Annotated in this window: 118 protein-coding genes, 2 tRNA genes, 1 other RNA gene and 2 pseudogenes; 64 read left to right on the forward strand and 59 right to left on the reverse strand. The window is 45.5% G+C overall.

Annotated features, from left to right (window positions below; all coding sequences use genetic code 11):
- Nucleotides 1-372: 372 nt before the first annotated feature.
- Nucleotides 373-768 carry a hypothetical protein gene (locus tag A3C46_01720; protein ID OGQ23441.1) on the forward strand — a complete coding sequence of 132 codons (396 nt, stop codon included), beginning with the start codon at nucleotides 373-375 and terminating at the stop codon, nucleotides 766-768.
- Entirely contained in the window at nucleotides 741-1,076 is a 336-nt protein-coding gene (locus A3C46_01725; protein ID OGQ23442.1) for a hypothetical protein, read from the forward strand. Before A3C46_01720 ends, A3C46_01725 begins: the two co-directional genes overlap by 28 nt.
- Before the next feature lie 27 nt (nucleotides 1,077-1,103).
- Here A3C46_01725 and A3C46_01730 read toward each other — a convergent pair whose 3' ends face one another.
- From A3C46_01730 to A3C46_01820, 19 genes are all read right to left on the reverse strand, one after another.
- Entirely contained in the window at nucleotides 1,104-3,500 is a 2,397-nt protein-coding gene (locus tag A3C46_01730; protein OGQ23443.1) for a hypothetical protein, read from the reverse strand.
- A 125-nt stretch (nucleotides 3,501-3,625) separates the two neighbouring features.
- Nucleotides 3,626-4,783, reverse strand: coding sequence for an acetyl-CoA acetyltransferase (locus A3C46_01735; GenBank protein ID OGQ23444.1), 1,158 nt, complete (start codon nucleotides 4,781-4,783; stop codon nucleotides 3,626-3,628).
- Nucleotides 4,784-4,833: 50 nt separating this feature from the next.
- An RNA gene (gene rnpB / locus A3C46_01740) (RNase P RNA component class A) lies at nucleotides 4,834-5,289 on the reverse strand.
- 19 nt (nucleotides 5,290-5,308) lie between these two features.
- On the reverse strand, nucleotides 5,309-5,713 hold the full coding sequence (locus A3C46_01745; GenBank protein OGQ23445.1) for a hypothetical protein: 405 nt from the start codon (nucleotides 5,711-5,713) through the stop codon (nucleotides 5,309-5,311).
- Nucleotides 5,714-5,730: 17 nt separating this feature from the next.
- Nucleotides 5,731-6,015: a hypothetical protein gene (locus A3C46_01750; protein OGQ23446.1), complete on the reverse strand. Its 285-nt coding sequence runs from the start codon at nucleotides 6,013-6,015 to the stop codon at nucleotides 5,731-5,733.
- Nucleotides 5,993-6,760, reverse strand: a complete 768-nt coding sequence (locus A3C46_01755; protein ID OGQ23447.1) for a hypothetical protein — start codon at nucleotides 6,758-6,760, stop codon at nucleotides 5,993-5,995. Before A3C46_01755 ends, A3C46_01750 begins: the two co-directional genes overlap by 23 nt.
- A 69-nt stretch (nucleotides 6,761-6,829) precedes the next feature.
- Nucleotides 6,830-7,780 carry a hypothetical protein gene (locus A3C46_01760; GenBank protein ID OGQ23448.1) on the reverse strand — a complete coding sequence of 317 codons (951 nt, stop codon included), beginning with the start codon at nucleotides 7,778-7,780 and terminating at the stop codon, nucleotides 6,830-6,832.
- A gap of 44 nt (nucleotides 7,781-7,824) precedes the next feature.
- Nucleotides 7,825-8,892, reverse strand: a complete 1,068-nt coding sequence (locus tag A3C46_01765) for a hypothetical protein (protein ID OGQ23449.1) — start codon at nucleotides 8,890-8,892, stop codon at nucleotides 7,825-7,827.
- Nucleotides 8,893-8,939: 47 nt separating this feature from the next.
- Entirely contained in the window at nucleotides 8,940-9,968 is a 1,029-nt protein-coding gene (locus A3C46_01770) for a hypothetical protein (GenBank protein OGQ23450.1), read from the reverse strand.
- An 87-nt stretch (nucleotides 9,969-10,055) separates the two neighbouring features.
- A complete protein-coding gene (locus A3C46_01775) occupies nucleotides 10,056-10,613 on the reverse strand; it encodes a hypothetical protein (GenBank protein ID OGQ23451.1) in 558 nt (185 codons plus the stop codon).
- 35 nt (nucleotides 10,614-10,648) lie between these two features.
- The gene (locus tag A3C46_01780; GenBank protein OGQ23452.1) at nucleotides 10,649-12,487 is read right to left on the reverse strand and encodes a hypothetical protein; all 1,839 of its coding nucleotides are present in this window, start codon (nucleotides 12,485-12,487) and stop codon (nucleotides 10,649-10,651) included.
- The gene (locus tag A3C46_01785) at nucleotides 12,487-13,590 is read right to left on the reverse strand and encodes a hypothetical protein (GenBank protein ID OGQ23453.1); all 1,104 of its coding nucleotides are present in this window, start codon (nucleotides 13,588-13,590) and stop codon (nucleotides 12,487-12,489) included. The genes A3C46_01780 and A3C46_01785 overlap by 1 nt, the downstream gene beginning before the upstream one ends.
- Nucleotides 13,591-13,601: 11 nt before the next feature.
- Nucleotides 13,602-13,678, reverse strand: a tRNA-Met gene (locus A3C46_01790).
- Nucleotides 13,679-14,163: 485 nt separating this feature from the next.
- Nucleotides 14,164-15,588, reverse strand: coding sequence for a hypothetical protein (locus A3C46_01795; GenBank protein ID OGQ23454.1), 1,425 nt, complete (start codon nucleotides 15,586-15,588; stop codon nucleotides 14,164-14,166).
- Between the two features lie 141 nt (nucleotides 15,589-15,729).
- Nucleotides 15,730-16,302 (reverse strand): hypothetical protein, encoded by a 573-nt coding sequence (locus tag A3C46_01800; protein OGQ23455.1) that lies wholly within the window; start codon nucleotides 16,300-16,302, stop codon nucleotides 15,730-15,732.
- A gap of 17 nt (nucleotides 16,303-16,319) precedes the next feature.
- Nucleotides 16,320-17,609: a hypothetical protein gene (locus A3C46_01805; protein ID OGQ23456.1), complete on the reverse strand. Its 1,290-nt coding sequence runs from the start codon at nucleotides 17,607-17,609 to the stop codon at nucleotides 16,320-16,322.
- Nucleotides 17,606-18,034 carry an arsenate reductase gene (locus tag A3C46_01810; GenBank protein ID OGQ23457.1) on the reverse strand — a complete coding sequence of 143 codons (429 nt, stop codon included), beginning with the start codon at nucleotides 18,032-18,034 and terminating at the stop codon, nucleotides 17,606-17,608. Before A3C46_01810 ends, A3C46_01805 begins: the two co-directional genes overlap by 4 nt.
- Nucleotides 18,027-19,211 carry a glycine C-acetyltransferase gene (locus A3C46_01815; GenBank protein ID OGQ23458.1) on the reverse strand — a complete coding sequence of 395 codons (1,185 nt, stop codon included), beginning with the start codon at nucleotides 19,209-19,211 and terminating at the stop codon, nucleotides 18,027-18,029. Before A3C46_01815 ends, A3C46_01810 begins: the two co-directional genes overlap by 8 nt.
- 168 nt (nucleotides 19,212-19,379) lie before the next feature.
- The gene (locus tag A3C46_01820; protein OGQ23459.1) at nucleotides 19,380-20,468 is read right to left on the reverse strand and encodes an L-threonine 3-dehydrogenase; all 1,089 of its coding nucleotides are present in this window, start codon (nucleotides 20,466-20,468) and stop codon (nucleotides 19,380-19,382) included.
- An 11-nt stretch (nucleotides 20,469-20,479) separates the two neighbouring features.
- On the opposite strand from A3C46_01820, the gene A3C46_01825 reads away from it, so the two are divergent.
- Nucleotides 20,480-20,851, forward strand: coding sequence for a hypothetical protein (locus A3C46_01825; GenBank protein ID OGQ23460.1), 372 nt, complete (start codon nucleotides 20,480-20,482; stop codon nucleotides 20,849-20,851).
- Between the two features lie 95 nt (nucleotides 20,852-20,946).
- Here the strand turns inward: A3C46_01825 and A3C46_01830 are convergent, their stop codons facing one another.
- Nucleotides 20,947-22,002 carry a hypothetical protein gene (locus A3C46_01830; GenBank protein OGQ23561.1) on the reverse strand — a complete coding sequence of 352 codons (1,056 nt, stop codon included), beginning with the start codon at nucleotides 22,000-22,002 and terminating at the stop codon, nucleotides 20,947-20,949.
- Between the two features lie 5 nt (nucleotides 22,003-22,007).
- Nucleotides 22,008-23,333 (reverse strand): hypothetical protein, encoded by a 1,326-nt coding sequence (locus A3C46_01835; protein ID OGQ23461.1) that lies wholly within the window; start codon nucleotides 23,331-23,333, stop codon nucleotides 22,008-22,010.
- Nucleotides 23,334-23,384: 51 nt separating this feature from the next.
- Between A3C46_01835 and A3C46_01840 the strand changes: the two genes are divergently transcribed.
- The 9 genes from A3C46_01840 to A3C46_01880 all read left to right on the forward strand — a co-directional run bounded on the left by A3C46_01840 (nucleotide 23,385) and on the right by A3C46_01880 (nucleotide 31,110).
- A complete protein-coding gene (locus A3C46_01840) occupies nucleotides 23,385-24,065 on the forward strand; it encodes a hypothetical protein (protein OGQ23562.1) in 681 nt (226 codons plus the stop codon).
- A gap of 8 nt (nucleotides 24,066-24,073) precedes the next feature.
- Nucleotides 24,074-24,505 (forward strand): protein TolR, encoded by a 432-nt coding sequence (locus tag A3C46_01845; GenBank protein ID OGQ23462.1) that lies wholly within the window; start codon nucleotides 24,074-24,076, stop codon nucleotides 24,503-24,505.
- Nucleotides 24,506-24,508: 3 nt separating this feature from the next.
- Nucleotides 24,509-25,264 carry a hypothetical protein gene (locus tag A3C46_01850; GenBank protein OGQ23463.1) on the forward strand — a complete coding sequence of 252 codons (756 nt, stop codon included), beginning with the start codon at nucleotides 24,509-24,511 and terminating at the stop codon, nucleotides 25,262-25,264.
- Nucleotides 25,265-25,379: 115 nt separating this feature from the next.
- On the forward strand, nucleotides 25,380-26,657 hold the full coding sequence (locus tag A3C46_01855) for a Tol-Pal system beta propeller repeat protein TolB (protein OGQ23464.1): 1,278 nt from the start codon (nucleotides 25,380-25,382) through the stop codon (nucleotides 26,655-26,657).
- Nucleotides 26,658-26,689: 32 nt separating this feature from the next.
- Entirely contained in the window at nucleotides 26,690-27,601 is a 912-nt protein-coding gene (locus A3C46_01860) for a hypothetical protein (GenBank protein OGQ23465.1), read from the forward strand.
- A 297-nt stretch (nucleotides 27,602-27,898) separates the two neighbouring features.
- Nucleotides 27,899-28,327 (forward strand): hypothetical protein, encoded by a 429-nt coding sequence (locus tag A3C46_01865; GenBank protein ID OGQ23466.1) that lies wholly within the window; start codon nucleotides 27,899-27,901, stop codon nucleotides 28,325-28,327.
- Between the two features lie 71 nt (nucleotides 28,328-28,398).
- The gene (locus tag A3C46_01870; protein ID OGQ23467.1) at nucleotides 28,399-29,115 is read left to right on the forward strand and encodes a hypothetical protein; all 717 of its coding nucleotides are present in this window, start codon (nucleotides 28,399-28,401) and stop codon (nucleotides 29,113-29,115) included.
- A complete protein-coding gene (locus tag A3C46_01875) occupies nucleotides 29,099-30,217 on the forward strand; it encodes a hypothetical protein (GenBank protein OGQ23468.1) in 1,119 nt (372 codons plus the stop codon). The genes A3C46_01870 and A3C46_01875 overlap by 17 nt, the downstream gene beginning before the upstream one ends.
- Nucleotides 30,214-31,110, forward strand: coding sequence for a hypothetical protein (locus A3C46_01880; GenBank protein ID OGQ23469.1), 897 nt, complete (start codon nucleotides 30,214-30,216; stop codon nucleotides 31,108-31,110). Before A3C46_01875 ends, A3C46_01880 begins: the two co-directional genes overlap by 4 nt.
- Before the next feature lie 28 nt (nucleotides 31,111-31,138).
- Here the strand turns inward: A3C46_01880 and A3C46_01885 are convergent, their stop codons facing one another.
- From A3C46_01885 to A3C46_01900, 4 genes are all read right to left on the reverse strand, one after another.
- Nucleotides 31,139-31,804, reverse strand: coding sequence for a hypothetical protein (locus A3C46_01885; protein OGQ23470.1), 666 nt, complete (start codon nucleotides 31,802-31,804; stop codon nucleotides 31,139-31,141).
- 212 nt (nucleotides 31,805-32,016) lie between these two features.
- Nucleotides 32,017-33,318, reverse strand: a complete 1,302-nt coding sequence (locus A3C46_01890; protein OGQ23471.1) for an adenosylhomocysteinase — start codon at nucleotides 33,316-33,318, stop codon at nucleotides 32,017-32,019.
- A gap of 158 nt (nucleotides 33,319-33,476) precedes the next feature.
- Complete coding sequence (locus A3C46_01895; GenBank protein OGQ23472.1) at nucleotides 33,477-34,496, reverse strand: hypothetical protein; 1,020 nt, start codon at nucleotides 34,494-34,496, stop codon at nucleotides 33,477-33,479.
- Entirely contained in the window at nucleotides 34,493-34,921 is a 429-nt protein-coding gene (locus A3C46_01900; protein OGQ23563.1) for a Holliday junction DNA helicase RuvA, read from the reverse strand. The genes A3C46_01895 and A3C46_01900 overlap by 4 nt, the downstream gene beginning before the upstream one ends.
- A gap of 271 nt (nucleotides 34,922-35,192) precedes the next feature.
- Between A3C46_01900 and A3C46_01905 the strand changes: the two genes are divergently transcribed.
- A complete protein-coding gene (locus tag A3C46_01905) occupies nucleotides 35,193-36,146 on the forward strand; it encodes a hypothetical protein (protein ID OGQ23473.1) in 954 nt (317 codons plus the stop codon).
- A 95-nt stretch (nucleotides 36,147-36,241) separates the two neighbouring features.
- Here the strand turns inward: A3C46_01905 and A3C46_01910 are convergent, their stop codons facing one another.
- From A3C46_01910 to A3C46_01925, 4 genes are all read right to left on the reverse strand, one after another.
- A complete protein-coding gene (locus tag A3C46_01910; protein OGQ23564.1) occupies nucleotides 36,242-36,670 on the reverse strand; it encodes a hypothetical protein in 429 nt (142 codons plus the stop codon).
- A gap of 194 nt (nucleotides 36,671-36,864) precedes the next feature.
- On the reverse strand, nucleotides 36,865-37,737 hold the full coding sequence (locus tag A3C46_01915; protein OGQ23565.1) for a succinate--CoA ligase subunit alpha: 873 nt from the start codon (nucleotides 37,735-37,737) through the stop codon (nucleotides 36,865-36,867).
- Nucleotides 37,738-37,942: 205 nt separating this feature from the next.
- Nucleotides 37,943-39,100 (reverse strand): succinate--CoA ligase subunit beta, encoded by a 1,158-nt coding sequence (locus A3C46_01920; protein OGQ23474.1) that lies wholly within the window; start codon nucleotides 39,098-39,100, stop codon nucleotides 37,943-37,945.
- A gap of 647 nt (nucleotides 39,101-39,747) precedes the next feature.
- A complete protein-coding gene (locus A3C46_01925) occupies nucleotides 39,748-40,623 on the reverse strand; it encodes a hypothetical protein (protein OGQ23475.1) in 876 nt (291 codons plus the stop codon).
- Between the two features lie 218 nt (nucleotides 40,624-40,841).
- On the opposite strand from A3C46_01925, the gene A3C46_01930 reads away from it, so the two are divergent.
- The 4 genes from A3C46_01930 (at nucleotide 40,842) to A3C46_01945 (ending at nucleotide 42,447) form a co-directional block, all read left to right on the forward strand.
- Nucleotides 40,842-41,090: a hypothetical protein gene (locus A3C46_01930; protein ID OGQ23476.1), complete on the forward strand. Its 249-nt coding sequence runs from the start codon at nucleotides 40,842-40,844 to the stop codon at nucleotides 41,088-41,090.
- Nucleotides 41,087-41,509 carry a hypothetical protein gene (locus A3C46_01935; GenBank protein OGQ23477.1) on the forward strand — a complete coding sequence of 141 codons (423 nt, stop codon included), beginning with the start codon at nucleotides 41,087-41,089 and terminating at the stop codon, nucleotides 41,507-41,509. The genes A3C46_01930 and A3C46_01935 overlap by 4 nt, the downstream gene beginning before the upstream one ends.
- A 261-nt stretch (nucleotides 41,510-41,770) precedes the next feature.
- Nucleotides 41,771-42,034 (forward strand): hypothetical protein, encoded by a 264-nt coding sequence (locus A3C46_01940; GenBank protein ID OGQ23478.1) that lies wholly within the window; start codon nucleotides 41,771-41,773, stop codon nucleotides 42,032-42,034.
- Nucleotides 42,031-42,447 (forward strand): hypothetical protein, encoded by a 417-nt coding sequence (locus A3C46_01945; protein ID OGQ23479.1) that lies wholly within the window; start codon nucleotides 42,031-42,033, stop codon nucleotides 42,445-42,447. The genes A3C46_01940 and A3C46_01945 overlap by 4 nt, the downstream gene beginning before the upstream one ends.
- A gap of 12 nt (nucleotides 42,448-42,459) precedes the next feature.
- Here the strand turns inward: A3C46_01945 and A3C46_01950 are convergent, their stop codons facing one another.
- From A3C46_01950 to A3C46_01965, 4 genes are all read right to left on the reverse strand, one after another.
- Complete coding sequence (locus tag A3C46_01950) at nucleotides 42,460-43,224, reverse strand: hypothetical protein (GenBank protein ID OGQ23480.1); 765 nt, start codon at nucleotides 43,222-43,224, stop codon at nucleotides 42,460-42,462.
- Nucleotides 43,225-43,363: 139 nt separating this feature from the next.
- Nucleotides 43,364-44,149 carry a succinate dehydrogenase iron-sulfur subunit gene (locus tag A3C46_01955; GenBank protein ID OGQ23481.1) on the reverse strand — a complete coding sequence of 262 codons (786 nt, stop codon included), beginning with the start codon at nucleotides 44,147-44,149 and terminating at the stop codon, nucleotides 43,364-43,366.
- A gap of 36 nt (nucleotides 44,150-44,185) precedes the next feature.
- Nucleotides 44,186-45,940: a succinate dehydrogenase flavoprotein subunit gene (locus A3C46_01960; protein ID OGQ23482.1), complete on the reverse strand. Its 1,755-nt coding sequence runs from the start codon at nucleotides 45,938-45,940 to the stop codon at nucleotides 44,186-44,188.
- Nucleotides 45,941-46,099: 159 nt separating this feature from the next.
- A complete protein-coding gene (locus A3C46_01965) occupies nucleotides 46,100-46,708 on the reverse strand; it encodes a hypothetical protein (protein OGQ23483.1) in 609 nt (202 codons plus the stop codon).
- Nucleotides 46,709-46,821: 113 nt separating this feature from the next.
- Between A3C46_01965 and A3C46_01970 the strand changes: the two genes are divergently transcribed.
- The gene (locus A3C46_01970; protein OGQ23484.1) at nucleotides 46,822-48,021 is read left to right on the forward strand and encodes a hypothetical protein; all 1,200 of its coding nucleotides are present in this window, start codon (nucleotides 46,822-46,824) and stop codon (nucleotides 48,019-48,021) included.
- Nucleotides 48,022-48,106: 85 nt separating this feature from the next.
- On the opposite strand, the gene A3C46_01975 is transcribed toward A3C46_01970, so the two are convergent.
- The 8 genes and pseudogenes from A3C46_01975 to A3C46_02010 all read right to left on the reverse strand — a co-directional run bounded on the left by A3C46_01975 (nucleotide 48,107) and on the right by A3C46_02010 (nucleotide 57,736).
- The gene (locus tag A3C46_01975) at nucleotides 48,107-48,295 is read right to left on the reverse strand and encodes a hypothetical protein (protein ID OGQ23485.1); all 189 of its coding nucleotides are present in this window, start codon (nucleotides 48,293-48,295) and stop codon (nucleotides 48,107-48,109) included.
- 111 nt (nucleotides 48,296-48,406) lie between these two features.
- Entirely contained in the window at nucleotides 48,407-49,987 is a 1,581-nt protein-coding gene (locus tag A3C46_01980; protein OGQ23486.1) for a phosphoenolpyruvate carboxykinase (ATP), read from the reverse strand.
- Nucleotides 49,988-50,159: 172 nt separating this feature from the next.
- Nucleotides 50,160-52,496 (reverse strand): annotated as a pseudogene (locus A3C46_01985) (endopeptidase La).
- Nucleotides 52,497-52,519: 23 nt separating this feature from the next.
- Nucleotides 52,520-53,776 carry an ATP-dependent protease ATP-binding subunit ClpX gene (locus A3C46_01990; protein OGQ23487.1) on the reverse strand — a complete coding sequence of 419 codons (1,257 nt, stop codon included), beginning with the start codon at nucleotides 53,774-53,776 and terminating at the stop codon, nucleotides 52,520-52,522.
- Nucleotides 53,777-53,792: 16 nt separating this feature from the next.
- The gene (locus A3C46_01995; protein ID OGQ23488.1) at nucleotides 53,793-54,407 is read right to left on the reverse strand and encodes an ATP-dependent Clp endopeptidase, proteolytic subunit ClpP; all 615 of its coding nucleotides are present in this window, start codon (nucleotides 54,405-54,407) and stop codon (nucleotides 53,793-53,795) included.
- A gap of 117 nt (nucleotides 54,408-54,524) precedes the next feature.
- Nucleotides 54,525-55,850, reverse strand: a complete 1,326-nt coding sequence (locus A3C46_02000; protein ID OGQ23489.1) for a trigger factor — start codon at nucleotides 55,848-55,850, stop codon at nucleotides 54,525-54,527.
- A 13-nt stretch (nucleotides 55,851-55,863) separates the two neighbouring features.
- A tRNA-Leu gene (locus tag A3C46_02005) sits at nucleotides 55,864-55,945 on the reverse strand.
- A gap of 936 nt (nucleotides 55,946-56,881) precedes the next feature.
- Complete coding sequence (locus A3C46_02010) at nucleotides 56,882-57,736, reverse strand: hypothetical protein (GenBank protein OGQ23566.1); 855 nt, start codon at nucleotides 57,734-57,736, stop codon at nucleotides 56,882-56,884.
- 201 nt (nucleotides 57,737-57,937) lie between these two features.
- On the opposite strand from A3C46_02010, the gene A3C46_02015 reads away from it, so the two are divergent.
- On the forward strand, nucleotides 57,938-61,348 hold the full coding sequence (locus tag A3C46_02015) for a hypothetical protein (protein OGQ23490.1): 3,411 nt from the start codon (nucleotides 57,938-57,940) through the stop codon (nucleotides 61,346-61,348).
- Here A3C46_02015 and A3C46_02020 read toward each other — a convergent pair.
- Nucleotides 61,331-62,416, reverse strand: a complete 1,086-nt coding sequence (locus tag A3C46_02020; protein OGQ23491.1) for a hypothetical protein — start codon at nucleotides 62,414-62,416, stop codon at nucleotides 61,331-61,333. The genes A3C46_02015 and A3C46_02020 overlap by 18 nt on opposite strands.
- A gap of 222 nt (nucleotides 62,417-62,638) precedes the next feature.
- On the opposite strand from A3C46_02020, the gene A3C46_02025 reads away from it, so the two are divergent.
- Entirely contained in the window at nucleotides 62,639-62,848 is a 210-nt protein-coding gene (locus A3C46_02025) for a cold-shock protein (GenBank protein ID OGQ23492.1), read from the forward strand.
- Nucleotides 62,849-62,900: 52 nt separating this feature from the next.
- Here A3C46_02025 and A3C46_02030 read toward each other — a convergent pair whose 3' ends face one another.
- Nucleotides 62,901-63,818, reverse strand: coding sequence for a hypothetical protein (locus A3C46_02030; protein ID OGQ23493.1), 918 nt, complete (start codon nucleotides 63,816-63,818; stop codon nucleotides 62,901-62,903).
- A gap of 79 nt (nucleotides 63,819-63,897) precedes the next feature.
- Between A3C46_02030 and A3C46_02035 the strand changes: the two genes are divergently transcribed.
- On the forward strand, nucleotides 63,898-65,103 hold the full coding sequence (locus A3C46_02035; protein OGQ23494.1) for a hypothetical protein: 1,206 nt from the start codon (nucleotides 63,898-63,900) through the stop codon (nucleotides 65,101-65,103).
- Between the two features lie 73 nt (nucleotides 65,104-65,176).
- Here the strand turns inward: A3C46_02035 and A3C46_02040 are convergent, their stop codons facing one another.
- The 7 genes from A3C46_02040 to A3C46_02070 form a co-directional block, all read right to left on the reverse strand.
- Nucleotides 65,177-65,581 (reverse strand): peptide chain release factor 1, encoded by a 405-nt coding sequence (locus A3C46_02040; protein ID OGQ23495.1) that lies wholly within the window; start codon nucleotides 65,579-65,581, stop codon nucleotides 65,177-65,179.
- Between the two features lie 3 nt (nucleotides 65,582-65,584).
- Nucleotides 65,585-67,393: a hypothetical protein gene (locus tag A3C46_02045; protein ID OGQ23496.1), complete on the reverse strand. Its 1,809-nt coding sequence runs from the start codon at nucleotides 67,391-67,393 to the stop codon at nucleotides 65,585-65,587.
- Nucleotides 67,394-67,409: 16 nt separating this feature from the next.
- On the reverse strand, nucleotides 67,410-68,342 hold the full coding sequence (locus tag A3C46_02050) for a hypothetical protein (GenBank protein OGQ23497.1): 933 nt from the start codon (nucleotides 68,340-68,342) through the stop codon (nucleotides 67,410-67,412).
- Between the two features lie 20 nt (nucleotides 68,343-68,362).
- On the reverse strand, nucleotides 68,363-68,953 hold the full coding sequence (locus A3C46_02055; protein OGQ23498.1) for a hypothetical protein: 591 nt from the start codon (nucleotides 68,951-68,953) through the stop codon (nucleotides 68,363-68,365).
- A gap of 58 nt (nucleotides 68,954-69,011) precedes the next feature.
- Nucleotides 69,012-69,518, reverse strand: a complete 507-nt coding sequence (locus A3C46_02060) for a hypothetical protein (protein ID OGQ23499.1) — start codon at nucleotides 69,516-69,518, stop codon at nucleotides 69,012-69,014.
- Nucleotides 69,519-69,557: 39 nt separating this feature from the next.
- Nucleotides 69,558-69,875, reverse strand: a complete 318-nt coding sequence (locus A3C46_02065) for a hypothetical protein (GenBank protein ID OGQ23500.1) — start codon at nucleotides 69,873-69,875, stop codon at nucleotides 69,558-69,560.
- 133 nt (nucleotides 69,876-70,008) lie between these two features.
- Entirely contained in the window at nucleotides 70,009-70,329 is a 321-nt protein-coding gene (locus tag A3C46_02070; protein OGQ23501.1) for a sulfur reduction protein DsrE, read from the reverse strand.
- A 164-nt stretch (nucleotides 70,330-70,493) separates the two neighbouring features.
- Here A3C46_02070 and A3C46_02075 point away from each other — a divergent pair, with 164 nt between their 5' ends.
- From A3C46_02075 to A3C46_02085, 3 genes are all read left to right on the forward strand, one after another.
- Nucleotides 70,494-71,639, forward strand: coding sequence for an AAA family ATPase (locus tag A3C46_02075; protein ID OGQ23502.1), 1,146 nt, complete (start codon nucleotides 70,494-70,496; stop codon nucleotides 71,637-71,639).
- A gap of 81 nt (nucleotides 71,640-71,720) precedes the next feature.
- On the forward strand, nucleotides 71,721-72,290 hold the full coding sequence (locus A3C46_02080; GenBank protein ID OGQ23567.1) for an exonuclease: 570 nt from the start codon (nucleotides 71,721-71,723) through the stop codon (nucleotides 72,288-72,290).
- A 379-nt stretch (nucleotides 72,291-72,669) separates the two neighbouring features.
- Nucleotides 72,670-72,969 (forward strand): hypothetical protein, encoded by a 300-nt coding sequence (locus A3C46_02085; protein OGQ23503.1) that lies wholly within the window; start codon nucleotides 72,670-72,672, stop codon nucleotides 72,967-72,969.
- Nucleotides 72,970-73,055: 86 nt separating this feature from the next.
- On the opposite strand, the gene A3C46_02090 is transcribed toward A3C46_02085, so the two are convergent.
- Nucleotides 73,056-73,253 carry a hypothetical protein gene (locus A3C46_02090; GenBank protein ID OGQ23504.1) on the reverse strand — a complete coding sequence of 66 codons (198 nt, stop codon included), beginning with the start codon at nucleotides 73,251-73,253 and terminating at the stop codon, nucleotides 73,056-73,058.
- Between A3C46_02090 and A3C46_02095 the strand changes: the two genes are divergently transcribed.
- The 7 genes from A3C46_02095 (at nucleotide 73,252) to A3C46_02125 (ending at nucleotide 79,498) form a co-directional block, all read left to right on the forward strand.
- A complete protein-coding gene (locus A3C46_02095; protein ID OGQ23505.1) occupies nucleotides 73,252-73,461 on the forward strand; it encodes a hypothetical protein in 210 nt (69 codons plus the stop codon). The genes A3C46_02090 and A3C46_02095 overlap by 2 nt on opposite strands.
- A gap of 2 nt (nucleotides 73,462-73,463) precedes the next feature.
- Nucleotides 73,464-74,057: a hypothetical protein gene (locus A3C46_02100; protein OGQ23506.1), complete on the forward strand. Its 594-nt coding sequence runs from the start codon at nucleotides 73,464-73,466 to the stop codon at nucleotides 74,055-74,057.
- Between the two features lie 121 nt (nucleotides 74,058-74,178).
- Nucleotides 74,179-75,414 carry a DNA methylase gene (locus tag A3C46_02105; protein ID OGQ23568.1) on the forward strand — a complete coding sequence of 412 codons (1,236 nt, stop codon included), beginning with the start codon at nucleotides 74,179-74,181 and terminating at the stop codon, nucleotides 75,412-75,414.
- A 3-nt stretch (nucleotides 75,415-75,417) separates the two neighbouring features.
- Complete coding sequence (locus tag A3C46_02110; GenBank protein ID OGQ23507.1) at nucleotides 75,418-75,912, forward strand: hypothetical protein; 495 nt, start codon at nucleotides 75,418-75,420, stop codon at nucleotides 75,910-75,912.
- Nucleotides 75,902-77,797: a hypothetical protein gene (locus A3C46_02115; protein OGQ23508.1), complete on the forward strand. Its 1,896-nt coding sequence runs from the start codon at nucleotides 75,902-75,904 to the stop codon at nucleotides 77,795-77,797. The genes A3C46_02110 and A3C46_02115 overlap by 11 nt, the downstream gene beginning before the upstream one ends.
- Before the next feature lie 5 nt (nucleotides 77,798-77,802).
- Nucleotides 77,803-78,003 (forward strand): hypothetical protein, encoded by a 201-nt coding sequence (locus A3C46_02120; protein ID OGQ23509.1) that lies wholly within the window; start codon nucleotides 77,803-77,805, stop codon nucleotides 78,001-78,003.
- Nucleotide 78,004: 1 nt separating this feature from the next.
- Nucleotides 78,005-79,498: a phage portal protein gene (locus A3C46_02125; GenBank protein OGQ23510.1), complete on the forward strand. Its 1,494-nt coding sequence runs from the start codon at nucleotides 78,005-78,007 to the stop codon at nucleotides 79,496-79,498.
- A gap of 349 nt (nucleotides 79,499-79,847) precedes the next feature.
- Here A3C46_02125 and A3C46_02130 read toward each other — a convergent pair.
- From A3C46_02130 to A3C46_02140, 3 genes and pseudogenes are all read right to left on the reverse strand, one after another.
- Nucleotides 79,848-80,922, reverse strand: a pseudogene (locus tag A3C46_02130) (hypothetical protein).
- A gap of 16 nt (nucleotides 80,923-80,938) precedes the next feature.
- Nucleotides 80,939-81,280, reverse strand: coding sequence for a hypothetical protein (locus tag A3C46_02135; protein OGQ23511.1), 342 nt, complete (start codon nucleotides 81,278-81,280; stop codon nucleotides 80,939-80,941).
- Nucleotides 81,281-81,396: 116 nt separating this feature from the next.
- Nucleotides 81,397-82,242, reverse strand: coding sequence for a hypothetical protein (locus A3C46_02140; GenBank protein OGQ23512.1), 846 nt, complete (start codon nucleotides 82,240-82,242; stop codon nucleotides 81,397-81,399).
- Nucleotides 82,243-82,514: 272 nt separating this feature from the next.
- On the opposite strand from A3C46_02140, the gene A3C46_02145 reads away from it, so the two are divergent.
- The 26 genes from A3C46_02145 to A3C46_02270 all read left to right on the forward strand — a co-directional run bounded on the left by A3C46_02145 (nucleotide 82,515) and on the right by A3C46_02270 (nucleotide 101,982).
- Nucleotides 82,515-84,449, forward strand: a complete 1,935-nt coding sequence (locus A3C46_02145; GenBank protein OGQ23513.1) for a hypothetical protein — start codon at nucleotides 82,515-82,517, stop codon at nucleotides 84,447-84,449.
- Between the two features lie 18 nt (nucleotides 84,450-84,467).
- Nucleotides 84,468-84,794, forward strand: coding sequence for a hypothetical protein (locus A3C46_02150; GenBank protein ID OGQ23514.1), 327 nt, complete (start codon nucleotides 84,468-84,470; stop codon nucleotides 84,792-84,794).
- 9 nt (nucleotides 84,795-84,803) lie between these two features.
- A complete protein-coding gene (locus A3C46_02155) occupies nucleotides 84,804-85,118 on the forward strand; it encodes a hypothetical protein (GenBank protein OGQ23515.1) in 315 nt (104 codons plus the stop codon).
- A 3-nt stretch (nucleotides 85,119-85,121) separates the two neighbouring features.
- Nucleotides 85,122-85,655, forward strand: coding sequence for a hypothetical protein (locus A3C46_02160; GenBank protein OGQ23516.1), 534 nt, complete (start codon nucleotides 85,122-85,124; stop codon nucleotides 85,653-85,655).
- Nucleotides 85,656-85,661: 6 nt separating this feature from the next.
- The gene (locus tag A3C46_02165) at nucleotides 85,662-85,865 is read left to right on the forward strand and encodes a hypothetical protein (protein ID OGQ23517.1); all 204 of its coding nucleotides are present in this window, start codon (nucleotides 85,662-85,664) and stop codon (nucleotides 85,863-85,865) included.
- Nucleotides 85,862-87,328: a hypothetical protein gene (locus A3C46_02170; protein ID OGQ23518.1), complete on the forward strand. Its 1,467-nt coding sequence runs from the start codon at nucleotides 85,862-85,864 to the stop codon at nucleotides 87,326-87,328. The genes A3C46_02165 and A3C46_02170 overlap by 4 nt, the downstream gene beginning before the upstream one ends.
- A 35-nt stretch (nucleotides 87,329-87,363) precedes the next feature.
- Nucleotides 87,364-87,732 carry a phage tail protein gene (locus tag A3C46_02175; GenBank protein OGQ23519.1) on the forward strand — a complete coding sequence of 123 codons (369 nt, stop codon included), beginning with the start codon at nucleotides 87,364-87,366 and terminating at the stop codon, nucleotides 87,730-87,732.
- Nucleotides 87,729-88,001 (forward strand): hypothetical protein, encoded by a 273-nt coding sequence (locus A3C46_02180; GenBank protein ID OGQ23520.1) that lies wholly within the window; start codon nucleotides 87,729-87,731, stop codon nucleotides 87,999-88,001. Before A3C46_02175 ends, A3C46_02180 begins: the two co-directional genes overlap by 4 nt.
- Before the next feature lie 96 nt (nucleotides 88,002-88,097).
- Entirely contained in the window at nucleotides 88,098-89,906 is a 1,809-nt protein-coding gene (locus tag A3C46_02185; protein OGQ23521.1) for a hypothetical protein, read from the forward strand.
- Nucleotides 89,907-91,115, forward strand: a complete 1,209-nt coding sequence (locus A3C46_02190; protein ID OGQ23522.1) for a hypothetical protein — start codon at nucleotides 89,907-89,909, stop codon at nucleotides 91,113-91,115.
- On the forward strand, nucleotides 91,105-92,175 hold the full coding sequence (locus A3C46_02195) for a hypothetical protein (protein ID OGQ23523.1): 1,071 nt from the start codon (nucleotides 91,105-91,107) through the stop codon (nucleotides 92,173-92,175). Before A3C46_02190 ends, A3C46_02195 begins: the two co-directional genes overlap by 11 nt.
- Before the next feature lie 5 nt (nucleotides 92,176-92,180).
- Nucleotides 92,181-92,771, forward strand: a complete 591-nt coding sequence (locus A3C46_02200) for a hypothetical protein (GenBank protein ID OGQ23569.1) — start codon at nucleotides 92,181-92,183, stop codon at nucleotides 92,769-92,771.
- 11 nt (nucleotides 92,772-92,782) lie between these two features.
- Nucleotides 92,783-93,235, forward strand: coding sequence for a hypothetical protein (locus A3C46_02205; protein OGQ23524.1), 453 nt, complete (start codon nucleotides 92,783-92,785; stop codon nucleotides 93,233-93,235).
- Entirely contained in the window at nucleotides 93,222-94,274 is a 1,053-nt protein-coding gene (locus A3C46_02210; GenBank protein ID OGQ23525.1) for a hypothetical protein, read from the forward strand. Before A3C46_02205 ends, A3C46_02210 begins: the two co-directional genes overlap by 14 nt.
- Complete coding sequence (locus A3C46_02215; GenBank protein OGQ23526.1) at nucleotides 94,265-94,849, forward strand: hypothetical protein; 585 nt, start codon at nucleotides 94,265-94,267, stop codon at nucleotides 94,847-94,849. The genes A3C46_02210 and A3C46_02215 overlap by 10 nt, the downstream gene beginning before the upstream one ends.
- A 9-nt stretch (nucleotides 94,850-94,858) precedes the next feature.
- Complete coding sequence (locus tag A3C46_02220; GenBank protein OGQ23527.1) at nucleotides 94,859-95,920, forward strand: hypothetical protein; 1,062 nt, start codon at nucleotides 94,859-94,861, stop codon at nucleotides 95,918-95,920.
- The gene (locus A3C46_02225; protein ID OGQ23528.1) at nucleotides 95,920-96,582 is read left to right on the forward strand and encodes a hypothetical protein; all 663 of its coding nucleotides are present in this window, start codon (nucleotides 95,920-95,922) and stop codon (nucleotides 96,580-96,582) included. The genes A3C46_02220 and A3C46_02225 overlap by 1 nt, the downstream gene beginning before the upstream one ends.
- Nucleotide 96,583: 1 nt before the next feature.
- Complete coding sequence (locus A3C46_02230; GenBank protein ID OGQ23529.1) at nucleotides 96,584-96,763, forward strand: hypothetical protein; 180 nt, start codon at nucleotides 96,584-96,586, stop codon at nucleotides 96,761-96,763.
- Nucleotides 96,764-96,777: 14 nt separating this feature from the next.
- Complete coding sequence (locus A3C46_02235; protein ID OGQ23530.1) at nucleotides 96,778-96,978, forward strand: hypothetical protein; 201 nt, start codon at nucleotides 96,778-96,780, stop codon at nucleotides 96,976-96,978.
- Between the two features lie 64 nt (nucleotides 96,979-97,042).
- A complete protein-coding gene (locus A3C46_02240) occupies nucleotides 97,043-97,786 on the forward strand; it encodes a hypothetical protein (GenBank protein OGQ23531.1) in 744 nt (247 codons plus the stop codon).
- A complete protein-coding gene (locus tag A3C46_02245; protein OGQ23532.1) occupies nucleotides 97,773-98,294 on the forward strand; it encodes a hypothetical protein in 522 nt (173 codons plus the stop codon). The genes A3C46_02240 and A3C46_02245 overlap by 14 nt, the downstream gene beginning before the upstream one ends.
- Before the next feature lie 227 nt (nucleotides 98,295-98,521).
- Nucleotides 98,522-98,833, forward strand: a complete 312-nt coding sequence (locus tag A3C46_02250) for an XRE family transcriptional regulator (GenBank protein ID OGQ23533.1) — start codon at nucleotides 98,522-98,524, stop codon at nucleotides 98,831-98,833.
- A gap of 3 nt (nucleotides 98,834-98,836) precedes the next feature.
- Nucleotides 98,837-99,553: a hypothetical protein gene (locus A3C46_02255; GenBank protein OGQ23534.1), complete on the forward strand. Its 717-nt coding sequence runs from the start codon at nucleotides 98,837-98,839 to the stop codon at nucleotides 99,551-99,553.
- Between the two features lie 87 nt (nucleotides 99,554-99,640).
- Entirely contained in the window at nucleotides 99,641-99,847 is a 207-nt protein-coding gene (locus A3C46_02260; protein ID OGQ23535.1) for a hypothetical protein, read from the forward strand.
- Between the two features lie 264 nt (nucleotides 99,848-100,111).
- The gene (locus tag A3C46_02265) at nucleotides 100,112-101,059 is read left to right on the forward strand and encodes a patatin (protein ID OGQ23536.1); all 948 of its coding nucleotides are present in this window, start codon (nucleotides 100,112-100,114) and stop codon (nucleotides 101,057-101,059) included.
- Between the two features lie 32 nt (nucleotides 101,060-101,091).
- The gene (locus A3C46_02270; GenBank protein ID OGQ23537.1) at nucleotides 101,092-101,982 is read left to right on the forward strand and encodes a hypothetical protein; all 891 of its coding nucleotides are present in this window, start codon (nucleotides 101,092-101,094) and stop codon (nucleotides 101,980-101,982) included.
- 72 nt (nucleotides 101,983-102,054) lie between these two features.
- Here A3C46_02270 and A3C46_02275 read toward each other — a convergent pair whose 3' ends face one another.
- The 5 genes from A3C46_02275 to A3C46_02295 are packed head-to-tail and all read right to left on the reverse strand — an operon-like array spanning nucleotide 102,055 to nucleotide 109,928.
- Nucleotides 102,055-104,664, reverse strand: a complete 2,610-nt coding sequence (locus A3C46_02275; protein OGQ23538.1) for a DNA methylase — start codon at nucleotides 104,662-104,664, stop codon at nucleotides 102,055-102,057.
- Nucleotides 104,657-107,662, reverse strand: a complete 3,006-nt coding sequence (locus A3C46_02280) for a restriction endonuclease subunit R (protein OGQ23539.1) — start codon at nucleotides 107,660-107,662, stop codon at nucleotides 104,657-104,659. The genes A3C46_02275 and A3C46_02280 overlap by 8 nt, the downstream gene beginning before the upstream one ends.
- Nucleotides 107,659-108,135, reverse strand: a complete 477-nt coding sequence (locus tag A3C46_02285) for a hypothetical protein (GenBank protein OGQ23540.1) — start codon at nucleotides 108,133-108,135, stop codon at nucleotides 107,659-107,661. Before A3C46_02285 ends, A3C46_02280 begins: the two co-directional genes overlap by 4 nt.
- A 7-nt stretch (nucleotides 108,136-108,142) precedes the next feature.
- Nucleotides 108,143-109,276, reverse strand: a complete 1,134-nt coding sequence (locus A3C46_02290; GenBank protein OGQ23541.1) for a hypothetical protein — start codon at nucleotides 109,274-109,276, stop codon at nucleotides 108,143-108,145.
- A 10-nt stretch (nucleotides 109,277-109,286) separates the two neighbouring features.
- Nucleotides 109,287-109,928 carry a hypothetical protein gene (locus A3C46_02295; GenBank protein ID OGQ23542.1) on the reverse strand — a complete coding sequence of 214 codons (642 nt, stop codon included), beginning with the start codon at nucleotides 109,926-109,928 and terminating at the stop codon, nucleotides 109,287-109,289.
- A gap of 98 nt (nucleotides 109,929-110,026) precedes the next feature.
- Between A3C46_02295 and A3C46_02300 the strand changes: the two genes are divergently transcribed.
- The 7 genes from A3C46_02300 to A3C46_02330 are packed head-to-tail and all read left to right on the forward strand — an operon-like array spanning nucleotide 110,027 to nucleotide 113,477.
- Nucleotides 110,027-110,260 (forward strand): hypothetical protein, encoded by a 234-nt coding sequence (locus A3C46_02300; GenBank protein ID OGQ23543.1) that lies wholly within the window; start codon nucleotides 110,027-110,029, stop codon nucleotides 110,258-110,260.
- Complete coding sequence (locus tag A3C46_02305) at nucleotides 110,245-111,096, forward strand: hypothetical protein (protein OGQ23544.1); 852 nt, start codon at nucleotides 110,245-110,247, stop codon at nucleotides 111,094-111,096. Before A3C46_02300 ends, A3C46_02305 begins: the two co-directional genes overlap by 16 nt.
- On the forward strand, nucleotides 111,093-111,419 hold the full coding sequence (locus A3C46_02310; protein ID OGQ23545.1) for a hypothetical protein: 327 nt from the start codon (nucleotides 111,093-111,095) through the stop codon (nucleotides 111,417-111,419). The genes A3C46_02305 and A3C46_02310 overlap by 4 nt, the downstream gene beginning before the upstream one ends.
- Before the next feature lie 9 nt (nucleotides 111,420-111,428).
- Nucleotides 111,429-112,289 carry a hypothetical protein gene (locus tag A3C46_02315; GenBank protein OGQ23546.1) on the forward strand — a complete coding sequence of 287 codons (861 nt, stop codon included), beginning with the start codon at nucleotides 111,429-111,431 and terminating at the stop codon, nucleotides 112,287-112,289.
- 25 nt (nucleotides 112,290-112,314) lie between these two features.
- Nucleotides 112,315-112,992 (forward strand): hypothetical protein, encoded by a 678-nt coding sequence (locus tag A3C46_02320; protein ID OGQ23547.1) that lies wholly within the window; start codon nucleotides 112,315-112,317, stop codon nucleotides 112,990-112,992.
- Complete coding sequence (locus tag A3C46_02325) at nucleotides 112,976-113,260, forward strand: hypothetical protein (GenBank protein OGQ23548.1); 285 nt, start codon at nucleotides 112,976-112,978, stop codon at nucleotides 113,258-113,260. The genes A3C46_02320 and A3C46_02325 overlap by 17 nt, the downstream gene beginning before the upstream one ends.
- Nucleotides 113,253-113,477 carry a hypothetical protein gene (locus A3C46_02330; GenBank protein OGQ23549.1) on the forward strand — a complete coding sequence of 75 codons (225 nt, stop codon included), beginning with the start codon at nucleotides 113,253-113,255 and terminating at the stop codon, nucleotides 113,475-113,477. The genes A3C46_02325 and A3C46_02330 overlap by 8 nt, the downstream gene beginning before the upstream one ends.
- Nucleotides 113,478-114,771: the final 1,294 nt, after the last annotated feature.

The raw sequence follows: 114,771 nt of genomic DNA on the forward strand, positions 1-114,771 counted from the left end.
CTCCACCTCCAGCTCAACCACAACCCCCAACGCGCGCGTGTCTTGTCCAGCTCGCCCTCCTGCAATCATCGGCTGCTCCTCCCACTCCGTGTCGCACCCATTACTGCGATGGCAACACTGTGAGAACCAGACAACAGCCAAATGGAACTCAGTGCTCTGATCGAACCAGAAACATCACCAATGGTCAGTGTATGAATGGAGTGTGTCGGTAAGAATCCGAGCTATATCTCGGAAAATTGTAACCTATTGATTTTACTGTTTTTAAATCACGTTTTTGAGCTTTGCTAGTATCCATTACTGAAATTATTGAAGCATAGGACGTGCGGAATTCGACATTTGCAATATCGGCAACCTTTAGTTTAAATACATAAAGTGAAACAACTACAGGAAACTTTAAAACTTTGGCTGGAAAAAGCAGAGTATGATTTTGAATCTGCAAAGATCATGCTTTCAAATAATCGCTATCTTTATGTTGCCTTTATGTGTCAGCAGACAATTGAAAAATTGCTCAAAGGAATTATTCATCAAAAAACGAAGGCCCTTCCTCCTTACACTCATAATCTGACTGCCCTCGCACAGATGAGTGATATTTCTTTTTCAAAAGAACAACTCGATTTTTTTATTCTTTTAACAAGCTATTATCTGAATACAAGATATCCCGATATCAAACAAAAATTGGCGCTTTCCCTCAACAGGGGAAGATCCCAGGAAATGCTCATGAAAACAGAGGAGTTCTTTCTATGCTTGAAAAAAGAGTTAAAAATATAAACACACTTCTTCAAAAACTCATTATTGAACTTGAAAAAGACATTCGCGTTGATCAAGTAATTCTCTTCGGATCATATTCGCGTGGAACAGAGCGCGATTACAGCGATATCGATGTTGCGGTTGTTTCTCCTGACTTCGAAGGCGGCACTGAGAAAGATTATCTTTTTGTGGGTCGAATCGCGCTTCGTCTCAATCCTCTTCTTGAAATTATCCCCTATAGATCAGAGGACTTTGCACATCACACGATTGGCGACTTTATCGATGAAATCGTGAAGACAGGACGCATGATTTACCAAAGAGCTGCTTAATTTCAATAAGGCATACCTTTAATGTAATCAATTCCTCAACGGTTTTCCGGTTTGAAGGAGATGGGCCATACGTTGTTGCGTTCGCTCATTGCCACAGAGTGAAAGAAAAGCTTCGCGTTCGAGATCGAGAATGTGTTGTTCATCTGTCACATACGCGCAAGGTCGATCGCCCCCTGCAAGCACATGAGCAAGCTTTTCACCGACAACCACATCATATTCCGTCAGTTGTCCAAGCCGCTTCCAATCTTCAATGGCATTGAGAAGGGCCATCTTTCCACCAAGACCAGGAAGCATAATGTTCGTCGACATTTGCAGTGGGACATATGACTTCGCGTATTCAAGAAGGTGTGATTTCGCATCAAAGAGAAGTTCATCGTGATTGAGGGTAATGCGATCATCACGTTGCAAAAATCCCATATCCTTTGCTTCAAAAGCAGACGTCGCCACTTTTGCGGTTCCAATGGTTTCAAACGCCATTTTTACTTTTGGAAAAGGACCACCATCTTCTGCTGACATCCAAATTTTGTCTTGCGCGTTATGCTGACGGCGTATGATGTCGTCGTAGCGAAGAAGCATATTTTTACAACCACCTCCCGCAGGAATCAGCCCAGCACCGACTTCAACCAAACCAATATACGTTTCAACTGATGCATGCACACGCGACGCCGCAAGCACGACTTCACATCCTCCCCCAAGTGTCATCTGAAACGGAACTGCCATCACCGGCTTCTTCGCAAATCGCATACGCTGCATCACGGCTTGAAAAGTGCGGATAATGTGATCGAGATTCTCCCACTGTTTCTGTTGAGCGGACATGAGAATCAAAAGCAAATTTGCTCCAGCGCAAAAATGAACCCCTTGATTTGCAATCAACAGACCTTGTCCCTGTTGCTCTACGTGATCAATCGACGCATTGAGCATTGCAATCACATCATCATCAATCGCATTCATCTTCGTGTGAAACTCACAACAGAAAATGCCATCTTGAAGATCAATGAGGCTAGCGCCTGCATTCTGAGTGACAATGTTTTGTTTTTTCTCTTTTATTCTTTTGAGTGAAATATTTTTTTCAGTCCCCTTCTCTGGGACATACGTTGTCTTTGGAATATCAAAAGAGAAGCGATGATCATCTCTCCATGTATAAAATTTTTCATGACCGGCGCGGAGGAGCGTCATCACAAGAGCCGGAACAGGAACATGTTCTTTCTCCAGTCGCGCCATCACTTCTTTCACGCCTAGAGCATCCCACATCTCGAAAGGTCCAAGTTCCCAATTAAATCCCCATCGAAGCGCACGATCAATTTGAACAATATCATCCGCGATTTCAGGAATACGGTTGGCTGCATAGACAAGAGTCCGAGAGATTGCAGGCCATGCAATTTCGCCTGCTTGATCATCAGCAAAAACAACGCGACGGAGTCGAGCCGCAGGATCTTCGAGAGTACGCGCATCTCCAAGCGAAGGCGTTTTGAGTTTCGTCACCGGACGATAATCAAGCGTACTCGGATCTAACACACGCAATGCTTTTGTTTCAGGATCCTTAAAATAAAATCCACGTCCAACTTTCTGACCTGTCCATCCTTTGGTCATCATCTTCTGTAAAAATTGAGGAATGCGCATGCGCTTCGATTGTTCATCATGAGCAGAAGCTTTCAAAACCGTTTCCGCAACAAAGGCGAGCGTGTCGAGTCCGACCAAATCTGCGGTACGAAAAATAGCGCTTTTGGGATGTGCTGTCGCCGGTCCCAAAACCGCATCGACCGCTTCCAGCGGCCACCCCGACTCTTCCGTAAGATGAATCACATCGAGAAAATGAAAAACTCCTATCCGATTCGCAATGAAGTTCGGCGTATCTTTTGCAAAGACAACTCCCTTCCCCAGTCGATCATGTGCAAGCAGTTGCACGGTTTCTACAACATCGACATCTGTAGAAGGTCCGACAACAAGTTCCAAAAGTTTTAAATAACGTGGAGGATTAAAAAAGTGGGTGACGCAAAAACGTCGTTTAAAATGATCGCTTCTCCCTTCGAGAAGCGATGCGACCGACAATCCCGAAGTATTCGAAGCGATAATCGTTTTTTCTCTCAACAGAGGATCAATTTTTGCATAAAGATTTTGTTTGATCTCAAGTCGCTCCACAATCGCTTCCACAATCACATCGCATGAAGAGAGAACAGGAAGATCATCTTCAAAATTTCCTGGTATAATCCGCTTCACATCTGAGCGACGATAAAGTGGAGAGGGTTTCATTTTCGTCAATTTCTCAAGTGCAGTGAAAACAATATGATTTGGGTGCGTATTTTTTTCAGAAGAAAAAAGATCAAGAAGATGAACCTCGAAACCGAGACCCGCAAAAAGTGCCGCAATTTGCGAACCCATAACTCCAGCGCCGAGAATAGCTACTTTTTGAATGTTATATATCATTATTAATACCAAAAGACCTTTTCATAAACCGATGTGTCATTCCCGCGAAAGCGGGAATCCAGGACTGGATCCCCGATTAAAGCATTCGGGGATGACATCTTTTCTTCGCGCACGATTTTGTTTCATCATACCCTCTCAAGCACCATAGCAGCGCCCTGACCGCCACCGACGCACATCGTGATGAGTCCAGTTTCGACATCACGATCTTTCATTGCAGAAAGAAACGTGGCGGTCATACGCGCACCACTTGCTCCGAGAGGATGTCCCAAAGCGATCGCGCCACCATGAATATTGAGTTTTTTCTCATCGATCTGTAACTCTTTCATCACCGCAAGCGTCTGCGATGCAAACGCTTCGTTGATTTCAATGAGATCAATATCAGACAATCTCATTTTTGCGCGCTTCAGTGCTTTCGGAACCGCAAGCACCGGACCAATCCCCATATTTTCTGGTGGAACACCCGCAATGGCATAGGAACGAACGCGGGCAAGCGGTTGAAGTTTTAATTTTTTAGCAAGTTTTTTGGAGAGAACAAGCGCCATAGCTCCTCCATCAGTAAGAGGAGAAGAATTGCCAGCCGTCACCGTTCCCGCTTTATCAAATGACGGTTTGAGTTTCGAAAGAATTTCAAGAGACGTATCGCTCCGCGGTCCTTCATCGGTCGTCGCAATATGAATTTCTCCTTTTTCATTTTTGGATTCGATCGGTACGATCTCTTCTTCAAACTTCCCCTGTTGCTGAGCTGAAACTGCTTTGCGATGACTTGCGAGAGCAAAGCGATCTTGTTCTTCGCGCGTCACATGATAATCGCGCGCGAGATTTTCGGCCGTTGCACCCATCGCGATATACGCCTGCGGAGCCCCCTGACGCATGAGCTTTTCGTTTAAGCTTGGATTAAATCCTCCCATCGGCACATGGGTCATCGACTCTACACCGCCAACAATAAAAGCATCTCCGTTTCCAGACTCGATCGCTTGGGCAGCTTCAGCAATGGCCGTGAGCGATGAAGCACAAAAGCGATTGATCGTCATTCCTCCCAGATGAAGCGGAAGACCGGCAAGAAAAGAGATATTACGCGCAACATTGAGTCCTTGTTCTCCTTCAGGCATAGCACAACCAATGATCACATCTTCGAGAAGGTCGGGCTGAAAAGTGGGAACGCGAGAGAGAAGTCCTTTGATCAATTGGGCACCGAGATCATCGATACGTGTATGGATGAATTGACCTTTAGAGGCTCTCCCCATAGGACTGCGTACAGCAGCAACAATGACAGCATCATCCATAACTCCCCCATTTCTAAAAAAAGGCCTTCCGTTTCCGAAAGGCCTTTAAGAGATACGTAAGGTCTGTAAGCCGAGTTCTGTCCTCCCCCATTGATTGAGTGGGGGATGAATAGTCATTTCTCTAGGATTGCTGTTACCAGCAACCTCAAGCAGCGAACCCGTCCTCTCATCCCCCAAAGATTCAGTGGGGGAATCTGCCGGATCAACATATTGAGGACTATTTGCCTTGCTCCCTGCGGGGTTTACCATGCCATCCTCGTCACCGACGATGCGGTAAGCTCTTACCTCACCTTTTCACCCTTGCCCTCCAAGATTTGTGGAAGGTGGTCTGTTTTCTGTGGCACTCTCCGTCACTGCTATCTCTTGGAAAGGACGCGTCCTTATGCGGGACATTCCTTTCCACAAGCAGCGCCTGGGGGTTACCCAGCGCAGCATCCTTTGGAGCTCGGACTTTCCTCAGAGCTTGACGCGATAGCATCTCACTCCGCGACTATTCGACCTTACGTTGTCAAAGAACTTCTTCAGTTAAAGAACATGCTCATCAATTGCACGATTTGCCAGTTGATCAGCACGCTTATTCTTTTCTCGGAAGAGATGCTGGATAGTATATTGTTTGAATTTTTGCAACTGTTGTACGGTTTCCTGAAAAAGCGGTTTTAAATCGGCGTTTTTGACGCGATAGACCCCGTTTAATTGTTTCACCATCAATTCTGAATCGGCAAAAATGTGAATTTCTGTTGCTCCGAGTTCATGAGCGCGGTGCAACGTCAGCAAAAGAGCGCGATACTCGGCTTGATTATTGGTCATTTCCCCAAGATAGGCTGAAACTTCGCCGAGGACAGCGCCCTCTGGATCCAGAAGAAGACCTCCAGCGCCTGCTGGACCTGGATTTCCTCTTGCCGCTCCATCCGTATAAACGACTATTTTCATGATTCCCCCCAAAACATTTATTCGTCGTCATGTATCCCAAAGGCGGTCAAAAGAGTTTCCCCTTCTTCTGGAGAGAGACGAGAAAGAACGTCTTGGGTCTTATGGGTGGTAAGAGGTTTTGAATCTTCACTTCGACTTACACGTGACGTCACCACTTCTTTTTGGAGTTCGCGCGCAAGTTCCCGCAAAAGAGCTTTAATCTCTTGAGCCGTAATACTTTTTTGCAATTTTTTTTCGGTGTGATCGAAGATTTCAGCTTCAGCAAGAAAACGTAAAAGCTCAGCCGCTGTTTCTTTCGGCATTGTTTGGAGAGTGAACATGATCCACATCCTTTCCTTCATCAACTGTCAGAAGTCGATGACATGTCGGGCATTGTTTCAATTCCTTGTACCGCAAAATTTCATTCAAAAGTTGCGGCGGAATATTCATATGACATCCACTGCAAATGCCTCGCATCACAGAGGAAATAGGATCAGGATGACGTTTTTGAACCAATTCGTATTTCCGTAAAACAACTTTGTCGATGTTTGCGAGGATGTCAGGTCTTTTCTGTTCAAGATCGTTCAGATCTTTGGTGAATTCCTGTTCCTTTTGTTTCATCTCTTCGCAAAGTGCGAGATATTGTTTTTCCTTATCGGAAAGAGTCGGTTCAAGTTGCTTGATTTTTTCGGTAAGCTTTTCAATTTTTTCCATTGCCGCCAAAATGAAGTCCTCACGTTCGCGATTGAGTTTTTTCCCTGCAGCGATTTCCTGCAAGGCTGCTTGATACTCGCGTTGTGTTTTAATCGCGTACAAACGGGCTTCGCGTTCACGCAGCTTCACGACAGAAGATTCCAATTCTAATTCATCTCCCTTTTTGGTCCTTTCGGTCGTTGAAAGCTCAGTTGAAAGTTTTTGCATCTCTTGTTGCAGACCATGATAATGTGTTTCGGTTTCTCGCAGAGAAGAAGGAAGAAATGAAATTTTTTCACGCACATGATGGAGCTCAAGATCCAGCTTTTGGAGCTCACGAAGAAAAAGAAGTTGTCCATGGAGATCAATGGGCATAGGGCCTCGAAATGTGACCGATAGCTCTACGTCTCCACCTAAAGCTTGTCAATGTGAGATTACGTGACGTTACGTACAAAGCGTCAAAAGGTTTGATGCTCGCTGATGAAGAAGACGCGGTTCTTCCTCTTCAGCATGAGCGCTCATCCTCTGCGCTAAAACTTCAAGGAGCATGTTGAGTTTTTCAACGGAACGAGGATGATGTTTCGCTTCTGAAATAAATGCGGCATATTCCGTTGGGCTTGCTTCAAGGAGAAGATAACGCCAGTTCATCATGTCTGACGCCGTCAATTGTTTATCCTCACGCGCAATGCGCAATTCTTCCCGGTGTTTTTTAGGAGAGAGATAAGTTCCAAAAAGAATATCCATGGCTGGATGCACAATTGTAAAGTTGCGTCGCTGGTCCCAATGATGAAGAAGATGAATCTCTTCAAGCCATCGAAAATAGGAATTCGTGGACCACGAATGATCGACCATATGAAAACGTGAATGGGTATTACTCACAATGCCTTTGGCATAAAAAGCAACGGCTCCAATAAAAACAACACTCCCGAGCGACCATCCATGCTGTGACACAAAAAGGCCTGTAAAGAGCACTCCTGGGATAACCCAACTCCAGGCAATTCCTTTTTCAGCAGCGATATAATCGTGTGTTTTTTGATAGGCATGACCAATCGGATAAATGATCATGTGATGAATCCAATGATAGCGCTGACTTTTGCGAATAAGGTGAGCACGACGAGTCCAGAAGCTGACATGTTGAAACCAACGATGGTACATGTATCCGAGTGTTTCTACAAAAAAGACCGCGCGAATGATCATCACAAAGGGAGTTCCAATATATTTTACCGCCCAAGGATAAAATCCACCCTCCAATGTTTGGTGAAAAACCCAAGCAGAAAATGGACCTGTCCAGGTAAGATAGAGAAGGGTCGACAGTCCCACAATCGTCCAGAGACGATGTGTCCATTTTTTTAATGGCGACCGTTTTTCTTTCAGCGCTGCTTCATAAAGATTCATGATGTTATCTTACCAGATTTATATTCCTGAGGCGATATCGATTTTTATTGGATTGCAAGGCGTTGCATCTCTTTCCGAACCAAATCTCGCATCTGATCGTGGGGACTCTCTTTGGCTCCGCGCAATTTATTTTTTCCATTCTGAAGCAGCATTGAAATGATGACATCCGTCACTCTCTCACTTCGGATAATACTTCCAAGTGCCCTAAAATGTTCCTCCTTCATTGCCTCTTGTTGAGCTGCTGTAAGATACAAGCTTTTGATTGGTTTGAAATATTGTTCCATGTTGGTGAGATACTTTTCAAAGCGTTGTATTTCCTGATCGATGATTTTTCCCCATTGAACGAAATCGATTTTTTTATCTGATCCCATTGCTTGTTGTTGGAGCTTTTGAGCAAAACGATCTCGTAAACGAATATACGTTGTCGAAGCGTCGCTTCGATGTCGTAAGGCTCTGTACACCGGGAAAGCATCCTTAAGTTGCACATCCACTGATTGAACAGTTTCATGTTCTTGAGCAATTTTTTTGAGGGCTTTGAGATCAGCCAGGATCTCTCGCACGGCGAGATCAAAATCATATTCTGCTGTCCATCCCCATTGAGTTCTGGCTTCCTCAAAAAAATGCGCAGAAAAATACGATTCATCATGATGAGCAATTTCATGTTGGTCCAAAAATAAAAGGGAAACGCCGAATTCAAAGGGATCTGTCTCTCTTCCCATACCAGCCCTCAATTCTTTCTGAATCGTGGAAAAGAAAAGAGCAACATGGAGTCGACGATCAAAGTGGCTTATCATCTCTTCAGGCCATACGCCACGATCGCGATTACAAAAATGAAGTATGTTGAGATTCCCTACTTTATTCACGATAACGGGGCCACAGAGAAAAGCTTCAGGATCATCACTCCAAAAAAAACAGCGCCGCTCGGAACTTTTTTTTTCAAATAGTTTATTGACGAGCGTATTTGCATCCTGACGAACAACTGAATAGCGGCTTGTGCTACTGGTCACCGTATTTATAATTGCAAGTTCTTCCGCATTCGGAGGAAGCGAACAGTGCTTTCGAGAAAGACCTGTTTGGCAATAAATGGGATCGGGTATTCCTGCTGCGAACATCTCTCCTCCTCCCCTCTCTCTACTCTATGAGAAGGAGATGCACACGCTTACACGAAGAAAACTTTTACTCCTCCCTGAATAAGATGAGATCGCACACTCAGGGAATCTTCTTCAGAAGTTGGAGTCGTGTTTTCGGAAAAAGTATCGGCTAAAACAACATCCTCACTGCTTTGAAGATCAGATTGGTGTTTACGAAGTTTTCGATACCACACAACAAAAGCCATCCATTCGATATCTCGAGGAAAAAATCGGGCCAAAGGAAGCAAATCTTCATAATCCAGCGCCGTAGCAGAAGAAGTTTTTTGATATATTGCTGAAACTCTTGCATCGCTTTGAACTCTCAATGGAGATACGAGATAAAATCCATAAGCACTGGTAGCAGCGGTACTTGGAGTTTCAACAACATTCAAGGGAAGAGTCAGTGAAGAAAACACTATTGGAGACATATATTGTTGAGAGAAAATTGCAGAGGGGGAATGTGCTTCTGCAAAAAAAGAAGAAGCAGAAGTCGGTGAAAAAGATCGAGGTTGAAGCCCCTCTTGGAATTTTCTTTCAGGGGAAGAAGGAGATGAAAACGCTCCCTCTAAGATGACATGTCCTTTACGCGAAAGGGCATCAAGCTTTAAATAAATCGGCAACTCTTGAAGACCTGAAGAACTGGATTGAGGTTTTGGGAGGTCACCCACCACAAAACGAGCGAATGTCCGCACAATATGGTCAAAGAAGGTCGAAGAAGGAGTTTCTAACCATGCATGATGCCCGGTCGGAGTGACTGAGGTTGCTCCGGAAGATGAAACGGGAAGAGATGCAGATTTTTGCGAAGAGATGGATTTTACTGGCGCTGCAATCGTGGAAGAAGTTTCAAGTGAATTTTGAACATCAGCTTTTGGCGGCTGTTTTTCGCGAAAAGAAGAAATACCAATAATGCGGCCTCTGTTTGTATCAAGAGTTTCTGGTTGAAGAAAAATCGGTTTTGCCTCGAAAAGCGATAGATCAAAATAAAAAGGATCCAAGCTCTCAATGCCGAGATAGCCACCACCCCTTTTACTTTCATGTGGTACTAAATAAAGACTCATAAAAATCTCATGGATGAACAAAGTGTGTACCAAGAATATCGGCAAACTGCAAAAAAGGTTTCGTCATAAAAAATATTGTAATATCAACTAGTTATACTCTGAAAGAAAGGACTGGAGAGTTTTTTGAAATTCCTCTCCCCATATCACTTTTCCAACAAATTTTTTGGCGAGGAAGAAATCTTTATCAATCAGAAATGTTTCGGGCAGTTTAAAAACGTGGAAAACGTCATTGGAAACTTGAGCATGCGAATCCCACACCATTTCCACCGAAGAACTCTGAAGCACATCACGATACGATTCGAAATGTTTTAAAAAAGAGGAAATATCTTTTTTGGAAGCATCATTGGAAACAGCAATCAAAACAACCTCTCCATTAAAATGCCTCACCGCTTCTAAAAGCGCTGGAAATTCTTCAATACAGGGAGGACACCAGGTTGCCCAAAAATTTAAAAGAATGATTTTGCCGTGAAATGCCTCGAGCGAGAGCGATGAACCGTCAAGACGTTCAAAAACAACAGAAGGAGCTTTTTTTGGTTGCCATGATGATTCTTCAATGGTGTTCGTTTTTATATCGATGATACCGGCATAAAAAGCACCGAAACAAATAAGAAGAACAAAAAAGATCATGAGCAATGTACGAATCATACTGTCTCCACCTTTCATTTACCAATAACTGACTGTCAGTTATTGGTAAATCGTCGCCGACAAAGAATTGCATAGCATGTCGTTGCAAAAAAAAGCTCCACGCCACAAAAAAGCGCAAGGTTCAGTGCAATATGGTTTGTAAATCCATAAGAGTGTAATCCAACATTGAGCAAATTCACTCCAAACCATGCAAGCGCAACAATGATATTTGTCAGCACCATTCCACATGCAAATCCCAAATCATGAAGACGTTTCGTAATACGACCATGCAATAACCACAGAAGCCAAAGTACAATTAAAAGTGCGCCATTTTCTTTTGGATCCCATCCCCAAAATCGTCCCCACGATTGATCAGCCCAAATCCCTCCGAGAATGGTTCCAAAAAGAGTGAAGAAGAGAGCCACGCCAGTGACTCCCACCATATTTCGTATTAATTCTTTCAATTTTTTCTGTTGAGAAGAAAAGAAAAGACGTTGAACAAGATAAACATGTCCCATAATTCCAGCGACCAGCGAAGTTCCATATCCGATCGTAATCGTCACAACATGCGTTGCAAGCCAGAAATTCGTATTGAGCACAGCGACGAGCATTCCCATCGTATCTCCCTCATCAGCATATCCACGACTGATAAAAAGAAGAATGGTTCCCGAAAGCGTTCCGATGAGAAGACCGAGTCCATTTTTTCGAATCACTTCGAGAATGAATCCAAAAACAACAATAATAAAAGCAACGAAGAGAATGGATTCATATAATGACGAGACCGGGGGTCTTTTTAAAATCACGATACGCGTGACCAAACCAGCAATATGAGAAAGAGCTCCAAGAGAAAAAAGAATCATGCTCACGCGATAGAAGATTTGAGGAAACGTCATCCAACTGATCATCAAGAGAAGAAAGGCAACTCCGTAAAAGATTAAACTTTTCGAAAAAAGGTCAAGACGATTCAAAAGAGTTTCGAGTTCAAGACGAAATGAGGGAGCTCTCGAATGAATATGTTGTATCGCCTCATTCCATTTTTGTTCGTCGTGCTGATAACTTGCGGAGAGTGCTTCCCACTTTTTCATGTACTGCGCACTTTGAGGTGATCCTCCTCCTGAAAGCATCGCCCCCCATGGTGAGAGCCATTCACCTTCACTCTCTTTCCATTGTGGAGGAAGAATACGTAAAAAAGAATTTTGTCCGTCGCGCTCAAGCCGAGTCATCGCATGGACCAGATGGAAAAGTTCCAATTCATCAGGATCAAATGCTTCTACTTTTTTCCCATCCAATGTCCCCATGAGTTTCATCATCGCAGCGCGCGAGGTGACAAGCTGAAGATAGGTCATGTTTTCTGCATTCTCGAAATCAAGGAGCTTTCGAAGACGTGAAGAAGAAATACGAAACTGCGGTTCCAGAAAAGAAAAAGAACTGCCAAGATGATAAAGACGAAGTGTCTTCACATATAAGTCATATGACTGTTGTTGTTCAAGGCTTCGCCTTTCCTTGTCCATGCTTTCAATAGTTTCTAGTAATTGGACATTTTCGGAAAGTCCTTTGGCCACTTCAATGAGAGAATAAAGATGTTTTTTTCTCCATTCCAGTTTCAACATATCAACGACATCAGGATTGTGAATTCTCATCACGGAACGTTCAAAAGATCGCGCAGGGAGAAAGAGCAACTCACATAACCATTGCATCGCGTCCAGATCAGATAACGACGCTCGTCCGGAAACATTTAAAAGCTCTGCGCGCGCAAAGGTATCAAAAGGTTTTACACGCCCTTCATGTAAAATGGGAAGAGCGCGAAGAGGAGAAACCTCGTAGCCTTGCGCAGAGACAAGAGTAATGTTCGTAAAGAAAAAAAGAACTGTGCAAAGAAGACGAATATAAAACATCACGCTCTCCTCTTTCGAATGAGATTGGGAACAGAAGAGAAAAGGTGGAGGAGTAATCCCGCACACATAACAATACTGGAGAGATAGGGAAAAAGACGACCGGTATTCCGAACAACCGCAAAGACGCTTGTTTCTTGATCGAGCCCCTCAATAAAAGAGGCTTGATAAAGCGTATATCCTTTATAACGAAGGGGCCGATTCATTTCAATAACCCGAGATTCTCTGAGCTCACCGTCAAGAAGAAAAACTTGCGAACGATAACTTTTCGCCATGTCCGTTCCTGCATGCATCTTTTTTTCGAAATCGAGAAGCTCAATTGAAAAAGGAAGCTGACGCTCTTTTCGTCTGATGCTGAGAATATATTTTTTTTCATTCACTTCAAGGGTCTGCTCGATAGGCATCGACTCCATCACGGCATAGATCCCTTCATTTTCTTTTTTGATCCCCTCGACACGGAGAGAGAGACAGGCACGATTTTTGGTGTCTTCTTTTTCAAGAGGAAGAGATTGAAGTTCAAAGATTTTTGCAAAGCCGTGATATTCTTGATTCGTCAGCGTGGATCGTTGCACGATGTGACAATTTCGGTAAAAATTCGCTATGGTCATTTTGACGGGAAGGTCAAAAAATGGAAGCCGTTCTCCTGAAGAGAGTTTTTTTTCTGGAAAAAGAAAATGGGTTTCATGTTGTTGATCCATCACCGAAAATTCTAATTCATGATAATCAGAATACAGATGTGATTTTTCTCCCTCAGCAAGGACGAGCGCTCCTTCAACGTTCATCACCGCCGTCAGAAATCCGCCAAAAAGAAGCATCAGCGCACCGACATGAATCACGTTGATTCCAAAACGACTCTTCGTCCATGGGCTTTTAAAAATCAGTTTTGCAAATAGGTTTAAAAAAATGATCCCCAGCGTCATGTAACCACCAGGCAATGGAATTGGACCTACGAAAAATAAGAACGAGGAAAAAAAAGTCTGTTGCGACTGATAGAGTCCTACAGAGCGCTGAGCAATGGTACCACTGACCAGCAAAACCATGAGCCAGAGAAGCGCATAGAAAAAAATGTGGGCGCTGGAGATAAAATGGATAAACCTACGTCTCACAAGAAAACCTCTGGTGGGCCCTGCAGGACTTGAACCTGCGACCAATCGATTATGAGTCGACTGCTCTGACCAGCTGAGCTAAGGGCCCCGAAGGCTGCTTCATCCATAAAAAAGCAGCATCACGTTTCTTCAATGATTTTACGTAGCACTCAACCTGCAACGCATTTTGCTTGGATTCGCACATGACCGTTAATGTTATCTGCCAAGGTCGCCACTTTTTCGTTGATGGGACCTGTCCTTCATTATGGCGCCGTAATCTTTGTTCGAGATTCGCTGTATGACCAATATATCGGCGACCTGATGTCTCGCTTGAAAGAATATATACGTAGTGTTTCATTTGTCGACTGCTCCTCAATTGCTCTGACCAGTCCCGATTCGGCATGATTTTTGAGGAGCAAAAATCATTCGCCGAATCGAGGATCCTCGACGCCACAAATAATTTTCACAATGTGAAAATTATGCGGACGTCGGGACTGAGCTAAGGGCCCTATTCGGTATTGAATAGGGTCCCGATTATCATGTGTTGTATTGAGAGATCAACGGATTAAAAGAAGTAGAAAAAAACACTTCTTCTTATGGTCGATAGCCCGTGTTCTGGATGCGTAGCGTTTTTGAAAAACTGACCGTAGCGCCTGCGGCATCCGTCACCCGAACCATAATCTGGTAATCGCCAACACTTGCAAAACCGCGATTATGGGCAAATGTTCCATCTGTTGCCCCGGCCTGAAATGCGCCGCTTCCGATTTGCCATTGATAACTGTATGGAGACTGTCCTCCCGAAACAGTCGCCTGCAATTGAGGATTGACATCGTTCGCTGTCATATATCCAAGCTCAATAATATATGCCGGATTTCCCGTTCCATCTCCCGTAAGTTCCGGGTACCTTCCTTCCTGACCCACAAGCGAGGCAATAGTAAAATCTCCCTGAAGTGTTGTCTGCACTACAATCGGCGCAGGGGCCGTCGGAGCAACAACGGCCTCAGCCGCCGGAGTGATCTGAGTCAGATCGGGCATGCTGATTTGGAATGTCACTGTCTTTGTTCCCACTTCCCAGCCATTCTGATTAAACAGACGAAGGGTCACTTGTGCTGTCTCCGTGGACCCTTGAGGAATCACAGGATCGAATCCTGCCGATGGAAAATCGCGTCCCCGATATGATTTGATTGCAGCAATAAAATTCGTATCAGCATGCAAGGTATCATTGATGCTTTTATCTCCTGCTGTAAAAGGAAGATCCACATTCTCCAGCACCCAGTCATATCTGCAAGAAGTGCAATTGCTTTGATCAGAACAATCTATGCAAATACTTTTGTTTCGAAGTACAAGATGATCACCTGTCATAAACGCATTTCCCGTTCGTTGCAGAAAATCAGAAGCATTGCTTTGATAATAACCAATATCAAAATCGGCGAGATCTCTTTTCGTTTCCGACGGTGCAGAAGGGGAAGATGAATTTATATAGGTGACATAAGTTTGTGAGCTATTTTTCATTCTTCCGATAACAGACGAATCATTGGAAAAAATTTCAACACTTACCGTGAAAGCTCCTTCTGTGGCAGGAGCTTTGCAAACAATAATGCGCCCTCGCTCCTGTTGATCTTCAGCGCCAGAATTATCCCTCGGAAAACTACAATTTTCATATTTATTCACATTAAATGAAGAAACTTGAGAAATTTGATGTGTATTCACATCGAGAATAGGAATAAATGAAGTGCTAAAATCAGCTGCGTTTGCATCATCAACATTAACATCCCATTTATAACCAGTAATCGTGTGATCTGGAATCATGCTGCGAACTTCAAAAACAATATTCTTCCCAGTTTCGTAGGGTCCATTCACATTATTTTTATCTTCTTCAGAAGACGTCAAAATCAATGCGCTCCCATCAGCGCCTGGTTGCGTACACCCAAGCATCATAAAATTGGCGAACAGGACCATAAAGAGAAGAGGGATCACCAGAATGCCAATCACGCGAAAAAAGAATCGAGAGGTCATCATAAAAACTCCTTCCTGAAAGAAAGAGACTGCAAGAGTGAAGCCAAGATGAAGAGCAGTGAACCAATTGAAATATAAAATGTTTTTTTAAGATCCCAAAAGAAAGGGATTCTCAAAAAGAGAAAGAGAATCAAAAAATTGACGCTATTGATAACGACTTCGATGAAAAAAAGATTTTTTGAGGGGAAAGATTCCTTCATTCGCCGCGCGCACATCTTCCACGGAATAAAAAGCTTTGGGATGATGATGATGAATCAATGCAACGACATCGGGTAAAGCTTTCCGCTTCACAACGGTCAATGTAATGTACACAGGGCCACTCATTCCTTGCGCCCCAATTTTCGTCACTCCATATCCTCTCGTTTTAAAAGCTGCGCACAGTTCTGTTGCATCTTTTTGCGTAATGATACGAATAACGATTTTTCCAACAGCAAGTTTTTCTTCAATCCAACTTCCCACAAAATTCCCCATCGCAAAACCACCGGCATACGCAATATAATTAAAAATATTCGTGAGATTTTGCATCACCTGTCCAAGCGCGACAAGCCAAATGAGAATTTCAAAAAATCCGAGAACAGCCGCGAGATGTTTCATGCCACGCGAAAGGAAAAGAATACGAAGGGTCGCCATGGTCATATCGCTCATGCGAGCAAGAAAAATAAGTGCGGGAAGAATCCCAAATTGAAAAAGATCGCCGGCGATAAAAGCTTCCATCATGTCACCCCTTTATCACATTAATAATCAACTGCGCGCTGATCTGCAGCCAGAAGATGCTGAGCAAGATTTTTTGCAAAGCTTCTGTAGAGCTTCACCTGTGTTTCAAGAGGAAGAATATCGATTTTTTTTGGATTGAGCTTGAGAAGTTGGCATTCGGTACGCGCTGAAACGGTTGCGGTTCGTTCCGAACCGAGGAGAAATGAAATTTCACCGAAACATTGCCCTCGTCCCATTTGACCAAGTCTCTTTCTTTCCTTCTGCGCTTCGCACCCTCCGGAAATGATGACAAAGAAACTCACATCTTGCTCTGTTTGCGCCACAATCATTTCTCCTGCACTGTATTTCATCCACGTACCGATTTGAAGAATGTTGGACATCTCTTCATCGCTAAAATCGGCAAAAAAGGAGAGCGGCTTGAGCATCTTTATTTTTTCGACGAGATCAGGAGCCAATGTTTTTCCACCATCCTTTAACACTGCCTCAAGGTCTCGCGCAAACGAAAGCGCATCAGGATAACGATCGTGTGGTTTTTTTTCAAGCGCGCGATCAATAACGCGACTTAAGGATTCCGGAATTTCAGCATTTATTTTTTGAATCGGCACATGTTCTTCTTCCTGAATCATGTGCTCCAGATCTTTCTCTTTTTTGGAGAAGAAAGGTTTTTGCATGGCCAGAATTTCATAGAGGACCACGCCTAAAGAATAGAGATCACTTTGAACCGTCGGCGTTTCACGTCGTAACTGTTCCGGCGCCATGTACGACGGGGTACCGGCAAAGGGGAGCTTCGACTCTTCAACAGCATCCATATAGGCAAGTCCAAAATCGGCAATTTTGATTTCACCTTTATTGCCGAGCATAATATTGGTGGATTTGATATCTCGATGCACCACACCTCGCTGATGTGCGTAGTCGAGACCGTGACAAACTTTGATCACCGTATCGATAGCGTCTGCAGTCGAAAGTTTTTGTTCAGGATGACAATGATATTTTAAATTTCTGCCATTCATAAATTCCATTGCTATGTAGTAGTAAGGCTCTTGAATGCCGACATCGAAAATGGTCACGATATTGGGATGAAGAAGTTTCCCGGCAGCTTCAGCTTCGATAAAAAGTTTTCGTAAAAAGGATTGCTGACTTGAGCGATCATCCGCAACATCTTCGAGCGAACTCACTTTCACCGCAAGCTCACGTCCAATATAAGGATCCACTGCTCGGTAGACAACCGCAAATCCACCTACTCCCACTTGTTCGATTAATTTATAACGACCGACATAATCGATATCGAGAAGATCACGAATCGGACTCATTCATGCTCCATAATTTCGATGATAAGTTTTTTGACCCGCTCCCCGAGATCATCACGAATACGAGAAAATTCCCTCTCTTCAGAGGGTGTGCCGACATACCGAATCGGATCTTCAATCGACCAGTGAACCACCTTCTTTGCGCCTGGAGTTATGGGACAATTTTTTTGAGCGTAATCACATACCGTCACGACATAATCCATGGTCTTCAACAATTCAGGATCGATTTGGTCGGAGGTATGATGAGAAATATCGATCCCAATCTCCTTCATTGCTTCAACTGCACACGGATGAAGTCCTGAGGCAAAAACCCCAGCGCTAAAAACTTCAAAGCGATCTTTTCCATAATGCCTCGCAAAACCCTCCGCCATTTGAGATCGACAGGCATTACCTGTGCAGATAAAAATGATTCGAAATTTTTTAGACATGTTTTTGACACACCTTTCTAAACGCTTCAATCGTGCGATCAAGTTGTTCTGTCGTATGCGCAGATGAAACCTGGCAACGAATGCGCGCTTGTCCTTGCGGAACCACGGGATACGAGAAACCTTTCACATAAATTCCTTCCTTGAGCATATCGCGCGCAACATCACTCGCGCGTTTCGCGTCGCCAAACATGACCGGAACAATCGGATGTGTTCCTTCAAGAAGAGTAAGTCCTATCTCTTTTAAACCAGAACGAAAATACTCTGTATTTTGTTGCAACGTTTCTCGCAGCTCAGGTTTTTCACGAATAAGCTGAAATGCTGAAAGCGTTGCAGCACAAATCATGGGCGGAAGTGCGTTCGAAAAAAGATAAGGACGAGAACGTTGACGAAGATAAGCAATGAGATCTTTTTTGCCGGTCGTAAATCCTCCTGCAGCGCCACCCAGCGCCTTCCCCATCGTCGACGTGATCATGTCGACACGATTCATCACATGATGATATTCAGGTGTTCCTCTCCCTTGCTCTCCGATAAAGCCCGTCGCATGGCTGTCATCCACCATGACAAGCGCTTCATATTTTTGCGCGAGATCACAAATCTCAGGAAGTTTTGCGATGTACCCATCCATCGAAAAGACACCATCAGTTGCAATCAGGATGAGACGCGCTCCCTCTTTTTTCGCCGTCTGAAGTTGATCTTCAAGATCCTGCATCTCTGAATTTTTGTAACGATATCGCTTGGCTTTGGAGAGACGGATACCATCAATGACCGACGCATGATTAAGCTCGTCACTGATCACTGCGTCTTCTTCTGTCAGAATTGTTTCAAAAAGACCTTCGTTCGCTTCATAACAAGATGAATAAAGAATGGTATCTTCGGTTTGCATGAACTTTGTGATGGCCTCTTCAAGTTGTTGATGAAGAGAAAAAGTTCCACAGATAAAACGGACAGAAGCAGTACCGTAACCAAATTCATCGAGGGCTTTTTGCGCAGCTTTGATGAGTGTCGGATGATCAGCAAGACCTAAATAATTATTCGCGCAAAAATTAATAACCTTTCCCTGCTTGACTCGAATTTCAGAACTCTGTGGAGAGAGAATCGGCCATTCTTCTTTCCAAAGACCAGCTTTCTGGATCTCTTCTAATTGTGGTATAAGAATTTTTTGAAGTTGATTGTACATAATTTATTTTTTAAAAATTCAAACTATAGTGAAAGCCTTTTCATGAGTACGATGTCATTCCTGCGAAAGCAGGAATCCAGGTGTTTATTAGCTTTTCTGGATCCCCGCTTTCGCGAGGATGACATACTAAAAGTTAATTCACTATAGTTCACACCTTCATCAGTTTGGTTATGGTCTCAGTAATATTTTTCCTACTTTAATTTCTTTCGCCGTTAATAACGCCATCGCTTTGTCGATCTCTTCCAGTTTCATCTCATGGGTGACTACTCGCGTCACATCAAGTTTTCCAGAGGCAATGAGTTTTGCCATGATCTCCCATGTCTCAAACATCTTTCGACCGAAAATTGATTTGACCGTAATCCCCTTGAAGATGAGTTCATTTGCAATATCGAGTTCAATCGGTTTGGACGGGACTCCAAAAAACGTGAAAACACCTCCACTGCGTACCGATGCCAGTCCATCGTGGATTGCTTTTTCAGATCCACTCATTTCAAGCACCGCATCAACTCCCACCCCACCGGTTAAATGATAAATGCGCTCACGTGTATTTTCCCGTGAGACATCGATGAGATGATCAGGCTTGAAAGATTGGATCAGTTCCAAACGATAAGGCTGCATGCCGCAGGCAATGATTCTTTCAGCTCCCATTGCGCGGGCAACCGCCACCGAAAAAATTCCGATCGGTCCATCCCCGAAAACAGCGACACTTTTTCCCTGAACATCACTTTCACTCACGCAATAGACCGCATTGCCGAGAGGCTCTTGAATCGAAGCAAGCGTCCATGACATCGAAGGATCATTCTTGACACAACAGATTTCATGAATCGAAAGATATTCCGCAAAACTTCCGGGACGATCAATTCCAACGACTTTCAAATTGTGGCAGAGATGCATCTGATCCATCTGACATTGATAACACTCAAGACACGGTACATGAGTTTCAATGGAAACATGATCACCCACCTTGACGCGCGTCACTTTTCGTCCCACATCGACCACTTCGCCGGCACATTCATGTCCAAAGATGAGGGGTGTTTTGATACGACTTGCTGCCCATTGATCCCAATTGTAAATGTGAACATCAGTTCCGCAAATACTCGCCGCGCGAATGTTCACCAAAACATCATGGTCTCCCAATGAGGGAGTTGATGTTTCAATAAGGTCTGCACCAGAGGTCGGTTTTGTCTTACAAAGCGCTTTCATTAAAATTCCTCTTGAAGCGAGGCGTAATCTAGCGATATCGTACTTCCATGTCATCACTTTTATTGATGAGCCCTGACACCGAAACCCAAGAACTTTTAAAGCTTCGATGCGAGCTTGCGGGTTTCGACGTCCTTCTCGGCTTTAGCGAAGCAGAAGTGCAAGCTCTTCTCCCAACGTCGATCCCCGATGTGATCATCATCGATCTGACGTCGCACGATGCTTCAGACAAACAAGAGGCTCATCATATCTTCACACATCTTCAGGGGACAAAAACCATTCGCGTTCTGATTGCACCCCGTTCGGCGCAAGAAGTAATTGATGACGTTGAAAGTTGGCCAGTTGATTTGATAATTCGAAAGCCATTTGAGCTGGAATCGGTCGTCGCGCGCATTGAAGAGCTGCAATCAAAACAACATATCAGTGATAACAGTATTTAGGAACCTCTGAAAAACTTACCATGTCATTCCCGCGTAGGCGGGAATCCAGTATCCTGGATCCCTGCCTTCGCAGGGATGACAAAATAGAGATCCCTTTAATACCCCCAAAAAGTTTTTGTTAATTCATACAAATCATCATCAACCGTTTTAATTCCCGTTGAAATTTCTTTGAGCGGCATCTCCACAATATCTTTTCCGTGCAGCGCCACCATAACGCCAAAACGCTGCGCATGCACCGCATCCATTGCCGCAACACCGTAACGCGTAGCAAGCACACGATCCGCAGCAGTCGGAGTTCCGCCGCGCTGGACATGACCAAGAACCGTGACACGTGTGTCATAGTCAGTTCTCTTTTCAATTTCTTTGGCGAGGACTTGTCCAATGCCTCCAAGCTGCGCATGACCAAATTCATCTTTTTTTTCTGAAGAGAGAATTTCTTTTTGAAGTTGGCCCTCTTTAATCTTGGCCCCTTCAGCCACGACAATAATACTGAAATAGACTCCTTGTTGATGTCGCTGCCAAATCATCTCGCACACTTCATCGATATCGATCGGCTTTTCAGGAATGAGTATCGCATCCGCTCCTCCGGCAAGACCTGCATACGTTGCAATCCAACCGGCGTGGCGTCCCATCACTTCACAAACGAGCACACGATCGTGAGATTCAGCGGTAGTGTGAAGTCGATCAATGGCTTCAGTGGCAATTTCAACCGCAGTATCAAAGCCAAAGGTAAAATCAGTTCCTTTGAGATCATTATCAATTGTTTTTGGAATCCCGACCACAGGAAGATGATGTTCGAAAAGTTTTGCCGCAACGGTAAGCGTATCTTCGCCACCAACTGCAATCAAGGCGTGCAATCCTAATTTTTCAAAATTGCTATAAGCGCGATCTGTTGTCTGTTTATCTTTAAAGAGATTCGTACGCGAGGTTCCAAGAATCGTGCCACCTCGATAAAGAATCCCTCGCACTGCAGCGCGATCCAGAATCATCGTCTCTTTTTCAATGAGACCTCGCCATCCATGTTTGATGCCAATAATTTCATAACCACCGTACGAGAGGGCTCGACGTACCACAGCGCGAAGCACAGCATTGAGCCCCGGACAATCACCGCCGCCGGTAAGAATTCCTACTTTTTTCTTTTTTTCGAAAATACTGATCACTTCGATCCTGTGTCTTGAAACAACCCCCAACTCTTCAGATGATGAATCGCCATATGCTTTTGATAATCGGTCGCTGGTTGTTCTGCGGTGAGAACGTCTTCGCCTTCTCCTTTGAGATGACCACTCAGATCTTTTTCACGTACCTGGGCACGCTTCTTTTCAGATTCCGTTATTTTCGCGGGAACAATAATATCTGGCGTAATGCCGTGAGCTTGAATCGGTTTTCGATTGGGCGTGAAATAGCGAGCAACGGTAAGTTTGAGGCCACTCCCATCATCAAGATCCACCACCGTTTGCACAGAACCTTTTCCAAAACTCTGCATTCCGAGAAGGACGGCTCGCTTGTGATCTTGAAGCGCTCCCGCAACGATTTCTGAAGCAGAAGCAGAGCCAGCATCAATGAGAACAATTAAAGGAGTGACAGGTTCGTCGCCATCATTTTTAGCTTCTCGACGATCGATTTCAACACCACGACTTTCGGTGGTGACAATCACTCCCTGCTTTAAAAAAAGATCGGAAACAGCAACGCCCTCCTCTAAAAGCCCCCCGGGATTACGACGAAGATCGAGAATAATTCCTTCTAATGGTTTCTTTTTTGAATATTGCTCAATAAACTTATGAAGTTTCTTTGCCGTCCCTTGCTGAAAACTTGAAATATTAAAATAACCGAATCGATCTTCCAGAAGCTCTGCCTTCACGCTCGGCACATTAATCAACTGTCGCACCAACGAAACATCATATCGCTCCTTGGTGTCTGGCCGTTCGAGCGTAAGAGCCACGGTCGATCCCCGCTTCCCTCTCATTTTTCGAACTGCTTCCATAAACGGAAGATTTTTTGTGGCTTCTCCGTCAATTTTCAGAATGCGATCTCCTGCTTTCATCCCTTTTTGTTCTGCAGGAGAACCTTTAATAGGAGCAACAACGGTGAGCATTCCGTCACGAATGGCAACTTCAATCCCAATACCATCAAATCGGCCGCGGGTATCAACTTTAAGTTCGCGATATATTTCCGGCGCCATATAGACCGAATGCGGATCGAGCGTACTCATCATTCCACGAATAGCTCCTTCCAGAAGCTCCTTTTCATCAGTCTCTTCGACATAATTTTCTTCAATGTAATGAAGGGTCGTGGTAAAAACATGGAGTTTTTTATAGCCTTCTTCCGAAAGAGCATACAAAGAGAGCGACGGGAGAAAAAAAGTGACAAAGCTCAGAAGCAAAGAATAAAGTTTTACGCGCAACATTTGGCGACGTGTAACATGCCATGAAGAAAAAGCAAGAGGAGCAAATTGACTTTTCCCCTTTGAGGTTTGTAATATCACCCGCTCTTACACGAAAGGAATTCTATGAAACTTTTTGGAATCATCGGCCTTCTGGCTCAGGCAAGTGTTGAGACAGAAACACTCAACGAGACGAGCGGAAGCCTTTTCTCTCTTCTGTTGCATGCGAACGGAGTCGTGCAATTAACTCTTTTGCTTCTCATTGGCTTTTCGATCGTCAGCTGGGCCATCATCGGCAGCAAATATCGACAACTGGCGCGGATCAAACGGAGCTGTGCTCATTTCTACGAGCTTTTCTGGAAAGTAGGTTCACTCCATGAACTGCAGGAAAAGCGCAGCTTCCGAAAAAGTCCGGCCTTTCGTGTTTTTCAAACTGCACTCAATCTCTCTACCGAAAAAAAAGCAACTACTCCTGAAAGCTTGAAACGCGAAGTAAAAAGAGCGCTGGAAGATGAAATCGAGCAGATGGAATATGGAGTCCCATTTCTGGCAACGACCGGGAGTGCTGCCCCTTTTATCGGACTTTTTGGAACGGTGTGGGGAATTCTCACGGCATTTTGGAAAATTGGTCGCACCGGAGCATCGAGTCTTGCGATTGTCGGACCACATATTGCTGAAGCGCTGATCGCTACCGCCATCGGTCTTGCTGCCGCCATCCCTGCGGTTATTTTTTATAATATTTATGTGAATCGCATTCGCCTTCTCACCAAAGATTTGGCTGATTTTTCAGATGATGTCGTGCACCGCTTTGAACAGGAACATTTTCACGCCTAGGAGCCATCATGGGATTGCAGATACAACGCAGAGCTGAAAATAGAATGCTTGCTGAAATTAATATTACGCCGTTTGTGGATGTGATGTTGGTGCTCCTCATTATTTTTATGGTGACAGCTCCACTTCTGCAGCAAGGACTTCCCGTCAATCTTCCACAAGCTTCAGCTCCAGCGCTAAAGCGGAGTAAATCAGATGTTATTCTCACGGTAAAATCAAATGGCTCTCTTTATCTCGGTGACAGTAAAGAAGCGCTCAATCTCACGAGTCTCTCCGATCGATTGAAACAGATGTATGCTGTTCGCGAAGAAAAGGATTTATTTATACGCGCTGATTCAGCACTGCTCTATGGCACCGTGGTCAAAATAATGTCTCTTGCCAAGGAGGCTGGCGTAGATCGAATCGGCATGCTGACCCAACCCGAACGCGCTGATACGCGTTAACACATGATCTTAAAACGTCCTCTTATCACTTCAGCTCTCTGTCACCTGTTGATGTTTCTTTTTCTTTCTGTGTGGCAATATTTTACGTTTTCGAAGCAGCACGATCTCGCGGTCACCTGGGTAGAACTTCCCAAAGGGATGAGCGAAGACATTGGAACCGGAATGAAAAAAGCTGCAAGCCTGCCGCAGTCGACGATTCAGGAACAAAAACAGCCGCCAGCACCAAAAGCTCATCAGATAAAAAAAGAGTCGCCAAAGATGAAAAAAGAGCCACCAAAATTAACCCAGAAAAGGACGAAGTCCCTTTCGGAAACGGATCGTAAAATTCAGGCAGCTCTCGGAAACATCGATAAAGCGTTAGCTGAGCGAGCAACACCAGAAGCAGCTCAAGTAAAAGAAAACGAGGAAGGATATAAATATGGCACAGGAGATGAACCCCTTCGCGTTTCTCCGGACGACCCTGAATATTTAAAATATCAAGCTGAAGTCAGAATGAAAATTATCAACGAATGGATTCTTCCCACCCGGTACATGGAAGAGGAAATTGCTCGTAATGCAAAACTTGAAGTTTTCATTGATGACCACGGGGACGTAACATCCACACGATGGCTCGACCGATCGGGTGACGAAAGCTTTGACGCTTCAGCGCTTCGAGCGGTGCAGCGCGCTTCTCCACTTCCAAAACCACCTGACCGGCTCTCTTCCGAAACGTATCAAGAAGGATTTCTCATTGAATTTGATCCTCGATTGAAGCAATAAATAATAATGATCGCATCATGGTTCGACAAGCTCACCATGAGCGAATCAGAAAAATACCTAAAATGAAACAACCGAACATCCTGAGCTTGTCGAAGGATGAGGATATGGAGATTTTATGAAAGAATTTCTTCTTTTTATAAGCATTTTTTTCTTTTCTCTTCAACTCGCATCAGCTCGGATTTATATTCCCGTAGATCAATCTTCTGATAAGAAATTCCCCATCGCGGTGGTGGATCTTTTTGGAGGGGAAGAGGGAGCCGAAATCGGCAAGATCATTCGCAACGATTTGGAGCTTTCCGGATATTTCAATGTTCTAGAACCAGGACTTTTTGAAAACAGCGCAGAACAAGAAGGAACTACTCTCGAAACTATTCAGTTTGGTTTCTGGCGTTCTCTTGAAACGCAAGCGCTCGTGAAAGGGAGCATCGAGAAAGAACGGGGCGAATTTATCATCACCCTTCGTCTTTTTGATCCTTTTGGTCCGGTCATGCTCGTCGGGAAACAGTATGTCGGAAAGAAAGAAAATCTTCGCGATATCGCTCATCGTTTCTCAGATGAAATTATGGAAGTCCTCACCGGCATTCGCGGTGTTTTCACCACGCACATTGCGTATGTCGCCTCAAAGGGGAAAAAGAGTCTCGAAGTTTCCGTCATGGATATGGACGGCAAACGAGCCCGAAGACTGACCAAAAACGGAGTCATGAATATTTCTCCTGCCTGGTCTTCAGATGGAAGTCATCTTGTGTTTACCTCCTATATCACAGGCGCTCCAGAAATTTTTTCGATGCGCTCGAATGGTCGTGAAATGACACGACTCACAAAAGATCCTGGAGCAAAATTGACACCTCTCTACACTCCTTCGGGATCTGAGATTATTTATATTTCGACGGAAAGTGGCGAAGCTGAACTCTCTATTATGGATGCAAATGGAAAAAATCAACGTCGTCTGAATACGGGATTTGGAATCGATATTTCTCCGGACATTTCTCCTGATGCGACGGAAATTGTTTTTGCATCGGAACGATCTGGGAATCTGCACTTGTTTAAAATGAATACGGACGGAAGCAATGTGAAACGTTTGACCTTTGTGGGATATCAAAATGACATGCCTTCGTGGTCACCGCGAGCTGATAAGATTGCCTTTGCCGGACGTGACAAAGGAACCTTTGATATTTTTATTATGAATCCTGACGGGAGTAATATTCAACGCCTCACCATTCGCGCAGGAAGCAACGAACATCCCACCTTTTCTCCCGACGGACGTTTTATTGTCTTTTCCTCCACTCGAAGTGGAAGTGAACAAATTTATCTGATGCGTACCGATGGCTCAAATCAGATGCCAATTACAACCTCAGGTGGACGATTACCTGCCTGGAGTCCACGCCTCGAATGAGAGCTGCGCTCTTTTTTGGGTAAGAAAAGAATATGAAAAAGAAAATATACGCCACCATCGACATCGGAACTAATTCTGTACTCCTGTTGATTGCTGAGATGGATACTTCTCATCATATCACGGTTCTTGAAGAAGATGCTGACATCACTCAACTCGGCGAGGGCCTCGCGGCCCTTCACATTATTTCTCCCGCAGCCGTAGAGCGAACGATTGATGTTCTTCAACGCTATCTTGTGCGATGCAAAGCAGAAAGAGTAGAAAAAATCATTGCGGTCGGAACCGAAGCCCTTCGACGAGCAAAAAATGCACCTGCGGTGCTTCAAGAAATCAACACTCAAACTGGAATTGAGATTGAAGTCATTTCCCCTGAACGTGAAGCATGGCTCACCTACCTTGCAGCCACAAAAGATTTTGGCGAAGACATTACCGTCATGGACATCGGAGGGGGTTCAACAGAATTCATTGCCGGAAAAGCGCAACTTCTGAGCATTCCGATTGGATCAGTAACCTTAACCGAAAGTTATCTCCCCTCGAATCCTGCAACACTTCCAGAACAGACAACGTTGGTGAATATTATTGATGAACACTTGAAAACATATTTAAAAAATCCTTCTCCTTGGAAAAAGCGCACCTTTGTGGCAACAGCGGGAACAGCCACAACAATTGCAGCTATGCATTTAAAGCTCGATTCGTACGATCAAGCTCGCGTGCATGGATTGTCCATGACACAACACGATGTCACTTCGATTGAAAAGATTGTTCTCCCTCTTACAACCCAAGAAAGAGCGCAGCTCCCGGGACTCCATCCCAAACGCGCCCCCTTTATTCTTGCGGGAAGTATTCTTCTCGAACGTGCCATGCATTATCTCGGATATGACTGCGTCATGGTCAGTGATCGCGGACTAAGGTGGGGATTGCTTTACAGCAAAATTACCAATAACTGACAGTTAGTTATTGGTTTCACGCAACCTTATGTAGATACCCACGCGCAAGCGCGCAACAGCCGCATTCACCCATGCCCAAGGGCATAGCCCTCTGCGCGCGGGATAGAGTGAATAAGTTTTTCAAGAGGTTGTCATCCCGCACCCCCCCGAAAGTCTGACTATTTCGCTCGCAGCGCAATGACTCGATACAAGCTCGGCTTCCTGTTTCTTGACGGGGTTGACAAGATAAAATGAATTGTATACTATAGTTGACAAATTTATAAAATATACATGAATTTACAAATAGTTAAAAATATTATGATTCAAATAAATCTCACACAAACTGATCTTTCAGTACTTGCACATGTTTCACGCGCTGCCGTTTCAAAATGGTTTCGAAGTGAATCCAATTGGGTCAATGTCGAAACCAACACTCTACGAACTCTTGCTCACGAACTTTCACTTCCTCCAGATCTCTTTTTGAAAGAGATATCCGATCTCGCTCCTTATACAACCCACTTCTTATGGGATCGGCTCTATCCGTCGATGGAAAGTTTTGTGCAAGCACTTGTGCAAGGTCGATTACAAGCAATCGCTCGATTGGTTCAGATGCTTGGCTTTCATCAATCGATATTTGTCATTGGCAAAAAAACCGTGACACACTTTGAAAAATATAAAAAATATATAAAACCCGCGCGACGAAAACAGTTGGAGGTGTTGTGGCCACTTTACAATTCTCAGCTCTAACTCCACGGACATCTATCTCTCCTGTATCAAGTCCTGCAGCACTCCGCGAAGCATTACTCCATATTTTCTCCATGAGCAGTAAAGGTTTGTGGCTCGTCGGAGGTACAGCGATTGCTGGTTATTTTGCAGAACACCGACGTTCGGATGATTTAGATCTTTTTGCGCTTCATCAACAAGCATTTCAAAGCGCTGTCTATGCTGTAAAGTCGCTCAAAAAATTGGGGGCAGAGTTTCAACGAGAGTTAAGCACCCCTCTTTTTTATCGAACTGACATTTTTTTTAAAGGTCATACATTCACAGCTGATGTCGTCCTTGATGAAAATTTAGGACACATTGGAAAGGCATTTCGAACAACAGACGGTGTCGTCGTTGCAGATCTCCAGACACTTCTTGCCATGAAAATTGCTTGTCTTGTAAGTCGCTGCTCTGAAAAAGACCTTTTCGATCTCGATTGGATTCTTGCTCACCTCAAAGCGTGGTCCGTGAGCGATCTTATCGAACTTGCTTCTCCGATTGATGGAGGTCTTACCGTTGAAAGCTTGCTCATCAGTCTTCAAGGAACAATCTTGAGAAAATCGGCTTGTTCTTTTCTTCTCCCCAACTCTTCTTTGAATGAAAATAGTGTTTACAAAAAAATTACTAAACTTCAAAAACATTTCATTCAACTCCTCTTTGCTTATGAAAAAAAAGAGCCTCCCCTCTCAGAATCAGAAGCCATCATTGAATCATTCAAGCAACAACGACAACTCGCGCGACACAAGGCAAAAAAAGATGAAAGAAACAAATAACATTCTCACTCGTCATGCCCACATGGTTCTTGATCCCTATCGCACTGAACCGCTCGTGCAAGCGATTGAAAAAACAGTGAAGCCTGGTAATCTCGTCCTCGATATTGGGACCGGCATTGGGATTCTCGCACTTGTTGCAGCGCGTGCAGGCGCGAAACAGGTCTTTGCCATTGATGTTGATGGCGAAAGTCTGGAACTCGCACGGTTTTTTGCAAAGCAACATAATCTTGAAAAAAAAATTACTTTTCTTGAAGGATTATCGTTTGATCTGGAACTTGACGAACGTGTTGATGTCATTCTCTGTGAAACCATCGGCTCAGCTTGTTTTGATGAAAATATTCTCGCAACCCTTTATGACGCCAAAAAACGTCTCCTCAAACGCAGTGGAAAAATCATTCCACAAAAGGCTGAATTGCACGGCTCACTGATAGGAGAAACTTTTTCAAAACAGATGAAGAATAGGGTGTCGCCGACGCTGGATCCCAGGGGCGCCCCACCAAAGCTTTATGGGTGGGGAGGTGGAACAGCGGAGGGGACGGGCCCCGCAACGGCAGAAGTTTTGAAAAAGTTTCTCCACTGGAACAATGTCGCTGGCTTCGATCTTGCAGTAACGAAAAGTCATTTTGGAATTGATCATTATTCGGGTGACGCCGGAGCGTGTTCCGGGAGGTCTCCGTCTTTAGCGGAGAGCCGGAACACCGCAGGAGGCAGGACCCGTAACAATATGAATTCAAAAATGACTTTTCGCAGTCCTATGGCAGACGACATTTCAAAATATCAATTCCTGACACAACCTCAACTCTTAGCCTCCATCGATTTTCAAAAAAAATTTGGACCGAGCCTTCACGTGAAAGAGTCATTCAAAATTCAAGATGATGGCATCATCACGGGACTTGGAGTTTGGCCAAAAGTAACGTGGGCTGAAGGATGTGTCACCGTGGCATCTCCCGATAAACCACAAACGCACTGGGGACAAGCTCTTCTTGACACAAAAAAAATTCCCGCAAAAAAAGGAGAACACGTCAGCGTTGAATTGATCATTGAGCCACATTCGGAAGATTCCTTGACGCAAACAGAACTTCTCTGGAAAGTAATCACATGACAAAAACATTGCTTCAAAAAGAATGGTTCATGATCGTGCTGCTTGTCATTGCAACGCTTGTGTGGGGGAGCACGTTTATTTTAACGAAGTGGGCGGTCGAAGATATCGATGTCTCATATTTTCTTTTCCTCCGTTATTTGATTTCATTCATCACACTTGCTCTTCTTTTTCCAAAAAAACTGATCTCTCTCCGCTTACCAACTTTGAAATCAGGATTTTTCTTAAGTCTTTTTCTCACCGCTATTTTTCTCACGCAAACAGAAGGTTTGAAAATCACCACAGCCTCAAACAGCGCTCTCATTACCGGGCTCTACATTGTTTTCATTCCGCTTGTTTCTTATTTTCTTTTCAAAACGCAATCTGCAATTCCATCACTGCTTGGAATTCCGATTTCCACCATCGGGCTCATTCTCCTCACTCAATATAGTTACACGGGCATGAACAAGGGAGACCTGCTCACGCTTCTGTGTGCGATTTTTTCCGCGCTCCACATTGTCTACACCGGAAAAGCAGCCCCTCATCATAGCAGTCGTTCGTTAATGATTGTGCAGTGTCTCTTTGTCGCCCTTTTTTGTGGGGCTCTCGCCCTTTCCAGAGGAAGCTTCACGAGCATACTCTCTTCGCGTGTCATTCTTGCTCTTTTGACAACCTCTCTTGGCTGCACGGTTTTTGCTTTTACGGTTCAGATTATTGCTCAGCGGATTATCGATCCGACTCGGGCTGGTCTCATTTTTGCTCTTGAAACTGTGTTTGGAGCTTTTTTTGCTTCATGGTGGGGAGGAGAGCGGATGACATCAATCTCCTTCTTCGGCGCTTGCCTCATGGTCATCGGCATTCTGGTTTCTGAAATGAGCCCTTTGGTGCGAAAACTTGTCGCCCGCCGCGAAAAATAATGACCAGTAAGCGTCAGACACTTACTGGTCACACAGGTCGTTGAAGCACTTGGCTTGAAAATAAACGAAAGAAACGTTGCCCTCTTCTTGAATCCACTCTCATTTTTCCTTCAAAAATCTGTTCTTCAAGAACATCTTCATCGAGTTCACAAAGAAAGAGACTTTGATAAACTCGTTTTCGATCCTGAGGGCGTGCCGCCAATGTACTATAACTTGTGTGCGGTCGGAGAGAGATCCCTGGATGATGAAAACCCTGCGTATAGAATTTATGACTACTCCATTCCCATTCAGCAGGATGTTTCACAAGTCCTGCCCTGACAGGATTCAAATCAAGATAACGCATACAGGCCATCGCATACTCATCAGTATCAACCACAAATGATCGATATCGGGCTCTCCAGATATGACCACATCGTTGATGCCGACGGTTAAAATCGTGTGCAAATGTCATACAAATACGTTGCATGATCTCATTGAGATGGAATCCATCATGTGTGGTGAGCATAAGATGAATATGAGTTTGCAAAAAAACATAGGCATGCAATTCAAAAGAAAGTTTTTTTCGATAGTGTTCGATGATCGACAAAAGAATTTTACAATCTTTGGCATCTGTCAAAATTCTCTGCTTGTTATTAAAACGAGCAATGGCGTGATATCCAATGCCATCACCGAGTACTCTTGCAGGTCGACTCATGCATTCTCCAATAAGTGTCAGACACTTATTGGTAAGAGCAAAGGTTATGCCAGCGATAACTCCCTGAAACTATGAAAAGGTCTTTGACCTTTGTTCCAAAACACGAACAAAAAAATGAACAGACCAGAAAGTGTCTGACACTTACTGGTCGTAAATATAAAAAAAGCGCTTCTTGGAAGAAGCGCTTTTTGTTTCAATTTCAATAGGTTAAACTAATAACGATAAAATTCCGGTTTATAGGGTCCGTCGACCGAAATGTCTAAATACTCTGCCTGTTCTTTGGTCAGTTTGGTAAGCTTCACGCCGAGCTTCTCTAAATGAAGACGCGCTACCTCTTCATCGAGTTTTTTGGGGAGCATATAAACGCCTGGCTTATATTCTTTCGTCCAGAGTTCGATTTGAGCAAGGCATTGATTGGTGAAAGAGTTGCTCATGACGAAAGAAGGATGACCTGTAGCACATCCTAAGTTTACAAGTCTCCCTTCAGCCAAAATAAGAATACTGTGACCATCTTGGAATGTATAGAGATCGACTTGCGGTTTGATTTCTGTTTTTTTCACTTCAGCATGTTTTTGGAACCACGCCATTTCGATTTCCGTATCAAAGTGACCGATGTTGCAGACAATCGCTTTGTCTTTCATCTTCTTCATGTATTCGCCTGTAATCACATGATTACATCCTGTTGCCGTCACAAAAATATCACCATATCTGCAAGCATCATCCATGGTGACGACTTGATATCCTTCCATAGCGGCTTGAAGTGCGTTGATCGGATCAATCTCTGTGATCACCACGCGTGCTCCTAAACTTTTCATCGAATGCGCACAACCCTTTCCGACATCTCCATAACCGGCAACAACCACCACTTTTCCGGCAATCATAATATCCGTGGCACGCTTGATTCCATCAGCAAGAGACTCACGACAGCCGTACAAATTATCAAATTTGGATTTCGTCACGGAGTCGTTCACATTGATACAAGGCGTTTTGAGTTTCCCCTCTTTTTGCATTTGATAGAGTCGATGGACTCCCGTCGTTGTCTCTTCGGTAATCCCTTTCACATGCTTCAAGAGTTCCGGACGCTTCTGGTAGAGAAGGGCCGTAAGGTCCCCACCGTCATCCAAAATCATATTGAGAGGTTTATCGCCAAACATGATCGTCTGCTCAATGCACCAATCATATTCTTTCTCTGTTTCACCCTTCCATGCAAAAACCGGAATCCCAGCAGCAGCAACCGCAGCGGCCGCGTGATCTTGAGTCGAAAAAATATTGCAACTGGACCAACGAACATCAGCTCCAATTTCGATTAAGGTTTCAATGAGGACGGCTGTTTGAATTGTCATATGCAAACATCCTGCAACGCGCGCACCTTTTAGAGGCTTTTGTTTTCCATATTTTGCGCGAATGGCCATGAGCCCTGGCATTTCCTGTTCGGCAAGTTGAATCTCTTTGCGTCCCCATTCAGCAAGATCCATATCTTTCACTTTATAATCAGTAGTGGAGCGACGTGACATTTTGGACTCCTTTGCTGCGAATTGCGTTGCCATAGATATATCCTCCATAAGGTCGAGAAGCTATAGCGACTCATCGAAAAAGCGGCAAGAAAATTATATGAACTATAGACCTAAGACCAAACTGGTGAAGATTTTCTCGCAGGGGACGAAATTGTTTCTTAACGATGTTGTCGTATTTGATATTCCATCACAGCCTTCACATGCTCCGACAGGGTTGATGAAAATTGATGAGAACCATCGTTGCGAGAAACAAAATAGAGATAATCGGTTTGTGCTGGATAAAGCGCTGCCTGGATTGCCGCTCGCCCGACACTTGCAATGGGGCCAGGCGGAAGACCTTTATGGATATAGGTATTATAAGGATGTGGATTTAAAAGATCGTGTTTGCGCAAATTTCCATCAAAGTTGCGGAGACCATAAATCACCGTCGGATCTGTTTGAAGTGGCATCCCCTTCGCAAGACGATTCTGAAAGACCGACGAAATGAGAGCCCGCTCTTCTTCTTTTCCCGTCTCCTTCTCGATAATCGAAGCGAGGGTCATCACCTGGTGACGTGTCATGTTGATCTCTTGTGTGCGCGTTTCATATTCCGCAGAAAAAACATTTTCGAATTCTCGACAAAAAATTTCAAGAACTTCTTCGGCATTTCGCGGTCGATGAAGTTGGTACGTTTCAGGAAAGAGATATCCTTCAAGCGAAGGAACTCCCGGAAATCCTATTTTCTCTGCAAAGACTGGATCATGTGCCAATCGTCGAAAATCGTCGATGAAAACTGGACCCGGAATAAAATCTTGAGTCGCAAGCGAGCGCGCAATGTCGGCAATGGTCCATCCTTCAATAATCTGAAAGGGGAAAAACTTCACATCTCCTTTTTTTAATTTTTGCACCACTTCGCTGAGCGTCATCCCTGCTTCAAATTCATAAAAACCTGCGCGTAGTTTTTGATCGGTTCCGGTGAGTCTCGTCCACAACACAAAAAGTGCAGGCGTTCGCGTTACTTTTTTTGCAGAAAGTTCGTTCGCAATCTGCTTTACGGACATTCCAGGGAAAATATCGAGTTCTATAGCTACAGGGGATTTCCAAAGAGAGAGAGCTGCGTACAGAGAAAAAACAACTCCCAAAAAAAAGAGGACTAAAAAAAATCGGAGAACTTTGAAGCTACGTCGAAAAAAGTTCATGAATGCTCACGAAGATAACTTTCGAGAATAATAACCGCTGCCATTTTGTCGATAACTTTTCTTCTTTTAGCACGACTCACATCCATTTCAATGAGACGCTCTTCCGCTTCAGCGGTCGAATATCTTTCATCCCATCCTTCCACAAGAAGAGGCATTTTCTTCTCTTCAAAGAAAACTTGAAGTTTCTTCTGAAAACGATTGATTTTGTTTGCTTCTTTTCCAACCTCACCTTCTTGATTCAGAGGGATTCCCACAATGACATGTTCCACTTCATAACTATGGCAAAGATCGGCAATCTTCCCAAAATCTTTTGCCGCATTTTGACGTGCAATCGTTTCAAGACCCTGAGCTGTCCATCCAAAGGGATCAGAGATGGCAACGCCAATTCGTTTTGTTCCGACATCAAGACACAGGATTCGTTTCATAAATTGAGCCATTTTCAAATCACATTTTCTCTCGGGGCACGGACGCTGCGGTTATGCTCCGCGCGTCCTCTGTTTTGGTCAGCACATTTTTCTTATGGCATGGAAGTGCTTCCCTCAAAGGTCCCCTGCGAGAAAATCTTCACCAGTTTGATCAAGTTTTATGTCTTTGGTCTAGTCTATAACTTTATATGGTCTTACTTGCTTTTTTTCAATCGTTTCGGCATGTCATGTTTCCGCGATGAAAAAACGAGTACCCAATAAAGGAGTTACCATGAAAACTGTTTTACGCCTTTTTCTTCCCCTTTTCTTTTTTGTGTTTCTTTCTTGCTCTCAATCTCCCTCGGGACAAACTTTTGTTCGTGTGAATGGACAAAAAATCACAGAAGGAGATCTGGGACTCCTTGCAAAGGTTAATCCTCGCATTCAAGTTGAACTTTCAAATCAAGAAGGAAAACAACGCATCTTAGAAAATTTAGTGGAACAGAAGCTTCTTTATAATGAAGCGGTCCGCCAAGGATTACATCGCGAGAAATTGGTCAAAGCAAAAGCAGACCTCTATCGACGCGTGATCATTGCTCAATCGCTTCTTGATGCTGAAGTCGAAAAAGCAGCTCAAAAATACTATAAAGAGAACACACCAGAATTCCAAAAGTTAGAGCTCGCGCACATCATGATCCGATTTGCTGATAATGAAACGCTTGCGAAAACAAAGGCCCCAAAACAACGCCAACAACTTCATACCGAACAAGAAGCTCAAACTCTTATCGAAAAAATTCGCGTTGATATTATTGGTGGAAAAGATTTTACCACGACAGCGCAAGAACTCAGTGAAGATGTGTCGACCAAAACTCGCGGTGGTTCACTGGGAAAAGTTTCAAAAAATGAAAACCGTCTCGTCTCTCGGGGCTACACTCCTCTTTTAGAAAAAGCATTTCAAATGAATGTGGGAGATATCTCAGAACCGATTAAAACCGAAAAGGCATTTCATCTCGTGACCGTGACAAAAGGTGTCGTTGCTCAAACATTTGAAGAAGTGAGCGAAGAACTCACGTTTAAATTTCGCACGCAAGCTCGTACCGATCTGCTTGCTCGACTCAAAAAGGACGCAAAAATTGAATATGCAAATAAAATTGAGAATGAAGCTCCAGCCCCAAATGGATCAACACCACCGGTGCCACAAACTCCGGCACACGAGCATTCTCAGGGTGATGGACATACACAGTAGTCATCGCGAGCCCGAAAGGCGTGGCGATCTCCCGAAAACACTGTCTACAGGAGATTGCTTCGTCGCCAACGCTCCTCGCAATGACATAAGGAACTTTATTTTGAATCAAGGCTGATCGTAATTTTATCGCCTTTTGCAATTACGTGCGATGCAGCAAAGCCAGCATTTACTTCAAGGACATATCGATATGTTACTTGAGATGTTAAAAGATCTGTTGAGAATGGTGTGGTATTTGAAATGATATCGACAATCTTTCCTTCTTCACTCACGAAAAGAATATCGAGTGAAATTTTTGTGTCCTTCATCCAAAATGAATCTTGCACAGTCGTCGGGAAAATAAACCACATGCCGTGATTTTCAGGAAGTGAATCTCTTCCCATGAGTCCTTTTGCTCGCTCTTCTTCTGTCTGTGCAATCTCTACGGTCACGCGATATGTTTTTCCGGAAACAGTTTGAATCTCAGCAGTTGCGAGAGCGAGTTCTGCTGATGCCGTGAGTGGCGGTTTTACACTCGAACTCTTCAGTTCATCTTCTGAAACTTTTTCACAGGCAATGAAAAGAAAAAGGGGAACGCACAAGAAGAAGAAAGCTTTTTCAAAACTCCATAATTCGGGTGACGTCGGAGGTGCGTCCGGGAGGGTCTCCCGCAATAAGCGGGAGGGCCGGAACACCGCAGACGGCAGGACCCGTTGCAAAAGAATGTTTTGAAAAAGCTTTCTTATCTTTTCAAACATGATTGTAAGGTTCTCCCAATATCAGCCGGACTCATTGCTACCTTTACACCACAGGACTGTAACTTTTCAATCTTTTCTGCAGCAGCCCCTTTTCCACCAGCGATAATCGCCCCTGCATGCCCCATTCGTTTTCCTGATGGCGCTGTTCTTCCAGCAATAAAAGCGGCAACCGGTTTTTTCATTTCACGCTGAATAAATTCCGCGGCCTCTTCTTCATCACTTCCACCAATTTCCCCAATCATGACGACCGCCTCTGTGTGAGAGTCTCGTTCAAAGGCCTCCAAACAATCAATAAATTTTGTTCCCGGAACAGGGTCGCCGCCAATGCCGACACAGGTGGACTGGCCAAGACCGAGCTTCGTCAACTGATCAACTGCTTCATACGTCAGCGTTCCACTGCGTGAAACAACTCCAATAGATCCTTGTTTATGAATCATTCCCGGCATGATTCCGATTTTACATTCACCAGGAGTAATAATGCCCGGACAATTCGGACCGATGAGTCGCATCGGTTTTCCTACTAGCTCGCGCTTAATCATGACCATATCGAGAATAGGAATCCCTTCAGTGATGCAGACAATGAGTTCGAGTCCAACACGAAGCGCTTCGCGAATCGCGTCAGCCGCAAACTTTGCAGGAACAAAAATCATCGTGGCGGTCGCGCCAGTTTTTTCTTTTGCTTCGAGAACGGAACCGAAAACCGGAATCCCTTCGACGTTTTGTCCACCTTTTCCCGGAGTCACACCTGCAACGACTTTAGTTCCATAGTCGCGACAACCGAGCGCATGGAATTTTCCATGAGCACCGGTGATTCCCTGAACCATCAGCTTCGTATTTTTATCGATCCATATCGACATAATTTTCACCAATATTGGGGTCTGTTTTAACAGCCCGTATGTCATTGCGAGGAACGTTAGTGACGAAGCAATCTCCTGTAGACAGTGTTTTCAGGAGATCGCCACGCCCGCCACTGAACCATTGGCAGGCTCGCGATGACACTCTTTGCAAATAGACCCTCGTAGGGACGAACGCCGTTCGCTTGAGGGCGTATGCCATACGCCCCTACATTAATGCTGCAACGGCTTTTTCAGCTGCATCAGCAAGTCCCTCTGCAGGAATTAATTTCAAACCTGATGCTGCCAACAACGCACGTCCCTTATCAGCATTTGTCCCTTGCAAACGTACAACTACTGGAACTTTCACGTGCAACTCTTTCGTCGCTGCAATAATCCCTTCTGCGATGACATCGCATTTCATAATACCGCCAAAGATATTGACGAGAATCCCTTTTACTTTGGGATCACGCAGAATAATTTTGAATGCTGCAGAGACATTTTCTTTCGTGGCTGATCCACCAACATCGAGAAAATTTGCCGGCTCTCCACCAGCGAGTTTAATAATGTCCATAGTGGCCATGGCGAGACCAGCACCGTTAACCATGCAGCCGATGTTGCCATCAAGGCTAATGTAACTGAGTCCAAATTTCTTTGCGTCTATTTCAGCCGGGTCTTCCTCAGAAAGGTCGCGCAGCGACTCAAATTCGGGATGACGAAAAAGAGCATTGTCATCGAGCACAATTTTCGCATCGAGCGCTAAGAGTTTCTTCTCTTGCGTTACGACAAGAGGATTAATTTCAAGAAGCGATGCATCAAGTTCGGTGTACGCACGAGCGATGTTCGTCGCAAAGGAAACAAAATCTTGTGCTAGCGTCCCTTCAAGTTTTAACTGTCGAGCCATAGTTTGAAGTTTTGCGGAATCAATGCCAGCAACTGGATCAATCGCAAGTTTTAAAATTTTCTCAGGACTTTTGTGAGCCACTTCTTCAATGTCCATTCCACCTTCAGTTGACGTCATCAAGACAAGGCTTGCTTTTGAACGATCAAGTGTAAGTCCAAGATAGAGTTCTCGGGCAATAGGACAAGCTTCTTCAATGAGGAGTCGTGAAACTTTCTGGCCCGTAGGTCCAGTCTGGTGCGTTATCAATTGCATGCCAAGAATTTGCAATGCAAACGCTCGCGCTTCATCCGCACTCTTGGCGAGCTTGACTCCCCCACCTTTGCCACGGCCGCCTGCATGAATTTGCGCTTTGACCACAACATTTCCACCAAATTGTTTGGCTGCGTCATGGGCTTCATTCACCGAAAACACAACAGCACTCCTGCCAACCGGAATGCCATATTTTTTGAGGAGATCTTTCCCCTGATGTTCATGCAATTTCATGGTGGAGACTGATTATGAGAATTCAAAAAGAAGAACAAGATAAAAAACCCCACCGATCACGCTCATCACGCCGTAGCTTTAGCGTAGGCGGATTACGAATAACCGGTGGGGCAAAGCGTTCTTTGGTCTTCCATGTACAATCGGATGACCAGGATGAAGGAATACCTTTATTGGTGGTGAAAATTCTGCATTTGTTTTCATGAAGCTCCAAGTGAAGCGTCCGAAGATGTTCCTGAATTTGTGTTTTTGCAGACCATAAAAGATATTTGCTCTCGTGAAAGAGGACAAAGTCATCCGTGTAACGTAGGTATAGTCGTTTAACTTTCAACTAGGGTATTGTCATCCTCGCGTAGGCGGGGATCCAGAAAGGATGATAAACATCTGGATTCCTGCTTTCGCAGGAATGACATCGTACTCATGAAAAGTTAAAGCACTATAGGATGTCGAAAAACAAAAGCTCCAATCGATCTCCCAAAAGATAACGTTGCAGCCGGGGAAATTTTGCGATCTGAGGAATCACATACAGTAACAAGTCATAAACTTTGGTGATAATTTGAGGTGAAGACATAAAATGGCCGTGCTTTGGTGAAACACGGCCAAGGGTAAAAAATCAAAGGAAAAAGGTAACGTTATTTCTGTTTGGAGCCCTAGGACGACGCGCAACGAACGCCAAAATCGTAGTAGAAGCCCTCTGGATTGTACTCGAAACAGTACCCAGCCCCCAAGCCCTCTGGATCGTTGACGTACCAGGAACCGCCACATATATAATAAGCGCCATTTTCATACGCCCATATCCAAACGTTCCCATTTCCATCGAAATATTCGGCCATCGTCCCATCTGATTGAGGCCAAGAGACATACACTCCTTTTTCTGCTTGAGCTCCTACATCTCGTGTCGTTTGAGGACAGTTTTCTCCTCTTTTATGGGATTGATCCCGAGCACAAGAGTGAATGGCAAGACGATTCAACGTCCCATCGCTCGATGAATGCAGAAATTGTTGCGGCCCACCAGCGGCACGCGCTGCTTCAGCAGGAAGCGGTAGACGTAAACCCCTACGCTCACATATTTCTTTTGCTCCGAGAACTCTCTTTCCATCCACATCTCTTTGTCTTCCAGGGACAAAGACTAATGGCTGACGTGGGCCATCAAAACCTTTTGGCAAAGAAGGCATTTTTTCAGTCGCAACAACAATGGGAATTGCTCTGAAACCTGGATTTGTTCGCACATCAAACGTAGGACTCCACTTTTGAAACGCTTTCCTTACTTCCACCTCTGTCAACCCCTTGGAAAGAGGAAGAGGAGTTCCTTGTGCATCAAATCTTACCACGTCATAACGAGTTTCAGCAGGTGGAGAAGCAAGAGGTATCTGTTTTCCTTCACCATTCATCATTGGTCCTTGGTCAATGGAATAGGCCCTCACCTCGCTTCCTTCAAAAGGACCACGTCCAACAGGTCCTGCTGAAATCTCTATCATCCTCTTGGAAAGTTTTCCGGCATCTTCTATTGCTGTTGGGACGGCCATAAGATCTCCTCTTCAATAATATCCCCTCACCGCTACTTGTAATATCGTCCTCATTCAAAAAGAGTTTCGCGATATTTCTTTTTAATTTTAAAGTTTTTGAGATTTAGGTTTTTGACTTGTAGTTCAAATAGTTAGACAAATCAATTTTGAAAAAAATTTTAATTTTCTCAAGTAACTTTTTCCTTGAGAAAAAGTACTCTTTAAAGTATCTTTTTATTATGAAAAAAGTACCCCTTAAAGAACTAAAAGAGAATCTTTCCCATTGGACAGAAGAAGCTGCAGGCGGTGAAGTCATTCATATTACCAAGCACAATCGCCCCTATGTAGAACTGTGGCCGGCAGGACAAGAACATCTCCATGTCGGAAAACAGATCGGGAAAACAGCGTTGAAACCAGTACTCAAGGAAGCAAGTAGCGGAAAGTGGCTCGAGGTCTTACAGGAGGATCGTGAGGAAAAAAGCAAATGACGCAAAAGCGAGCCTATATCGACACGTCGGTCTATCTTGGCATTCTTCTCGGCGAAAAAGAGGCTTTGGCTCTTGAGAAACTTTTGAGGCATCACATCCTCTGTTCTAGTGTTCTTCTCTTTGCAGAAGCGGAGAGAAATCTCGTTCGACTCAGTCGAGAAAAAATACTCACGACGGAAGAGTATCGAAAAGCCATGAATCAACTGAAGATTGATTTGGAATCTTTTCTCTTGCGCGATCTCACCATCGATCTCTGCTTGACCGGCTTCTATCCCCCTGTTCGAACACCGAGAACAAGTGACCTCATTCATCTTCGAACCGCACAGTGGTTTCAGCAGAATGGTGGACTCGAGTTATTTGTGACCCTGGACAAGGATCAACGTCATGCCGCAATTGATGTGGGCCTTTCGGTGAATTAAAAAATTACCGCAAAAAACCGATCTTCTAGTACTTGCAAAGCCCTCATATGTCATTGCGAGGAGCAAAGCGACGAAGCAATCTCCCGCTACTAGTGTTCTTCGGGAGATCGCCACGCCCTTCGGGCTCGCGATGACATCTTTGCAAGCAGGCCTCAGAAAAATATCATAGGCCATAGTTAACGATAACATTCGTTTATCGTAACCTATAGGAGATGAAAATCATTTCTTGCCTTATTTAGCCTTTTATGGCTAAATTTGGCTATGGTCATCTCAGTCAAAGTCGGTGAGCTTCGCAATCGTTTAAGTGCCTATCTCAAGCGTGTTCGGCGTGGCGCGGAAGTAGTCGTCACGGATCGCGACACTCCTATTGGACGACTCATTCCTTACGATCAAAAAAATGACGAAAAGTGGGATCTCATTCATCCTCCTAAGGGTTATGAAAAACTCTCTTCTCTCTCTTTTCCAGAGGCGAACGGAGATATTTCAGCGGTTGAGGAACTTCTTCGTGAAAGACGAAAGCGGTGATTTGTTATTTGGATAGTTCCATCATCCTTCGCAAGATTTTTGGTGAAGCTCATCCTCTTCGAGAGTGGAGCAAGATCAAACAAGGGTTTTCAAGTCGATTATTGCGCATTGAATGTTTGCGGACGATTGATCGTTTGCGTTCCAAACATATGCTCACTCCAGAAAAAGTTGCTCAGAGATTAACGGCACTTCAATCAGTGCTTGCGCATGTCGGCATTCTTCCGCTGAGTCCCCGCGTGCAAGAGCGAACGGAAGAACCTTTCTCCTTGCCACTTGGAACACTCGATGCTTTTCATCTTGCGACTGCACTTTTATGGCGAGCTCACGGTAATGATTTTATCTTTGCAACACACGATAAAGTTTTAGGCCTCGCTGCAAAGGCCGAAGGCTTTCAGGTAATTGGGGTTGAGTAGAAAAATGAATCTTTATTTTCCGGTTTCAAGTTTGGCGAGTTCACGCTGATGAGCAAGTATGATTGCTCGGTGTATAAAAATTTGATCCAGTAGTGCAGATTCAGGTTTCATACCCAGTTCTTGACAAATGCGGGAAGCCAAAAGTTTACCCCCATAGACATCAGCCTTTGGAAGCGCTCTGTCAACGGTTCTGAGAATAAGCCGATCAAAGATTCTCTTGCCTTCAGTCGTTGAAACTAAAGTCTTAAGATCCGGATTTTTTGCTCGCAACTCATCAGCAAGGCGTTTTGTTTTTGCAAGAAGGGTAGCTACATCAGATGTAACCGTGCACTTCGCAAGATCAATGTCTTCGGGAATGCCATAGAGATGAACTATCCTTTGAGAGTCTGTAGGATTGATTTCGTTGACCCTGTAAGCAACCTCCTCAAGGCGACCATATATTCCCTGACATGTTACCGCATCGCCCTGATGAAATACTTTATTATTTGCATGATAAAGATTAGCCTCACTCACGAATCGAAGATAGTCACGCGATTGCGACCGATATCTTGGATCAGTACGTGCAACATCATTCCTTGGAATTGTTTCACTATAAGTGTATGTGGTTTCTCCAGATTCAGAAAACAGCTTCTCTTTATAAGGACCACCTTCTGTGCAATATTGAGTCCAAGATTTATATGTTTCAGGTTTTCCATCTTCATTTAAATCCTTAAGAGTAAACGGTTTTTCATCTGCGTTCCAGCAATGAATCATCCCTGGTATTCCTCCGGCAAACATAACGGTTTCCTTTCTGTTTTGTATGATTTCTCTTTCACCTCTTCGGATGCTTCATGAAAACGTTGCTGATTATTTTCAATACTATACATGTCTAAAAAATTCGAGGGGGGCATGACCCAAAGAATATCGGAAATGAAAATTACCCACGAAAGAATTTTTTGATCCCATACTTCGTCACATCCCAGCCAACCGTGGCGATGGCTTCGAGAAGAGGGATACCTTTAGGACAATAGGCTTCGCAGTTCTGCGCATTACCGCAATCGGCGATGCCACCCGGGCCCATGACAGCTTCCAGACGCTTCCCTGCTTCCATTTTTCCGAGAGGATGTTGATTCAAAAGCGCGACTTGGCCAATAGCAAAAGCTCCCATAAATGCTGAGCGATCATTATATTGAGGACACGATTCGCAACAACAACCGCACATAATACATTTTGAAAATCGATAGGCACGTTGCTGATCTTCTGGTGAAAGACGCGGACCTGGACCCTGGTTGTGATAACCATCAACCGTTACCCATGCATTCACTTTTTTGAGCGCTTCAAACATACGCGAACGATCAACCCGTAAATCACGAATCACCGGAAACTTAGACATTGGCTCAAGGACAATAGGCTGGGTAAGGTGATCCACGAGCGTTGAACAGGACATACGCACCCGGCCGTTAATCAGCATGGGACATGAACCACACACCTCTTCGAGACAAGAATAATCCCATGCAACAGGTGTCGAGCGAAGGCCATCGGTATTCACCGGATTTTCCTGAATGAGCATGAGGAGCATAATGATATTCATCGAAGGTCGATAAGGAACATCAAACGATTCCCAATAGGAAAGATCTTTTGGACTATCCTGGCGTTTAATTTTGACTCTAATGGTATCCATGTTCACTCCTGTCATTCCCATGAAAATGGGAATCTCCTGCATATCTTGAGATTCCCGCTTTCGCGGGAATGACAAAAATTATTTTCTCTCCACATCATATCTTCGCTCGATCGGTTCAACACCGTCGATCATAATTGTTTCGCTGTAATCAAAAACCGGTTTGTTCTCAGCGTACGAAACTTTTGTTGTTCGCATCCATTCGGCGTCATTACGCTTCGGAAAATCAGGTTTATAATGTGCTCCGCGACTTTCATTCCGATTGAGCGCTCCTTGCGCTACAATGCGACCGAGCTCAAATTGAACCCAGAGCGATCGCATAAACGGAAGCTGATCATTTGCCCACATCCCTTTATCTGCAATAGAGCAGTGAAGAAATCGTTCTTTGAGTTCATCGATTTTTCCATTCACGGTTTCAAGATGTGGGTTGTGACGCTCAACGTAGACATTATTGGTCATCACATCGGCAAGATCATTTTTAATCTTTCGCGAATTTTCGTAGCCATTCAAATTGAGAAGTTTTCGATTCCAGGTATCTTGTCTCTCTTTTTCTTCTTGAAAAACCGACGATGAAATTTCTGCAGTCGGCTTGCTGACTCCCTTACTATAAGTAACGGCCGCAGGCCCTGAAATTTGGCCACTGTAAATGGTGGAGAGGAGCGAGTTTGCACCGAGACGATTGGCGCCATGATATTGATAGTCGACTTCACCTGCCGCAAAAAATCCTGGAATATTGGTCATGTGTTTGTCATCAACCCAGAGTCCGCCCATGGTGTAGTGAACCGCGGGGAAAATTTTCATCGGCGTGCGGCGGGGATCATCTCCGACAAACTTTTCATAAATTTCGATGATACCGCCAAGCCGAGCTTCCAAACGTTTGCGATCAATATGGGTGAGATCAAGATAGACGACTTCCTGTCCGTCAACACCTAGCCCCATCTCTTTCACCACTTTCCAAATCGCGCGCGAGGCGATGTCGCGAGGAACAGTATTTCCATAAGCGGGATACCACTCTTCTAAAAAATACCAGGGCTTTCCGTTGCGCGGCACCCAAATGCGGCCACCCTCGCCACGACACGCCTCCGACATAAGACGCATCTTGTCGTACCCAGGAATTGCCGTCGGATGAATTTGGACAAACTCGGGATTCGCAAAAATCGCTCCTTGAAGATACGCTTGCGAAGCTGCTGCTCCGTTGTTGTGGGTCGAACCGGTGCACCGACCGTACAGCGTTCCATAGCCGCCCGTCGCTAAGATGACCGCATCTGCGGGAAATGCTCTTGTCTCCATGCTCTTCAAGTCGATCGCGGTGATCCCGCGACAACGTCCTTCGGAATCGCGAATCAGCGACATAAATTCCCAGTTCTCATATTTCTGAACTTGCTCCATCACTTCACATCGTCGCACCTGTTCATCAAGCGCATACATGAGCTGTTGTCCTGTCGTAGAACCTGCAAACGCCGTACGGCGTTTTTTCGCCCCGCCAAATGCGCGCTGATCGATCATCCCCTCAGGGGTGCGATTGAACTGAACTCCCATGCGATCGAAGAGATAGACAATGCCTGGTGCAGCTTCGCACATCGCGCGGATTGGAGATTGATGCGCTAAAAAATCGCCGCCATAACAGGTGTCGCGAAAATGTTCTTCAGGAGAATCCCCATCCCCTTTTGAATTGAGGGCTGCATTGATACCACCTTGCGCGCAGACAGAGTGAGAGCGGCGCACGGGAACGATCGAAAAGAGTTCAACACTCCCGCCAGCGTCGACGGCTTTAATGACGGCAGTGAGACCAGCAAGTCCTCCACCAACAACAATGATTTTTGGTTTTATTGTCATATACTTTCTGTATTCATCAAACTGGTGAAATTTTTCTCTCGGGGTACAGACGCTGCGGTTATGCTCCTCGCGTCTTCTGTTTCCTTCGGCACGTTCTTTTACATCGCATCGACGCGCCTCAGTCAAATGCCCCCTGCGAGAAAAATTTCACCAGTTTGCTCAAAATGCGAATGCTAAACTAATCCCCCATAGCGCCATTCCGAGAAAAAGAACCCATGAAGTCATCGAGACAATATTTTGCGAACGTTTACTCGCCGTAATACCCCACGTGATCAGCATCGTCGCAATGCCATTGGCCATGTGAAACGTCGCTGCCAAAATTCCGATGATATAAAATGTTTTCACTCCACCGGTGGAGAAATAATCATGCATATACGAAGCGGTCACATGATGTCCGGTAAACACCGCCTGCATGCGCGTCATCCAGACGTGATAGAGAAGAAAAGGAACGGCAATGAAGCCTGTAACCCGTTGCATCAGATACATCCAGTTACGATAGGTATTATACGAAGTGACATTCGCTGAACCGGAATACATAATCACAAAACCGAGAAGGATGTGAAAAGCGATAGGGAGAAGAAGAAGGCCTACTTCTAAAAAAATGATAAGTGGAAATTCTTGCGTTGTTTTGACGAGATTGTCGAAGGCCTGAGGACTTTTAAAGATAAAGGAATTAAACGTGAAATGTTGAATCAAAAAAATCGCAAACGGGAAAAAACCTAAGAAGGAATGGAGTCTTCGCAGCCATAAATAACGCCTGTCACTCACGTAAAATCTCCCCAAATGTTGGTTATCCCCTATAAAAAGCCTTGAAATAAAAAGCAACTTTTAAACTTCCAAAGCGATAAGTGATGCGTTAGGCCTTTCTACAGGAGACATCTATGAAACGTACTTTTTCTCTTCTTTTCGCTCTTTTTCTGTGGGGATCAACAACGGGCATCGGTGGTTGCCATAACGCTGAATTGGAAAAGCTCCAAAAGCCAGGAACAGATTTTGATATTAACCCTCCAGCGCCACCTATCGCCTGCACGGTCGAAAACGAAACATATATTATGGAAGGTAAATGTTGCGCGGGATTACAACCACTTGCCTTGAATGTACGTCCGCAACCAGATGGAACGTGTCCGGTCTTCATTGATTACATGAGCGAGCCCATGGTCTGTACTGCATGCGGAAATAAACAATGTGGACTCGGTGAAAATAAATGCAATTGCCCAACAGATTGCCTTGCAGAGACGCCAACCCCACCAACACCTTTGCCACCAGAAGTTTGTTTGAAACAAGGTGAACAAATTCATTTACCTTTTGATGATGGAACTCTTTCACGTGAAGAAGTGGTCAACTTTTGTTGTGAAGGGTTAAGCCAATATATTCTCGATGCAACTTCACAATTTGTTTACATTGAGTGTCGTATCCCAGAAGCTGGAAAAGACTGTGTCAACGAATTTTATCTGTATAACTATGACGTTGCCCATCCCGACCAAAATCCTCAGTGTTGCGCAGGACTCAGACCTACCCTTCTTATGCAACGCATCATTTCTCAAGACGGCATCAATAACTGTCCTGCAATTCCTGAAAGCTATCCTCCACCAATCGCCGAAGCTTGTTCAGCCTGCGGCGACGGCGCATGCGGCATCATTGAAAACGATTGCAACTGTCCGGATGATTGTTCAGGAGCAAAGCCGAGAACTTGTCTCCAGAATAATGAATCGATACAGGTGAGGATTGGTGGACGTGGATCTACAAAGAATATCTGCTGTGAAGGACTTGCCGATTACGTAACTGATATCACTGAAAATAAAATGACCGTGACGTGCCGAACCCCAAATCAAAACACAACCTGTTTAGATGAATTTCAGGTGAGTGATTATATTTCTGACACGGAAAGCAGAGCTATTGGCTGTTGTGAGGAGCTTCAAAGTATTACGATTGAAGAAGATGTCACTGAAGACTCTCAGTGCAAAGCATATCCAGCTGTCTTTCCGCCACCCTATCTCTCTGCCTGCAGCACCTGCGGTGATGGAACCTGCGGTCCCATTGAAAATATCTGCAATTGCCGCGAAGATTGTCCGATTGAGTAACGTGGCCCAAAATGACCAATAAGTGTCTGACACTTATTGGTCACGCTGATTGTCTGACCGAACCTGCAAGTGATGGTTAGTATTGTTAGCGATCTTTACGAAATTTCTTAAGGTCAATTCGAAGATTTATCTTCCCACGCATTTTTCTTAATGCCGCAAAAGCTCTCTTTGCAGTAGCTTTTTGTGTTTGGGAAAGAAGATCTTTAAAAAGAGAAATAGTATTTTTTTTGGTTTGCATGATGAATAAAATGCCATGATCAACGTCGAAAGTCATGTGTCATTCCTGCGAAAGCAGGAATCCAGAGATTTCCTCTCCTGGATCCCCGCCTGCGCGAGGATGACAATCCGCGGAATTAAGTGCACGGCACTTATTTGGAAAAAATCCTCAATATTTTGGGCCGGCGGCCTTCACGGCGGGACTTGCCTCGGAGGCGTACTTCTCGAAATTTTTGGAAAACATCGCGGCGAGTTCTTTGGCTTTTGCATCATAGGCAGTTTTATCAGTCCATGTGTTTCGAGTGTGCAAAAGATTTTTCTCAACACCTGGGACTTCGTTGGGAATGAGCACTTGAAAAATTTCGTGAGGAGTTGTTGTTACGTTCTCCAATTTTCCTGTAAGTGCTGCATCCAAGAGCGAACGCGTTAGTTGAATTTTCATGCGTTTGCCAACACCATACGGTCCACCACTCCAACCCGTATTCACCAACCAGCAGCGAGCGCTACTCTTTTCTAATTTTTTACCTAACATATGAGCGTATTTTGCTGGATGCAGTGGCAGGAAAGGTCCACCAAAACAGGGCGAGAAGGTCGCTTGCGGTTCGGTAATGCCAGCTTCGGTTCCCGCAACTTTCGCGGTGTAACCAGAGAGAAAATGATACATGGCCATTTCCGGTGTTAACTTCGCGATTGGAGGAAGAATGCCGTACGCATCGCAGGTGAGAAAGAAAATATTCTTTGGCTCCGTGCCAACCCCAGAAAGAACACAGTTCGGAATATTATCAACTGGATACGTTGCTCGCGTATTTTCCGTCATCGAACCATCTTCATATTTGACCGCTTTTGTTTTTGGATCGATCACCACATTTTCTAAAACACTTCCATGTCCGATCGCATTCCAAATCTGGGGCTCCGCTTCTTTTGAAAGATTGATGACTTTTGCGTAACAACCCCCTTCAAAGTTGAAGACGCCAGTCTCACTCCAACCATGCTCATCATCGCCAATAAGTCGACGTGTGGGATCAGCGGAAAGCGTTGTTTTTCCTGTGCCTGAAAGACCAAAGAAAAGAGCGGTGTCTTTTTTTGCTCCGACATTTGCGGAACAGTGCATGGGAAAAACATTTTTTTGTGGAAGCAAATAATTCAGAATCGCAAAAATACTTTTCTTTACTTCACCTGCATAATGCGTTCCCAAAATCAAAACACGTTTTCCTGAAAAATCGAGTCCAATAAAAACATCGGAGGTCGCGCCATCTTGTCCTGGAATGGCGGGAAGCCCGCATGCATTGACAACCGTAAACTCCGCTTTGTGCGTTGAAAGTTCTTCTTTGGTTGGTCGCAAAAAAAGCGTTCGAGCAAAAAGACTCTGCCACGCTTTTTCTGTAACGACACGAACCGGCAAGCGATATTTTTTGTCAGCTCCTGCAAAACCATCAAAAAGAAAAAGATCTCGCTGTGAAAGGTGCTCCAGCGCACGCTTCCATTGACGTTCAAAAACTTCGGGGGTGATCGGTTGATTCACACTCCCCCACCAGAGCTGTGGCTGCGTCACGACATCTTGAACAACAAAGCGGTCTTTTGGACTACGACCGGTCCTTGCTCCTGTACTCACAACAAGCGCTTTATTTTCAGCAAGCACGCCTTCACCGCGCTGAAGCGATTGCGTGATCAGTTCATCAACTGTGAGGTTGTGAAAAATTTCTTTTTTGGGAGTAAATCCCAGATGATCCAAGCCAAAAGAGTTTGTCATGTCGATGTCCTTTCTTTTGAGCATCGACTAACGAACCCTTTCAGGAATGACAAGAAAATTAATGTGGCACAACAACAGCCGGAATATTATTTCGTTTTTTCTTCGCCACTTGAGGGAGAGATTCCTCTTCCTTTTTTTCTCCCTTCTTTTTGAAGAAGGGATGATCAGGCGGAATGATCAGTGCTTTTTCCAAAACTTCATCCATATGTTCAACAGTTGAAACCTTAAGCTCTTTGAGAATGCGTTTTGGAATCTCTTTGAGATCTTGTTTATTGTCGATAGGAATCAGAACTTCTTTGATTTTTCCGCGATGAGCCGCAAGTAACTTCTCCTTGAGACCACCGATCTGCAAGACTCGACCACGCAGTGTAATTTCGCCGGTCATCGCAATATCCTTACGAACAGGAATTTTGAGAAGCGCAGAAACAACAGCAGTAGCCATCGTAATTCCGGCCGAAGGCCCATCTTTCGGAATCGCACCTTCCGGAAGATGGATGTGAATATCGATCTTGTCGTAGAAATCTTTTTCTAAACCCAAAATTTCTGCACGCGAACGAACATAACTCATCGCTGCTTGTGCTGACTCCTTCATCACTTCGCCGAGTTTTCCGGTGACAATCATCTTTCCTTTTCCAGGCATAATCGTCACTTCTGTCGTGAGAAGTTCACCACCAACTTCTGTCCACGCAAGACCAGTACAGATTCCCACTTGATCCAATTCTTCTGCCAAACCAAATTTAAATTTGGGGACACCTAAATAATGTTCGACTTTCTTTGGAGTAATGCGGACAAATTGAGTCTTATCTCCTGACTTCGCCACATCACGCGCGACTTTACGATTGACACCGGCAATTTCGCGCTCGAGGTTACGGACACCTGCTTCTCGCGTATAACGTCGGATGATCATCTTGATGGCTGATTCGGTAAACGCGATATTTTTTTCTGTCAGCCCATTTTCTTCACACTGTTTTGGAACCAGATATTTCTGTGCAATGTGAACCTTTTCGATTTCCGTATAGCCTGGAATACGAATAATCTCCATACGATCGCGAAGCGGCTCTGGAATGGACGGAAGCGTGTTCGCTGTCGTGATGAACATGACATGTGAAAGATCATAATCGAGATCGAGATAGTGATCGTTGAACGTGTGATTTTGTTCTGGATCCAAAACTTCCAAAAGGGCCGCGCTCGGATCACCGCGAAAATCCATACTCATTTTATCGATTTCATCGAGCAGAAAAAGAGGATTTGAAGCTCCCGCTTTTTTTAAACTCTGAATAATTTTCCCTGGAAGAGCTCCGATATACGTGCGTCGATGCCCCCGAATTTCCGCTTCATCACGAACACCACCGAGGCTCAGACGCACAAATTTTCGTCCCATGGCGCGCGCAATCGAACGGCCAAGCGAGGTTTTTCCGACTCCTGGAGGACCGACAAAACAGAGAATAGGTCCGCGCATTTTTTCGACCAGAGCTAAGACCGCAAGATACTCAAGAATACGTTCTTTGGGTTGCTTCAAACCATAATGATCATCTTCGAGAATTTTCTCCGCCTGTGTAATATCAAGTTTATCAGGCGTCATCTCTCCCCAGGGAAGTGAGATAATCCAGTCGATATAATTGCGAACAACAGTTGCTTCAGCAGACATCGGACTCATCATCTTGAGTTTTTTTAATTCTTTCTCAACTCGACTGCGACCTTCGGCTGAAAGTTTTTTCTTTTTAATTTTCTCTTCGATTTCTTGAATTTCACTTTTGAATTCGTCGCGTTCTCCGAGTTCCTTTTGAATCGCCTGCATCTGTTCGTTGAGGTAATATTCGCGCTGTGTTTTCTCCATCTGCTTTTTTACGCGACTGCGAATGCGGCGTTCCACTTGCAAAATTTCAATTTCCGATTGCATGAGACTGAGCAGTTTTTCCAAACGCGCGGTTGGACTCACGACTTCTAAAATTTTCTGTTTATCAGGAAGCTTCAACGACAAATGCGCAACGATTGTATCTGCAAGACGCGCAGGATCATCGATCGTTGAAACACTTGCCAGCATTTCTGGAGGAATGCGCTTATTCAGCTTCACATACTGTTCAAACGTCGACTTGACACCGCGCATGAGAGCTTCACTCTCGACATCAAGTTCCGCCTGTTCTTCAATCGTCTCTGTTTCAACTAAAAAATAATTCGGATTGTCGATATATTGCGTAATCCTCGCACGCTTCTTCCCCTCCACCAGCACTTTGACCGTTCCATCAGGAAGGCGCAAAAGCTGAATAATCGAAGAGAGTGTTCCGACTTCGAAAATGTCTTCTCTTCTCGGATCATTTGTTTTGGCATTAATTTGAGCCGCAAGAAGAATGTCCTTTTCTTTGTTCATCGCTTCTTCCAGCGCCGCGATCGATTTTTCCCGACCTACAAAAAGAGGAACAACCATATGAGGAAAAATCACAATATCGCGCAGCGGTAAAAGCGGCACGACCGATTTTCCTTCAACTGGTGTGCGACGTTCGTCGTCCATGGAGTTCTCCTTTATTATTATTTTTAAGCTGTTTCAGCTTTCTTTTCATACACCATCAATGGTTTTGCTTTTTTTGTAATCACCTCTTCGTTGACCACCACTTCGCGAATATCTTCGCGTGAAGGAATGTCATACATCACTTCTAACATCACACTTTCAAGGATCGCACGAAGTCCTCGTGCGCCCGATTTTCTTCGAATGGCTTCATGCGCCACAGCTTTGAGCGCATCGTCTGCAAAGTTGAGCTTTACTTTTTCAAATTCCAAAAGGCGCTGATACTGACGCACCAATGCATTCTTGGGTTCTGTCAAAATAGAAACAAGCGCTGATTCATCAAGTTCATCGAGCGTTGCCAGCACCGGAATACGGCCCATAAACTCTGGAATCATTCCATACTTCAAAAAGTCTTCGATCTGCACTTCGGAGAGAAGCTCACCCAATCGCTTGTTTGTCTTTCCTTTGACTTCAGCACCAAAGCCAAGTTTCTTCTCACCAATGCGTCGTTCAATAATATCTTCGAGACCCACAAACGTTCCACCCATAATAAAAAGAATGTTCGAGGTGTCCACCGGAATAAATTCTTGTTGTGGATGTTTTCGTCCTCCTTTGGGAGGAATACTCGCAATCGTCCCTTCAATGATTTTGAGAAGCGCTTGCTGCACTCCTTCACCAGAAACATCTCGCGTAATCGATGGATTTTCTGACTTACGCGCGATTTTATCGATCTCATCGATATAGATGATGCCGCGTTCTGCTTTGGTTTTATCGTAATCAGCAGCTTGCAAAAGCGAGAGCACAATGTTTTCGACATCTTCGCCCACATAGCCTGCTTCCGTCAGAGCCGTTGCATCCGCAATCGCAAACGGAACTTTCAAAAGTCGCGCGAGTGTTTGCGCGAGAAGTGTTTTTCCAACACCTGTTGGGCCAACGAGCAGAATATTTGATTTTTGAATTTCAACATCATCCGCTAAAGGACGCACGCGTTGTTCAATACGTTTATAATGATTGTGAACGGCAACCGACAAAACTTTTTTCGCGCGCTCTTGCCCGATGACATATTCATCTAAAATATCGTGGATCTCGCGAGGTTTTGGGACACCGAATCGATCATCGTGTTGACGCGATCGAACATTTTCTTCTGCAATAATATCGTTACAGAGTTCAATGCATTCATCGCAAATATACACCGTAGGTCCTGCAATGAGCTTGCGCACTTCACGCTGACTTTTGCCGCAAAACGAGCACGAAAGATTTGTGGGATCATCAATCGTTTTCGTCATTGTTCCTCCTTTACCATTACTTTTTCCCCTTGCTCGGAAGTTCACTGATGTGCTTTTCTTTATGAGGGCGATACAACACCACTTCATCGATGATGCCGTAATCTTTCGCTTCTTCACATCCCATGAAAAAATCGCGATCTGTATCAGTGGAAATCTTCTCGAGAGAACGTCCTGTATGCTTTGCTAAAAGTTCATTGAGCTTCTGACGCATCCGCAAAATTTCTTTGGCATGAATTTCAATATCCGAAGCCTGGCCACGAAATCCACCAAGGGGCTGATGAATCATAATGCGCGCATGCGGAAGGGTAAATCGCTTCCCTTTTGCTCCGGCTGCCAACAACACTGCCCCCATACTCGCCGCCTGACCCATACACAGAGTCGAAACTTCCGGGCGAATGTACTGCATCGTATCATAAATCGCCAACCCCGCCGTCACTGCTCCCCCGGGAGAGTTAATATATAAATGAATGTCTTTATCTGGATCTTCGGACTCTAAAAACAAGAGCTGGGCAATAATCACGTTAGCAAGGTCGTCGGTAATGGGTTGACCAATAAAGACAATGCGATCTTTCAGAAGCCGGGAATAGATATCATAGGCTCGCTCCCCCCGGTGCGTCTGCTCGATAACCATTGGAATCAGTTCATTTCTGAGCACATTTACCAATTTCGTACCCTCCGTTACAAAACCACTTGCATTTTCGGGTCGCTACGAACTGCTCTCCGCAGCAGTTCGGTCGACCCTCACTTTTCACGATTTCTTTCCAGATTTTTTCGTTTTTTTCTCTTTTTTTGGATCGACGTCTCTAATTTTAGACTTCCCCGCTACGAAATCAAGGGCTTTCTCGAGAAATATTTCAGATCCTAAACGACTGATCAGTCCTTTTTGTTCAAAATGAGCTCTGACTTCGCTTTCTTTCTGTCCGGAGGCGGCTGCAATCGTTTGAATTCGTTCGGTTATTTCTTCGGCAGTGACTTGCAAACCCTCTTTTTTGCCAATAGCGCTGATGACTAAAAAGCCTCGGGTGCGAAGAAGGGCTTCATGATAGTTCTCTTTTACAAAATGTTCGGCATTTATTCCAACATCTTGAAGCGTTTTGCCCTGCCGCTGAAGATCTCGATGGAGTTGTTCGATCATTCCATTGAGCTCTGCCTGAACCATCGTCTGTGGAACTTCGATCGGATGTTCTTCGGCAAGTTTCTCCATCACTTGTCGATGAAGCGAACGACGTGTCATATTCTTTTTTGCTTCGAGAATACGATTTTTTAATTCCTCCTGAAGTTTTTCAAAAGTTTCATAGCTCCCGAGGGATTTCGCAAATTCGTCATCGAGATGGGGAACAACTTTTCGACGAAGATCCGTAAGTTGAACTTCAAACGCCCCTTTTTTCCCTGCCACCTCTTGATTGAAATAATCTGTTGGATAGACAAAATGAATGTTTCGCTTCTCCCCTTTTTTCATTCCGCTGAGCTCATGCTCAAATTCTTTCAAGAGATGTCCACTTCCGATATCGACCACAAAATCTTTGGATTCACTCCCCTTAAACGGTTTTCCATCTGCTGTCCCTTTAAAGTTGATGCGCCCCATCATGCCTTCGGCCAGACCTTCTCCTTCAACAGGTTCAAGCTGTGTCATCCGCTCTTGAAGACGACGCAGCTCTTGTTGCATCTCTTCGTCAGTCACTTCATGCGGTTCTCGTTCAAGATGAAGACCGGTATATTTTTTGAGTTCAAGTTCAGGAACAATTTCATACGTGGCACGATACGATAAGCCCTCTCCCTTCGTCAGAATTGCGGGTTCAATTTTCGGATCGCTAATGGGACGAGCTTCCACTTCCCGAAGCGCATCGGGATAACTATCGCGCACCACTTGCTCGAGAACTTCGTGCTGAAGATTATCACCGAGCTGTTTTTCCACCACAGCAGCAGGAACTTTTCCTTTTCGAAATCCAGGGATTTTGATTTCCTTTGCTAAGCGGCTCAAAACTTTTTGCCGGCTCTTTTCGACAAGCTCTGCTGTAACTTCCACCACTATCGCTTGTGAAATCGAATTGATCTGTTCAAGTTTTGCCTTCATAAAATCCTTTCTGTGCGAGGAGAGGGACTCGAACCCCCAAGGGTTACCCCACCAGATCCTAAGTCTGGCGCGTCTGCCAATTCCGCCATCCTCGCAAAATTGTGAACAAAAAGACTATCGGTTTCTCCTTGCCTTCGCAAGGAAAAGGCTTGATATCGCTCCCATGGAAAACTTCAAGATAGAAATACTAACGCTTCAAGAAGGATGTGGTTTTGTTGAAAGCACCGCTGCACATCTGCGCCTTAAGGGACCTGACACCACGACATTCCTCCACCGCCTTCTGACAAATAATGTCCAAAAATTACCTATCGGTGGCATTCAATGGAACGCACTTTGTGATCGCAAAGGAAAAGTGAAAACACTTTTTCAACTGATCAAGTGCAGCGAAGAAGGCAGTCGTATCATCGCTGAAAAAGAAACCCTTCAGAAAACAGAGCAGATGCTCACAAGCATGATCTTTGTAGATCAAGTGAACATCAGCAATGAAAGTGATCAACATCATCTCTTTCTGCTGGTGGGACCAATGGCAAAAAAAATTCTCAGCGAGCGTTGGAATGAAATTCCAACCGAACCATTTCGTTTGAAATATGCAACCGAAGAGATGACTTTTTTCTGGTTTGAAGATCTCTATGATCAACCGATCTGGTATGTGATGACGACAACAAAGAGCGCTGACAATATTCGCGAATATTTTTTAAAGAAAGCGACACCGATATCCTCTCAGGCAATTGAGCTGGTGCGCATTGAAGCTGGCATTCCAAAATATGGTGTCGATATGACTGAAGAAAATATTCTTCTGGAGGGGAATCTCCAACACGCCTATGCTCGACAAAAGGGTTGTTATCCTGGCCAGGAAATCATCGAACGCCTCCACACTTATGCAGATGGCAAAACCCCGAAGGTCATCACGAAAGTGGAAGTCAATGGCAACACCCCCATTGAGGGCGCAACCTCTTCCCTCTTTAATCCTCTTTCCGGAAAAACCGTTGGACTTGTAAAAATAAAAAGGGAACAGAAGAAAACTCCAGATTTCAACGAATAAGCTCTCTCAACTTCGCAAGATTTTCGGCATCATACTTTTCTGGATCTCCTTCTTTTGGTGTTTCAAGGACCATGGGAAGTGCGAGGAACCTTCCGTCATTCATGAGATGACGAAAACCTTCAAGACCGATAAAACCTTTTCCAATGTGATCATGCCGATCGACACGAGTTCCCACATCTTTTTTGGAATCATTCAGATGAATCGCACACAGTTTTGAAAGACCGATCGTTTCATTGAAATGCTTCCACATCTGTTCATAACCACTGATAGTTCGAAAATCGTAACCTGCAGCAAAAGCATGTGCGGTATCAAAACAGACAACCGCTCTCTCTTTATTTTCAACACCATGAAGAATTTCTGCGAGATGTTCAAAACGATAACCCAAACAGGTTCCTTGTCCGGCAGTAATTTCAAAAGCGATTTTGACAGAAGAATCGCGAGTGTGATCAAAAAGGCGATTGGCCATCTCACTTACAACTTTCAAACCCTGAGCTTCCCCTTTTCCCATATGAGCGCCAGGATGAAGCACCACAAAGGCGAGCTGAAGCTCCTCAGCACGCGTCAGCTCTTGAAGCATGGAAGCAAATGATTTTGAGGAGATCTCTTCATCGGGTGACGCAAGGTTAATGAGATAACCGGCATGTGAAAAGATACTTTGTAACCCGGAAGCGGCACGCCGCGCATGAAAAGTATCAATCTCCTTTACGGCAAGAGGTTTGGACATCCATTGATTATTATTTTTCGCAAAAATTTGCATTGCTCTTAACTGCAATGTGTCGGCAATAAGAAACGACTGAGAAACACCACCTGCAGTTGAAACATGAGCACCAAGGAGTCTTTCCATGGCTTGGAGAAGAGCGGGAAACAATAAAATTGTCAATCTACACCGCGCGCCGAAGCATCCGCCTTCGTCGCCCATAATGTTTGGGGGACTACGGCGTGATACCCGCCCACATGACAAATTTTTGCGGAGGCGGGTAAAAGCCCTCATGACATGGTTGCAGTGAAATGCTAAAATACTGTAGGAATACTTTACAATAAAATTATGAGCGACGATTCATTCTATCCTACTGACGAAGAACTCAGCAAATCGAGCACTGGGCGCCGACGCCTTTCGGCAATCATGTTCACGGACATCAAAGGATTCACCACGATGATGGAACGTGATGAATCGACCGCTGTTGGTCTTATTAAACTGTATCGCGACATCGTCCGCCGTCTGGTGCGTCTCCATGAAGGCGAAGAACGCGAAACGATTGGCGATGCCTTTCTCGTGATCTTTGAGAGCGCATTGCAAGCAGTCGAGTGTGCCGTTGCCCTTCAACAGGAGCTCGCTCGATTTAATAAAACTCGAGCTCCGGAAAAACAACTTTGGACACGTATTGGAATTCATGTTGGTGACATCATTGTCGAAGAAGGTTCTATTTTTGGAGAAGGAGTCAATCTCGCAGCGCGGGTTCAAACGCTTCCACCTCCCGGCGGAATTACCATAACTCAACAAGTATGGGTTCAGATCAAAAACCGCGCTCGATTTCAAGTTCAAAAACTTGGTGTCCGAGAGTTAAAAAATATCACGGACGTTCCCGATATCTATCGCGTTCTTTTTGACTCTGAAGCTCCTCCCATTCCCGAAACACGTCGTGAAAAAATCGAACGTCTTCTCAAATTCCCTCCCATTCGATGGGGAGTCCCCACCCTTACGATCCTTGTGAGCGCATGTTTTATCTACTCCTTCTTTTTCGCGACCCATATACTTCTCACCTCATCAGTGACATTTTTATATCACGCTCCTCATCCCATTGATTCTTTATCAATCTCAGAGGCAGCAAAGCTGCAAAAATATATCAAGCTTATCAAGAAAGGTTCGAAAGTCATTCGGATGGAGATGGTCAATAAAAAAGGAATTCGTCCTGAAGACATCGAAGAATTTTGGTCTTTTCAGACAAAGAAGACTGCGCGCAGAGAATATCCCGTCATTGAATTTTCATATGCGAAAGGTCGCGTTTCTGAAAAACGAGTCTATGATGATTTCGGCATTCTTCAACATAAACTCCTTTTTAAAGAGCAGGGACAAGTGGCCACGATTCATGATGCTTCAGGATTTGTTTCCACGTTGGAAAATCAAATTTCAAGTTTTGGATACCGCTTTGATGAACGTGGCTCGCCTATGCGTCAAGAAAACCGAAACGCCTTTGGAGCGCTTCGCAATGACGCTTTGGGCGTAGCGATTTATCTGTTCTCTTCTGATCAAAAGGGAAGAACTCTCAAACAAGAACATTATGACGCACTCGGAAATCTCATTGAAAACAAAGATGGCATTGCCACCATCACCTTTGAATATGATAATCATGGCTTTTTAAAAAAAGAAATTGCCACGGATCGTTATGGCACTCCAAAAGAAATGACCAAAGGTTATGCTCTTCTGGAAAGAATTTTCCACGTTTCGGGCAACATTAGTGAAGAACGTTATTTTGATCGCAATAGTTCTCCCATTGAAACCAACGATGGAATCTGCATCAAACGATTTCTTTTTTCCGAGGATGGGTTTCCGACAGAAGAAATTTCATTTAGTTGCGCAAATTCAGCAAAGACCAATCGTTTTGGTTGGGCTTCACGACGTTTTGTCTATGAAAACAAACAGCTTAAAGAACTTCTTTTCTTTGATGAAGAAAAAAATCCAACCGCCGATGCAACAGGCATTCATCTCATCCGCATCGAACATGATGCAAATGGTCGCATTGAAAGCCTTCATTATCATGACATCACCAATGCGCCGGCAGTGAATCATCAACAAATTCACGCCGTGCGCTATCGATATGATGACAAAGGACATCCAATCAGCAGAACCTCTTTAGGGAGAGATGAATCGCTGCTGATCAGCAGCGCCGGATACGCAGAAGTGCGATTAAAATATGACGATCGCGGAAACGTTACGGAGCAAGGTTATTTTGATACCGAAGGAAATTTCATCAACACCCATGAAGGTTATGCTCTCGTCAAAATTGAGAATGATTCTTTCGGAAATCAAATTTCTCGCAGTTATTATGGAAAAAAAGAAGAGCCTGCATCATCTCGACGAGAGTTATGTCACGTCGTTTCATTTCAATATGATAAAAAAGGCGATGTCGCGCAAACTTCTTGCTTGGATGAAAAATTACAGCCAACACTGGGACATAATGGCTGCGCTATTTCAAAAACAACGTATGATCAAGCAGGGAAATTGACTGTTTTTGAATGCTATGCGGCTGAAGGAAAACTCATCAATGACTCCACCCGATTTTCTGTCCTCCACATCGATTATGACAAGCGTGGATATATGAGCGAGATTCAAGCATTTGACGCAGAGGGAAATCTTTCCGAACGTTATCAAGGAGCAGCAACCTGGCGTTTTAAATCGGATGCTTTTGGCAATCAAATTGAAATTGCTTTCTATAATAAAAGCAATGAATTGATGATGAATCCAAAATATCATGCTGCCATTGTTCGCCGCGAATATGACGAACGCGGCAATGAAGCGCGAGCCGTGCTTCTGGATGAAAAAGAAAACCCGATCATCGGTATTTGGGGATATGCAGAACAACGTTTAAAACATGATGAGCGTGGACATCGCATTTCGGAAGCGTATTTCGATGAAGCTGGGAATCCAGCGACCAATCGTATTGGGGTTCATGAATATCGCTGGACGTATGATGAACAGGGACGCGCGAGAGAACGGTACTATTACGGCAAAGATGGTCAACTCATTCTCAATAGTGAAGGTGTGGCAATGTATCGATATGAGTTTGATGAATTTGGTCACATGAAACGCGTTCACTATTATGGAACACATCAAGAACTCGTGGTACATCGTCAGAAAAAAGCTGCCATCGAAGAGTTCAAAGTGGATGATCGTGGCAATACCATTCGCATTTCACGTTTTGATGAAGAAGGAATCTTTTGCCAAAGCAAAGAGTGTATCCCCATCACCGAACAACAATTTGACACCAAGGGTCGTCTTCTGAAACGGAGTTTTCGCGATGCGCAATCCCAACCGATCGTCGATGAAAATAATGTTGGCGCTTATCTTTTTGAATATGACACTCAAGGAAGAGTTGCTCTTGAAAAACTCTACAACGCTGCAGATGAACCGATGACTGACAAATTGAAGGTTCATCAATATCAGCTCCACTATCGTCCTGATGCTGATGATGTCGTGTGGTATTCAACGTATGGCGACATGGAAGGAGCGCGCGCAACGGCAAAAGATGGTTCCTCAGTTCAAATTCATATGTATGATGCTCTCTATCAACGAAAAAAAATAGCCACCGCAAATGTCACTTCATCTGGAGCCATTATGACTATTGATTGTTATGATGATCTCGATGTGAAAATTTCGAAAAAAGATTGTGTGGTTCCATCTCAAATCTTGAACGAATTTGAAAAAATAAAACCTCAACTCTTAGTCGAGCGGAAGTGAGACCGTCAAATCACTTCCTCCTTTTGTTTTCTTTAAAAGAACCTTTCCTCCATGAGCGCGAATAAGATGTTCAACAAGTGCAAGCCCAAAGCCTTCGGAAGAAGGCGATGGTTTTCCCTCTCCTTCATCGCGAAAGGTAATGGCCACCAAAGGCCGTTTCCCTTCATGCATCTGTTCAATCGACACTGACAACGTTCCTCCGTCCCGATTCTGTTTAATCCCACGATCCAAAAGATGAAAAAAAGCGCGCTCCATATGCGAACGATGCATTGGAATTTTTAACGATTTGGCTTTAGGATCAATCTCAATCATCACATGTTTTTTCTGCGCCTTTGATTGCAATGAAGTCGTTAACTTTTCAAAAATTGTCCCCACCGAAATAGACTCCTTCTTCACACTTGTCTCTTGCTGCTGCAGTTGAACAATTCTGGAAATATCATCCAACAGAGAAGCAAGATGATCGGTATGTTCACGAATACTTGCCAGAAATTTTTTCCGATGAATTTCATCCATCAGCACATCATCTAAGACTTGTGAAACACTATGAATGACTTCAACGGGAGAGCGCAATTCATCTGTAACCGTGCTCATAATTCCCGGAACAATCGTCTCAATTTCGCCCTTTAATTTTTTACTCTCAATCGCAATTTTCTTAAAAATGTCGGAAACCGAACGAAGTCGTCCGGATAAATGCATGGCATAGTTCCGATAGATCATCATTGCAGCGCGCGGGTTGTGCTGAAGAAATTGTTCCAATTTTTCCGAAGGGAGAACTAAAAGAACTGTTTGCTCGAGCGCAGTGACTCGCGCTGAACGAAAAGAGCGATCCAGAAGCGCCATCTCACCAAAAAATTCTCCTGGTTCAAGCACACCTAAAATCTCTTCATCATCATGATGATCTTTTTTGCTGACCATCACCTGTCCTGATTCGATAAGATAAAGCGCATCACCGCGATCGCCTTCATTAAAAACAAGATCGCTTCCACGATACTCACATCGCTGACAAAGCAAACGAAGTTCTTGAATGCGATCAACTTCCAGCCCAGAAAAAAGTTTCATTTGTTCCATGAAAAATTCCTATCATATTGATATGACTGACATCGTATCAAAATTTTATTTGCCTTTATACGAAAAAATAGTGTACCATTCATTAAAGCATGAAGGGTATGGATTGGGCTGTGAAATGTAGTCAAACAACGTAATAGTTACGGATGCCGCGAACTCCTGATGAGGAATCGCGGTTTTTTGTTTGATCTCTTCACACGTTCCAATCGCAGAAAGGAAATGACGATGGCACGCGGTAAAGTAAAATGGTTTAACAACGCAAAAGGATATGGATTTATCGCTCCTGTTGACGGAGGAGAAGATGTGTTTGTTCACTTCTCTGCCATTGGCGGAGACGGATTCAAGACGCTCAAAGAAAACGATACCGTTGAATTCGAAATCACAGATGGACCAAAAGGAAAACAAGCAACGAATGTACAAATCGTCGCATCGTAACTTCTCGTCCACTGATTTCCGTAAAAGGGGCGTTTCTCACGCCCCTTTTTTCTTATCGAACTCCTGATTCTTCAAAAAGAAGACATTTCTTTCGAGAGCTCAGCAAAACACGAGCGCCAATAGGCATTGTAAAATTTTCCACACCATGTCCAGATGGAAAACCCCACAAGACAGGGAAAGAAACTCCATGAAAATATCGTTTTAAATATTCTCGCACATTTCTTTTGGAATTATGCAAGCAGCCCACCATTTCGGAAAAAACAACTCCCTTCACCTGATCAAATTTCCCTGCGGCTTTTAATTGATGCAAGGCTCCATCAATGGCCATGTATCCTTCATCCACTTCTTCGAGAAAAAGAATTTTTCCTCGCGTATCAATTTCAAAGGGCGTTCCAAACGTAGAGAGAAGTCGCATCATATTCCCTCCCACAATGCGACCTCGCGCTTCTCCTGGTCGAATAACGTCAAGAGCTTGATGCGTCATATCGCCGGGGCGCGCCGTCTGCGTCAGAATTTTTAAAAGCGATTCTTCTTTTCGAGGAGGCATGCCTTTATAAATTTCAGAAGCAAGCGTTGGTCCGTGAAACGTGATCCATCCATAGCGCATATGAAAATAGAGTAAGAGAACGGTAATATCGCTAAAACCGACAAAAATTTTCGGATACGCCGAGAGATCGACTTGTTCCAGATGCTCGATAAGCGCAATAGAACCGTAACCTCCTTCGGCGCAAAAAATCGCATGAATACTTGGATCTTGAAACATACGAATGATTTCGCGAGCTTTGTTGCGATAGCGAAGCGTTCGATTACGAGGTGGCGAAAAAATGCGCCGAGGATATACCGGTTCAAATCCCCACCATTTGAGCTTTTCCACGCCTCGCAAAAACCCGCGTTTGCGAAACGAAGAGGCAGGGGCCACGATTCCGATACGATCACCAGGAAGGAGCCGAAAAGGCTTGATCGTATTCATGAGTTCTCATAAGGGTTATCTGTCGTTCGCATTTTGTGAATGATACACCATTTTATGAATAAGAGGCAATGAGGAGAATATGAGCTTCATAAGCATCAGTTTCAGTATCTTTGCATTCAGTCTCTTTTGGAGCGCTTGCGGCGGAACTTCCATAACAAGCCCAACCACTTCAATCGCGGTTCAAGTCGCAACGATCGATCAACTCCCTCGCGCTACCTCTCCTGTTGTCACAGCGTCTGGAAGTCTTGCAAAAAATGCTCCCCTGACCAAAGCAGCAACCACCGGTCTTTCGTTGAGGAGCATTGGAAGCAGTGCCTTTGATGTCAATAGTTCCATCGCCATGTGCCGAACTGCAAATGCGGTGAAACAGGCCATCAATGATGCGGCTCTCGGCGATATTCTTCTTTGTTTCGTTCAAACGATGGCATCCTCGGGTCTCTTTGGACTTTCGGACGCACAATTTTATGATGGAGTTTTTCATACCTTTGCGCTCACTTCTGCAGCAGGTTTGATCGACCACTTTCGAGTAAAAGTTTTGCGAAATACGTTAGGACAAATTACCGACTTTACGATGCAAACCTGCGCGAACGGAACACTTACGGGATTTCTTTCTCAAACAATTCAGAGCAATACCATGACCATGCATAGCGAAGGATCAGTCGCTGCAGAGAATATCGCTGGAACTTATCAAATTGACGTCAGGGGAGAACTCAATACCAACCGTCTTTATACTTCAAAAACTGTTCTCACGGGTTCTGTCTTGAATTTTTTCGGAAACACCTATCGCGGTGAACAAGTTTTTGTCCAAGGAGCAAATACCTACACCCTGAGCGGTTACGAAGCAGGGGCCTATACGTTCAATGGCTTTTCGGGAAATTTTGAAAATCAACTCTACGCTTCAGGTCAACTGATTGATGGCAACGTCTCTCCTTCAGCAAGCACCTATGATATTGGACTTCTTGCTCTTGGTGATGGAGCGGCAACTACGATTCTTTCAAATACCTTCGACACAGAACAGTTTACTTTTAATGATGTCCAATCTTGGAATGGCGATACCACAGCCATTGTCGCTTCGAATGAGCATACATCTGCTGCCCAAAGTGGAACGCCTCCCAACATTTCCATTCCAAATATCCAATTTACAGGAGATGAAGTCTACGACTGTTCCGCAATACCAGAGGCCACACTCACGCTTGACGTGACCGCGATTGAAAATGCGTGCGCGCATTTAACACTTGGGCATCAATGGATCGACTGTTGGAATATTATTGAAAATGCGCCGTAGTGGTTTGTCATCCCCGTGGAAACGGGGATCTCATGAGATTCCCGCTTTCGCGAGAATGACATAGTCCAAAATTTCATTCTGGTTCAACTGAACGTCGAAGAAGTTTTTTCTCGCCACGCTTTCTTTTTTCACCCAACATTTTCTCTTTCGCTTTACGTGATCGTCTTCGTTTTTGACGTCGGATTTTTTCGATCTGCTGTTGTTTTGCGCTTTCTCGCCCTTTCTTCTGCGCTTCGATTTTTTCCATCAGCCATTGACGCGCATAGTAGCGATTGAGCGCTTGCATCCGCGTCTTCTGACATTTCACCTGAATCCCTGTCGGGAGATGATGAAGCATGACACAGGTAGAGGTCTTATTGACCTTCTGACCTCCGCTCCCACCCGAGCGGACAAACTGCTCCTCAAGATCTTCCTCACGAATGCCAAGCTCTTCCATTCGTTGTTTGAGCGCTTGCTGTTTGTGAGATGAAACAACCATAATTTATCGTCCAAAAATGTCTTTTATCTTTTCTTTGACGTCTGGAACATCTGGCTTTGTCTCTTCAGGAATACTTGAAGGAATGCTGGGCATTATTTTTTCTTGAATGCGCTGTTGCACTTCTTGTTTCAGCGCCTTCTGCGCTGCTGTGGCCGCAAGCTCTTTCACATATCCCACATCAGGCAACACAAGCGGTTGCATGATTGTCCCCGTCAATTGGAGCGGAATCACAAACTTTCCCGACGCATCGACAAGAGAAGAACGAATCCGCTCGTTGGGAAGAAGTCGCGCTGAAAGTTCAGGGGGAAGCAAAAATCGTCCTTTGAGATCTAATGAACGATCAAACCCAACACTCCCTTGAAAAAGAGCTGCATAGTCTTGATGTTCGAGTTGCATCTGATCCACAAGGAGTCGTCCTTTTTGAATCGTAAAAGGAAAACGAATCTCTCGAAATGGCGTCCCTTCCACTTGACGACCCGGTAGATCGACCGTTTGCGGCGTTCCTACAGATGCAAGCTTTAGAATATTGAGAAGCTCATCAGAAAGAATTTGTTGCACCAAATTCATACTTTGAATTTTCCCATCGACGAGCCGCACCTCGCCCGCTCCATTCACATGCTCTACCTCTTTACCCACCACACGCTCTCCGTGAAGATGAAGTGAAACATCACCAGCACCGGTCATAGCAGAAACAAGAGGTGTAATATTTATTTTTGTCAGTTGTGCGCGAACATCATAACGCGAGCCAGGGGCTAACCCCACGACACCTTCAGCATGACCAGTTCCTTCAAAAATTTCGAAATCTAAATGTGCAAGCTTGGCTTGTTCTGAAGTTGCGCTCCAAGATGCTTTGAGATTTTTTAACTCCCACACATCATATTTGACGTAAGCTGAAGACAACGAACCAGCAAATTGCGGTGCAGTTGCAGCTCCATGAATTTCCGCTTGAAGTTGCAGTTTTCCTGAAACAACCGGTTTCTCTTTGTTTGAGGTCAATGAAGCGAGCGCACCTAAATCCAGCTCAGATGCTTTTATCTCACCATCAAGGGATGGAGCTTCTGTCTGAAATCCTTTGACCATAAATGCAAACGTCAGTTTTTCACTTGCAAGATGTAATGTCCCCTCCCCCACACGAACCGTATCTTCAGGTAGATTCAGCCATACCGGAGTGTTCATCTGAAGAGGAATGTTTTGATATCGAAGTGCGAGCTCAACTTCGATAGGTTTGCTGGGATCAGCAAGTTGAATATGTGAAAGCCGAAGATCAAGAGGCGCAATAATATCTTCTTTTACGGGAGAAACCGTTTGATCGGTAGAATACAACGATGCTCCGGTCAGTTCAATTTCTTCAATCAGAATACGATTCATCCACTTCGGAAGCGTCGTCGGTGTTTGGGATAAAGTCTCATTTTCTTTGTGCAGAAGAAGGTCTGCAATATTCGTTCCCGATGCGTTTTTGATCAGACGCACCGAAGGTTCTTGCAGATGCAAGGATGCTATCACTTTTCCATGAAAAAGACTTTTCAGATGAACTTGAAAATCCATCTTCTCTTGGGTCAGGACCGTCGCTCCTGCAAAAGCGGACTGCGGCGCCGGAAGATGCTTGAGACTCAGTTGAGAGACACGAACTCCGAGATAAGGCCAGAAGGAGAGTTCAAGTCGTCCGATTTCAACATCAGCCCTGAGAGATTTTTCAGCCACCTTTTCAATGTCATCGCGATAATCATTGATGTCGACGATAAAAGGGAGAGCAATGACTGCCGCAAAAAGAAGCATAAAAAATGCAGCGATGCCGATAAGAATCTTTTTCATTTTTCCTCCTCTTCTCCTAATCTAAACGTTGATTCGCTTTTCGCTGATGGAGAGATTGATCAGCATACGCCACTTCTGCACCAACGAGCACTACGACCCATGAGTAATAAATCCACAATAAAAAAAGTGGAATGATTCCTAAGGATCCATAAATCTTGCTATAGACAACCACTTTTGCGGCATAGGCCGTGTATCCATATTTCGCTACTTCCCAAAAAAGCGTTGCGACGAACCCGCCGATACAAGCGCTGCGGAGTTTTACTTTTGTATTCGGCATGATCGTATACAGCGCGGAGAAAAGAAAAAACGTCATGATCCATGAAATTTTTCCGAGCAAAAATTTCTTCGTTCCACTCATATCTAAAACTTCGTTCACCATATTTGAACTCTGCAATGCAGCCGTGACACTCAAGGAGAGCGCCAAAAGAACAGGACCGATTGTAATAACAGTCCAATAAATCGGAAATCGTCGAAGAAAAGAACGTGGCTTTGGCACCTGCCAAATATGATTAAACGTCTTCTCGATATTTGAAAGCATGGCCACGACTGTTAAAATTAAAACAACAAAGCCGACGAGACCTATGGCAGTGCTGTTATAGCGCTCGATAAAAAGATCTAAATAGCGCGACGCTTCTTGGCCAGTGCCGGTCGTGAGATTTCGAAAAATAAATGTTTGGAGCTGTTCCACAATTTGTTCCATATCGGCAAAAGCTTTGAAGAGAGATAATGAAACCGCGATGAGGGGAACGATCGAGAGAAGCGTCGTATACGCAAGGGCGGTCGCGCGAAGCAAAATATTGTCTTTGTTTATTCCCACAACGAGCATGGTTCCAAGTCGTGTGAGGTAGAGAGCCAATCGTCGATGGACTCGATATGTTTTTTCATCGAGTGTCCAAATCGTATCGCGAAAAAAATGAACAACACACTGAGAGAGTGAAGTGAGATTCATGATGAAGACATACCGCACTCTTAAAGGCGTTTCAATTGTCGATTGTGAATGCGCGAGAGAAGAAAAAGGGCAACGAAGGAACCGACCCACGCAAGAAACATATCAGATTGCGTATCCCATTCATACCCTTGCGTTCCGAGAAACGCTTTCGCCGCAATCCCCGAAAGAACAGCAACCCACCACTCCACAAGTTCATAGAACGCACTAAAAGCGAGACAGACAGAGCTCACGATAAAGATGAGCCAACGAGGACCTGAAACCACACGATTTCTGATGAGCATTTCGCGCGTGAAAATAGCTGGAATAAATCCCTGCATAAAATGTGCAAATTTATCGTAGTTATTGCGTTCCCATCCCAAATGACTCCCAATCCAGTCAAAGAGAGGAACTTTCGCATAGGTGTAATGTCCGCCAACCATTAAAATAATAAATTCAAAAAGCATGAGCCACAGCACAAGCGGCGTCCATTTATAACGATGATGGGTGTACCACAGAATAAAAAAACCGGTAAATGCGGGAACGACTTCCAGAAACCAGGTATAGCGGTCAGCAGGTTTGATGGCGGACCAGGTAAAGACAATCGAAACAATAAGGATTCCGAGACGCGGCATATCTCTTCATTAGTTCAGATGTCACATTTCTGCAATAGGAGGGACGTAAACATTGAAACTATTCTGGTTTACACATGGCCATCGAATCATCCCAAAGTACTTGAATCCCTTGTCTATAAAGTTCTATACGTTTTGGTTCTGGAAGAGAATAAGATTTTTCCCCATGATTTCGCACCTGATCGAGACGCTCTCGCATTTCTGTTCTTCGATTCTCACTCCACTGTGAAAGATTACAAAGAGAAGGAGGTCCGTCCTTTTTCACACTGATCATCTTTTCATCAAGCTGCAATGTTTCCCCCTTTGCACATTTGGAGTCAGCTTCAGGGCGGCGCATCATATAATTCTCGAGTATTCTCTCTTTTGCGCCGTGAAGAGCAAGGGCATATGCATGATGATCAAACGTACATGCACCCCGATGAACAATGGTCCGATCGCGATAGAGCTCCACATACTCATCATTCGTCATTTGAGCAGGTTTCCTTGGAACGGCCCGAGGTGAAGCAGATGGTGTGAGCAAAGAAGTTGGGACCATCATTTGTCGAATAGCGTTTCCTGCTGATTTCATATTTCCTCCTTCATCATGACTGACTTTTCGTTCAATCTTTCAAAAAGTTTCGTTGATTTTCATTAATCGTTGAACAGGGTGTCCGTCGATCAAATGCTGCTGAAAAATGTCATCGACATCGTTCATCGTCACCCCGTGATACCAAATACCGTCGGGATAGATAACGATATTAACGCCAAGTTCGCATGGGCCAAGACATCCAGAAGATGTCACTTTGACTTCGGTATTTTTAAAGTGCACTTTCACTTTTTTACGAAGTTCGTTCAAAATATTTTCCGATCCACGTTGCAAGCAACAAGCCTTCTCTGGCCCGCGATCATTTTGACAGACAAAGACGTGGCGTTTCGGTTTTGGCATTTTGCGCTCCCCACCTTGCAACGGTTGAACCCGAAAGTCGAACCGATTGTGGTGCCGGTGGAGATTAGCATTTTATGAGTCTACACCATTCGAATGGCGAGGATTATCAGAGAAAATGAACTTAAAGAGACCGTTAGAAGGTCACAAGCCGATCCGATTCCCGGACGATGTGATAGAGATCCTGCATCGTGGAGAGGGGGCAGACCTCTGATCCTTCCGACCCGCGAATTTTGAGGCAGGTTCCGCAGGCAAAGATTTTTCCTCCGCCGGCGACGAACGTTCGGATCTGATCGGTCACCTGGAACTTCTCGGTATCCAGGGATTCGCATTCCACCCCCTTCGCCAACAGGAAAACATTCACTTCATCCCCCTGCTTCAGGGAGAAGGTTCCGAACCGAAAAACATTCCAGACGGTCTCCGCGTCGTTGGAAGAGAGAATAATTCCGAGTTTCATGACAAAGTCCTTTCATGTTGAAAACTGGCGGGGACCAGCGCTCCCCTTCCTGCAACGGTTGAACCCGGAAGTCGAACCAATATTGGTGCCCGTGGAGATTGTTTTGAAAGATTGAAGAAAAACCTTGTTTACTAAACTAGAATTACATGTAAAATAAGTTCATGATGCTTGAACGTCTCCAAACATTAAAAAACCTGAATCATTCCAGCTGCTTTCTCTGGGGCCCCCGGCAGGTCGGAAAGACCACGCTCCTCAATACTCTTTTCCCTAATACCCTCACCTTTAACCTCCTGGACCCAAGGCTCTATGAAGAATTCATCCTCAACCCCTCCCTTCTTGAGGAGCGGGTTTTGGCAACTCCCCAAAAAGGGCTTCCGGTCATCATCGATGAAGTTCAAAAAATCCCCAGACTCTTGGATGTCGTTCAAGACATGATCACCAAACACGGTACCCAGTTTATCCTCAGCGGGTCGAGCGCTCGGAAACTCAAGCGAGGCGCCGGAAATCTTTTGGGAGGTCGCGCCATTCGCCATGAACTCTTTCCCCTCGTGTACAAGGAGGTGCCCGACTTTGATCTGCTTCGCGCTCTAAACCATGGCCTCCTCCCTCATCATTATCTGCATGATAGCCCGAGAGATCTGCTTCATGCCTATGTTGGCGATTACCTCAAAGAGGAAATTTTTGCTGAAGCCCTGACGCGTAATCTCCAGGCATTTTCAAAATTTCTCGAGGCAGCGGCCTTCAGCAATGGTGAACAGGTCAATTTCACGAATATCGCCAGCGAGTGTGGGGTCTACTCCAGTACGGTACGAAATTATTTTGAAATTTTGGAAGATACGCTGATCGGTCACTTTCTTCCGGTCTTTCAAAAAAGACCAAAACGCCGTGTGGTAAAATCCCCAAAATTTTATTTCTTCGATGTTGGCATCGTCAATTTTCTCCGCAAACGAGGAACGATTGAGTTTGGAAGCGAGACATTTGGAAATGCGTTTGAGCATTTCATCTATCAAGAAATCCTCGCGTATAGCCACTATTCACGGCTTCATTACCCCATGGCCTTTTGGCGGACGAGCTCCCAGATCGAAATCGATTTTATTCTGGGCGATCATGAGGTGGCGATCGAGGTGAAGGGGACCAAGCTCGCACAAAGCAAACACTTGAAAGGGCTCAAAGCCTTTCGCGATGAATATACAATTCGAAAATCAATTCTCGTCTCTCTCGATGATTCACCGCGGCTGACAGAAGGGATTCACGTGCTTCCTTGGAAAACTTTTCTGGAGCAGCTTTGGTCGGGGAAGATTATGGGGTGATAGAAATGTATGTTGCCAAGTTTGCCCAATTTAGAAAGTGGACAAATTGAATCACCAAGACAAACAAAGCATTTCCAAAAGATGACTCAGAAACCCGAAATCTACGTAAGCACAGATGTTGAAGCCGATGGGCCGATCCCGGGGATGAACTCCATGTTGAGTTTTGGATCGGCGGCTTATCTCTCAGATAAAACGCTCATCGCCACATTCACGGCGAATCTTGAGACATTTCCGGGAGCAGTGGCAGATCCCAAAACCATGGAGTGGTGGCAGCGTCAACCGGAGGCGTGGAAAGCATGTCGAGAAAATCTTCAGGCTCCTGAAAAAGCTATGAAAGATTATCTTCTGTGGCTCAAAGAACTCCCGGGGATTCCGGTGTTTGTGGGATATCCCGCTGCCTATGATTTTCTCTTTGTCTATTGGTACCTGATCCGCTTCACCGGCGAGAGTCCGTTTTCACATTCGGCACTCGACATCAAGACGCTGGCGATGGTGCTGATGAAATGCAGCTACCGAAAGGCGATCAAAAAGAATATGCCGAAGGAATGGTTCGACCCGCTGCCTCATTCACATCGGGCACTTGATGATGCCATCGAACAGGGGGCGTTGTTTTGTAATATATTGGGGAGGTTAAAGGGGATACATGTTTAAGCGAAAAGTCATCCTCATTCGTTCTCGTTCTTCGTTTAAAATTTGACTGGCGCCTGCCTGACGGCAGTCAGGCCAAATTTTTGCGCTCCATACGGGAATCTACTCTTCGGCTCTCGCCTTCGAGTACTTCCTCGACGGTCATCTTTCGAAAAACTCAAGATGACGCTCGCCTCGGTCGGAACGAGAAGCCTTGCGGCTTCGGTTCGCTTCCCTGAAAACTAAAAAAATGAGAAAGAGCAAGAAGCTCTCTCTCATTTTTTGCGCTCCCCGAGTACAGGAGCAAGTACGTCTTTGCGAATCCCTTTGCAAACGCATAGTCCCGCCGCCTTCCACGAAGAAAAAAGTCAAAGAATCCAAAGACTAACGTGGAGGTGGCCCTGTGAGCACAATTTCAGGCAAGATTTCTGAAAGAGACATCATTCGAGATCAAGTCCTTGAGGGTTGGAAAGAGATCGGGCATTTCCTGGGCCGGTATTCGGCCCGTCACGCCCGAAGGCTTTTCTACCCGCTCAAAGGCCAATTGAAGCTCAAGTATTGGTTAGGGCCACGACACCGGATAAAAATGCTCCATGAGGAAATCGAGGTATTCAAAGCTTTGATTGAAGAGGGTCGTTCTATTGGTGCGGGCTCGCAGCTTCCACAGGAAAGGATAAAATATGGAAAACTTAAGTATAAATAGTCCGAAAGTGAGAAGCTATCAAACTGGTGAGCTTGTTTTGACAGAAGAAGAGTTTCAAGAGGTAGTAGACGTCTTTCGTATCCTTCTCAAATGGGATCGAGAGCTGAATCAATCTGGTGAAAAACAAGAAACTTAAATAAATAACCTGCTGCTGCCCCCACCAATAATTTTTTTCGATATTTTGTCCTCTCCTGTCCTTCTTTGACCTCCTTAACCGATTGTAACGACATAACGAAGTCTTCAAAATCAATCTCGCGTGGATTCATAATTAAGGAGGATTCCATGCCCGCGAGTCGATTACCCCACACTCATTTTGTCGATGGCCGTCAGTTGATCAACATGGCGGCCAATAAGGTCGGTGACTTGAAACAACTCTCAGAGATCATTGGTTACGGTTACGAGTCACTTCTGGCCATTCGTAACAACGGCATGCTCAGCAGAAAACTCGAAAAGAAACTTCAAGAGTATCTCTCTGAGCAAGAGGCGGCCTAACGATGACATTTAAAGTTGAAGCAAAGTTCAACACGGCTGACCTCAATCTCTGGCTCAATTCCACCAGTAAAAAAACACTTCAAAAAATTGTCGCCAGATCGATTAACCGAATAGCCATTACTGTCAGGAAAGAAGCCCAACAAAAGATCCGCCAAAAGATCAGACTTCCAGCCAAAGAAATCAGGGATGCACTTCCGATCAGAAAGAAAGCAAATGTCTCCCAATCAATCGAGTCACAAGAAACAACGATTCACGCTAGCGCTCAAGGCATCTCGCTCAGCAAATTTGTTCCACGCCAAGTGACACACGGTGCGAGCGTCAACATTACCGGCAAGCGACAAGTCATTCGTTCGGCTTTTATTGCCCGCATGCCTAATGCTTCTCATGCTTCCGTGTTTCGTCGTGTGAAAGTCAGGCTTCCCGGAACAGCTCTTCATAGAGGCAAGAAAGGCTCCGAGCTTCCCATTGAGAAACAATCTTACAAGAGCATTGCCAGTATCTTTTCCGCCATCACCGATCAGCTGACACCTATTGCTGAAACAAGATTCAATGAAGAGTTTGCGAGAAATTTTAAACATCTTGCGGGAAGTAGATAGGCGAACCTTTACGGGTCCTCCCTCGCGCGATGAAGGTGCGGGTGGCGAAGCCGCAGAATTTCGCTAGCGACAGAGAGGAATCTGACTTGTGGAAAAATCAAATAAATCGAAGCTTCAAGAGATCATCGCTTGCAAAAAGATCGAAGTCCTAGAGCTTGAAACACTTCGAATCAACGCACGAAATGCCCGTCTCCACGACGACCACCAGATTGCTCAGCTAATGAAGAGTATCGATAAATTCGGGTTCACGGTTCCGATCCTCATTGACGAAAATAAAATGGTGATCGCCGGGCACGGTCGTCTTGAAGCTTTGAAGAGGCTTGGCCACAAGCTGGCTCCGGTCATCCTCATCAATCACTTAACTGAGAATGAAAAACGCGCCTATATCTTGGCCGACAATCAGATCCCCATGCTTGCGGATTGGGACCTCACCCTCTTAAGGGAAGAGTTGGATTTCTTAGATCAAGAAGGCTTCGAACTTGAAGACATCGGATTCGGAGATGAAGAGATAGAAAATACTTTTGCTGCAGAACTGGAAGAATATTCGCAAGGTCTGACGGATGAAAATGAAATTCCATCTCCGCAAAAACAAAAAACTCAGCTGGGTGATATCTATCAATTAGGTTCTCACCGACTCATGTGTGGCGATGCGACTAAGGCTGACCACGTAGAAAAACTCCTAGGCGATGCCAAACCTTTATTGCTGGTAACCGATCCTCCTTATGGTGTGAGCTATGAACCCGAATGGCGAAACGAAGCGGCGGAAAAAGGAAAGATTGCTTACGCTGCACGTGCCTTGGGGAAAGTTGAAAACGATGACCGCTTTGACTGGACCGAAGCTATCCATCTCTTTGGCGGAGACGTTGTTTATGTCTGGCATGCCGGCGTTTATGCTGCCCAAGTCGCCGAGAGCCTTACCCAAGCCGGTTATGAAATACGCTCGCAGATCATTTGGGCAAAACAAGGTTTAGTCATTTCCCGAGGCCACTATCACTGGCAGCATGAACCCTGTTGGTATGCGGTAAAGAAAGGAAAGACTGGCCATTGGTCGGGAGATAGAAAGCAAACAACTCTTTGGCAAATTCCGAATCGTAATCCACGCGGTGGTGAAATCGAAGATTCCAATACGGAACATAGCACCCAAAAGCCCGTTGAATGCATGCGCCGCCCAATCGTGAACAACACCAAGCGAGGAGATAGTGTTTACGATGCTTTTCTGGGCAGTGGCACCACGTTGATTGCTGCCGAAAGTACGCAGCGAGTTTGTTACGGAATGGAAATTGATCCCCGCTACTGCGACATGGCCGTCAAACGCTGGGAAGATTTTACCGGCAAAGAGGCTCAACGCTTGAGGTAGGCTATGCCTAAAAAATCTCCTGACGGGAAACTGATGTCGATGTCCTCGTATGCAAAACATCGCAAGGTATCGCTTGCAGCAGTTCAAGATGCTTTGCAGCGCGGACGAATTCATTTCAAAGATGTGAGAGGAAAATGGATCGACCCTCTGCAGGCCGATAGAGATTGGGTTCAAAATACCGATATGGCGAAGACACGAAAGCATGAGCCCGAAACCAGCCAATCCAAAAATTATGCTGCCGCCCGAGCCGCACGTGAACATTATCAGGCCCGCCTGGCAAAACTCGAATACGAAGAAAAAAGCGGAAAGCTTATTGATGCTGAGAAAGTGAAAAAGGATGCTTTTGAACTCGCGAGGCGGGTTCGGGATCACATTCTCAATATCCCCGACCGAATCAGTGCAGAATTGGTCGGCATCACGGACCAACCGACGATGCATAGCGTCCTTCTACGAGAACTCAATACTGCCCTGCAGGAACTTTGTGATCATGAGTTGTGACAACTGCTATCGAGGTGGGTTTCTCGATGGATTCAAACCCGATCCCATTCTCACAGTAAGCGAGTGGGCCGACCGCTATCGAATGCTCTCACAAAGAGCCAGCGCCGAACCCGGACCGTGGAGAACGGAACGAACCCCTTACCTCAAAGAAATCATGGACTCGCTTTCTGCAACGAGCTCCGTTCAATCGGTCACCTTCATCAAAGGCGCCCAGCTGGGAGGGACGGAGGCCGGAAGTAATTGGATTGGCTATCTCATCGATCATGCTCCAGGTCCGGTCCTCGCAGTGCAACCGACGGTCGAGATGGCCAAGAGAAATTCGAAACAGCGCATTGATCCTTTGATTCAAGAATCACCGCGCCTACACGAAAAAGTAAAATCTCCACGTTCTCGTGATTCAGGAAATACCATCCTCACCAAAGAATTTCCCGGGGGCTTGCTGGTCATGACCGGTGCCAATTCTGCTGTGGGCCTGAGATCCCTTCCCGCCCGCTACCTCTTCCTCGATGAGATTGATGCCTATCCCGGCGATGTGGACGGCGAAGGTGATCCGGTATCGCTAGCAGAAGCACGTGCGAGAACATTTGCACGTCGAAAGATTTTTAAAGTCTCCACTCCCACCATCGAAGGTCGATCTCGCATCCAATCCTTTTACGATGAATCCGATCAACGAAAATATGAAGTGCCATGCCCCCGCTGTGGCCATTATCAAGAACTCCTTTGGGAACGCATTCGATGGGACAGAGGAAACCCTCAAAGTGCTGTCTATGTTTGTGCCGGCTGTGAACAACCGATCCAGGAGCAGCATAAAACAAAAATGCTTCATACGGGACGATGGGTTGCTCAAAATCCAAGCTGCCGAAACAGGAAAAATATCGGATTTCATTTGAACAGTCTTTATTCGCCCGTCGGCTGGTTCAGCTGGGCAGATGCCGTCGAGCTTTTCGAGAAAGCCAAGGATAATCCCGATCGACTGCGAAGCTTCGTGAACACCGTTCTGGGTCAGACCTGGAAAGAAAAAGGCGATGCTCCGGAATGGCGTCGTCTCTTTGAAAGACGCGAGACCTACGAGTTCAATCAGGTACCACCCGGTGGAATATTTTTGACCGCCGGTGTGGACGTTCAAAAAGACCGTCTGGAATGCGAGATTGTCGCTTGGGGTGAAGATAAACAAAGCTGGTCCATCGATTATCGTGTCATCAATGGGGATACGAGCGAGGATCATCCTTGGACCGAAGCCTTCGGCTTCCTTAACGAACAATTTCCGTGTGAAGGTGGTGGCACGCTTTCGATCCGACTCATGGCCATCGATTCGGGTTACAATACCCAAGTTGTCTACAATCATGTGCGCAAGTATCCAATCAATCGGGTCATCGCCGTGAAAGGTTTTGATTCCCTGCAAACAATCATTGGTCCACCTTCAACGGTCGATGTTGATTCCAAGGGAAGAAAAATCCGCCGTGGGGTCAGGGTCTGGAAAGTGGGAACAAGCGTAGCAAAGACGGAACTCTATGGTTGGCTTCGCTTGGATAAACCTACAACAGAAGAAGAATCTTATCCTGCGGGCTACTGCCATTTCCCCGAATATGATGAACATTATTTTAAGATGCTGACCGCTGAGCAGCTCATCCTGCGTGTCACACGTAACGGTGGACGGCGTTTTGAATGGGAGAAAATCCGTGAAAGAAACGAAGCCTTGGATTGTCGCACGTATGCTCGTGCGGCAGCTGCCATCGTGGGGCTTGATCGGTTGAATAAAGCGCAATGGGAACATCTGAAAAGACCGATTGAAACCGAAAAACAAATTCCTCAGGATGAACGACACACGGACGATCAGGCAAAACGACGTTCCCATTTTTGGAAAAGCGATTCGTCATTCTGGTGACACTCATGCCCTTTACCCAATCACAACTCAACGCGCTTCAAGCGGCGATCGCTCAGGGAACCACTCGGGTCAAATATCAGGATCGCGAAGTGGAATACCGTTCCCTCTTAGAAATGCTTCAGCTGCTCAATATGATGAGACAGGAACTTGGCCTTGCCTCGGGCAAGATCGTCGTTAAAAAGGCTGAATTTTCCAAAGGGCTTTAACATGTCGAAACCAACTACTTTGGATCGCATGATTTCTTATTTTAATCCCAAGGCAGGTGCCGATCGCGCTCGATACCGTCTTTTGGAAGCGAATCTCCGGTCAATGGAAAAGAGGCGCTATGAGGCTGCAAGCAATAGTCGACGGACCAGTGGATGGATTGCAAACGACACGAGCTCGAATGCTGAAATAGGAACAGCGCTCCATCGTCTTCGAGCACGATCACGGGATCTTGTCCGCAATAACCCTTATGCCAACCGGGCAGTTCAGGTGATTTCTTCCAACGTTGTCGGTGCTGGTATTATTCCTCAACCCAAAAACAAAAGAATGGATGAACTTTGGAGCGCATGGGGAGACACAACACTTTGCGATTCTTTAGGTCAGCATAATTTCTATGGGATCCAGGCTCTTGCGATGAGGGAAATCGTTGAATCCGGTGAAATTTTAATCCGCCGCAAAATACTGAAGCCAAATACTGGGTCTCCTCTTCCACTTCAATTGCAAGTTTTGGAGGGAGATTTCATAAACGATACCCAAGACAGGCTTCTGGATAATGGTCATTTTATTCATCAAGGAATTGAGTTTGATCGAAGCGGCCTACGAGTTGCCTATTATCTCTATGTCCAACATCCCGGAGAAAGCCCTCTTTTAGGTACTGGTCTTGAGACCATCCGAGTTCCCGCAAGTGAAATTCTTCATATCTACCGCATTGATCGGGCTGGCCAGATTCGCGGAGTCCCGTGGGGAACTCCTACCCTTCTGAAACTGAAAGATTTTGATGAATATGAAGATGCCCAACTCATCCGGCAAAAGATTGCCGCTTGCTTTGCAGCCTTTGTGACGGAACCGGACCCGCCAAGCGATCATCATCCCGACAAATCGGGTATTGATAAAAATGTTGAGCCTGGTCTGATTTATGAACTGGCACCGGGAAAACAAATCACCTTCGGCAATCCCCCAACGATTGGCGCGGACTATGAGCCCTATGCGACCATCAATTTAAGAGCTGTCGCTACCGGATTCGGTGTCACCTACGAAGCACTCACCCAAGATTACTCCAAGGTAAATTTCTCCAGCGGTCGGATGGGACACATTGAATTCCATCGGAACATTGATCAATGGCGTTGGCTGATGTTGATCCCTGGCCTTTGCGAGGAAGTATGGAACTGGTTTGTGGAAGCTGCAGAACTTGCCAATCTCATCAGCGCAAAACGAATCAAGAAAGCAACATGGACGCCGCCCCGGCGTGAGATGATTGATCCCGTGAAGGAAACCGAAGCTCAGATCAAGGCCATTCGTGGAGGACTGAAGACGCTCTCAGAAACTATTCGTGAACAAGGTAACGATCCCGAAAAACAATTTGAAGAAATGAAGCAAGATAATGAATTGCTCGATAAATACCGATTGCAACTGGACAGTGATGCCCGGAAAATGAGCGCCAATGGCATGCAGCTCGGACAAAATGGAACACAGGATCAAAATGGAAATGTAGAATAAAAAACCCCACCGATCACGCTCATCTCGCTCATAGCGAAATTACGAGTGACCGATGGGGCAAAGCGCTCTTCGGTCTTCCACTTCTATAGTGGATGACCAGGGTGATTGATCTGGACTCCCTTCAAAGCACGCCTTGTACCTTGCGACACAAGACACTCTCCTGGTTTCCGTGAAAACCAGGACTCTGGCTTGAAGAACTTTTTACTCCACTTAAGGGAGTGCTGGGGGCGGAACCGACCGCGCGCACCGAAACCCATCATTGTTGTTGCGGTTGTCAGGGTTGTCGTTGTTGCGATTAGCCGCGCGCGCATTCCTCGCATTATTGTTGAAGGAACCGCCGCCGGTGCGATCAATCACCCTTTGGGACTCTTTTAAATGCAATCTCAGGCAAAATCAACTCTCTTAATCGCATGGTATCGGCATGTTTTGCGTGGCCAATCCAGGATTGTATAGACTGATTGATCTGCTTCCACTCAATGGTGCTTTCTCCGTAAAGAAATTGAAATTTTTTTAATTGTCTTTTGAATCGGAGGACATTTTCCCGTTTCAGGCGGCGATGTTCTGAAGAAATAATCAATCCCAAAAATGGCATCCCTTTATCCGTCGAAAAAATACGACACTTTTTTTCATGAAGCTTTAGGTGAAGCATCGCAAGATACATTTGAATGTGACATTTTATATCCCATAAAAATTGTTTGTCGTCGTGTAAAACAGAGAAGTCATCCATGTAACGCAGATAATATCGACACCCTAATTGCTCTTTCATGAAATGGTCGAAGCCGTTCAAGTAAATATTGGCAAAAAACTGGGATGTTAAATTGCCTATAGGGATACCTGTTTTGATGGAGTGATGGAGTGATGGAGTGATGGAGTGATGCAAGGACAGTGCCGTCTCTACCATATTTCTGAGAAGAATCCAAAATCTTCCTGATCAGCCAAAGAGTATCCTTGCAAGCCACTTTCTTCTCAATCAGTTCGAGCAAGACATCATGATTGATACTGGGAAAATATTGTTGGATGTCGCATTTCAAGGCGTATCGACATTTCTTGGCAAAGCTTTGAAAACGATTTATCGCAACATGGGTTCCTTTCCCTTTACGTGTTGCATAGGAATCGTAAATGAACGTGGGATCAAAAATCGGCTCAAGAATATTGTGAATGGCGTGATGTACCACCCGATCTCGATAGGGAGCAGCGCTGATGATACGCTTCTTGGGTTCAAAAATCTGGAAGTGATGGTACGTTCCAGGCTCATAGCTTTTGGTCGCTAATTGATGGTGGAGATCCCATAACTCATTCTCGAGAGAAAAATTGAATTTTGCCGTTGAATATTTGAAACGCTTATTCTTCTGCGCGAGCTGCGCAGCGCACAAGAGATTTTGAAAGGAAATAATTCTTTCATAAAGATGGTTGTGTCGTCTCATGAACAGAGTGGGTTCTTTACGCTTTTCCTTGTTGTTTGATCCAGCCGCCTAATTGCATGCCAATCTCGTTGATCATTTTGGAAATGACCTCGTAGCGATGAAGGTTGATGAGTTTCAAATCTTTGCAAAGACGAACATAATAGCGAATCTTTTCCAATTTTATATTGGCTTGTCGAAGAAGAGGAAGTTTAGCCTGTGAGTAACAGGCTTCGAGTAGAATTTCTAAGGTATCAAAGCTGGCCATTTCCAGACGTTCCCCCAACATATATCGTTGGGACTTGGGAAAGGTTGAAACAGCCGGCACCACATAAAGCAAAAAATCGTAGACCTTGGTAATAATGAGGGGAGTATTATTCATTCATGAGCACATCTCATGTTTTTTGAAAATTTTCAAAAAAATACCCCCGCTTCGCGGGGGCAAGGATAAAAGAGTAAAAGGACAAAGAGTTATTATTTAGAGTCCTGGGGGGGCAACTACCGCGCGCACCGAAACCCAACAACGCCGTAGCGGAGGTCAGGGGAGTCGTAGTAGCGAAAAGCCGCGCGCGCATCCCCCGCACTATCGTAGAAGGAACCGCCGCCGAGTTCTACAAATTGCTTATCAGGATCGGTCAATGGATTTTTTGGGTCTTTACTCGACATACGATCATAAAAACGTTCCTCATAAGCATCGCTTGTAGTCTCCCAAACATTTCCTGCCAAATCAATAATTCCAAAACTATTCGCTCGTTCAGGATGTTTTCCACAAACAGGAGCCGTTGTTCTCGCACCATTATCCCAAATAATGGCCTTATTAATTGGTGTTCCATATTCATCGGTTCCATTTGGCCCCTTTGAAGCTCTTTGTCTTTCAGCTGCCGTCATCAAACGGGCTCCTAGAGACGCACAATAGTCCACCTTCTCAGAAAGAGTCAGACCAACAACTGGGAAATCTGGCCCTTTCCTATTTTCAGAAAAATCAGGAACGGATTTTTTAGATTCCGAATTTGTTTCAATTGTAGTGCATTGGCTATCCACAAAAATTTTAGCTGCACTCTTACGCAATTGATCTAATGTTTTTTCTTGAACTGTTTGAGTGGAAGAACCTCTACTGCAACCAGAGAGTACTGCAGTTAATTGAGATCCCGCTTTGTCTAAAAATGCTTGATATTCCCCAACAGAAACTTCATGCTCTTGAAGCTGAAAAGCGGACACCGTGACAGTAACCGTCTTCCCCGTGTTTGTTGTTTCATCAGACTCACCATTTGTGGAACCCATCTGAAAGGTTCCTTCAGGAATAGGACGAAACTCATTCGAACAGCTTTTCGCTTCTCCAGCCATAAAATGCTCCTCTCTGAAATTTATCGATCATAAAAATTCCCTGGAATCATTCAACAGGGGTCTTAATACCTGATATATTATCGTCTGGATCTGGAAATTGTTGCTACCGCCAGCTCAAAAATTTTGAAGCTTATCCACGCCATAGCAAATAACCCTACGAAATCAAAAGCAGTTTTTTAGGTTCATCCAAGTAAAATTTGTCATCATAATCTTCATTTTTTCCAAAAATACCGATTGGAACCCATCTTTCCTAGCCTCAATATAGCCAGAAAATGGACACGATTGCCGAGACAATTCCAACAAATAAACTGAAAGCAAATGTGCCCATTCTCTCGTTTCGCGCAGCCTTTGAACCCTCCACAATCGATTCCGAAAAGAGAAGCGTTGTCGTCCGCTGGTCCACGGGAGCTAAAGTTTTGCGCGGTGGATTTTTTACCGAACCTTTTCATGAAGAACTCTCGCTCCACAACGAATCGGTTCGCATGGACCGTTTGCGAAGCGGTGCTCCTTTATTGAATTCTCATGCCAGTCAACATTTATCCGATCAAATCGGGGTGGTTGAAGACGCCTGGCTCCAAGATGGGGCTGGCTATGCCCGCGTGCGATTCAGCGGCAGGCAAGATGCCGGTCCCATCTTCCAGGATGTCAAAGATGGCATCGTTCGGAATGTTTCAGTCGGGTATCGCGTCTATAAATATAAGGATGTGAGCCAGGAGGGAGATCCCGTCAAAACACTCCGAGCTGTGGATTGGGAACCGATGGAAATTTCGCTCGTGCCTATCGGAGCCGACGCCGGTGCCAACATCAGATCCTTCGACAGGCTCAGGACGGAGTCTGAAAAAGAAAATGTGAACGAATGCGAAATTGAAGTTCGCGCTCAAACCAAAAGAATTGAGGAGAGTATGATGCACATCGATATCGAGACAATTAAAAAAGAGACGTTAGAAGCAGAGCGTAAAAGGATTTCTGAAATCACCACATTAGTCCGAAAATTTAATCTCGATGAGGCGTTTTCGGCATCGCTCATCGATCAAACTGTGTCTGTTGAAGAAGCCCGTTCCCAAATTTTAAATAAGCTGGCTGAGCGCACTGAAAAAGAGGGAAACATTCGAAACCATGTGGATGTTCATGTGACCCGTGATGAAGCGGATACCCGCCGTTCTGGCATGATCGAATCCTTACTTCATCGATATGATCCAAAAACGAATAAGATCAGCGAGAAAGGGACTCCTTACATTGGCATGAGCCTTCTTCGCTTAGCTGAAGAAGTCCTCGTACGAAATCATATTTCTATCCGTGGCTTGACCAAGTCCGATATTGCTCAGCGCGCTTTTCTCTCTACCAGTGATTTCCCAGCTGTTCTTGCGAATGTTGCAAATAAAACCTTGAGGCAGGCGTATGAGCTCGCACCTCAAACATTCCGTCCTTTTGTACGACAAGTCTTTCTTCCGGATTTCAAGGAAGTTTCTCGTATTCAATTAAGCGAAGCCCCCAAGTTGGAGAAAGTGAACCAGTCAGGAGAATTTAAATATGGGGTTTTGAGTGATGCGGCTGAGAAATACAGCCTAGGAACGTTTGGAAAAATCATCGCCATCAACCGCCAGGTGGTGATCAATGATGACCTGGAAGCCTTCACCAGAATTCCCGCCCTGCACGGAAGAGCTGCCGCTGATCTTGAAAGTGATCTGGTCTATGCGGTCTTCATGGCGAATGCCGTATTGGCCGATGGTATTCCGCTTTTTCATGCCACGCATACGAACTTGGGAACTCCAGGTGCGATCAGTGAAGTGACGTTGGGTGAAGGCCGCAAGCTCATGAGAAGACAATCCGGCCTTCAAAGAGGAAGAGACAAACAACTCCTGAATATTCAAGCTCGCTACTTGATCGTTCCTGCAGCACTGGAAACGTTAGCTCAAAAACAATTGGCAGCGATTATCCCGAACAGTTCTACGGAGGTAAATCCTTTTTCAGGACTCTATACCTTGATTGCGGAACCGAGACTCGATGATCACTCCGCTACCGCTTGGTATTTGGCTGCGGATCCTGCACAGATTGACACCATTGAGATCGCCTACCTGCAAGGACAAGCCGGTGTCTATACGGAAAACCGACAAGGTTTTGAAATTGACGGCCTTGAGATTAAAGCTCGTTTGGATTGCGCGGTGAAGGCGATCGACCATCGAGGTCTTTTGAAGAACGCAGGATAAACATAAGGAGAATTGATTATGAAAAACTTTATTCAACCGGGGAATACCATCACCGTTGTTTCTCCCGCCATCATCTCGAGTGGCGACGGTGTGCTCATCCAGAACCTCTTTGGGGTAGCCGCCTATGATGCCATCAAGAAGGATCCTTTAGAGCTTGTGCTCGAAGGAGTCTTTTTCCTTCCCAAAGCCGGTATTCCTATTGCCCAAGGAGCACGGGTGTATTGGGACAACAATCTCGCCCATGTCACTACCGTGGCCCAAGGCAACACGTTGATCGGCGTTGCAACGGCAGATACCCTTCTCGCAGAGACTAGCGTGGAGGTTCGGTTAAACGGAGCTTTCTAAGGAGAAGAAATGACCTGGTTGGAAACAACCGGATTTGTGCTGGGACATTGTCTGACAACGTTCGGCGAGGATATAACGTATACCCCAAAGGGGGGCGCGCCCGTCGTCATGATCGGTATCTTTGATGATTTCTACGAGAGTGTTGATCCCAATACCGGTGCCATCATCACTTCCCAGCAACCGATCGTGGGTATTCGAGATTTGGATTTAGGTCAGACGCCACGACAAGACGATCGGGTTTTCGTGAGAGGAATTTTGTATCGCGTGAAGGAAGTGCAAACAGACGGGCAAGGTGGAAGTAAGCTCTACCTCCACAAGGTGTAGCTCATGCATCAGAGAAAACAAATTCGGGATAAAATTGTTTCACTGCTGATGGGAAAAACGGATGCAGGAAATAATATCTTTCCCTCAAGAGTGAGACCACTTGAAGAGCAGAGCCTTTCAAGCATTCAGGTGTATGCCAATTCAGAGAGTTCTGAAATCTGGCAGGAAGCGCCTCGGGAGTATGAACGAAAACTCTCCCTTTCGATTCAGATTACGGCAAAAGCGGATGAAGGCCTCGAGAACACACTGGATATCATTGCAGAACAGGTCGAAGACTTGTTGAGACAAGACCATACGCTGGGAGAATTATGTCGCGACGTTATTCTGACAGGAACCGAACTGACCATTCACGAAAATGGTGATACTCTGATTGGCTCCTGCAACATCACCTACGATATTCTTTACTACACACTGGCTGTGGCCGATCGGATTCCTGAGAATGGATACAATGATCTCCATGAAATGGACATCACTTGGCATGGACCCCAAAGCCCGTCGGGACAAGAGGATGCCCGAGATGTGCTCGACTTAAGATAAGGAAATATGGAAACAAAAACTTTAAAACCGACTGGTGATGCAAAAATAAGGGACCCACAAACCAAAGAATATTTACCCGAAGAAGGGCGACTCGTTGAAATGACTTCCTATTGGAATCGGCGGATTCAGGATGGAACTGTCATGATCGTTCCTGATCAAAATGCCATCTTGAAGAGTGAAAAACCTCAGAAAAAAGGGAGTGACGCATGAGCATTTCATTCAACCAAATTCCCAATGATCGTCGCGTTCCCTTTGTCTATATTGAGTTTGATAACAGTCGCGCTGTGACCGGACCTCAAACTCAACCTTACAAAATTCTGCACATCGGCCAAAGAATTGCTACCGGGACCAAACCGGCTTTAATTCCTGTCCAAGTGACAAGCCTCGACCAGGCCTCGAGCTATTTTGGCGCCGGTTCGGTGTTGCACAAGATGCTCCAAGGTCATTTTGAGAACAATACATCGACTGAGATCTGGGTCCTCCCCTTGGATGATGTTTCCGCTTCGGTAAAGGCTTCAGGACAATTCACTGTGGGAGGTATGGCAACAGAATCGGGTATTCTTTCGGTCTATATTGGAGGGCAAAGGATTCAATCTGCAGTGACGTTGGGCAACACCGCAGTACAAGTGGCTACCATCTTAAAAGCAGCACTTGATGCAGCAACAGATTCGTCTGTGACAGCAACGCTTGCAAACGCAACGGTCACCGTCACCGCAAAGAACGGCGGCGAAATCGGAAACTTTATCGACCTTCGGCACAGCTACTACGATGGTGAAAAAATCCCTGCGGGACTTACCTTGACGATGACGCCGATGGCCTCCGGAGCAGGAAATCCGGATGTGAATCCAGCCTTCACGGCCATTGGTTCCGAACAATATAACGTAATCGTCGTCCCTTATACCGATCAAGCGAATCTCACGAAAATTGATACGGAACTTTCCCATCGCTGGGGACCGATCACTCAAGATGATGGGATTGCGATTGCTGTTTCAAATATTGCCTATGCGAACCTGGTGAGCCTTGGAAATGCTCAAAACTCACCGCACCTTTCCATTGTTGAAGCTTTCAAACATCCCACGCTTCCGTGGCAGATTGCCGGAGCCGTCGGAGCCGTGGTTGCCTCTTATGGTTCCATTGATCCCGCCAGACCCTTCCAGACATTGCCCTTGAACGGGATTCTTTCTCCGCAAGTAGGTGAACGACTCACCCATGATGAAAGGAATCTCCTTCTCTATGATGGAATCTCCACTCTGTATGCGGACACGGGCGGCAAGGTCCGCATTGAACGGATGATTACCACCTACAAGACTAACGCCTTCGGAGCTGCAGATAGCTCCTATCTGGATGTCAATACGATCCTGACGCTTTCGTATCTTCGCTATGATTTAAGGAACTATATTTTACGAAAATATCCGCGCCATAAAATTGCAAACGACGGGACACGCTTTGGTCCAGGACAGGCAATCGTCACTCCAAAACTCATGAAGGCAGAAATCATTGCCAAATTCAGGGAATGGGAAGGCATCGGGCTCGTCGAAGATATCTCGCAATTCAAGAATGATCTCATTGTCGAAAGGCATGCATCCGATCCGAATCGTTTGGATGTCATGATGCCGCCGAATTTAGTGAATCAATTAATCGTGACAGCAGCACAGATTGGATTTGTTTTATGACCGAAGGAAATCCCCTTGTGGGATAGGAGACTTCAATGGCTCAACGACGTGCAGGGATTATTTTTTTAAAAATTGATGGAGCGCAGTTCGACGCCAAAGGCAATTTCACCTACGGCATGGGAAAACCCATGCGCGAGTCGATCATGGGATCTGATGGGTTCCACGGCTATAAAGAGATGCCTCAAGCAGCCTTTATCGAAGGTGAGATTACCGACAGCAAGGATCTCGATATTGATACGTTGGCTTCCGTCACCGATTCTACCATCACGCTAGAACTCGCGAACGGAAAAGTGGTCACGTTGCGGAATGCATTTATCACCAACAAAGACGGCCTTTCTGGTCAGACCGAAGAAGGAAATATTCCGGTCCGCTTCGAAGGCGCCAGTGCCGAGGAGGTCAAGTGAAAGAGTCCATTCAGGAAATAAAACTTTCAGAACCACTTCAGTTCGGAACGGAAAGAATCGAAACGCTTACCTTCCGAAAAGCCAAGGCAAAAGATTTTCGAGAGATGCCCATCACTCCAAATGTTGGTGATCTTTTAAATGTAGCAGCCAAGCTGACTGCACAGCCTTACTCCGTCATCGATATGCTTTCTCCCAAAGATATGGCGGAGGTCATGAAAATCCTGGGGGAGCTTATGGGCGATGGCCCCGAGACTGGCGTCAAGCTCTAGGAGCCCTCGCGTATCATTTCCATTTTCAACCCTCGGAACTCTGGGAGATGGAGATCCAGGAAATTACTTTCTGGATGCAACGACTCATGGAGATGAATGCGCGTGGCCACTGAATCTTTCAAATTAGCCCTCGTCATCAAAGCCTTTGATCAGGTCACCGCTCCGCTGAAAAAAATCAATGACTCCTTAGAGAAACTCCAAGTTCCTTTGCGGCGCATTCATAATTCATTCAGAGGGCTCACCCAAGCCGCTGGCTTTGAGAAATTAAGTTCGTCCTTTGGCAGAGTGGGACAAGCCATTGGAGATCTTGGTTCAAGTCTTTGGTCGGTGGGGAAAAAGTTCGCTCTCTTTGGTGGACTCACGGGTGTTGCTCTGGGCAAACTTATCCATGACAATGTTGAGGCTGCAAGTAAGCTCCATGACCTTTCGATCACAACAGGTGTCGGTGTGGAGGCCCTTCAAACCCTTGGCTATGCGTTTGAGCAATCAGGAGGAAGTGCTGAAGGGTTCCAAACCGCTCTCATCAAATTCGGAAAGAATTTCGGGAGTTTGAAACTCGGAAAAGGTCCGCTCGCGGAATTACTGAAAGCCACAAATCCTCAACTCCTTGGGTCTTTAAAGAACATGAAGAGCGTCGAAGAAGCTTTTAGGCTCATGATTCAGGCCGCAGGCCATGCAAAGAGCGACGCAACGAGGATCTCTCTTGCCGCTACTCTCTTCGGGAAAGACACGGAGTCTGTCACGGCCTTCACCAATCTTGCCAAAGCGGGAATTGAGGAACTTACAAAGCTGGAGCAAGAAACCCCTGGTGTTGTTTCGAGTGAACAGATTGATCGTGCCGAGAGCTTTGGTGACCTGCTGCGCAGGCTTTCATTACAGTTCAACGCAATGGTGAAGCCGATTGTCATGTCTGTGATCCCCGCATTGGATCAGTTGGGACGGAGATTCGCGGATTTTCTCCAGGGGAAAGAAAACGATGTCCGTAAATGGGCGGAAGACTTCGGAGAAAAATTGCCGGCCCGTCTTCAGGTCCTTTCAGAAGCTCTCAGCGGCTTTTGGAAAGCCTTACAGCCGGTGAGAAGTTTTCTAAAATTTATTGCCGAAGATTCAACACGCCTCGAAATTGCTCTTGGTGTTCTCGCAGCCATTATTTTGGGGCCAGTGATTGCATCGATCTACTCATTGGGAACTGCGTTGGTGGGTTTGGGTATTGCCCTCGTGACGACACCGATCGGTCTCTTTGCACTCGCCTTAACAGCGATTATTGCCGTCGGCTGGCTGGTGGTAAAAAATTGGGAAAGGATCAAAGAGTTTTTCGTAACGCTGTGGAATTCGCCTGCTGGCGCTGTTTTTAAATTGGTCTCACCTCTTGGCTGGCTGATTCAAGCAGGAATTTCTTTGGTGCAACACTGGCAAGAAGTAAAAATATTTTTCCTCAAACTCTGGAACTCCCCTGCAAAAGCCGTGTTGGTCATGATGTCTCCGATTTTAATGCTCATCGATCTGGCAAAACTCTTGGTCGAACACTGGGAAAAGGTGAAGAAGACTATTGCTGAAACGGTAAACCTTCTCTTTGGATTCAAAGGCTTAAAAAGCTGGAAGCATTTTTTCGGGTTTGGCGAGCAAGAGCCGGTAAAAGGTTTTAAGGGATTTTTTGCTGAGGAATCGAAACAGCCACAAAATCCTTTTGCTTTTCTCAATGTCCCGGAAAATGTGGAACCACTGATACCGCAAACATCACCACTTCAAACTTTGAGCGGTGAACAGCATCCGCAAGTGACAACACAAAATGCACACGTAACCGTCAAATTTGAGAATCTTCCCAAAGGAACTCGAGTTGCAACGGAGAAAAACCAAAACCTCCCGCTCAACTTGAACTTGGGCTATTCAATGGTGGGGGATTAAATGGGATGGAAAGAACAACTTCGGAAAGCTTCTTTCAGGGGGATTCCCTTCTTCGTGGATGCCTCATCATCCGATTTTGGCCGGAGAAATATCCTGCATGAATACCCCTTACGAGACACACCATATTCGGAAGACCTTGGTCGTAAAGCCCGGCAATTCATGGTTGAAGCCTATGTCCTGGGCGATGATTATCTCGGAAAACGGGACGCCTTGATTGCTGTTTGTGAAAGACCTGGCCAAGGTCAGTTGATTCATCCTTATTACGGACAAAAACTTGTCGCCGTCATCGCATGCCGGGTGGAAGAAAGAGTCCTAGAAGGAAGGCTTGCCCGATTTTCCATGACCTTTGCGGAAGCTGGTGAACGAATTTTTCCGGCGTCCAGGAAGGACGCTTTTTCGCGCCTTATTTCTGCCAAAGACAATCTGCTCTCCAAAGCACAAGTGGGATTCGAAAGAAGTTATCAAACACTTGGGTTTCCTCAATTCGTTCTCAATACGATGAAGGATACCGTGAGAGTGTTTTCCAACACCTTGATTGGTATCAAAGGGTCTCTCGAAGGAGGGTTTGCCGAGTTTTATTATGCCGCAAGGCAAATTGCAGAGGACATCGACAGACTTACACCTGATGCTACAAAACTCGCTCCGGCAATTGTGAGCAGCATCGAAAGGACCAATCATATCTCCGATGATCCCAAAGAAGTCATCACTGCCTACACCGTGTTGATGAATGTTCAACGACAAATACCGGTGATTCCTGCCACGATGACAACATTTGGATCAACACCGAGTCGCATGCAGGAAAGGAATAACGTGGAAGCGTTTGTCAATCTGGTCAAGCGTATAGCAGTTGCACAAGCAGCGCCTGTTGTTGCGGAAAATGCATACTCCACCTTGCAAGATGCACTTTCTGCGAGAGATAAAATTCTTACGGTGGTTGATCAACAGATGGGAGTTGCCGCTAATGATGATGACACCTACCAAGCATTGCATGATCTCCGTAAAACATTAAGCGAGGCTCTTCCGCCTCCGGATAAAGACCTGCCAAGCATTGTGCGGTACGAAAATAGTCAGACAAGACCCTCGCTTGTTCTTGCCTATGATCTTTACGAAAAACTGGGATTGGAGACCGACATCATTCAAAGAAATCAAATCGAACATCCTGGCTTTGTTCCGGGTGGTGTCGCTTTGGAGGTAATCCGTGACTCCTGATGTTGCTCTTTTTGTGAATGGGCAGAAGTACGAAGGATGGACAGAGGCCTCGATCAAGCGTTCGGTGAAAGCCATCTCAGGTGAGTTTACCCTCTCTATCACCGATAACTGGAATGGATCAGGGTCGGTCTTTTTTATCCGTATCGGCGATGAAGCGCAGGTCAAAATTGGAGATGAAGTCCTCGTCACCGGATTTGTGGAGGAGATTCAAAACTCCATCGACGCAAAGAGCCACACGATCACTGTTTCCGGACGCGATAAGACCGGAGACCTGGTTGATTGTTCCGCGATCTATAAGAGTGGCGAAATCAAAAATGCGGACCTGGTAAAAATCGCTCAACTTTTAATCGAACCTTTTGGCTTGGCTGTTCATGCGGAAACCGATGTGGGAGCAGCATTTTCAAGTTTTGTCGTCAAAACGGGTGAGACCGTCTTCGAATCTTTGGAGCGAGCCGCAAGGCTTCGTGGTGTCATCCTCTCCAGTGATGGTTTTGGCAATCTACTCATGACAAAGATCGGGAAAAATCGAGCGCAGACTTCTCTTATCGAAGGGCAGAATATCAAACAGGCAAGCATCACCCTCGACACGAAAGAAAGATATTCGAAATACGTTATCAAATCCCAGATGAAGGGAACCGATACCGTTCATGGGAAACATGTCTCTCAAGTAAAAGCGAATGGTGATGATCCTGTCATCAAGCGATACCGACCTTTGATTGTGATTGCAGAACAGCAGGCGAATACCGCTGAAACGAGGATCAGGGCTCAATGGGAAGCGGCTGTTCGGGCTGCAAACTCCTCAAAGATAAGCGTGACGGTCCAAGGTTTTGAACAAAGAGAGGGCGCAGCCCTTTGGCATGTGAATGATCTGGTTTATTTTGAATCTCAAACCTTGGGCCTTAGCCAAGAATTTTTGATCGCGGATATAGAGATGAAGATATCAGCATCTGCCGGTCGTGAAACAACCATGACCTTGCAAAAGCCAGATGCCTTCATCCCGAAGCCCGAAGTAGAGAAAAACCATGATCCCGTAAGTCACTATACGGATTTTGAGCTATGAAAGAGATTCGCAAATTTCTTGATCCCTTGAAACGCCGTATTCTTCTCTCTATCTCAAGAGCAGTGGTTGAAACCATCAAGGACGATGAAGGGATCCAAAAGATTCAGGCCAGTTTGCTTGCCGATGAAGTGCAGGACAACATGGAACGATTTCAGAATTATGGATTTACCTCTCACCCTCCAAAAGATTCTGAGGGAGTTGCTGTCTTTCCCGGAGGCGATCGTTCTCATGGACTCTTGATCGCTGTCGATAACCGTAAATACAGGCTTAAAGGGCTTCAAGGTGGCGAAGTCGCTGTGTATACGGATGAGGGCGATTCCATCATCCTCAAGCGAAACCATCACATCGAAGTGAATACTCAGCGGCTTACCATTCATGCAACAAATGCCGTTCAGATCAACACCCCACTGGTTACCTTCAACACGAGTGTTCAGATTGATGGGATGTTAACCGTGAATGGGAATATCATGAGTAGCGTGCACATCTCTGACAGCATCGGAACAATGGGCGCCATAAGAAATATCTTCAATCAGCATCAACATCAGGAACACGGTGACGGTGGAGGCATCACGGATCCGCCGAATCCGCAAATGTAGAGGTAACAGCAATGTCCGACATCAGACTCGAACCTAGCGAAGGACTCTCCTTTGATCTTGCGATGGAGAAGAATGATCTTGCCTTGGATGACACCTTGAAAACGGCAGTGGTCATCAGTCTGTTCACGGATCGTCGTGTGAGCCTTGATGAATTACCTGAAGGCGACCGAGACCGTCGAGGCTGGTGGGCTGATGCCCTGAATGAAGATGATGATCACATCGGCTCTAAACTTTGGACTTTGAAACGTGAGAAAATTACTCCAGAAATACTGGATCGTTTTAAACATTTCTGTGAAGAAGCCCTCCAATGGCTGATCAACGATCGCATTGCTGAGAGCGTCGTCGTGTTCGTCGAAAGATCAGGCCTGGCACAAATATCGATTGGAATAGAGATCAAACGTCCCCAAAATGATCGCATAAAATATCGTTACAGTCTCATCTGGGGAAAGCATGGGATTCAATAGACCAACGCTACAGGATATCAATGATCGGATTCAAACCGATTTTCAAACAAGACTGTCCACGGCAGGTGCTTTTTTAAGACGCTCGGTTATTCTTGTTCTTGGACGTGTATTGGCCGGCGCTTCTCACTTACTTCACGGCCACTTGGATTTCATTTCAAATCAAGTCCTCCCGGATACTGCCGTAAAATCTTATCTCGAACGATGGGCTTCCATCTGGGGGATTCGGAAAAAACCCGCCACCTTTGCACGTGGAGGAATGACCCTTACCGGCACGAATGGCAGCCTCATCCCAGCGAGAACTCTTTTTGTTCGGAATGATGGCGCCGAATATGAATCCCAAGCCGATGCAACGATTGCGAATGGGTCCGTCACTATCGCTATTCAGGCACTTCAACCCGGATCCAATGGCGAAGCAGCTTTTGGCGTGGAACTGACACTTCTTTCTCCGATTGCGGGAGTCAACTCTACGGGACTGGTGAATATGGGAGGTTTGAGTGGAGGAAATGATGAAGAAACCCCAGAAGAATTAAGAAATCGACTCCTGGAACGTATTCAACAACCGCCGCTCGGAGGCGCTGATCAGGATTACCGATTCTGGGCCAAAAGTGTTCCGGGTGTGACTCGTGTCTGGGTCTACGAAGAATATTTAGGACCAGGAACTGTGGGAATTACCTTCGTCAGAGATAATGACAATCCTATCATCCCTGATGCCACAGAAGTTCAGGAAGTTGCCGATTACATCGAAACGGTTCGTCCCGTGACAGCCCATGTCACCGTCTTTGCGCCCATTCCGGATCCCATCCATTTCACGATTTCGATATTTCCCGATACCCCGGAAATTCGAAGGGATGTCACTGCAGAATTGGCGGACATGATTTACCGAGAAGCACAGCCGGGAGGCACCGTCATTTTAAGTCACATGAACGAAGCCATCTCCATTGCCAAAGGAGAAGTGGATCATACGTTACATTTTCCCGTCGCTGACGTTGTAAGTTCCATCGGCCATCTTCCACAAATGGGGACCATCACATGGGTTTAGAGCTTCAAGATTATCGAAATGAACTGGTTCACCTTCTCCCAAAAGGATTGGCTTGGGATTTTGGTAAAGACGCCGTTTTCGATAAACTGCTCACGGCCATTGCCAATGAGTTTTTGCGAATTGGGAATCGTTCTCAAGACCTTTTGAATGAAGCCGATCCGCGCACAACTTACGAAATGCTGGAAGATTGGGAAAGAATGGCAGGACTTCCGGATCAATGCACTGGGCTCGCAAGCACACTTCAAGAAAGACGCGATCGGCTCGTCTCAAAACTTGTTCAACGGGGAAACCAGAGCCTCCAGTTCTTCAGGAATCTGGGCCTGCTCTTAGGCTATAACCTCCAAATCGAGGAATATGATCAGTTTCATGTTGGAGATCCCGTGGGAGGCCCGCTGTACGGGGTAGAATGGATGCATGCCTTTGGCATGATTGCTCCGCTGCAGACGATCAGACCCTTTCGCGTGAACAGCCATACGGTGGGCGAAAGATTGGTGGAATTCGGAGACGATGTTTTGGAATGCGTGATCAACAAAGCAAAGCCATCCCATTCAGTGGCGCTGTTTCTTTATCACTGAGGAGAACAAATGTTTCGGATTGATTCACAAGGAGCTGTTCCTTCTCTTCCTGGACCCGAGCCGGCTGGCTCAACAGCAGGCTATTTTTTCAAGGGAAATCCGGCCGTCGGTCAGAAGGCGACGGTTGTCTCTGCGGATTGGGCCAATGCCATCCAGGAAGAGATTTGCTATCTGATTGAGCAGGCAGGCCTCCAACTCAACCAGCAAACAAAAATCGATCATACGCAATTACGACAAGCGGTTGCGGCAATGATCGGAGCCATAACTCCGGCGTTTCATACGCATGACACCGGCGATATTGTCAGTGGTACGTTTGCGGATGCACGCATTGCTGCCTCGAACATTCTTCAATATCAAGCGCTCCTCATGTTGGATGCGTTGCAAATTGTCTCAGGGCAATTTGCCGATGCACGGGTTTCGCAAAGCAGTGTGATTCAACATCAGGGAGCCATTGATCACCATCAGATCGGCAACCGTGGAAGCTATACGCATCCGCAAATCGATGTCCATATCAATGATCGCAGCAACCCTCACGGAGTCACCCTTGGTCAAATTGGAGGAACAACCGACCACGGCTCGCTGGGAGGGTTAGGAGACGACGATCATCCTCAATATGTCCATCTCAATAAATCCGGACAAATGTTACGGCAGAATCTGACGGTGGCACCTGGCATCAGAATCGACAACGTAGATCTCAGTATCCACACGCATCCTCTTTCGCTGAATAGCAGCACCATTCATAACGGCAGGCAAACGCGCAACATTTCCATTACCGATGTGAGAACGATTGGTGGTTTTACCTCATCCGATCACGCTACCTGTGCCATCGTCATGATTGACATGACCCAAGGAGGTGGCGGCTTTGATGGTGATAATCGTGCCTTCATCGGCGGCACGTCAGATGTTTCTTTTGGTGGAAGGCCGTTTCGCTCCCCAGGCCAGCCACGTTTCAACAACGGTACGAATAATTGGGAGTTCAAGATTGAGCAGTCCGCGGGAAATGAAGATGTGGTCTGTGGTTACCAATATGCCGTCATGGAATGCACTGATAACACAGGAGGACCGAACTAATGGCAAAGTACATCTATTTTTATGACAAGGTCACCCAACACATCATCGGGATGAATTCACACGCGGAAAAAGATCCCAAGAGTTCAGGAGGTATGAAAGAGGCTGATGCGGATATCACCTCTGTGTGGGAGGATATTCGTACAGGCAGGATGTGGCCGTTTCTTTTGGAAAAAATCACCGACAAAAATCCAGATAATTTTGGATTTATTCAGGCTGATGAAACACCCAAGGCTTACAATGAATATGAACCCCACCATCTGTCTGGATCTTTGTATCTCAAACGCCGCCCTTATCTCTGTCTCAAAATGAAGCCGAGTCCTAAGATCATGAAGGAAATCGAGCATGACGACTCCTGCTTCTACGAGGTCAACACCGATGGAGGCGTGATATTGGATATGGAAGTCTGCGTGAAGCATACACATCAGCATGTTGAAAAGCATGCTGAAGACAAAAATATAAAAGGAATCAATGGCAGCCTTCTTGCCGAAGTCACTTTAGGACGCATGAATCCTCGCGATGGGAACATCGAAATGAAAAACAGCAAAGCACAGTTCCAATGGATCCTCCCAGACATCACCAGCAAAGAACCGGCCCGGTGTTATGTGAAAGATCCTCAGGGGAAAATCCTCATCTCCAAAAGTCTTCGTGTGAAGTGTTGTTAATATGAAAAGCAGCGATTGGAAATTCTGGTTTGCGATTATAGGTGCGCTGCTCACCGCCTCCGGGATGTTTTGGAATCTTAAGGTGGATCTCACACGCACCCAAGTGGAAGTGGAGCACATCAAGCAGGATGTGGCTTACATAAAAAACCTCATGGAGAGACGCTACGCTTTTGAAAATTAACGAAAGGAATATTCATGGATCAAAGCATGCTGGAGCGCTGCACCAATTACTTCGTGCACGGCGGACCTACCGAATGGATTGGGGGTGGGCTGACAGTTGCTTTCTTGCTTCTAACCACCTTCACCAAAATAAATATCCCCGGCCTTCTTTGGGCTATTGCGCGTCAAATCATGGGACTAAAATCGCAAAGGAACGGTCGTTTGCGCAGGTTATAAGAGAAGTGGATTTCTGCATGTTTTCAAGCTAGGCTGGCCACCCCGTTAAATTAAAAGGATACGCATGGCCCTAGCAAAGCGGAAACGAAACATTTTTGATCCAAAATCCAAAGAGCCCTATAAACTCAGTCGTTCTCGTTTGGAGAATTTCTTACGCTGCCCGCGCTGTTTCTATCTCGATCGTCGTTTAGGAATAGACAAGCCCTCCTCACCACCGTTCAATCTCAATATTGCCGTGGATGCTCTTTTGAAAAAAGAATTTGATGTTTACCGCACCAATGGGGAACCACATCCTTTGATGAAACAAAACGGTGTGGATGCCGTTCCATTCCAGCACAAGGATCTCGATATCTGGCGCGAGAATTTCAAGGGCCTCGGACACCACCATAAGCCGACCAATTTCATTATCACCGGAGCCATCGACGATCTCTGGGTCAATCCCGCCGGTCAATTGATCGTCGTCGATTACAAGGCTACCAGCAAGGATGGCGAAATCAGTCTCGATGACGAATGGAAAGACGGTTACAAGCGGCAAATGGAGATCTATCAGTGGATTCTTCGGGGAATGGGATACGACGTGCTGGACACGGGATATTTCGTTTACGCGAATGGTCGAAAAGATTTGGATGGGTTTAACGCCACGCTTTGTTTTCATATCCAGTTGATCAGCTATAAAGGGAATTGCCAATGGGTGGAGAAGGCGGTGCAGGATGCGTGGGCGTGTCTTTCATCCGACATGATGCCGTCGTGTCAGGATGAATGCGAGTTTTGTACCTATCGGAAACTGATGCGCGATGTCGAAAATTAGATTTCTCATTCTGGCAATTGCTTCTCTCTGGTGCCTCAGTCTTCATGCCGAAGACGGAAAACCTTCATTCGTTTACAAAGCGGTATCGGTGCTGGATGGCGATACTTTCATCGGGACCGAGGGCAACGTGACATTCCGCGTTCGGATCGCCGCTATGGACGCTCCCGAAAAAGGCCAGCCGTATTCCAAAATGGCCACCTCCCGTTTGAAACAGATCCTCATGTCCGGAAGCGTGATCATTAAGCCCGTAGGCAAAGGCTATGACCGATACGGGAGAGTTTTGGGAGCGGTTTTCGTCGGGAAAGAGGATGTCGCACTCACGATGATTCAGGAAGGCTTGGCAACTTACTATAGACCGTTTTGTCGGGATTATCCGGAAAACAAAAACAAATACAATTACGATCCCACAATTTACCTGAAGGTGGAAAAACAATCCCGAGAGATCGGACAGAATATCTGGTCGCTTCCTGATATGGAATTGCCGTGCAAATTTAGGCACAAAAAATGACTAATTTTTTATTTTTTCTATCTAGTGGCCACGGTTCTCCAGACTCTAAAGCAGTATGACGTGGTTCACCAGCTGGCTTTCCTATTGTTTGGGCTATCGTCCGTCAAATCATAGAACTAAAGTCGCAAAAAAATCGCCAAATTTCTCGATGATCTTAAAACTTTTACCTTTCTTGACATTAACCACATTAAATAATACGCTAATATGCGTATCTAGGAGGAGCCAACATGTCTTTTGGAAAAGTTATTGCAGAAGCTAGAAAGAAAAAAATGCTAAGCCAAAAGGAGTTGGCCTTAAAAATCACCAAGGCTGAAGATGGCAAACCCATATCTGCTCAGTATCTTAACGATATTGAGCATGAGCGACGTAACCCTGATTCAGATCATCTGATTGAACAATTTGCTAGAGTTCTCAATATAGATGCGGATGTTCTCTATTTCCATGCAAGAAAAATTCCACACGACATGCTCAAGACAATAGCATCTGAAAAAGATGTAAAAGCCGCATTTCAAGCTTTCAGAAAAAAAATCAAAGGATAATGAATGGTGCGATATATCAAGGATAAGACAGGGCGCTTTGATACAAGACCCTATTATGAACCAGAAGAGCTCGATTCGGAATGCGAAAAAATTATTACCGATCTGATGACCGCAAAATTTGGTGGAATGAAGTTGCCTATCCCTACTGATGCTCTGACAGTGCTTATTGAACAAGATGTAGAAAACTTGGATATTTATGCAGACTTATCTTCTCTTGGAGATTCAGTAGAAGGGGTAACTGACTTCTTTTCTGGTAAAAAACCCAAGGTTCGAATCAGTGATAGTCTTTCTGGGGCTAGCAATCTTGAAAACAGATTCAGGACCACCCTTACACATGAATACGGCCATGTAAAATTTCACAATTATCTATTCAGTATGGAAAAATCATTTAGTCTTTTCCCCGATGCCAATGAACAAAAAACTCACCATTGTAAACGCGATACAATTGTTAATGCCAGCCGTGCAGACTGGATGGAGTGGCAAGCTGGATATGTTTGCGGGTCTATTTTGATGCCTCATACGCGAATCAAGAATGCAGTCATTGATTTTAGAAGCCAACGCTCATCATCTTTGGATCTTGCTCTGGGGGAAACTAACACGCATACTCTCATCAACCAAATTGCCAGCACCTTTAGAGTTTCAGAGGAAGCAGCTAAGATTCGCCTGCTGAAACTCACCTATATCACTGATCAGAAAGATTCAGTTCCCCTGCTTAAATAATTCTTGACACTCGGCCTCCCCTTTAATACGCTAATAAGCATATCAGCGGATATGTTATTCGCTTGCAACGCTAGACGGGAGTACAAAATGTCAAAAAAACCACAAAACCACGGGAAGGGATGGGCTCCAAAACAGGAGCAACAATTGAAGCAACTCGCAAGGCAAAATACCCCAACGCGGGTCATCGGACTTAAACTTGGACGGACGCCGGAATCAATTTACGCAAAGGCCAGTGAGAAGGATATTTCGCTGAAACCAACAAACCAGTCACCTTACAATCGCCGAAAAAAATAACGGCCAGTTTAGTTCGATATGGCGCTAAAATTTGGTGAGGTTTAGTTGTCGTGAAACACGGGTGGTGGATTTTTATATGGCTTTCAGTTAGTTCATCCATCAGAAGGGAAGTATAAAGTGCTTGTAAGACTGACACGAAATATTTTTGATCCAAAGTTCAAGATCCTGACTCATTCAAGGGCACCCCTTCAGTGTCGCCAATGGCTCCAAACTAATAAGAAAGAAAGATTTCTCTCAACTGTCGCTTACACTTGAAGGACACACATGAGCTCAGAACTACCAACCTCGATGCCTACTCCTTCTTGTCGAATCCTTTCACTAGATGGGGGAGGAGCCAAGGGATTCTACACCTTAGGAGTGTTGAAAGAAATCGAGGCGATGGTCGGTCGACCACTTTGTGAGAGTTTTGATCTCATCTTCGGTACGAGCACAGGAGCCATCATCGCTGCGCTTTTAGCATTGGGTCATAAAGTAGATGATATTCACACTCTCTATAAAGAACACGTGCCGGCCATAATGCGTCGTCGCACTCCGCGAGGAAGGTCCAAAGCCTTATCTCATCTCGCAAAAATAGTTTTTGGTAATCGCAGCTTTGCCGACGTCAAAACCGGTGTGGGAATCGTGGCAACACGATGGGCATTTGAAAAACCGATGATTTTCAAAGCCAGCGTGGCACAAGCTCATGGTCGGCATAGCACTTTCGTCCCGGGCTTTGGTTGTACGATTGCGGATGCAGTGAGGGCTTCCTGTTCGGCATATCCATTTTTTAAGAGACCAATTATCACAACTAGCAAAGGAGAAGAGATTGAATTGATCGATGGCGGTTATTGCGCGAACAATCCAACCCTTTATGCCATTGCCGATGCAGTTATTGCGCTCGAAAAGCCTCGTTCCGATCTGCGCGTTGTCAGCATTGGTGTAGGAGTATATCCGGAGCCAAAGCGCTGGGGTTTGTCTTGGCTGATCAAACGCTTCGTAAGCGTGCAACTTCTCCAAAAAACCCTAAACGTTAATACATTCTCAATGGAACAATTGCGGACGATTCTCTTCAAAGATATTCGGACCGTTCGCATTAACGATACGTTCGAGCGTCCTGAGATGGCGACTGATCTGATGGAATCTGATCTTAGAAAACTGGGCATGCTTTACCAGCGTGGCAGCGAGTCGTTTGCGAAACACGAAGCGGAACTGAAGGAAATGTTGGTGCAATAGGAATGTAGGAATTTAACTCCGGAGATAATTGAGTGGCTATTCCCGAATCACAGCTTGAAATCTGGGCGCATCAAGGTTCGATCACGCAGTCGAGCAATACATACACGACGATAAAACGAGCGCTCGAAGCATCCGATACCAAGTATGCCGACAAAACCTACGAGGTATTCCTGCAAGGCTCGTACGGCAACGACACCAATATCTACGCGGAAAGCGATGTGGATGTCGTCATTCGTCTCGATTCTGTCTACTACTATGACATTACAGCTCTGACAGCCGGCGAACAAGCGCGATTCAACGCGGCGCTTATTCCAGGAACCTATTCATACGCGACCTACAAAGCTGACGTGATCGCTGCCCTGCTCAAGAGTTTTGGCACGGTGGACGTGAAGCCCGACAAAAAAGCGGTCAAGATCAAATCCAGTGGAAGCAGGCGTAACGCCGATGTTGTAGTCGCCGCTGAATTTCGGCGTTACTTTTCGGGACTCTTAGGTCCACAATACGAGCCCGGGATTTGCTTCTTCAACTCCAGCGGCGACCGAATAGCCAACTATCCGAAACAACATTCGGCAAACTGCACGGCGAAGCATCAGGCGACGCATGGGTGGTTTAAACCGATGGTGAGAATCCTTAAAAATATGCGTAGCAGGCTCGTCGATGACGGTTCGATTGAACAGGGAAGCGCCCCGTCGTACTTTCTCGAAGGCCTGCTCTACAATGTTCCCAACGACAAGTTTGGAGGAAGCTACAACGATACGTTCGTGGCGGCCGTAAACTGGATACTTCAGGCCGAACGCAATAATTTAGAATGTGCGAACAAGCAGCACTACCTTGTGAGGGATTTTGATGCAACGTGCTGGCCCTACGGTAACTGCGATCGTTTTCTTAATGCGCTCACACAACTCTGGAATGAGTGGTCGTAATACTAAACGACAATCCCTCAATCAGCTTCAAATCTCTATCCGCTCTACCTCCGATTAAAGTGCCCCGCATCTTCATATTTCAAAAACCTTTAACACTTCGTCGCCGTAATGGTTGATGACCTTCACAGCAATCTTGCCCGTCTCAGGTTTGACGAACGGTTGGCTTACTGTGCTGTAGAGGTTACTCCAGGCTACTTCGTCGATGTCGGTCCGTAGCGCTCGCTTGAGTTTGTCATATGGTTCTTCAGCTCCGGTGAAGTAGGCGTGGCGCACAAAGAAACTCTCGCCATTATAGTTGGTATCGATGAACCAGCAAGCGATATCATCGGTGGAGGAACTACGAATCTGTCCCGTAGTCGGGTCGTACACATCCACGCCCTTGATCTCGGCAATGATCTGTCCATTCTTCTGTTTCTTGATCTCCACATCCGGTTCACCAAATACCATAAATAAATTGCCTGCACCGGTCTTCTTCAGCAATTCATCGCCCATCGCTAGGTCGGGATTCATCTTGGCCGGCAGTACGGTCAGTTTACCATATCGCTTAACTTCTTCAGCCACATGTGGATCGAAGGCAAAGCCACAGACAATAAGCATATCGAAGCCCACACCTTGCACCGCTTCTTTGGCGGCTTCTTTTACTTGCTGAGGACCAACGGTACCATGCTCAGGGCCAATAGAGACAGCCACCCGTCTGTTTTTTCCATCGGCATCGATATATTCACCGGCTGCATGCAGCCAGGCTCCGGCGTAAGGATCAAGTCGAGAAAATGTGAGCCTCTCACTCTTGCGAGTGTTTTGCACACCTGCTTTCTTCAGATTATCCAGGATCATTGTAGTGAAATCCTGCTGCTTATGAGCTTCCTGCTCTGTTACCGTGCCGTTCTGATTCTCATCTGCGGTAGATAGTACACGATGAGGTGATAAACTCTCCACGGAGAACGGGCCACATACTCGCACGCGTTTGTTGTCTTCGTAAGGTTGATCATACAACGTTTCGGCCTCGGTGTGGCGGGCAATGGCGATATCTATCTGCTCACGCGTCATCCCTTCCTTGATGTCAGGATTGTGGGCGATAGATTTGAGCGTGACATGTGGTACTCGTTTGTAAACGAAACCTTTGCGAATGTCGTTTTCAGTTTTATATTCTGGTGGCATCTTTCCGGTTAACTCCATTTCCTTTTTGAGGCCTTCGGAGGAGTCAGCCAGTAAGTAGTAGGGATACTTAGCAGACATCAATCGTGTACGCGCTAGAGCTAGAGCGACGCGGCTGGTATCACAGGTAATCCATCGTCGACCCCACTGTTCAGCAACGAAAGCAGTGGTGCCACTGCCACAGGTAGGATCTAGTACTAAATCTCCGGGATCAGTGGAAGCAATCAAGCATCGTTCAATTGCTGTAGTTGTTGTCTGAACAACGTACTGTTTATCCGAAGCACCCCCGGTATCAGCCCACAATGAAGTAAAACGCGAAACAGGATAATCATCTTGAAGTAGGATCTGTTGCAAACCGTTTCCTGATGCTTGTAAACGATTCGCTTCTGCCATTTTTTTCATCCCATCCCGATCGGTTTTCCAACATGATCCTTTCGGTGGCGGATATTTTTTCCCTTCAAACTCAAATATAAAATCTTGATTCTGTCGGTACTGCGCGGGAAGCATTGAAACGAGTCGATAAACTCTTGCACCCTTTGGAAGTAGTCGGTGATTATTAATCTCTTCACTGGTTAGTTTCCTGCGTGAACCATCTGGCATTTGTGCCCAAGACCACAAAGAATCGCCTTCTACAGACATATCTCGATATAGTGGACGAGATTTAACCTGTTCATTTTTTTTGGCGTACCAGAGTATGTAATCAGAGACCTGTTCGAAATAATCTGAACCAAGAGGCATGGTCTTTTTTCTAAAAGTGATAAGTGAACAAAAGTTCTCACTACCAAACACCTCATCCATCACACACCGTACCAAGTGTACATTTTCATCCCCGATTTGCACAAACATGCTGCCGGTTTCTGTCAAAAGTTCTCGAGCTACAACTAGCCGATCACGCAAGTAAGCCAAATAGGAGTGAACCCCCAACTTCCAGGTATCTCGAAAGGCACGCACCTGCTCTGGCTGGCGGGTGGTGTCTTCAGCCTTACCATCTTTCACATCGTACTTGCGGGTGCTAACTTGCCAGTTGGAGCCGAATTTGATGCCATAGGGTGGATCAAGATAGATAGTTTGAATTTTTCCCTTGAGTCCTTCCTTCTCGGCCAATGAGGTCATCACCAGCAAAGAATCCCCAAGAATCAGTCGATTTGTCCAATTTTGTTCGTGATGGTAAAATTCAACTTTCTGTTCAAAATTATGTGGGCCACCATTGAAGTCAGCGAATAGGTTCGTCTGATTGTCGTCAGGCTGTGCAATACGAGGTAGCGCATCGATAATGGCCTGGGGATGAATTTTTTCCTGAATGTAAACAGGCACAACAGGAACAGCAAGACTTTCACGGTCTTGCTCATCTTTACCCTTCCAAACTAATTGTGGATCGAGTGATGGATCGCGTGGATAAAGCATCGTCTTTGGAGCAAGTTCATCATCAGCCACAAAGTCGCGCAGTTCTTCAGTGGGTATATTAGTGCGTTTATCCTTGTGGCGAATGGAAGCAATTTTCGTTGGAGTTGATTTCTTTTTAGCCATGAGCGATTTCCTTTTTTGTTTCCGCTTTTGCCTTTTTTAGGAAGTCGCGGATAAAATTTTGTGCATCCCACGGGTCGGTAACTTCGATGAATGCCCAGCGCCCAAAACCGCTGTGGTTATTGATGGCCGGCACCCACAACGTACATGCCGTGGAGACCTTGGCAGCCTTGTCTTTCTTTTTTTCGCCAGTTACCTCAACGATCAAATTTAAGAGATCATCCGGGCCATTCCCATCGTCAATGTAGGAGATAAAGTCGGGAATGTAGTTTTTTCCCTCACCGTTCAAAGTATACGGGATAGTAAAACTAAGGTTGTGGTTCTTCACATAGCGGATGACCTCTGGCATATCTTCCAGCACTTCAGCCATCTTCTGTTCCCATGAGCCAGTATCAGCAACAACATGTGAGATGTGACACTTGTCTTTGCTGGTTGCGAAAACGGACCGGGTAGTATCGAAATCGACGTAACGTGTGGATCCAAGGACATCATATGGCCGCAGGATGGGCTTAAGGGCTGCTGTACCATCAGTTGAAGCAACGATGGATTTATAGATCCGGTCGGCGGCGTCATGCGCAAATTCAATCAATAAAAGTAACTGTGGAAAAGTGTTGTCCTTGAGCGTGACGCATTCGGCAAGCCAACGTTTAGCAATGTTGAGCAGTTGCGGAAAGAGCCAGGGTTTGTCATTGCCATCGTCGTCACGGAAGTATTTTTCGAGCGTAAGCTTTGCCAATAAGAAGGCGACCTCGTTGAGCCTGTGGCGTTTGAGATCATCTAAAGTGTGAATGCTGGATTCACCAACGATGGGAGCGTTCTCGGTCTTCGTGGGAATATCCACGGTCGAAAGAACGAGTTTGGATTCATCGCTAAAGGTGGCTATGAGCCGCTCTCCAGCCACATCGTAACGATAGCCGAGTAAACGTGGAAATGTAATCTCGTGGGCGACACGGCTTTCGAGGGCGCGAACACGTGTAGGTAAAGGTCCAGGCTTGGGGTCTGTGGTTGCACCACTACAAGGAATAAATGAAAATGGAACACCGTAGACTTCAGCGTATTCGGGATCGAAATGACCAGTCTTATTGGCGGCATAACTCATGCGACGCAAGGCACGACCAACCACTTGTTCGCATAGTAATTGCGTACCAAATGCGCGCACACCAAGAACGTGAGTGACAGTATTGGCATCCCAGCCCTCTGTGAGCATAGAGACGCTAATCACGCACTTGACGTGTTCTCCAAGCTTGCCGGCCTTACCCACTGTATTCATAACTTCGCGTAGTAGGTCTTCATCGGTAAGGCTATCAGCATCACGACCTGGAAAACGGATTCGGGATTCGGCTTTGAACTCATCAATTTCACGAGCAGCTATCTTTTTGAAATCATCGCTCATTGATTCGCCCGATTCGAGTTGCTGGCTATCTACTAGGATAGTATTCGGGCGGTGCATCCAAGAACCGTTTCCGTCATCGTTGCGGAAGATAGGCAATTGCCCGGCTTGAACAATGGTCTGTTCACCAATTTGCTTTTCCCAGCCGGCGATAAAGTCGAACACTAATTTAGAGACGTTGGTATTGTTGCAAACTACGATGAAGACAGGTGGTGTGTTACCACGGGCACGTGCTTCTGTATTTTGCTCCCACAAGCGATAATACTTCTCGTAGTTGCCGTAGAGGCTATGTAGGGCTCCTTGCAATTCGACGGGCAGTTTCGGTTCACCCCCAACCTCATCCGTTTTACGGCCTTTTCTTGGTAGTTGTTCGCGAATGCGTATCCACAAATCGCGGTAAGTAGGTTGTTCACCTGTCATTGAATCGTCGGCAATAGGAACGCGGGGCACCTTGACGATACCTGCTTCGATGGCGTCAATGAGAGAGAAATCAGAGACAACCCACGGAAAAAGGGTGCCTTCCGGGTAGCCTGAACCACGCAAAAAGAATGGTGTGGCCGAAAGATCATAGATTGCTTTCACGCCGATCTTGGCTTTCACTGTCTCAATGCCAGAAATCCAAATGCGGGCTTCTTCCTCGCGGCTCTTAGCTTCTATGCGATCATCACCTGTAAGCGGTTCGTCATCGCTGTCGGGTTTACGGCGATAGCAATGATGGGCTTCGTCGTTGAGAACGATAATGTTTTTTTTGGTGCTCAACTCACGACAGACGCGTCGCACCATCTGATCTGGAGTTTCGGTAAATGGGCTTGGTTTTCCATCAGCGAGAATCGATTTTGTGATCTTGCCTGCCGCAATTTTTTCGCGAAGTTGGAAAGCATGAAAATTGGTGATAAGAATTTTGGCTTGGCCGAGCTGGTCTTGTAAATGAGCCGGAACAATATCGCGTTGGCGGTAGTAGTTCTCCGGATCGTTTGGCAATAGAACACGTAGCCGATCGCGAATAGTAATACCAGGCGTGACGATCAGAAAAGTGTCAGAGAAACGAGCATCCTGCGGATTGGCGCGTTTATTAAGTGTATGCCAGGCAATGAGCATCCCCATGACGACAGTTTTGCCGGAACCAGTAGCCATTTTAAACGTAGTGCGTGGCAAGCCGGGGTTTGAGGTGTCGTTCCCTTCTTGTATCTTGTTCTCAATCCAGGCATCACCATATTTCTTAGCGACTTCGGCAATATAGATGGCAGTTTCAAGAGCCTCGATTTGGCAGAAGAAAAGTTTCTTCTCACGATTGGGATCGGTCCAGTAAGCAATTAAACGTGCAGTCGTCGGCGTAACACCGACATGGCCACCCTGACGCCACATGGAAACGCGGCGGCGGATGTCATTGACGAGCTTGTTCTCTTCAATACGATCTTGTGTCCACTCTGTTTCGAATTGGAGTTGGTTGGCTCCTTTTTTCTTCGATTTAGCGATGGGCACAAAGTACGAACTAGTTCGACGCGCTTCGATAATTTCGTCAGTGATCCCGTCATCATTAAAACGAAAGTGCTTTGTAGGCTCCTCGAAAGGAGAATTGATAATCGGGTTTTCGATAATGACTTGTTTCATGCATCACTCTCTGTTGATTTCTTGTCTAGCAACCTCGGCATCCGCTCATGCTTGGTCAATTTTTTATACTCCGACGTGGCAGCTTCCGTGATCATATAAACCCGTTCCATCCCATCTTTCTGAACAAGAACCGCTTTTATGTCTTTATCCAAATCAAACCACACTTTCTTTTCGCATCCTCGCTTGGCCGGGATGAGCACTACCTTGGGCTTTAGCTTGTCCCACTTTTTGGCAAGCAGTGATTCAAGTCGTGCCCAGCCAGTTTTAGGGAGGGAAAGTTTTTCATCCCGATTACCCCAATCGATAAAACAAATCTCCTTACCCTTGCGGATAGGGAGCATCGGTCGTTTATCCCAGTATGCAAAAACAATTTCACCATTTCGTTCAAAGTTCTGAATCTCGTTTTCAGAAAAAAACTTTGCCAGTTCTTTTTTAAAGGCAGGATCATACTGAATCGAAACGGCACCGCACATTTGAACCTTATCCTTTCAAGAGCCGCTTTTCCTGTTCAATCACCTCACGTTCGTGCTCGAGTTCTTTTTTCAATTCCTCTTCGGTCGGCAGATAGAGTTTGTATTTCGAAGCAAAGATGCGCTTACCATCGTTCAAAACAGAATATTTCACGACGGCTTCTTCTTTCTCGGAACAGAGCACAATTCCAATAGTGGGATTGTCTTCTTTGCCACGTAGCTTGTCCTCAAAAAAGCGAACATAAAAATCCATCTGCCCAATATCTTGATGGGTGAGCTCACCCATCTTCAGATCAATGAGAATAAAACACTTAAGCACGTAATTGTAGAAAACGAGATCGATGTAGAAATGCTTGGTGCCCGCTGAAATCCTGTGTTGTCTCCCCACGAAAGAAAAACCCCGTCCAAGCTCCAAAAGAAAATCCTGCAGTTTGTTGATAAGAAGAGTTTCAAGTTCCTTTTCTTGCAAAACAGCGTCGCGCTTGACGTTCAAAAATTCTAAAACAAAAGGATCTTTGATGAGATCTGCAGCGGTGGCGGGAGGTTCTAACTTGTTGGTTGTCTTTTTGAGAAGACTTCTTTTCCTGCTCATCAACAAACGTTCATAATAAAAGGAGTTGATCTGGCGCTCCAACTGGCGTGTGCTCCAATTGCCAGCGACGGCCTCTTCCAGATAATATTGTCGGGCCGTTTCTTTCTCCACCTTGAGAAGCAGCCTATAGTGGGTCCAGCTTAATTCTGGCCTCAATCCAAACGGAACCAATTGGTCACGCAGTGCGTGACTTTTTTGCCTCGACTCACTTTGGCCACGCACTGCGTGACCTTTCTGGAAGGCCAAATAAAACTGACGAAAATATTTCAAGTTTGTTAATGAATAGCCTTCCCCGAACTCCCGGGTCAGCTTTTCGGCCAAAGATAAAATGAGATGCTCACCGTAATCTGCCCGTTTTTTGCCTTTTTGCTCTTCCTCTACAATCAGACGTCCCACGTTCCAGTAGGCTTCTACCATGATGAAATTGACAGAACGATAGGCGTTACCCCGAGCCTGAAGGATAATATCCTTCACCTGGGAATAAAAATTCTGTCGGAGAATTTTCCCGTCTTTTCTAACGACTAAAGAGGTGTTCTTTTTTGAACTCTTCATAAAAATTTTCTCACTTCGGTTTAATCAAACACACCTTATGGATGAATCTGAATCCATCCGGCACCAGAACCAAAGGTTCATAAGACGGATTAATCGATTGCAAAATTAACATCCCATCTTGTTTACGAAGTTTTTTGATCATGACTTCATCTGTGTTGAGCCCCACCACCACGAGATCTCCGTTCTCATAACCGTGATTCGGGCATACGTAAACGATCCAGCCTTTCTCGAGCATGGGCGACATCGAGTCGCCTTCTACGAACAACGCATAAGCATTGGGATCTTTTACATCGATCGGTCGGTGAACTTTCCGAAACCCTTCGCCACGCGGAAATCCTTGTTCATCATAGAATCCCCCGCGACCAGCTTTCGTGAGTCCGATGACGGGAATATCATTTGGAATATAGTTGGGTGCATCAAAGGCGTTCTGAGGTCTGTCCGCGGTTTCCTTTGGATAAAGGATTTCCTCCGGTTTTATTCCTAACGCATTCGCCAGTTTTTGAATGGTGACGTAGCGAGGATTTCGAGAATCATCCCGTTCAATACGACCAATATGACCTGCTGTGAGTCCGCAGAGCTCGGAGAGCTGATCAATGGTTAAGTCCTTTGATTCCCTGATTTTTCTTAAGCGTTCACCAATAGAATCTAACATATATGTCATATCTATGGACAAAATAAGAAAAAGGCAAGTGAATTTATATGTAATAAATTATTTGACAGGTCTTAAGAAGAGAGCATATATGTAATCTCATGAAGGGCCGAAAACTCGCTGTACATATCAAAAAAATCAGGAGCGAAAAGGGCTTTACCCAAGAGAAATTGGCTCAGTTGGCGGGTCTTTCCGTTGGGCATGTGATTCGCTTAGAAAGTCGTCGAAAAACCAACCCTACGATGGAAACCCTGAAGAAAATCTCCAAAGCCTTGGGGATTTCATTCGAGGTGTTCGTGGGTTCAGAACAGGAGCAAACATGTCTGAAGCAATGAAAGCAATCCAGGAGGAAACTCCTAAAGTGACGGAACTCGTCCCCATGCATTCTGCTTATCAAAAAATGTCGATTGTTCGGCCGCGTAATATCGATGAGCTTTTGAAAATCGCACAAATTTTTTCACGCTCTGATTTGGTGCCGAGGGAATACAAGGGGAAGCCTGAAAATGTAGTCCTCGCCATTCAGATGGGATCGGAGCTTGGACTTGCGCCTCTTCAGGCACTCCAAAATATTGCTGTCATCAATGGCCGTCCCTGCTTGTGGGGCGATGCCATGTTGGCCTTGGTACAGGCAAGCGGCAAGCTGGAATATATCCGGGAGTGGACAGAAGAAAAATCAGCTCACTGTGTGATCAAACGCAAAGGCTATCCGGAAGAATACGAAAAAATATTTTCCGATGAAGATGCACAACGTGCAGGGCTTTTACAGAAGCCGGGCCCTTGGCAGGAGTATCGAGATCGTCAGCGTCAGATGCGTGCCCGCTCCTTCGCATTGAGAGACCAGTTTGCTGATGTGTTACGAGGATTATCTTCCATCGAAGAAGTTCAAGACTCTCCGGATCCCGAGATGCAAAATGTTTCTCGGCAATTTAAAAAAATGACCGGAAAAACATTGATTCCTTCAACCAAATCAGAAAACGATTTAATTACCGAGGAAGAACGTCATCGCTTGGATCAATTGCGTGAAGCCGAAGGCATCAGCATTGAAGCCATCAAAGCTTACCTTAAAGACACTTACAACATCACGCATTCCCGACAGATTAAAAAAAGTGACTACTCCAGCATCTGTGATTGGCTCTTGATGCAAAACCATCAGGTGGGAAACGTAAAATGACGGAGCATGAAGAAAAAGTCTGGCAGTTTTTGAAGCTGCATGTGGGAAAGCAGAATGCGATTTCTTACAAGCACATTGCTGAGGCCACTGATCTTGGAGAGCGCCTGGTCCGAGAAATTATCCGTACCCTTAAACTCCAGCATCATAAATTGATTGGCTTATCGCTCGTACAACCATCGGGCTACTTTGTGCTCTCGGATCTTGAGGAAATCAAAGCCTGTTCACGTATTTCCTTCGCCTATGAACAGAGCAACCGGGAGAACCGTCTCTATTATGAGCAAGTGGAAAAAGAAATTGTAGATCAACAGATGTCGCTTCTTTAGGAGAAGAGCTTGGTAAAATCACCCGCATTTCAATTTTATCCCTCCGACTGGATTTCCAGTCGTGCGGTCCGCATGATGGATGCGGAACAGCGCGGCTGGTATATCCAGCTTCTGGCGGAGGCTTGGGAATCCGATGTGCAAGGAAGCTTGCCCGATGATGAGGATCTCTTGAAACGATTGGCGGGCGTGAACATGTGTTCGACGGATGTTGAACAGCGTTGGAGGTTTGTTAAAAATCAGTTCCGCATCGTTGATGGAACACTCATTCAAGATCGTCTGTTAGAAGAAATTGCGAAGCAGGAAGAAAATCGAAAAAAGAAATCACGCGCTGGTCAAAAAAGTGGGCAGGTCCGTCGAAAAAAGAGAGAACACTATAAGAAACAGCATCTTCATAAACTTAACACCTGTTCAACAGATGTTGAGCAAAGCACGAACACAAGGCCAACAGAATCGAACCCTTCATCTTCTCTTTCTTCTTCACCTCCACTTTCACCTTCACATAAGAAAATAAATATATACTCGCCCGACGCGGAAGAAATGCGACTCAGTCAACTTTTGTTTGGCTTGATTCAGGAAAGAAATCCCAAACACAAACAACCTCACTTTCAGCAATGGGCCAGAGAGATTGATCTCATGATCCGAAAGGACAATCGGGCACCAGGAGAAATCGAAAAAGTCATCCGCTGGTCCCAAGCGGATTCTTTCTGGCAGAACAACATCCTCTCGACCTCAAAGCTTCGAGAAAAGTTTGATCAAATGTGGCTCAAAATAAACAGCAAACCTCAAGAGAAAGGAAACAGCTATGATCCAACAAAATTCCATATTGGAACCGATTTCGCAGACAAAGACTATCGACAAGGTATTTTCTAACCGCTGCCCGAAGCACAATCTGTCTTTGGAGACGACGTGTTATGGCGAAGGAGAATATAAACGCCAAGTTCGCTTTTGTCCCGAATGTAAAAAGACAGAACGACATTCTTTTGAGTTTGAGAAGAGGCAGCAAGAAATCCGGGATTATCTCCAGCGAGCCAATATCTCTCCGCGATTTACAGAAAAGTCTCTCGGTAATTTCAAAATCGAAAATAAAAACCAGGAGCAAGTGATCAATGGTGTCTATCAATTTCTGGCGCAGTTTGAATCCTCCACGGGCATGATCTTCATGGGCAAGCCCGGAACTGGAAAAAGTCATTTGGCCACAGCCATCGCCAAAGAAGTAATCTGCAAAAAAGGCAAATCGGCCATGATGACTACCGCCATGAAGATGCTGCGACAGATTAAATCTTCCTGGAAAGATGAGAGTATCAGCGAAGAAACGGCTCTTAGAAAATTTATCCAACCTGATGTGTTGATCATTGATGAAATCGGGGTTCAGTTCGGATCAGACACCGAGCGTTTGTATCTCACCGAGATTATCAACGATCGTTACGAGTGGATGAAGCAAACAATTGTTCTCACCAATCTCACAATGGAAGAGCTCAACGTTGTTCTCGGAGAGAGGATTCTCGATCGTTTCCGGGAAGGTGGACAAGTATTGGTGTTTGACTGGAAATCATACCGTGGACGAAAGGTTTAAATTCAAAGGATACGGCGACACTATCGAGTGGATTCAAAATATGACGAATGGTAAGTCTCATCCCTGTGAAGTTCATCAAACCTTCGACAGGGTTATGAAGCAGGTACTGGATCTGGGGCAAAGCAGTCTGCCGGAAAAGCAATTTCTGGCATTCCGTAAGATGATTATGGACTTCTTTGCCGATGGGAAACGAAGTCTTTATGACTTCAAGGGCCGGTGCGGTTCAAGCAAAACAATGGCGAAGGGGGCGGTGGACATGGATGGATGAAAAAAGATTTTCCCGATCGTTTGAGCAATTCATCGATTTTTTGAGTGAGCAGATGGTTACTTACTACATGAGGGGAGGATTTTTTGATGGAAAACAATATAAAGAAAATTCTCCAGGATCTTTTTCCGGAGAAGAGTGCCCGAAGCTTGGCCCCGGGCAGTGCGATCAAGGCAGGAGTCTACCTCCGCCAGAGCACGATCGATGGACAGAATCATGAAAGCATCGAAGAACAATTAGAATTCATCCGGCATCGCCTGAATTCTTGCCAGGTGCGATCTGCGATCTATCCTCACGGAAAGATCGAAATCAGCGAGGAGTTCATCTATCTCGACCGGGGCAAGACCGGACGTGTCGGGAGGGACAACTACGACGCCTTCAAACACTCGATCCAAATGGGTCAATTCAGGCTCGGTCTGGTTTACGATCTATCCCGCCTAACACGTGAACTGGGCAGTCTCCTTGATATTTATAACATCGCGCACGCCTACGACGTGGAATTGATCTCCGTCTCGGAATTGATCAGTTCTCACACGGAGGGCGCACGGATTCATTTCATTGCCAAAGGGATGGCGAATGAAATGCAGTCCGAATCGATTTCCAGGCAGACTCGTCGCGGGCTCGAATTACGTGCCCTCTCAGGCAAGTCCACAGGCCATAACCCTTACGGCTATGTGAGCATATCTCAAAATCCGGACAAGCCACGTGACTCTCATGATCCTGCCAATAAAACTGTGGTGGTTCACGAAGAAAATGCCATCGTCGTCCGAAAAATCTTTGAACTCTACGACGCTTCAGCCCAAGGCGTGGATAGTATCGCCAAATTGCTCAATGAAGAACAGATCCCGTCACCGAGCGGGAAACAATGGATCGGTCGCACGGTCTATGGGATTCTCAAACAACCCAAATACATCGGTGTGTGGGTTTACGGGCGCACCTGCATCAAGCGTGACTCGACACGGGACAAGCTCATTCAAGTCAACCGACCACAAAATGAGTGGGTCGTTCAAACCTACGAGCGCCTACGGATTATTCCCCAGGATCTCTGGGATCGCGTGCAATCAAAACTGAAGACTGTAGAAGAAACGCGCAGGTTAGCACGCAACAAATCCGACTCCATCTGGGGGCGCAACCGGGGACTTCCGAATCATTTTTTCACCGGTGCTTTGGTATGCGGCGAGTGCGGCAGCAACTTCCTGACGATCTCCGGAAAGGGAGGTGGTTACATGGGTTGCCGGAATGCCCATCGTCTAAATAGTTGTGACAATAAGCGTATTGTCCTGATTCGCTGGGTGGAATACACATTGCTCACGGAACTCAGATCATGGATCAACAATCCGGAGACGCTGGATCGCATCTGTAAGCAGATCAATGGGAGTATCGCCGACCGGATGTCGGTCATCCCGGCCAAGATTCAAGAACTAGAAAAGGAACTCGCCAAGGTCCAGAAGAGCATCGATAATTTTGTGAAATTCATCGCCGAGGGAAATGCCTCGGAGACAGTGGCCTCTGCC

Source organism: Deltaproteobacteria bacterium RIFCSPHIGHO2_02_FULL_44_16, from assembly GCA_001798185.1.
Classification (GTDB): Bacteria; UBA10199; UBA10199; order 2-02-FULL-44-16; family 2-02-FULL-44-16; genus 2-02-FULL-44-16.

What these genes read in the sequence shown, in the direction of transcription:
- A3C46_01725 (OGQ23442.1), top strand. Translation starts at nt 741, where the DNA reads ATGCTTGAAAAAAGAGTTAAAAATATAAACACACTTCTTCAAAAACTC.
- A3C46_01730 (OGQ23443.1), bottom strand. Translation starts at nt 3,500, where the DNA reads ATGATATATAACATTCAAAAAGTAGCTATTCTCGGCGCTGGAGTTATG.
- A3C46_01735 (OGQ23444.1), bottom strand. Translation starts at nt 4,783, where the DNA reads ATGGATGATGCTGTCATTGTTGCTGCTGTACGCAGTCCTATGGGGAGA.
- A3C46_01745 (OGQ23445.1), bottom strand. Translation starts at nt 5,713, where the DNA reads ATGAAAATAGTCGTTTATACGGATGGAGCGGCAAGAGGAAATCCAGGT.
- A3C46_01750 (OGQ23446.1), bottom strand. Translation starts at nt 6,015, where the DNA reads ATGCCGAAAGAAACAGCGGCTGAGCTTTTACGTTTTCTTGCTGAAGCT.
- A3C46_01755 (OGQ23447.1), bottom strand. Translation starts at nt 6,760, where the DNA reads ATGCCCATTGATCTCCATGGACAACTTCTTTTTCTTCGTGAGCTCCAA.
- A3C46_01760 (OGQ23448.1), bottom strand. Translation starts at nt 7,780, where the DNA reads ATGAATCTTTATGAAGCAGCGCTGAAAGAAAAACGGTCGCCATTAAAA.
- A3C46_01765 (OGQ23449.1), bottom strand. Translation starts at nt 8,892, where the DNA reads ATGTTCGCAGCAGGAATACCCGATCCCATTTATTGCCAAACAGGTCTT.
- A3C46_01770 (OGQ23450.1), bottom strand. Translation starts at nt 9,968, where the DNA reads ATGAGTCTTTATTTAGTACCACATGAAAGTAAAAGGGGTGGTGGCTAT.
- A3C46_01775 (OGQ23451.1), bottom strand. Translation starts at nt 10,613, where the DNA reads ATGATTCGTACATTGCTCATGATCTTTTTTGTTCTTCTTATTTGTTTC.
- A3C46_01780 (OGQ23452.1), bottom strand. Translation starts at nt 12,487, where the DNA reads ATGTTTTATATTCGTCTTCTTTGCACAGTTCTTTTTTTCTTTACGAAC.
- A3C46_01795 (OGQ23454.1), bottom strand. Translation starts at nt 15,588, where the DNA reads ATGATGACCTCTCGATTCTTTTTTCGCGTGATTGGCATTCTGGTGATC.
- A3C46_01800 (OGQ23455.1), bottom strand. Translation starts at nt 16,302, where the DNA reads ATGATGGAAGCTTTTATCGCCGGCGATCTTTTTCAATTTGGGATTCTT.
- A3C46_01805 (OGQ23456.1), bottom strand. Translation starts at nt 17,609, where the DNA reads ATGAGTCCGATTCGTGATCTTCTCGATATCGATTATGTCGGTCGTTAT.
- A3C46_01810 (OGQ23457.1), bottom strand. Translation starts at nt 18,034, where the DNA reads ATGTCTAAAAAATTTCGAATCATTTTTATCTGCACAGGTAATGCCTGT.
- A3C46_01815 (OGQ23458.1), bottom strand. Translation starts at nt 19,211, where the DNA reads ATGTACAATCAACTTCAAAAAATTCTTATACCACAATTAGAAGAGATC.
- A3C46_01820 (OGQ23459.1), bottom strand. Translation starts at nt 20,468, where the DNA reads ATGACATGGAAGTACGATATCGCTAGATTACGCCTCGCTTCAAGAGGA.
- A3C46_01825 (OGQ23460.1), top strand. Translation starts at nt 20,480, where the DNA reads ATGAGCCCTGACACCGAAACCCAAGAACTTTTAAAGCTTCGATGCGAG.
- A3C46_01845 (OGQ23462.1), top strand. Translation starts at nt 24,074, where the DNA reads ATGGGATTGCAGATACAACGCAGAGCTGAAAATAGAATGCTTGCTGAA.
- A3C46_01850 (OGQ23463.1), top strand. Translation starts at nt 24,509, where the DNA reads ATGATCTTAAAACGTCCTCTTATCACTTCAGCTCTCTGTCACCTGTTG.
- A3C46_01855 (OGQ23464.1), top strand. Translation starts at nt 25,380, where the DNA reads ATGAAAGAATTTCTTCTTTTTATAAGCATTTTTTTCTTTTCTCTTCAA.
- A3C46_01860 (OGQ23465.1), top strand. Translation starts at nt 26,690, where the DNA reads ATGAAAAAGAAAATATACGCCACCATCGACATCGGAACTAATTCTGTA.
- A3C46_01865 (OGQ23466.1), top strand. Translation starts at nt 27,899, where the DNA reads ATGATTCAAATAAATCTCACACAAACTGATCTTTCAGTACTTGCACAT.
- A3C46_01870 (OGQ23467.1), top strand. Translation starts at nt 28,399, where the DNA reads ATGAGCAGTAAAGGTTTGTGGCTCGTCGGAGGTACAGCGATTGCTGGT.
- A3C46_01875 (OGQ23468.1), top strand. Translation starts at nt 29,099, where the DNA reads ATGAAAGAAACAAATAACATTCTCACTCGTCATGCCCACATGGTTCTT.
- A3C46_01880 (OGQ23469.1), top strand. Translation starts at nt 30,214, where the DNA reads ATGACAAAAACATTGCTTCAAAAAGAATGGTTCATGATCGTGCTGCTT.
- A3C46_01885 (OGQ23470.1), bottom strand. Translation starts at nt 31,804, where the DNA reads ATGAGTCGACCTGCAAGAGTACTCGGTGATGGCATTGGATATCACGCC.
- A3C46_01890 (OGQ23471.1), bottom strand. Translation starts at nt 33,318, where the DNA reads ATGTCACGTCGCTCCACTACTGATTATAAAGTGAAAGATATGGATCTT.
- A3C46_01895 (OGQ23472.1), bottom strand. Translation starts at nt 34,496, where the DNA reads ATGAACTTTTTTCGACGTAGCTTCAAAGTTCTCCGATTTTTTTTAGTC.
- A3C46_01900 (OGQ23563.1), bottom strand. Translation starts at nt 34,921, where the DNA reads ATGAAACGAATCCTGTGTCTTGATGTCGGAACAAAACGAATTGGCGTT.
- A3C46_01905 (OGQ23473.1), top strand. Translation starts at nt 35,193, where the DNA reads ATGAAAACTGTTTTACGCCTTTTTCTTCCCCTTTTCTTTTTTGTGTTT.
- A3C46_01915 (OGQ23565.1), bottom strand. Translation starts at nt 37,737, where the DNA reads ATGTCGATATGGATCGATAAAAATACGAAGCTGATGGTTCAGGGAATC.
- A3C46_01920 (OGQ23474.1), bottom strand. Translation starts at nt 39,100, where the DNA reads ATGAAATTGCATGAACATCAGGGGAAAGATCTCCTCAAAAAATATGGC.
- A3C46_01925 (OGQ23475.1), bottom strand. Translation starts at nt 40,623, where the DNA reads ATGGCCGTCCCAACAGCAATAGAAGATGCCGGAAAACTTTCCAAGAGG.
- A3C46_01930 (OGQ23476.1), top strand. Translation starts at nt 40,842, where the DNA reads ATGAAAAAAGTACCCCTTAAAGAACTAAAAGAGAATCTTTCCCATTGG.
- A3C46_01935 (OGQ23477.1), top strand. Translation starts at nt 41,087, where the DNA reads ATGACGCAAAAGCGAGCCTATATCGACACGTCGGTCTATCTTGGCATT.
- A3C46_01940 (OGQ23478.1), top strand. Translation starts at nt 41,771, where the DNA reads ATGGTCATCTCAGTCAAAGTCGGTGAGCTTCGCAATCGTTTAAGTGCC.
- A3C46_01950 (OGQ23480.1), bottom strand. Translation starts at nt 43,224, where the DNA reads ATGTTTGCCGGAGGAATACCAGGGATGATTCATTGCTGGAACGCAGAT.
- A3C46_01955 (OGQ23481.1), bottom strand. Translation starts at nt 44,149, where the DNA reads ATGCAGGAGATTCCCATTTTCATGGGAATGACAGGAGTGAACATGGAT.
- A3C46_01960 (OGQ23482.1), bottom strand. Translation starts at nt 45,940, where the DNA reads ATGACAATAAAACCAAAAATCATTGTTGTTGGTGGAGGACTTGCTGGT.
- A3C46_01970 (OGQ23484.1), top strand. Translation starts at nt 46,822, where the DNA reads ATGAAACGTACTTTTTCTCTTCTTTTCGCTCTTTTTCTGTGGGGATCA.
- A3C46_01975 (OGQ23485.1), bottom strand. Translation starts at nt 48,295, where the DNA reads ATGACTTTCGACGTTGATCATGGCATTTTATTCATCATGCAAACCAAA.
- A3C46_01980 (OGQ23486.1), bottom strand. Translation starts at nt 49,987, where the DNA reads ATGACAAACTCTTTTGGCTTGGATCATCTGGGATTTACTCCCAAAAAA.
- A3C46_01990 (OGQ23487.1), bottom strand. Translation starts at nt 53,776, where the DNA reads ATGACGAAAACGATTGATGATCCCACAAATCTTTCGTGCTCGTTTTGC.
- A3C46_01995 (OGQ23488.1), bottom strand. Translation starts at nt 54,407, where the DNA reads ATGGTTATCGAGCAGACGCACCGGGGGGAGCGAGCCTATGATATCTAT.
- A3C46_02000 (OGQ23489.1), bottom strand. Translation starts at nt 55,850, where the DNA reads ATGAAGGCAAAACTTGAACAGATCAATTCGATTTCACAAGCGATAGTG.
- A3C46_02010 (OGQ23566.1), bottom strand. Translation starts at nt 57,736, where the DNA reads ATGGAAAGACTCCTTGGTGCTCATGTTTCAACTGCAGGTGGTGTTTCT.
- A3C46_02015 (OGQ23490.1), top strand. Translation starts at nt 57,938, where the DNA reads ATGAGCGACGATTCATTCTATCCTACTGACGAAGAACTCAGCAAATCG.
- A3C46_02020 (OGQ23491.1), bottom strand. Translation starts at nt 62,416, where the DNA reads ATGGAACAAATGAAACTTTTTTCTGGGCTGGAAGTTGATCGCATTCAA.
- A3C46_02025 (OGQ23492.1), top strand. Translation starts at nt 62,639, where the DNA reads ATGGCACGCGGTAAAGTAAAATGGTTTAACAACGCAAAAGGATATGGA.
- A3C46_02030 (OGQ23493.1), bottom strand. Translation starts at nt 63,818, where the DNA reads ATGAATACGATCAAGCCTTTTCGGCTCCTTCCTGGTGATCGTATCGGA.
- A3C46_02035 (OGQ23494.1), top strand. Translation starts at nt 63,898, where the DNA reads ATGAGCTTCATAAGCATCAGTTTCAGTATCTTTGCATTCAGTCTCTTT.
- A3C46_02040 (OGQ23495.1), bottom strand. Translation starts at nt 65,581, where the DNA reads ATGGTTGTTTCATCTCACAAACAGCAAGCGCTCAAACAACGAATGGAA.
- A3C46_02045 (OGQ23496.1), bottom strand. Translation starts at nt 67,393, where the DNA reads ATGAAAAAGATTCTTATCGGCATCGCTGCATTTTTTATGCTTCTTTTT.
- A3C46_02050 (OGQ23497.1), bottom strand. Translation starts at nt 68,342, where the DNA reads ATGAATCTCACTTCACTCTCTCAGTGTGTTGTTCATTTTTTTCGCGAT.
- A3C46_02055 (OGQ23498.1), bottom strand. Translation starts at nt 68,953, where the DNA reads ATGCCGCGTCTCGGAATCCTTATTGTTTCGATTGTCTTTACCTGGTCC.
- A3C46_02060 (OGQ23499.1), bottom strand. Translation starts at nt 69,518, where the DNA reads ATGAAATCAGCAGGAAACGCTATTCGACAAATGATGGTCCCAACTTCT.
- A3C46_02065 (OGQ23500.1), bottom strand. Translation starts at nt 69,875, where the DNA reads ATGCCAAAACCGAAACGCCACGTCTTTGTCTGTCAAAATGATCGCGGG.
- A3C46_02070 (OGQ23501.1), bottom strand. Translation starts at nt 70,329, where the DNA reads ATGAAACTCGGAATTATTCTCTCTTCCAACGACGCGGAGACCGTCTGG.
- A3C46_02075 (OGQ23502.1), top strand. Translation starts at nt 70,494, where the DNA reads ATGCTTGAACGTCTCCAAACATTAAAAAACCTGAATCATTCCAGCTGC.
- A3C46_02080 (OGQ23567.1), top strand. Translation starts at nt 71,721, where the DNA reads ATGACTCAGAAACCCGAAATCTACGTAAGCACAGATGTTGAAGCCGAT.
- A3C46_02095 (OGQ23505.1), top strand. Translation starts at nt 73,252, where the DNA reads ATGCCCGCGAGTCGATTACCCCACACTCATTTTGTCGATGGCCGTCAG.
- A3C46_02090 (OGQ23504.1), bottom strand. Translation starts at nt 73,253, where the DNA reads ATGGAATCCTCCTTAATTATGAATCCACGCGAGATTGATTTTGAAGAC.
- A3C46_02100 (OGQ23506.1), top strand. Translation starts at nt 73,464, where the DNA reads ATGACATTTAAAGTTGAAGCAAAGTTCAACACGGCTGACCTCAATCTC.
- A3C46_02110 (OGQ23507.1), top strand. Translation starts at nt 75,418, where the DNA reads ATGCCTAAAAAATCTCCTGACGGGAAACTGATGTCGATGTCCTCGTAT.
- A3C46_02115 (OGQ23508.1), top strand. Translation starts at nt 75,902, where the DNA reads ATGAGTTGTGACAACTGCTATCGAGGTGGGTTTCTCGATGGATTCAAA.
- A3C46_02120 (OGQ23509.1), top strand. Translation starts at nt 77,803, where the DNA reads ATGCCCTTTACCCAATCACAACTCAACGCGCTTCAAGCGGCGATCGCT.
- A3C46_02125 (OGQ23510.1), top strand. Translation starts at nt 78,005, where the DNA reads ATGTCGAAACCAACTACTTTGGATCGCATGATTTCTTATTTTAATCCC.
- A3C46_02135 (OGQ23511.1), bottom strand. Translation starts at nt 81,280, where the DNA reads ATGAATAATACTCCCCTCATTATTACCAAGGTCTACGATTTTTTGCTT.
- A3C46_02140 (OGQ23512.1), bottom strand. Translation starts at nt 82,242, where the DNA reads ATGGCTGGAGAAGCGAAAAGCTGTTCGAATGAGTTTCGTCCTATTCCT.
- A3C46_02145 (OGQ23513.1), top strand. Translation starts at nt 82,515, where the DNA reads ATGGACACGATTGCCGAGACAATTCCAACAAATAAACTGAAAGCAAAT.
- A3C46_02150 (OGQ23514.1), top strand. Translation starts at nt 84,468, where the DNA reads ATGAAAAACTTTATTCAACCGGGGAATACCATCACCGTTGTTTCTCCC.
- A3C46_02155 (OGQ23515.1), top strand. Translation starts at nt 84,804, where the DNA reads ATGACCTGGTTGGAAACAACCGGATTTGTGCTGGGACATTGTCTGACA.
- A3C46_02160 (OGQ23516.1), top strand. Translation starts at nt 85,122, where the DNA reads ATGCATCAGAGAAAACAAATTCGGGATAAAATTGTTTCACTGCTGATG.
- A3C46_02165 (OGQ23517.1), top strand. Translation starts at nt 85,662, where the DNA reads ATGGAAACAAAAACTTTAAAACCGACTGGTGATGCAAAAATAAGGGAC.
- A3C46_02170 (OGQ23518.1), top strand. Translation starts at nt 85,862, where the DNA reads ATGAGCATTTCATTCAACCAAATTCCCAATGATCGTCGCGTTCCCTTT.
- A3C46_02175 (OGQ23519.1), top strand. Translation starts at nt 87,364, where the DNA reads ATGGCTCAACGACGTGCAGGGATTATTTTTTTAAAAATTGATGGAGCG.
- A3C46_02185 (OGQ23521.1), top strand. Translation starts at nt 88,098, where the DNA reads ATGCGCGTGGCCACTGAATCTTTCAAATTAGCCCTCGTCATCAAAGCC.
- A3C46_02190 (OGQ23522.1), top strand. Translation starts at nt 89,907, where the DNA reads ATGGGATGGAAAGAACAACTTCGGAAAGCTTCTTTCAGGGGGATTCCC.
- A3C46_02205 (OGQ23524.1), top strand. Translation starts at nt 92,783, where the DNA reads ATGTCCGACATCAGACTCGAACCTAGCGAAGGACTCTCCTTTGATCTT.
- A3C46_02210 (OGQ23525.1), top strand. Translation starts at nt 93,222, where the DNA reads ATGGGATTCAATAGACCAACGCTACAGGATATCAATGATCGGATTCAA.
- A3C46_02215 (OGQ23526.1), top strand. Translation starts at nt 94,265, where the DNA reads ATGGGTTTAGAGCTTCAAGATTATCGAAATGAACTGGTTCACCTTCTC.
- A3C46_02220 (OGQ23527.1), top strand. Translation starts at nt 94,859, where the DNA reads ATGTTTCGGATTGATTCACAAGGAGCTGTTCCTTCTCTTCCTGGACCC.
- A3C46_02225 (OGQ23528.1), top strand. Translation starts at nt 95,920, where the DNA reads ATGGCAAAGTACATCTATTTTTATGACAAGGTCACCCAACACATCATC.
- A3C46_02230 (OGQ23529.1), top strand. Translation starts at nt 96,584, where the DNA reads ATGAAAAGCAGCGATTGGAAATTCTGGTTTGCGATTATAGGTGCGCTG.
- A3C46_02235 (OGQ23530.1), top strand. Translation starts at nt 96,778, where the DNA reads ATGGATCAAAGCATGCTGGAGCGCTGCACCAATTACTTCGTGCACGGC.
- A3C46_02240 (OGQ23531.1), top strand. Translation starts at nt 97,043, where the DNA reads ATGGCCCTAGCAAAGCGGAAACGAAACATTTTTGATCCAAAATCCAAA.
- A3C46_02245 (OGQ23532.1), top strand. Translation starts at nt 97,773, where the DNA reads ATGTCGAAAATTAGATTTCTCATTCTGGCAATTGCTTCTCTCTGGTGC.
- A3C46_02250 (OGQ23533.1), top strand. Translation starts at nt 98,522, where the DNA reads ATGTCTTTTGGAAAAGTTATTGCAGAAGCTAGAAAGAAAAAAATGCTA.
- A3C46_02255 (OGQ23534.1), top strand. Translation starts at nt 98,837, where the DNA reads ATGGTGCGATATATCAAGGATAAGACAGGGCGCTTTGATACAAGACCC.
- A3C46_02260 (OGQ23535.1), top strand. Translation starts at nt 99,641, where the DNA reads ATGTCAAAAAAACCACAAAACCACGGGAAGGGATGGGCTCCAAAACAG.
- A3C46_02265 (OGQ23536.1), top strand. Translation starts at nt 100,112, where the DNA reads ATGAGCTCAGAACTACCAACCTCGATGCCTACTCCTTCTTGTCGAATC.
- A3C46_02275 (OGQ23538.1), bottom strand. Translation starts at nt 104,664, where the DNA reads ATGGCTAAAAAGAAATCAACTCCAACGAAAATTGCTTCCATTCGCCAC.
- A3C46_02280 (OGQ23539.1), bottom strand. Translation starts at nt 107,662, where the DNA reads ATGAAACAAGTCATTATCGAAAACCCGATTATCAATTCTCCTTTCGAG.
- A3C46_02285 (OGQ23540.1), bottom strand. Translation starts at nt 108,135, where the DNA reads ATGTGCGGTGCCGTTTCGATTCAGTATGATCCTGCCTTTAAAAAAGAA.
- A3C46_02290 (OGQ23541.1), bottom strand. Translation starts at nt 109,276, where the DNA reads ATGAAGAGTTCAAAAAAGAACACCTCTTTAGTCGTTAGAAAAGACGGG.
- A3C46_02295 (OGQ23542.1), bottom strand. Translation starts at nt 109,928, where the DNA reads ATGTTAGATTCTATTGGTGAACGCTTAAGAAAAATCAGGGAATCAAAG.
- A3C46_02300 (OGQ23543.1), top strand. Translation starts at nt 110,027, where the DNA reads ATGAAGGGCCGAAAACTCGCTGTACATATCAAAAAAATCAGGAGCGAA.
- A3C46_02305 (OGQ23544.1), top strand. Translation starts at nt 110,245, where the DNA reads ATGTCTGAAGCAATGAAAGCAATCCAGGAGGAAACTCCTAAAGTGACG.
- A3C46_02310 (OGQ23545.1), top strand. Translation starts at nt 111,093, where the DNA reads ATGACGGAGCATGAAGAAAAAGTCTGGCAGTTTTTGAAGCTGCATGTG.
- A3C46_02330 (OGQ23549.1), top strand. Translation starts at nt 113,253, where the DNA reads ATGGATGAAAAAAGATTTTCCCGATCGTTTGAGCAATTCATCGATTTT.